The organism is Desulfomicrobium norvegicum (genome assembly GCF_900114595.1).
GTDB classification, from domain to species: Bacteria; Desulfobacterota; Desulfovibrionia; order Desulfovibrionales; family Desulfomicrobiaceae; genus Desulfomicrobium; species Desulfomicrobium macestii.
Map to the genome: position 1 here is coordinate 111547 of NZ_FOTO01000006.1, position 115343 is coordinate 226889.

The 115343-nt window shown below is 61.2% G+C and carries 90 protein-coding genes, 1 tRNA gene and 1 pseudogene (1 of these 92 running past the window's edge); 44 read left to right on the forward strand and 48 right to left on the reverse strand.

Annotation, left to right across the window (positions count from 1 at the left end; genetic code table 11):
• Positions 1-1934, forward strand: partial view of a DEAD/DEAH box helicase gene (locus BMZ24_RS10745; protein WP_092192122.1) — the 3' portion only. The gene continues 1273 nt to the left of window position 1, outside the view; the window shows 1934 of its 3207 coding nt (coding positions 1274-3207); its start codon lies off the left edge, out of view; the stop codon is at positions 1932-1934.
• 55 nt (positions 1935-1989) lie between these two features.
• Complete coding sequence (locus BMZ24_RS10750) at positions 1990-2370, forward strand: DUF2784 domain-containing protein (RefSeq protein WP_092192124.1); 381 nt, start codon at positions 1990-1992, stop codon at positions 2368-2370.
• 4 nt (positions 2371-2374) lie between these two features.
• On the opposite strand, the gene BMZ24_RS10755 is transcribed toward BMZ24_RS10750, so the two are convergent.
• The 12 genes from BMZ24_RS10755 to BMZ24_RS10810 form a co-directional block, all read right to left on the reverse strand.
• A complete protein-coding gene (locus tag BMZ24_RS10755) occupies positions 2375-2896 on the reverse strand; it encodes an NlpC/P60 family protein (protein WP_161949119.1) in 522 nt (173 codons plus the stop codon).
• A gap of 69 nt (positions 2897-2965) precedes the next feature.
• Positions 2966-3580 carry an NlpC/P60 family protein gene (locus BMZ24_RS10760; RefSeq protein ID WP_161949120.1) on the reverse strand — a complete coding sequence of 205 codons (615 nt, stop codon included), beginning with the start codon at positions 3578-3580 and terminating at the stop codon, positions 2966-2968.
• 291 nt (positions 3581-3871) lie between these two features.
• The gene (alr, locus tag BMZ24_RS10765) at positions 3872-4996 is read right to left on the reverse strand and encodes an alanine racemase (RefSeq protein WP_092192130.1); all 1125 of its coding nucleotides are present in this window, start codon (positions 4994-4996) and stop codon (positions 3872-3874) included.
• Between the two features lie 24 nt (positions 4997-5020).
• Positions 5021-6355: a trypsin-like peptidase domain-containing protein gene (locus tag BMZ24_RS10770; RefSeq protein ID WP_092192132.1), complete on the reverse strand. Its 1335-nt coding sequence runs from the start codon at positions 6353-6355 to the stop codon at positions 5021-5023.
• A gap of 87 nt (positions 6356-6442) precedes the next feature.
• Positions 6443-6901, reverse strand: a complete 459-nt coding sequence (locus BMZ24_RS10775) for an Hsp20/alpha crystallin family protein (protein WP_092192134.1) — start codon at positions 6899-6901, stop codon at positions 6443-6445.
• A 70-nt stretch (positions 6902-6971) separates the two neighbouring features.
• On the reverse strand, positions 6972-7469 hold the full coding sequence (locus BMZ24_RS10780; RefSeq protein ID WP_143077883.1) for a zinc ribbon domain-containing protein: 498 nt from the start codon (positions 7467-7469) through the stop codon (positions 6972-6974).
• A gap of 5 nt (positions 7470-7474) precedes the next feature.
• Complete coding sequence (locus BMZ24_RS10785) at positions 7475-9790, reverse strand: GspE/PulE family protein (RefSeq protein ID WP_092192138.1); 2316 nt, start codon at positions 9788-9790, stop codon at positions 7475-7477.
• A gap of 99 nt (positions 9791-9889) precedes the next feature.
• Complete coding sequence (locus BMZ24_RS10790; protein ID WP_092192140.1) at positions 9890-10408, reverse strand: response regulator; 519 nt, start codon at positions 10406-10408, stop codon at positions 9890-9892.
• On the reverse strand, positions 10405-14184 hold the full coding sequence (locus BMZ24_RS10795; protein ID WP_092192142.1) for a response regulator: 3780 nt from the start codon (positions 14182-14184) through the stop codon (positions 10405-10407). Before BMZ24_RS10795 ends, BMZ24_RS10790 begins: the two co-directional genes overlap by 4 nt.
• Before the next feature lie 69 nt (positions 14185-14253).
• Positions 14254-14673: a response regulator gene (locus BMZ24_RS10800; RefSeq protein ID WP_161949121.1), complete on the reverse strand. Its 420-nt coding sequence runs from the start codon at positions 14671-14673 to the stop codon at positions 14254-14256.
• Positions 14670-16427 (reverse strand): phosphate ABC transporter substrate-binding/OmpA family protein, encoded by a 1758-nt coding sequence (locus BMZ24_RS10805; protein WP_092192146.1) that lies wholly within the window; start codon positions 16425-16427, stop codon positions 14670-14672. Before BMZ24_RS10805 ends, BMZ24_RS10800 begins: the two co-directional genes overlap by 4 nt.
• A 37-nt stretch (positions 16428-16464) precedes the next feature.
• The gene (locus BMZ24_RS10810) at positions 16465-16956 is read right to left on the reverse strand and encodes a PilZ domain-containing protein (protein ID WP_092192148.1); all 492 of its coding nucleotides are present in this window, start codon (positions 16954-16956) and stop codon (positions 16465-16467) included.
• A gap of 690 nt (positions 16957-17646) precedes the next feature.
• Between BMZ24_RS10810 and phrB the strand changes: the two genes are divergently transcribed.
• From phrB to BMZ24_RS10825, 3 genes are read left to right on the forward strand one after another with little or no spacing between them, the layout of a single operon-like run.
• Positions 17647-19005, forward strand: coding sequence for a deoxyribodipyrimidine photo-lyase (phrB, locus tag BMZ24_RS10815; protein ID WP_092192150.1), 1359 nt, complete (start codon positions 17647-17649; stop codon positions 19003-19005).
• 16 nt (positions 19006-19021) lie between these two features.
• Positions 19022-20797, forward strand: a complete 1776-nt coding sequence (locus tag BMZ24_RS10820) for an autotransporter assembly complex protein TamA (protein WP_161949122.1) — start codon at positions 19022-19024, stop codon at positions 20795-20797.
• Positions 20797-25011 carry a translocation/assembly module TamB domain-containing protein gene (locus tag BMZ24_RS10825; protein ID WP_092192154.1) on the forward strand — a complete coding sequence of 1405 codons (4215 nt, stop codon included), beginning with the start codon at positions 20797-20799 and terminating at the stop codon, positions 25009-25011. Before BMZ24_RS10820 ends, BMZ24_RS10825 begins: the two co-directional genes overlap by 1 nt.
• 41 nt (positions 25012-25052) lie before the next feature.
• Here the strand turns inward: BMZ24_RS10825 and BMZ24_RS10830 are convergent, their stop codons facing one another.
• The 13 genes from BMZ24_RS10830 to BMZ24_RS10890 form a co-directional block, all read right to left on the reverse strand.
• Complete coding sequence (locus BMZ24_RS10830) at positions 25053-25304, reverse strand: hypothetical protein (RefSeq protein ID WP_092192156.1); 252 nt, start codon at positions 25302-25304, stop codon at positions 25053-25055.
• Positions 25305-25306: 2 nt separating this feature from the next.
• A complete protein-coding gene (locus BMZ24_RS10835) occupies positions 25307-27415 on the reverse strand; it encodes an ATPase, T2SS/T4P/T4SS family (RefSeq protein WP_092192158.1) in 2109 nt (702 codons plus the stop codon).
• A gap of 59 nt (positions 27416-27474) precedes the next feature.
• Positions 27475-28464 (reverse strand): ketol-acid reductoisomerase, encoded by a 990-nt coding sequence (gene ilvC / locus BMZ24_RS10840; protein ID WP_092192160.1) that lies wholly within the window; start codon positions 28462-28464, stop codon positions 27475-27477.
• A gap of 61 nt (positions 28465-28525) precedes the next feature.
• A complete protein-coding gene (gene ilvN, locus BMZ24_RS10845) occupies positions 28526-29014 on the reverse strand; it encodes an acetolactate synthase small subunit (RefSeq protein WP_092192162.1) in 489 nt (162 codons plus the stop codon).
• A 9-nt stretch (positions 29015-29023) separates the two neighbouring features.
• Positions 29024-30712 (reverse strand): biosynthetic-type acetolactate synthase large subunit, encoded by a 1689-nt coding sequence (gene ilvB, locus BMZ24_RS10850; protein ID WP_092192164.1) that lies wholly within the window; start codon positions 30710-30712, stop codon positions 29024-29026.
• 6 nt (positions 30713-30718) lie between these two features.
• Complete coding sequence (locus BMZ24_RS10855) at positions 30719-30949, reverse strand: DUF465 domain-containing protein (RefSeq protein ID WP_092192166.1); 231 nt, start codon at positions 30947-30949, stop codon at positions 30719-30721.
• Positions 30950-30966: 17 nt separating this feature from the next.
• A complete protein-coding gene (locus BMZ24_RS10860; RefSeq protein ID WP_092192168.1) occupies positions 30967-31287 on the reverse strand; it encodes a DUF167 domain-containing protein in 321 nt (106 codons plus the stop codon).
• 5 nt (positions 31288-31292) lie between these two features.
• Positions 31293-31586, reverse strand: coding sequence for a YggT family protein (locus tag BMZ24_RS10865; protein WP_012805615.1), 294 nt, complete (start codon positions 31584-31586; stop codon positions 31293-31295).
• Positions 31587-31640: 54 nt separating this feature from the next.
• Positions 31641-32315 (reverse strand): HAD family hydrolase, encoded by a 675-nt coding sequence (locus tag BMZ24_RS10870; protein ID WP_092192170.1) that lies wholly within the window; start codon positions 32313-32315, stop codon positions 31641-31643.
• Between the two features lie 2 nt (positions 32316-32317).
• Positions 32318-33970: an AMP-binding protein gene (locus BMZ24_RS10875; RefSeq protein ID WP_092192172.1), complete on the reverse strand. Its 1653-nt coding sequence runs from the start codon at positions 33968-33970 to the stop codon at positions 32318-32320.
• A gap of 25 nt (positions 33971-33995) precedes the next feature.
• A complete protein-coding gene (locus BMZ24_RS10880) occupies positions 33996-34565 on the reverse strand; it encodes a helix-turn-helix domain-containing protein (protein WP_092192174.1) in 570 nt (189 codons plus the stop codon).
• 16 nt (positions 34566-34581) lie between these two features.
• On the reverse strand, positions 34582-35346 hold the full coding sequence (locus tag BMZ24_RS10885) for a hypothetical protein (protein ID WP_092192176.1): 765 nt from the start codon (positions 35344-35346) through the stop codon (positions 34582-34584).
• 20 nt (positions 35347-35366) lie between these two features.
• Entirely contained in the window at positions 35367-35741 is a 375-nt protein-coding gene (locus BMZ24_RS10890; RefSeq protein WP_143077884.1) for a hypothetical protein, read from the reverse strand.
• 166 nt (positions 35742-35907) lie between these two features.
• Here BMZ24_RS10890 and BMZ24_RS10895 point away from each other — a divergent pair, with 166 nt between their 5' ends.
• Entirely contained in the window at positions 35908-36105 is a 198-nt protein-coding gene (locus BMZ24_RS10895; RefSeq protein WP_012805609.1) for a twin-arginine translocase TatA/TatE family subunit, read from the forward strand.
• A gap of 54 nt (positions 36106-36159) precedes the next feature.
• Here the strand turns inward: BMZ24_RS10895 and BMZ24_RS10900 are convergent, their stop codons facing one another.
• The 5 genes from BMZ24_RS10900 to BMZ24_RS10920 all read right to left on the reverse strand — a co-directional run bounded on the left by BMZ24_RS10900 (position 36160) and on the right by BMZ24_RS10920 (position 40763).
• On the reverse strand, positions 36160-37035 hold the full coding sequence (locus tag BMZ24_RS10900) for a hypothetical protein (RefSeq protein WP_092192179.1): 876 nt from the start codon (positions 37033-37035) through the stop codon (positions 36160-36162).
• Between the two features lie 67 nt (positions 37036-37102).
• The gene (miaA, locus tag BMZ24_RS10905) at positions 37103-38032 is read right to left on the reverse strand and encodes a tRNA (adenosine(37)-N6)-dimethylallyltransferase MiaA (RefSeq protein WP_092192181.1); all 930 of its coding nucleotides are present in this window, start codon (positions 38030-38032) and stop codon (positions 37103-37105) included.
• Positions 38029-38571, reverse strand: a complete 543-nt coding sequence (coaD, locus tag BMZ24_RS10910) for a pantetheine-phosphate adenylyltransferase (RefSeq protein ID WP_092192183.1) — start codon at positions 38569-38571, stop codon at positions 38029-38031. The genes miaA and coaD overlap by 4 nt, the downstream gene beginning before the upstream one ends.
• The gene (gene rsmD / locus BMZ24_RS10915; protein ID WP_092192185.1) at positions 38556-39116 is read right to left on the reverse strand and encodes a 16S rRNA (guanine(966)-N(2))-methyltransferase RsmD; all 561 of its coding nucleotides are present in this window, start codon (positions 39114-39116) and stop codon (positions 38556-38558) included. The genes coaD and rsmD overlap by 16 nt, the downstream gene beginning before the upstream one ends.
• 3 nt (positions 39117-39119) lie before the next feature.
• Positions 39120-40763, reverse strand: coding sequence for an MBL fold metallo-hydrolase RNA specificity domain-containing protein (locus tag BMZ24_RS10920; RefSeq protein WP_092192187.1), 1644 nt, complete (start codon positions 40761-40763; stop codon positions 39120-39122).
• A gap of 149 nt (positions 40764-40912) precedes the next feature.
• On the opposite strand from BMZ24_RS10920, the gene BMZ24_RS10925 reads away from it, so the two are divergent.
• Positions 40913-41764 carry an HDOD domain-containing protein gene (locus BMZ24_RS10925; protein WP_092192189.1) on the forward strand — a complete coding sequence of 284 codons (852 nt, stop codon included), beginning with the start codon at positions 40913-40915 and terminating at the stop codon, positions 41762-41764.
• A 3-nt stretch (positions 41765-41767) separates the two neighbouring features.
• On the opposite strand, the gene BMZ24_RS10930 is transcribed toward BMZ24_RS10925, so the two are convergent.
• A complete protein-coding gene (locus tag BMZ24_RS10930) occupies positions 41768-42748 on the reverse strand; it encodes a response regulator (protein WP_092192191.1) in 981 nt (326 codons plus the stop codon).
• Between the two features lie 176 nt (positions 42749-42924).
• On the opposite strand from BMZ24_RS10930, the gene BMZ24_RS10935 reads away from it, so the two are divergent.
• Entirely contained in the window at positions 42925-43623 is a 699-nt protein-coding gene (locus BMZ24_RS10935; protein WP_092192193.1) for a Smr/MutS family protein, read from the forward strand.
• Between the two features lie 33 nt (positions 43624-43656).
• Entirely contained in the window at positions 43657-45288 is a 1632-nt protein-coding gene (gene ftsY, locus BMZ24_RS10940) for a signal recognition particle-docking protein FtsY (RefSeq protein ID WP_092192195.1), read from the forward strand.
• Between the two features lie 34 nt (positions 45289-45322).
• Here the strand turns inward: ftsY and BMZ24_RS10945 are convergent, their stop codons facing one another.
• From BMZ24_RS10945 to BMZ24_RS10955, 3 genes are all read right to left on the reverse strand, one after another.
• Positions 45323-45748, reverse strand: coding sequence for a DUF1499 domain-containing protein (locus tag BMZ24_RS10945; RefSeq protein WP_092192197.1), 426 nt, complete (start codon positions 45746-45748; stop codon positions 45323-45325).
• An 18-nt stretch (positions 45749-45766) separates the two neighbouring features.
• The gene (locus BMZ24_RS10950) at positions 45767-46660 is read right to left on the reverse strand and encodes a pseudouridine synthase (RefSeq protein WP_092192199.1); all 894 of its coding nucleotides are present in this window, start codon (positions 46658-46660) and stop codon (positions 45767-45769) included.
• An 83-nt stretch (positions 46661-46743) separates the two neighbouring features.
• The gene (locus BMZ24_RS10955) at positions 46744-48207 is read right to left on the reverse strand and encodes an HD domain-containing phosphohydrolase (RefSeq protein WP_092192201.1); all 1464 of its coding nucleotides are present in this window, start codon (positions 48205-48207) and stop codon (positions 46744-46746) included.
• Positions 48208-48376: 169 nt separating this feature from the next.
• Here BMZ24_RS10955 and BMZ24_RS10960 point away from each other — a divergent pair.
• From BMZ24_RS10960 to BMZ24_RS10970, 3 genes are all read left to right on the forward strand, one after another.
• Positions 48377-48453: transfer RNA gene (locus tag BMZ24_RS10960), tRNA-Pro, on the forward strand.
• 433 nt (positions 48454-48886) lie between these two features.
• Positions 48887-49744, forward strand: coding sequence for a rhodanese-like domain-containing protein (locus BMZ24_RS10965; RefSeq protein ID WP_161949123.1), 858 nt, complete (start codon positions 48887-48889; stop codon positions 49742-49744).
• Positions 49741-50169: a MauE/DoxX family redox-associated membrane protein gene (locus BMZ24_RS10970; RefSeq protein WP_092192205.1), complete on the forward strand. Its 429-nt coding sequence runs from the start codon at positions 49741-49743 to the stop codon at positions 50167-50169. Before BMZ24_RS10965 ends, BMZ24_RS10970 begins: the two co-directional genes overlap by 4 nt.
• Here BMZ24_RS10970 and pabB read toward each other — a convergent pair.
• The 3 genes from pabB to BMZ24_RS10980 form a co-directional block, all read right to left on the reverse strand.
• Positions 50166-51902, reverse strand: a complete 1737-nt coding sequence (pabB, locus tag BMZ24_RS10975) for an aminodeoxychorismate synthase component I (protein ID WP_092192207.1) — start codon at positions 51900-51902, stop codon at positions 50166-50168. The two genes, BMZ24_RS10970 and pabB, sit on opposite strands and share 4 nt — an antisense overlap.
• A gap of 203 nt (positions 51903-52105) precedes the next feature.
• On the reverse strand, positions 52106-52243 hold the full coding sequence (locus BMZ24_RS19700; protein ID WP_153304612.1) for a hypothetical protein: 138 nt from the start codon (positions 52241-52243) through the stop codon (positions 52106-52108).
• Positions 52244-52565: 322 nt separating this feature from the next.
• Entirely contained in the window at positions 52566-53420 is an 855-nt protein-coding gene (locus BMZ24_RS10980; RefSeq protein WP_092192209.1) for a rhodanese-like domain-containing protein, read from the reverse strand.
• A 134-nt stretch (positions 53421-53554) separates the two neighbouring features.
• Here BMZ24_RS10980 and BMZ24_RS10985 point away from each other — a divergent pair, with 134 nt between their 5' ends.
• From BMZ24_RS10985 to recD, 7 genes are read left to right on the forward strand one after another with little or no spacing between them, the layout of a single operon-like run.
• Positions 53555-53824 carry an ArsR/SmtB family transcription factor gene (locus tag BMZ24_RS10985; RefSeq protein WP_092192211.1) on the forward strand — a complete coding sequence of 90 codons (270 nt, stop codon included), beginning with the start codon at positions 53555-53557 and terminating at the stop codon, positions 53822-53824.
• Between the two features lie 7 nt (positions 53825-53831).
• Positions 53832-55007 (forward strand): mercury methylation corrinoid protein HgcA, encoded by a 1176-nt coding sequence (gene hgcA, locus BMZ24_RS10990; RefSeq protein WP_279625525.1) that lies wholly within the window; start codon positions 53832-53834, stop codon positions 55005-55007.
• Positions 55008-55014: 7 nt separating this feature from the next.
• Entirely contained in the window at positions 55015-55290 is a 276-nt protein-coding gene (gene hgcB / locus BMZ24_RS10995; RefSeq protein ID WP_092192213.1) for a mercury methylation ferredoxin HgcB, read from the forward strand.
• A 59-nt stretch (positions 55291-55349) separates the two neighbouring features.
• A complete protein-coding gene (locus BMZ24_RS11000; RefSeq protein WP_092192215.1) occupies positions 55350-55904 on the forward strand; it encodes an HDIG domain-containing metalloprotein in 555 nt (184 codons plus the stop codon).
• 14 nt (positions 55905-55918) lie between these two features.
• Positions 55919-59101, forward strand: a complete 3183-nt coding sequence (gene recC, locus BMZ24_RS11005; protein WP_161949124.1) for an exodeoxyribonuclease V subunit gamma — start codon at positions 55919-55921, stop codon at positions 59099-59101.
• Positions 59098-62613: an exodeoxyribonuclease V subunit beta gene (gene recB / locus BMZ24_RS11010; RefSeq protein WP_092192219.1), complete on the forward strand. Its 3516-nt coding sequence runs from the start codon at positions 59098-59100 to the stop codon at positions 62611-62613. The genes recC and recB overlap by 4 nt, the downstream gene beginning before the upstream one ends.
• Positions 62613-64397, forward strand: a complete 1785-nt coding sequence (recD, locus tag BMZ24_RS11015) for an exodeoxyribonuclease V subunit alpha (RefSeq protein ID WP_092192221.1) — start codon at positions 62613-62615, stop codon at positions 64395-64397. Before recB ends, recD begins: the two co-directional genes overlap by 1 nt.
• Here recD and BMZ24_RS11020 read toward each other — a convergent pair.
• A complete protein-coding gene (locus BMZ24_RS11020) occupies positions 64388-65491 on the reverse strand; it encodes a glycosyltransferase (protein WP_225940516.1) in 1104 nt (367 codons plus the stop codon). The two genes, recD and BMZ24_RS11020, sit on opposite strands and share 10 nt — an antisense overlap.
• 289 nt (positions 65492-65780) lie before the next feature.
• Between BMZ24_RS11020 and BMZ24_RS11025 the strand changes: the two genes are divergently transcribed.
• Positions 65781-69749, forward strand: coding sequence for a DUF748 domain-containing protein (locus BMZ24_RS11025; RefSeq protein WP_161949125.1), 3969 nt, complete (start codon positions 65781-65783; stop codon positions 69747-69749).
• Between the two features lie 50 nt (positions 69750-69799).
• Here the strand turns inward: BMZ24_RS11025 and BMZ24_RS11030 are convergent, their stop codons facing one another.
• A complete protein-coding gene (locus tag BMZ24_RS11030; protein WP_092192225.1) occupies positions 69800-70171 on the reverse strand; it encodes a holo-[acyl-carrier-protein] synthase in 372 nt (123 codons plus the stop codon).
• A gap of 335 nt (positions 70172-70506) precedes the next feature.
• On the opposite strand from BMZ24_RS11030, the gene BMZ24_RS11035 reads away from it, so the two are divergent.
• The 10 genes from BMZ24_RS11035 to BMZ24_RS11080 all read left to right on the forward strand — a co-directional run bounded on the left by BMZ24_RS11035 (position 70507) and on the right by BMZ24_RS11080 (position 86044).
• Positions 70507-71682 (forward strand): glycosyltransferase family protein, encoded by a 1176-nt coding sequence (locus BMZ24_RS11035; RefSeq protein WP_208599838.1) that lies wholly within the window; start codon positions 70507-70509, stop codon positions 71680-71682.
• Complete coding sequence (locus tag BMZ24_RS11040) at positions 71679-72911, forward strand: glycosyltransferase (protein WP_092192227.1); 1233 nt, start codon at positions 71679-71681, stop codon at positions 72909-72911. Before BMZ24_RS11035 ends, BMZ24_RS11040 begins: the two co-directional genes overlap by 4 nt.
• A gap of 4 nt (positions 72912-72915) precedes the next feature.
• Entirely contained in the window at positions 72916-74037 is a 1122-nt protein-coding gene (locus BMZ24_RS11045; protein WP_092192229.1) for a glycosyltransferase family 4 protein, read from the forward strand.
• On the forward strand, positions 74034-74624 hold the full coding sequence (locus BMZ24_RS11050) for a histidine phosphatase family protein (protein ID WP_092192231.1): 591 nt from the start codon (positions 74034-74036) through the stop codon (positions 74622-74624). Before BMZ24_RS11045 ends, BMZ24_RS11050 begins: the two co-directional genes overlap by 4 nt.
• On the forward strand, positions 74621-75781 hold the full coding sequence (locus tag BMZ24_RS11055) for a glycosyltransferase family protein (protein ID WP_092192233.1): 1161 nt from the start codon (positions 74621-74623) through the stop codon (positions 75779-75781). Before BMZ24_RS11050 ends, BMZ24_RS11055 begins: the two co-directional genes overlap by 4 nt.
• 155 nt (positions 75782-75936) lie before the next feature.
• A complete protein-coding gene (locus tag BMZ24_RS11060) occupies positions 75937-76623 on the forward strand; it encodes an ABC transporter permease (protein WP_092192235.1) in 687 nt (228 codons plus the stop codon).
• Complete coding sequence (locus tag BMZ24_RS11065; protein ID WP_092192237.1) at positions 76624-77367, forward strand: ABC transporter ATP-binding protein; 744 nt, start codon at positions 76624-76626, stop codon at positions 77365-77367.
• Positions 77354-82099: an FtsX-like permease family protein gene (locus tag BMZ24_RS11070; protein ID WP_143077886.1), complete on the forward strand. Its 4746-nt coding sequence runs from the start codon at positions 77354-77356 to the stop codon at positions 82097-82099. Before BMZ24_RS11065 ends, BMZ24_RS11070 begins: the two co-directional genes overlap by 14 nt.
• Positions 82096-84078, forward strand: coding sequence for a DUF6785 family protein (locus tag BMZ24_RS11075; RefSeq protein ID WP_092192241.1), 1983 nt, complete (start codon positions 82096-82098; stop codon positions 84076-84078). The genes BMZ24_RS11070 and BMZ24_RS11075 overlap by 4 nt, the downstream gene beginning before the upstream one ends.
• A gap of 7 nt (positions 84079-84085) precedes the next feature.
• Positions 84086-86044: an OPT family oligopeptide transporter gene (locus tag BMZ24_RS11080; protein ID WP_092192243.1), complete on the forward strand. Its 1959-nt coding sequence runs from the start codon at positions 84086-84088 to the stop codon at positions 86042-86044.
• A 9-nt stretch (positions 86045-86053) separates the two neighbouring features.
• Here BMZ24_RS11080 and BMZ24_RS11085 read toward each other — a convergent pair whose 3' ends face one another.
• On the reverse strand, positions 86054-86548 hold the full coding sequence (locus BMZ24_RS11085; RefSeq protein ID WP_092192245.1) for a cyclic nucleotide-binding domain-containing protein: 495 nt from the start codon (positions 86546-86548) through the stop codon (positions 86054-86056).
• Complete coding sequence (locus BMZ24_RS11090; protein WP_092192247.1) at positions 86526-89012, reverse strand: ABC transporter ATP-binding protein/permease; 2487 nt, start codon at positions 89010-89012, stop codon at positions 86526-86528. Before BMZ24_RS11090 ends, BMZ24_RS11085 begins: the two co-directional genes overlap by 23 nt.
• Positions 89013-89085: 73 nt before the next feature.
• Here BMZ24_RS11090 and BMZ24_RS11095 point away from each other — a divergent pair, with 73 nt between their 5' ends.
• Complete coding sequence (locus tag BMZ24_RS11095; RefSeq protein WP_161949126.1) at positions 89086-89523, forward strand: ATP-binding protein; 438 nt, start codon at positions 89086-89088, stop codon at positions 89521-89523.
• Positions 89505-89858 carry an STAS domain-containing protein gene (locus BMZ24_RS11100; RefSeq protein ID WP_092192251.1) on the forward strand — a complete coding sequence of 118 codons (354 nt, stop codon included), beginning with the start codon at positions 89505-89507 and terminating at the stop codon, positions 89856-89858. The genes BMZ24_RS11095 and BMZ24_RS11100 overlap by 19 nt, the downstream gene beginning before the upstream one ends.
• On the opposite strand, the gene BMZ24_RS11105 is transcribed toward BMZ24_RS11100, so the two are convergent.
• Positions 89839-91305: a PP2C family protein-serine/threonine phosphatase gene (locus BMZ24_RS11105; RefSeq protein ID WP_092192253.1), complete on the reverse strand. Its 1467-nt coding sequence runs from the start codon at positions 91303-91305 to the stop codon at positions 89839-89841. The two genes, BMZ24_RS11100 and BMZ24_RS11105, sit on opposite strands and share 20 nt — an antisense overlap.
• 149 nt (positions 91306-91454) lie before the next feature.
• On the opposite strand from BMZ24_RS11105, the gene BMZ24_RS11110 reads away from it, so the two are divergent.
• From BMZ24_RS11110 to BMZ24_RS11120, 3 genes are read left to right on the forward strand one after another with little or no spacing between them, the layout of a single operon-like run.
• The gene (locus BMZ24_RS11110; protein ID WP_143077887.1) at positions 91455-92045 is read left to right on the forward strand and encodes a hypothetical protein; all 591 of its coding nucleotides are present in this window, start codon (positions 91455-91457) and stop codon (positions 92043-92045) included.
• Positions 92042-92887, forward strand: coding sequence for a hypothetical protein (locus BMZ24_RS11115; protein ID WP_092192258.1), 846 nt, complete (start codon positions 92042-92044; stop codon positions 92885-92887). Before BMZ24_RS11110 ends, BMZ24_RS11115 begins: the two co-directional genes overlap by 4 nt.
• A complete protein-coding gene (locus tag BMZ24_RS11120; protein WP_092192260.1) occupies positions 92862-93209 on the forward strand; it encodes a PqqD family protein in 348 nt (115 codons plus the stop codon). Before BMZ24_RS11115 ends, BMZ24_RS11120 begins: the two co-directional genes overlap by 26 nt.
• An 82-nt stretch (positions 93210-93291) precedes the next feature.
• Here BMZ24_RS11120 and BMZ24_RS11125 read toward each other — a convergent pair whose 3' ends face one another.
• From BMZ24_RS11125 to BMZ24_RS11155, 6 genes and pseudogenes are all read right to left on the reverse strand, one after another.
• Positions 93292-94035: a substrate-binding periplasmic protein gene (locus tag BMZ24_RS11125; protein ID WP_161949127.1), complete on the reverse strand. Its 744-nt coding sequence runs from the start codon at positions 94033-94035 to the stop codon at positions 93292-93294.
• 363 nt (positions 94036-94398) lie between these two features.
• A complete protein-coding gene (locus tag BMZ24_RS11130; protein WP_092192264.1) occupies positions 94399-95940 on the reverse strand; it encodes a mercuric reductase in 1542 nt (513 codons plus the stop codon).
• Positions 95941-95952: 12 nt separating this feature from the next.
• On the reverse strand, positions 95953-96666 hold the full coding sequence (locus BMZ24_RS11135) for a TVP38/TMEM64 family protein (RefSeq protein ID WP_092192266.1): 714 nt from the start codon (positions 96664-96666) through the stop codon (positions 95953-95955).
• A pseudogene (locus BMZ24_RS20500) lies at positions 96663-97501 on the reverse strand (DUF547 domain-containing protein). Before BMZ24_RS20500 ends, BMZ24_RS11135 begins: the two are co-directional and overlap by 4 nt.
• Positions 97502-97513: 12 nt before the next feature.
• A complete protein-coding gene (gene gnd, locus BMZ24_RS11150; protein WP_092192270.1) occupies positions 97514-98965 on the reverse strand; it encodes a decarboxylating NADP(+)-dependent phosphogluconate dehydrogenase in 1452 nt (483 codons plus the stop codon).
• A gap of 216 nt (positions 98966-99181) precedes the next feature.
• Complete coding sequence (locus tag BMZ24_RS11155) at positions 99182-100315, reverse strand: DUF362 domain-containing protein (protein ID WP_092192272.1); 1134 nt, start codon at positions 100313-100315, stop codon at positions 99182-99184.
• Positions 100316-100752: 437 nt separating this feature from the next.
• Here BMZ24_RS11155 and BMZ24_RS11160 point away from each other — a divergent pair, with 437 nt between their 5' ends.
• The 9 genes from BMZ24_RS11160 to BMZ24_RS11205 all read left to right on the forward strand — a co-directional run bounded on the left by BMZ24_RS11160 (position 100753) and on the right by BMZ24_RS11205 (position 114836).
• On the forward strand, positions 100753-101985 hold the full coding sequence (locus BMZ24_RS11160) for a glycosyltransferase family protein (protein ID WP_244150339.1): 1233 nt from the start codon (positions 100753-100755) through the stop codon (positions 101983-101985).
• 137 nt (positions 101986-102122) lie between these two features.
• Positions 102123-104396: a mechanosensitive ion channel family protein gene (locus tag BMZ24_RS11165; protein ID WP_244150340.1), complete on the forward strand. Its 2274-nt coding sequence runs from the start codon at positions 102123-102125 to the stop codon at positions 104394-104396.
• Positions 104397-104620: 224 nt separating this feature from the next.
• Entirely contained in the window at positions 104621-104944 is a 324-nt protein-coding gene (locus BMZ24_RS11170; protein WP_092192278.1) for a putative quinol monooxygenase, read from the forward strand.
• A 550-nt stretch (positions 104945-105494) separates the two neighbouring features.
• On the forward strand, positions 105495-107423 hold the full coding sequence (locus tag BMZ24_RS11175; RefSeq protein WP_092192280.1) for a sigma 54-interacting transcriptional regulator: 1929 nt from the start codon (positions 105495-105497) through the stop codon (positions 107421-107423).
• 453 nt (positions 107424-107876) lie between these two features.
• Entirely contained in the window at positions 107877-108473 is a 597-nt protein-coding gene (locus BMZ24_RS11185) for a paraquat-inducible protein A (protein ID WP_092192284.1), read from the forward strand.
• Positions 108470-109102: a paraquat-inducible protein A gene (locus tag BMZ24_RS11190; protein WP_092192286.1), complete on the forward strand. Its 633-nt coding sequence runs from the start codon at positions 108470-108472 to the stop codon at positions 109100-109102. Before BMZ24_RS11185 ends, BMZ24_RS11190 begins: the two co-directional genes overlap by 4 nt.
• Positions 109099-110727 (forward strand): PqiB family protein, encoded by a 1629-nt coding sequence (locus tag BMZ24_RS11195; protein ID WP_092192288.1) that lies wholly within the window; start codon positions 109099-109101, stop codon positions 110725-110727. The genes BMZ24_RS11190 and BMZ24_RS11195 overlap by 4 nt, the downstream gene beginning before the upstream one ends.
• On the forward strand, positions 110720-111322 hold the full coding sequence (locus tag BMZ24_RS11200) for a PqiC family protein (protein ID WP_092192290.1): 603 nt from the start codon (positions 110720-110722) through the stop codon (positions 111320-111322). The genes BMZ24_RS11195 and BMZ24_RS11200 overlap by 8 nt, the downstream gene beginning before the upstream one ends.
• A gap of 94 nt (positions 111323-111416) precedes the next feature.
• A complete protein-coding gene (locus tag BMZ24_RS11205; protein WP_161949128.1) occupies positions 111417-114836 on the forward strand; it encodes a mechanosensitive ion channel domain-containing protein in 3420 nt (1139 codons plus the stop codon).
• Positions 114837-115343: the final 507 nt, after the last annotated feature.

The following is a 115343-nucleotide window of genomic DNA, read 5'->3' on the forward strand; positions in this document are numbered from 1 at the left end:
TGAATTTCCAGCCCCGAAGCAGCGCCATCTGGTTCCTGGAGCCCGAAGAGGCCATCACCTTCCTGCTCGATGCCTACCCGAAGCTGGTGGAGGCGTACCGCGTCTACGGCGAAAAGGATCTGGCCCGCTACAAGGTCCGCCTGACCCCGCCCAACGTGGTGGCCACGGTGGAGACGCAAGAAGAGGACAAGTGGTTCAATCTGGAGATAAACGTCGAGTACGACGACATCTCCGTCCCCATCGACAAGATCTGGAAGGCCTGGACCCAGGGCAAGCGCTATGTGCAACTCAAGGACGGCTCCTACACCAGTCTTCCCGAGTCATGGCTTGAAAAGCTCGGCCACAAGCTCATCGCCCTTGGCCTTGATCCGGAAAAACCGCCCAAGAAGCGCTTCGAGAACTTCGAGGCCCCGGTCCTGGACAAAATCCTCGAAGACATCCCCGAGACCACGTCCGACGGATTCTGGGACACCCTGCGCGACAAGATCAACGACTTCCAGGAGATCAAGCAGGTCGAAAAACCCAAGGGCCTGGACGCGACCCTGCGCCCCTACCAGTTGCAGGGCGTGAGTTACCTGAACTTTCTGCGCGAATACCACTTCGGCGGCATCCTGGCCGACGAGATGGGCCTGGGCAAGACCATCCAGACCCTGACCTTCCTGCAGTACATGAAGGAGCAGGGGCACAAGGGCCCCAACCTGATCATCGTACCCACCTCGGTTCTGCCCAACTGGGAACGCGAGGCGCAAAAATTCGTGCCGGACATGAAACGTCTGGTCATCTATGGCGCGCGCCGGGAAAACCTGTTCAAGAAGATCGAGTCCTCGGAACTGATCATCACCACCTACGCCCTGCTGCGCCGGGATTTGGACGAACTTCTCAAATTCGAGTTCAACGCCGTCATCCTGGACGAAGCCCAGAACATCAAGAACCCGAACACCATCACCGCCAGAAGCGTGCGCAAGATGCAGGCCCGCTTCCGCCTGTGCCTGTCGGGCACGCCCATCGAGAACACGCTGCTTGAGCTGTGGTCCCTGTTCGAATTCCTCATGCCCGGCTTCCTGGGCTCCCAGGCATCCTTCCAGAAGGGTTTCGTCAAGCCCATAAAAGACGGCGACGACGACAGCCTCGGCTACCTCAAGGCGCGGGTCAAACCCTTCATCCTGCGCCGGACCAAGAATGAGGTCGCCAAGGATCTGCCGCCCAAGATCGAGAACATCTACTACTCCGCCCTGCTGGACGATCAGCGCGATCTGTATTCGGCCCTGGCCAAGAAACTCAAGGAACAGGTCCTGCAGGACGTGGACGAGAAGGGCATCGGCCAGAGCCAGATATCCATTCTCGACGCGCTCCTGAAGCTGCGCCAGATCTGCTGCCATCCGAGACTTTTGAAGCTGGACATGCCCGGCTTCAACGCCAACCTGTCTTCCGGCAAGTTCGAGGCCTTCAAGGACCTTGTCACCTCCATCATCGACGACGGTCACAAGGTGCTCGTCTTCTCGCAGTTCGTGCAGATGCTGCACATCATCCGCAACTGGCTGCACATGGTCGAGATCCCCTTCTGCTACCTCGACGGCACCTCCAAGGACCGCTTCGAGCAGGTGGACAAGTTCAACAACACGCCCGAGATCCCCATCTTCCTGATCTCGCTCAAGGCAGGCGGCACGGGCCTCAACCTGACCTCGGCCGACTACGTCATCCACTACGACCCGTGGTGGAACCCGGCCGTGGAAGACCAGGCCACCGACCGCACGCACCGCATCGGCCAGACGCGCCAAGTCTTCGCCTACAAGATGATCTGCGAGAACACGGTCGAGGAAAAGATCCTGAAGCTTCAGGAATCCAAGAAAGGCATCGCCGACTCCATCATCCCCGGTCAGTCGGCCTGGAAGAGCCTGACCAGGTCCGACCTGGAAATGCTCTTCGAAATCTAGGCAACCTGAGGGGAAAGGCACGCGTCCTTTCCCCTCTTTTCACGGGCAAGGCTCCATGGCCCACCTTCTCGCCGCCAACGCGGTTCTCATCCTGCACCTTCTCTTCATCTGCCTGGTCATGCTCGGCGGCCTGGCCGTGCCCAGATACCCGCGCTTCGCCTTCGTTCATGTCCCGGCGGCGATCTGGGGCGTTCTGGTCGAAGCCTTTGGCTGGTATTGTCCGCTGACGGATCTGGAAAATGCACTGCTGCGCCGGGCGGGAGAGGAAGGTTATGGCGGAGGATTCGTTGAACGCTACCTGCTCGCCGTGATCTACCCTGACGGACTGACCCGCGAAACGCAGATGCTGCTGGCCGGAATGGTCGTGCTGGTCAACGTGGTTGTGTATGGTTGGGTGCTGAAGAAAAGATCGAAGCGCAGGCAGGCGCGAAAATGAATGGTCAGGACAGGACGCGCTGTACCCGCCTGAGTCTCGGCCACCAGTAGGCGTCGAGGGTTGAAAGAATAACACCCCGACTCGCCGAGGCGTGCAGAAACGTTCTGTCCGCGACAAGCACGCCGATGTGATCACCGCCCTTGTCCGTGAAATACACCAGATCCCCTGGGCGCATCTGCCCGGTTTCGACACGTTGTCCCATCCGGCTCTGCTCACGCGAGGTGCGGGGCAGTTCCACCTGAAACGACTCCCTGAAAATGGCCTGCATCAGTCCCGAACAATCCACCCCCTGACGGTTGGTGCCGCCGATGCGATGGCGCACGCCTTTCCAGGCATTGAACTGGGAAAACAGGATTTCGGAAACCGACGCGTCAGGTCCAGCGGATGAAGAAGGCGGGATCACGGGAGGCTGAATAACGGCCCTGGAAGCGCAGCCGGATCCAAGCAAAAGCAGGCAGGCAAAGACCAGCAAGGACAAAAATGGCATCCCGGAACGAAATGATGCATGGCTGTTGCGATCGTTCATATGCACGCAATTCCCGTACGCTTCCATCATGGGCGCGGCGGGCGATTGTTTCCGCCTTGCGCTCAAGGATCAGCCGCCGCTGCGGGGAAAAGCCGCCACCTGCTGCTCTTCGCCGTCCAAAATGCGACGGACGCGCTTCAAACGCGGATTCCAGTAGTTGTCGAATTTGGACAGTGTCACGCCTTTCTTGCGTGAAGCGTGCAGAAACTCATGCTCATTCACGGCCACGCCTACGTGCCTGCGCCCACGATCGATGAAATACAGCAGGTCGCCAGGCTGAATTTGGTCGCGCGGCACGGGTTGCCCCAATTTGGCCTGCTCGCTGGACGTACGCGGCAAATCCATTTCAAAGGCGTCCTTGAAGACCGCCTGAACCAAGGCCGAGCAATCAACCCCGCGATAGTCCGTGCCGCCGAAACGATAACGCACTCCGCGCCAATCTTCGTACTGGGCCAGAACAATGTCACCGATGGAAGGGACCGGCTCGATTTCGTCCGTATCTGTCACGGAAGAGGAGTCGGCGGAGTATTCCGAATCCGACGTGGAGAAATAATCATTGTCGCGGGAAAAAAGGATCGAATAATCGAACTCGCGGTGCCTTACAAAATCGGCTTCATTACGGCACACGTCCGAATATGCCGAGGAATCCCGTATGGCTGCGGAAACATCCGAAGTGGAATCCATGTGCTTGAGCGAACATCCGCCCAAGAAGCAAAGAACAAAGAAGAAAAGCGCAAATTTGGGCAAAGCCGAAAACTCTCTACGGGGGCCTTGCCCACCTTGCGGAAAATCCATAGCTTATCCCCCTGTACTCATTCTGTACTCACTCTGTACTCATTTTCAGGGTTTTCGGTATACTAAAAATCACCCTACGTCAAAACACTTGCCCCTAGTTCACTACCCGGTTCTCCCCTTCAGCGCCCGGGCGCGAAAGGACGCCGTCCCCAGCGGGGCCGGCGTCCTGAATGAGCGAGGCTACTCTATATACTCGCGCGGATTCTGTCCCAGCAGGCAGAACACCTCATAGGTGATCGTCCCCCACCATCCGGCGAGCTCGTCGGCCGAGATGGCAAAAGGTCCTTCCCCACCGAGCATGAAGATCTCATCGCCAGCCGCCGCTTCCGGCACTCCGCTCAAGTCCACGGCCGTGAGCTGCATGCAGACCCGGCCCAGAACCGGAACACGTTTGCCGTGGAGCAGCATCCGCGCCTTGCCTGACAGTCCGCGCGAATAGTTGTCGGCATAGCCGACGGCCACGATGCCCACGCGCATTTCGGCGGGAGCGGTGAAGGTGCGTCCGTAGCTCACGCTTTGACCGGCAGGGATGGTCCTGATCTGCATCAGCCGACTGGAGACCTGCATGGTCGGCTTCAGGCCAACCCCCTTTTCCTCCCAGGGCGTGCCATGAAAGGGATTGCCTCCGTAGAGGGCAATTCCCGGACGCTGCAGATCGTGATGCAGATCGGGATGCCCGAAAATGGCCCCGGAGTTGGCCAGGCTGGCCCGCACATCAAGCCCCCGGGCATGCAGGGTCTTGAGGATGCGTGCAAATCTGTCGCCCTGTTCGCGCACGTATTCGACCTGTCCCGGATCGTCGGCCGTGGCCAGGTGGGAGCAGGTCATGGTCGCCCGGACATGCTCCAGCCCGTCCAGCGTGTCGGCCACTCCCGCCGCCTCGTCCGGCGCGAAGCCAAGCCGGGCCATGCCCGTGTCGAACTTCAGGGCGACCCGGACCGTTGTCCCGGCGTGGCGCGCGGCCTCTTCCAGAAGCAGCAGCTGCTCGGTTGCGCCCACAAAGGCGACGATGTCACGCTCGCACACGCAGGCGTAATCCCCGGCGTCCAGCGGACCTAGCAGGGAGATGACCTCGGCCTCGGGCACGGTGTCCTTGAGGACGGCAGCCTCGCCGACCGTCCCTGCGGCCATGGTCCTGCCCCCGGCCGCAAAGAGAGCCCCGGCCGCCTCGGGAAGCCCGTGCCCGTAGGCATCGGACTTGATGACCGGCGCAGGGTTCATGGCGCGGCCGAGGATCAGCCTGTAATTGTCCACCAGCGCCTGCAAACGGATGCGTGTGCGCACATGATTATAGCAGATGGTCATGAAATGCTCCTTGAGTGATGATCGTCAGACCCGCAGCCGCACGTGATAGCCCCGCCCGTCCCGGGCCACAAGCAGGAGCACCGTGTTGGCCATGCGGTAGCGCTTGAACGCCCGGGCATAGTCGTCCGCGGTCGACAGCGCGTCTCCCGCGACCTTGAGCAACAGATCGCCGCTCCTGAGCCCCAGCTGCTGGGCAGGGCTCCCCGGTCGGACCTGTGACACGACCAGGTTGCGCCCCTGAACCCGCACCGTCATGCCCCAGCGTCGGTCGGCCATGTCCAGTGCCTTTTCGTTCGTGAAGGCCTGCAGCTTCACGGATGCCCTGCGCTTTCCCGCCTGCCCGGCAATATCCAGACGCAGCTCCTGTCCGAGGGTGAAATTCCTGAGTATGCGCTGATAATGGTTGCGGTCCTCGACGGCCACCCCGTTGACCGAGGTGATCACGTCTCCGGGCTCGATCCCGGCCTTTTGCGAGGAAGCCTCATGCACCTGGGTCACGAGCATGCCCCGAGCCTCCTCAAGGCCCAGATACCGGGCAATGCGCTCGTCCACATCCTGGCCCTCAAGTCCCAGCCATGCTGCCTGCACGCGGCCGAAGCTGACCAGTTCTTCCACAACCCGCTTGGCCTTGTTGATGGGGATGGCGAACCCAATTCCCTCGGCCCCGGCATGGATGGCGGTGTTGATACCGACCAGCTCTCCGGCCAGATTCATGAGCGGGCCGCCGCTGTTGCCGGGGTTGATGGCCGCATCGGTCTGGATGAAATCCGTGAAGGTGCCCTGCTTGGTCTCGATGGTGCGCTCCACGGCGGAAACCACTCCCGTGGTCACGGTGTTGCCAAACCCGAACGGATTGCCGATGGCGATGACCGTCTCGCCGATCATCATGTCCGAGGAGTCGCCCATGGTGGCCTGCGGCAGATCCCGGGCGTCCTTCAGATGCAGGATGGCCAGGTCGAAGTCCGGATCGGAGCCGACCAGCTCGCCGTCGAACTGCCGCCCGTCCAGCAGGCGCACCCGGATGGTCGAGGCCCCCTCGATGACATGGGCGTTGGTCAGCACCAGCTGCTTGTTCGCGTCAATGATCACTCCGGAGCCAAGGCTGCGCTGTTCGAACCGGCGAGTCAGATCCTGCGAGCCGAAAAAATGGCGGAACAAGGTGTCGTCGAACATGGAGCCAAAAGGATTGATCTCCTGCTCGACGATGCGCGCGGTGTGGATGTTGACCACCGCAGGGGCCACGCTTTGCACGGTGCGCACCACCGGCGTGATGCGGATGTCCCGGCCCGAGGCAAAAGAAAAATGGGCGCTCACGAGCGCCCAGCAAAGGATCACGGCCAGCGACTTGATCAGTTTCATGGCAAAATCTCCTTGAAAATCATGGCCTCAACCGGGGCCCTGCAAAAAGGGCCTTTTTCCAGATCAGGGGCCAGTTGTCATGTCAAATCATTCATCCAGGGAAATGGGGATGGTCCTGTTCACCGGGCGCCGGGCGCGCTTGGGCACCCGCACCTGCAAAAGGCCCGCCTTCATGCTGGCGGCCACGGCCTGGTCGTCGATATCCTCCGGCAGTTCGAAGCGGCGTGAAAAACAGCCATATGACCGTTCCATGACCTGAAAGGCCGCGCCCTCGACATTCAAAGGCGGCTGGCGTTCGCCGAAGACGGCCAGTTCGTTGCCGTGCACCTCGAGCCGCACATTTTCACGCTCAAGCCCCGGTAATTCGACCAGAACGAAAAAAGCGTCCTCGACCTCGATCACATCGGCCACGGGCCGGAATCTGGCCAGCCTGCGCCCATTCTCAACAAGGGAGGAAGAGCAGGCAGAGTCCTCAATCAGACGCTGCATCTCCTCTTTCAAATCTTCCATCTCAAGCCAGGAATTCCACGGAAAAAGCTTTGCCATAAATCACCGGGGGTTACGTCGTTTGAAGCGTGAAACCGCCACGCCGCCCAAAAAGCCGCGCGAGCGGCTCTCAAATAAAAAACAATGCGCCAAGCGCCAAAATCGCGACAATTATGAGCGCGATCCAGATTTTGCTCTTTTCCTCATCCACGAACATGGCGCTGCCGATTTGCGTACTACGGATGTTTTCGCTCTGGGCCTGGGCCAGGCGGCGCATCTCCTCGGCTTCGGCCTCAGCCTGCAGCTCGTGGCCACGGCCCTGGCGGCGCACTTCCTCCATGGCCAGGGCGTACACCACGCCGCATTTGGGGCATTCAAAAGGGGTCGCAAAGGCGTTGTCGCCCTCCTGCCTTTCGTAATGGCACTTCGGGCATTTCTCCAACCGCAATTTGAGGTTCGCGGGGATGACCACGGCCTCGTCGGCCATTGCGGACCTGAGGGTCTCGGCGCCGTCGGAATTCTCGTGAACGCCTGAAGTCTCGGCACCATCAGCAGACCCGGGAGCAGCTTGAGTCTCGACGCTTGCGGCAAGCTCGGGGGTGTCTTTTTTTTCAGTACTTTTTTCCATTTCAATCACTCGGAAGTCGTCACTTTCTGCAATTGCAGTATATCTATGTCCCCTTTGAAAATCTTCGCGATCCCGTCCTGATAGAGAGTCCGCATGCCCTGCTCGATGGCCATCTGCGCGACCTCTTCCGACGAGTGCTTGCGGGCAATGGCCTTGCGGATTTCAGGAGTCGCGACCAGCAACTCGTGAATTCCGGTTCGCCCCCTGTAGCCGGTCTGGCCGCACCGTCCGCAGCCTTTTGCCCTGTACACGCGGGCGCTGGAGCGCTCGATGCCGAGCTCGGAAAAAAAGTCCTCTCCGTACTGGGTCAGCAGATACGCCCACTCCTCGTCGGAAGGAGCGTAGGCCTCACGGCATTGCACGCACAGGGTCTTGACCAGGCGCTGGGCCAGAATTCCATGCAACGCTTCAGAGAAGTTAAGAGATTCTATGCCCATGTCCAGAAGGCGCGTCACAGTTTCCGACGCGGAATTGGTGTGCAGGGTCGAAAAAACCATGTGCCCCGTCAGCGAAGCCTCCACGCCGATCTGCGCCGTCTGGAAATCGCGCATCTCGCCCACGAGGATCACGTCCGGATCAGCACGCAGAAAGGCGCGCATGATGCGGGGAAAATCAAGGCCGATGGCGCTCTCGACCTGGACCTGCTGGAGTCCGGGTTGCGTGATCTCAACCGGGTCTTCGACGGTCCAGATCTTCTTGTCCGGGGTGTTAATGCGCGCAAGAATGGAGTGCAGCGTGGTCGTTTTTCCGGAACCCGTCGGTCCGACGACCAGAAAAATTCCGTGCGGCTTGAACATGAGGCGCTCGATCTGGGCCTTGTTGGCATCGCTCAAGTTCAGCTTGTCGAACGGGAGGGCCTTGCCGGAGGTGAGCATGCGCAGGACCGCGCTCTCGCCGTGCACGGTGGGGAGCGTGGCAACGCGGAGCTCAAGCTCGCGTCCCTTGAAACGAACCTTGGCCTTGCCGTCCTGCGGCAGCCGCCGTTCGGAAATGTTCAGATTGGAGAGAATCTTGATGCGTGACACCACGGGCTTGATGATGCTCTCGGGAACGGTCAGCACCCGCACGCAGGTGCCGTCGATGCGCATGCGGACCACCCCGGGACGCCCCGTCTTCGAGGGCTCGATATGAATGTCCGAAGCCCCGGTCTTGTGCGCGTGCATGATGATCTTGTTCACGAAGCGCACGGCGAGCTGGCGGCTCTCCTGGGAAATGTCCTCCTCCTCGACCTGCGCGAGCTCAAGGCTCTCCTCGGAGACTCCTTCCAGGTCGGCCAGGGCCTCGGAGAGGTCGTCCCCGTCGTCGTACTCGTCAAACTCTTCCTCATGCCCATCCTCGTCCATGTCGTCGTCATAGGCATCCGCCATGCCTTTCGAGACGACGCCGGACTTGGGCAGCTGGCTGCGATCACCGAGAAAGGCCAGAATCTCCTCGGGCAAGCCCACCCGGAATTCATACTCCTTCGCGGTCAGGATCCGTTTTATTTCCTCGATCTGTTCGGAGTCGTGGGGATTGTGGATAAGGATGACGACCCGCTCGCCCTTGGCCTGGATGGGCACCCACAGGTTGTTGAGCAGATACTGACGGTTGATGCCTTTGAGCATGTGCTCGGAGACGGGATTGTCCTGATAGCGCACAAAGGGCGTCTGGTAATAGATCTCCAGCGATGCGCCTATGTCGTCCGGACTCACGCCGTAATCCAGCTGAAGCAGGCGGGAGGTTGAAACCCCCTTCCTGGCGGAGCGCGATATGGCATCATCGAGCTGCTCGCGGGTCAGTACTCCCTGGAAGACGAGATTTTCGTACGGTCCCTTGGGCAGGCTGCGCTCCTCGAACATCTTCTGCCCCATGATGCTCACGATGAGGCGGCAAAACGCCTCGTCCTCACGGGAAAAATCGCCCTCCTGCTTGTTCAAAAGCTGCAACACGCCCAAAAGCTCATTTTCGTGCTGGATCGGCATGGAAATCACATTGCGCGTTTCAAACCCGACCAGCTGGTCATACTGGCGATCAAAACGCAGGCTCGGATGGATGGCCTCGAGTTCGTCAAACTCGATGCTCCTGAGAATGAACGGCATCAGCGACTGGGCCGTGTAACCGGCAAGGCTCGATGTCGAAATCGGCAGCCGCACCTCGCGGGGCCTGCCGTCCTTCAAAACCAGAGCGAACAATTCCGCGTGTTGCGCATCGCACTTGTACAGACGTATCTGCTCGACCTGAAACAGGGCCTTCAGATCGGGCAGGCACTTGTTCCAGGCCATCTCGAAGGCCTGGGCCGCCTGAAATATCTTCTTGATGTCGATCAGCTTGGACTTGAGCATACAACCTCGCCTTCCCGGCCTTTGCGTGCGGTGTGAACAAGAAACGGGACCGGGAAATGAGCATCCGGTCCCGTGAAACGACAACTCATGGACAAGGGATCAATCCAGATATGGGGAGGAAAGGCCGTCGTTGTTCTGGCCCGACATGGCCCTTATCTTCATGATCAGCTCGTCGCGCTGCTGCTTGTATATGTACCGCTCCGAATGGCAGCGGATCCGGGCAACCAGATCGGTTTTGTCCGGCAGCTTGATCATGTAGTCGTTGGCTCCAAGAGCGATGGCCTTCTTCTTGAGCTCGGGCTCCTCGCGGGCCGACAGCACGATGAGGGGCACGTCGCGAAAATCCTCGCTGCTCTTGAAGAACTTGACCATGGTCAGCCCGTTCACACCCGGCATGACCAGATCGAGCATTATCACGGTGGGCTGGACGCCGATGGCGGTTTCCAGGGCCTTGTCCGGCTCCTTGCAGTAGTTGAAGATGATGTCCGTCTCCGAGGAGAGCTTGATACGCATGGCTTCGCCTATCAAGAATTCATCATCAATGAGCAGGACCGATATCGGCAAACTGGTCACATACTGATCCGCAATGGAATCTACGTCCTGACTGTACATGTTCATCCTTTGCGCTCCACGATATGTACATTTTCGAGATACTTGATCATCTCTTTGAGCAATTTCTGAACTTCATCCGCATTCTTCTGCATCCCGGCCGTTTCGATCTTGTACCCGATATGGCTCAGATAATCAAAACCATAGGTACTCCCGAGCCCCTTCTGGCTATGGCCGTGACGGCAAATGACATCAAAGTTCTTCTCGGGCAATGCTTCCTGCATTTCGGCGACATTAGAATGCATGGTGTCCATGAAGAGAGGCACGAGCTCGTAAAGCTCGGCATCAACCTCGACCGTGTAATCCTGCACGTCCTCGGCGATCGCCTCGGGCACCGAGGCCGCCGGCACCGGCTCCTCGATTTCATCTTCGATGAGGTCGGCCTTTATCTCGTAAACGATGTCCACCCGCTCCAGGTAATTGCCCAGCGCCAGCAGCAGATCGGCAAGCTGTTCGGCATCCCGGGCCTCGGCGGCGGTCTGGATTTTCCGTCCGATGATGCTGATGTACTCGAAACCGTAGGTGCTGCCGAAGCCCTTGTGGCTATGCCCGAAGCGACGCATGGTCGGGAAATCCTTCTGGGCCAGAGCCTTTCCCATGAGCTCCAGATCCTTCTGCATGGCGTCCATGAGAAACGGAATGAGCTCGGACATTTCCGGCGCGACGTGAACCACATAGCGTCCATCCACCGGCGCGGGCAGATCATCCCCGGTCACCTCACCGGAAGCCTCCCCGGCCTGGATCTTCTGCGTCGTGCCCGTGTTCATGAACACGGACAGGTGGTTGACCGCCTCGACGACCACGGCCGCCTGCCTGCTCTTGGCCGCGCTCTCGATGATCTTGCCAGCCTGGCTGATCGCATCCACGGCGTAAGTGCTGCCCAGCCCCTTCAGGCTGTGGCCGCAACGCTGCATCGTGCCGAAGTCCTGGGTGGTAATGGCGTCGGCCAGCTGTGCCTGGAAATCACGCACGGTGCGCAGAAAGAGCGGTCGCAGATCCTGCAATTCTGGATCGATCTGGACCGGAGAGTCCTGTTCGTCATGAATGGGCGTGATCTCCGTGACCATGAGGGGCTCTGGTTGGGCGATCAGGGATTCGCGCTGTCCTGCGAAGAGATCGATGATGTTGATGAGCGCCTGTTTCTTGATGGGCTTGGCCAGGAATTCAGTGCATCCCGCGTCCATGGTCTTCTGCCGGTGTTCCTGGAAGGCGTGGGCCGTCAGGGCGATGATGGGCGTCTTGTATTCGCGTTTCTCCTGTTCCCAGGCGCGGATGCGGCGCGTGGCCTCAAGGCCGTCCATGACCGGCATCTCCATGTCCATGAGCACAAGGTCGAAGTGTTCCTCGGTGAACTTCTCCACCGCGATCTTGCCGTTCTCAGCATGCACTATGGAGACGTTGCTGCTCTTGAGAAAAAGCTCGACCACCCGCCTGTTGGCCTCGACATCGTCGACCAGAAGCACCTTCCAGCCCTTGTCGTGCAGGTCCGTCATGCGCCTGCGCTGGGATTCGGACACCACCTCGTAGATCTTGTCGTGCAGAACGACGTCCCGCTCGCTCTTGAGGATATACGACAGCGGGCCGAAGTCGGTCGCCTTGGGCAGCCGCGCAAGGTCCTCGGCGGCCTGCACCGCCAGGACAAGGTTGGCCACGGGAATTCCCTGTCCGATGAGCAGATGCGCGATCTCGATTCCCGGCACGTTGTCGACCATGGAATCGATCAGGATGGCCTGGAAGGCAAAATCCTTCTTGTGCGCGTTCAGGGCGTCGATGGCCTTGGCCGCCGACGGACAGGAGACGGGGACAAGCCCCCAGCCGCGCACCAGCGAGCTTATGCTCCCCCGGCCTTCGGGCTGGTCCTCGATGATGAGCAGATGCGTGTCCGCCGGAATCTTCAAACGGAATTCCGGCTGCCTGACCTCCTGGTCGGGGGCGAGAGGCACCTTGAAGAAGAAGGTCGTTCCCTGTCCGGATTCACTCTCGACCCAGATCCGTCCGCCCATGAGTTCCACGAGCTTCTTGGAGATGGCCAGCCCAAGACCCGTGCCGCCGAATTCACGGGTCGTCGAGGAGTCGGCTTGCGCGAAGCTCTCGAAGACGGTGTTCAGCTTCGATTTTGGAATCCCTATGCCCGTATCCTTGACCGCGAAGAGGCAGCACGGCGCCCCGTCGTCCATGACGGACTCCGACACGGACATGGTCACCCCGCCAACGCTGGTGAACTTGAGCGCGTTGCCGACAAGATTGATGACGATCTGCCGGATGCGGGTCGGATCGCCGATGTAGCGTTGCGCCAGGCCTTCTGAAACCTTCTTTTCGAGTTTCAGGGACTTCTCCTCCGCCCGATAGACAAAGAGTTTGTTCACGTCGTCCACAAGCTCGCGCAGATTGAACGGAATGGATTCGAGCTTGATCTGGCCGACCTCTATCTTGGAGAAATCGAGGATGTCGTTGATGATGCCCAGCAGAAGTTCGCCAGCGGAGCTGAAAGTCTTGACGTATTCCAGCTGATCCTCGTTCAGGCTCGTCTCCTGAAGCATCTCGGCCATGCCCAGAATCGCGTTCATGGGAGTACGGATCTCGTGGCTCATGCGGGCCAGAAATTCGCTCTTGGAGCGGGTGGCCTTGTCGGCCTGGTCCTTGGCCACGCGCAGGTCCTCGGCGTGCTGGCGCAGCAGTTCGCTGGCCTTCTTGCGATCGGAGATGTCCTCGATGACGAAAATGACGCCCCGGCTCAAATCCTGCGGGTCGATGGCCTTGGCGGAAACCTGGCTCCAGAAGACGCTGCCGTCCTTCCTGCGGAACTGATACTCCAGCTGGGTGATCTCCCGCTCGGCCAGCCGGTTGAAGAATTTTTCATTGAATTCATCAAAGTTCCGGCCGGAGACATGGAGTTTCTCGGGGCTCACAAGGGGCATCTCCACCACCGAATAGCCGAAAATGTTCGCGAACCTGCGATTCGCCCGGATCACCTTGTGATCGGAGCTCAAAACCGAAATGCCGACCAGCGAGTTGTCGAAAATGGCCTGCAACTCATGGTAGGCGTTGTTCAGATCTTCCGTGCGCGCGTCGACCTTCTCTTCAAGGCTCTTGTAGAGTTCCTTGAGGCTGTGGCTCATGATGTTGAAACCGTGGGCCAGAACCCCGAGTTCATCCCGGCGCTGATCCAGGTTCGTGGTCACGAACTCGCCGCGCGACAGGCTCTGGGTGAGGACGGAGAGATTGACGACCGGGAGAATGAGCAGGCGATTCAGGAAGACGTACAGAAAAAGCGCGATCAGGCCGAGCACCACGGCGAAAGCGGCCACGAGGCGGATGGTGGTCGCCTGGACCTCCTGCCGCGCCTTGTCGATGAACATGCCCAGCTTGACCTGGCCGATGCTTTTCCCTCCCGCGAGGATGTCGTGGGTGACCACGCTCACGTCCCGGGCGCTGTAGGCGCTCATGAGGTCGTCCCTGGTCAGCCCGACCCGGACCTCGCCCTTGAGAAAGGATTTTCCGACCGGATCGACGATCTGGCAGTACGCGACAAGGGGGGAATACTCCGCCTTGATGGCCAGCTCCTCCAGCAGATAGATGCTTTCCCGCTGGATGGCGGGCACACTTGCCTGGGCGACCATCTCCGCCTGCTCCATGCCCTGCCTGCGGATGTCGTTTATGAGAAAGTCGAGCTGCGTGACATAGATGAAATACCCCAGTGCAAAAAAGCATATGGCCAGAATGAACTGAATCCCAAGATGTATCTTGAACTGGAGCAGATTAAAAAATGATTTTTTTCTTTCCATATCCTACTCGTGCTGTAGCCGCCGACGGCAAGGCAAAGGTTTCATGAGATTTCGTCCGCCAGGAGAACATCAGGGCAAGGCCAGCACAGCCTGCACGGCATCGAGCAGGTCTTCACGCTTGATGGGTTTGCTCAAGCACTGTTTCGCGCCCATAAGCCGCGCCCACTTCAAATAATCCGTGGCGCCGCCCCTGCCTCCGGCGGACATGGCGATAATGCGAATCCGGCTGTTTTCCTTACGCAATTCGCGGATGATCTGAATTCCTTCCTTGTCCGGCATGATGAGATCGGTGATGACCAGATCAAAATCCTGGGACCGGTACAATTTGAGCCCTTCCTCGCCATCTCCCGCCTGAACGACATTGTAGCCGGCGGAAATAAGGATCTTGGCCAGGGCCAGACACATGAGCTTGTCGTCATCGATGACAAGAATATTCTGCATGACCGGCTCTTGTCCGGAATCGAAGCCATGGGCATTTGGTTGCGTCATTTGATCCATATCTCCACACGTCGATTTTTTTCTCTTCCGGCGCGGATGTCATTGCGGTCTACCGCGCCCTCTTCGCCGGCGGCCAGGACAACGATATCCTGCAACCTCCTTTTGCCCAGTGCCTCGGCGACGGCTTCCGCCCGCTTGCGCGAAACCGCCAGATTGGAGGCATAGGCCCCCACCGAGTCCGAATAGCCAACCAGGACAATCGTCTTGCCCGAATTCTTCGGCTCCTTCATCATGGCCACGATTCGGGCCAAATCCCTGCCACCCTGTTCATCCAACTCCAGATTTCCGGATTCAAAGCGGAAAACAAACGGCAGTTTCTGCGCCCCGTACACACCGTCGAGGTAGTCCTGCAGAACAGTCCTGCGGGCGCTCTCGGGCACCGCCTCACCGTCAAACTGCACCAATGGCGGAAGCGATTTCAAAGGGGGGGCTTTCAAAACGGGCGGAGGCTCCGTTGCCGGCAACTGCGCAAAAGAGGATTGCGAACCGTCAAGCGGGGTGTCCCGATCCGCTGAGGATGCGTCCCCTACGACCTCGCTGTTCCTCACGAATCCGAATTTCTTGACCACTTCCTGGCCGACGGGGCCCAGGGCAACGCGAATGAAGTCGCGGGCGTAGACGTTGTCCGTCGTGGCCCGAAGATAGAGATACAAGTTCCGGCCGGCCGGATAGACAAGCTTGCGGATGGAATCGGGCGTGGGTGCGACCGCGTCGGAATCCGCACCCGGCTTGAGGGGCATCTCGCGGCACTGGTTGGCCATCGTGATGCTGCTGAACCCGATCGCCCAGGGATCCTGGGAGACAAGCTCGGGCAACATTTCATGGATGTCGACGACGCGGGCCGAGGTAACAAAATCTTTCCCATTCAGAAAAAAGTCTTTGACGAAACGGCGTGTCGCAAAATTCTCCCGCAGGACAAAGACCTTGATCGGTGCCGAAGGGCCGCCCACCTGCTCCCAATTTGAGATCTCGCCGGAAAAAATGCCGCCTACCTGCTCAATGGTCAGGGACGGGACGGGATTGTCCTTGTGCACGAGCACCGCCACGGCATCCATGCCCAGCCTGTGTTCGCTCTGCGCCGTGATGACCCCTTCGCCGAAAATCTTGGCGTCCACGGCGGAGAGTTTGTGCACTGCCATGGCGATGTCGCAGTCTCCAGCCTTGAGGGCGGAGAACCCTGCGGCCGTTCCCTGGCCGCTAATTTCGATGGCGCGAATTTCCCGGGCCGCGTAAAAAACTCCTTCCACGGTCATTTCATCGGCGCTTTTGCCGGGAATCCTGCGCACTTCATTGGCACCGATATTCGTCAAATAAAATTCGGCCAGCTCCGGCACAAGACGGCTTGCAAGCGTGCTTGCTCCCGACAACTCGAGGATGGTCTGCGTGGAATACTGGACAGGCTTGTAAACACCCTCGACCCTGGCTCCGGTTTCGTCTTTTTTGAGCACAACGGGCGGGGGAGTCTCCCAGCCGGGAATCGGCTTGAACTCGACTCGATAAAGGTTGCCGGCCTCGTGAAGATCACCGGCCCCATGCCACTGGCTCAACAGTCTCCACTGCCCTCCTCCGACGGCAGCCTCCTGCGGAAAAATGGACACGTGCGCGACCGGATTGACGGACCCAAATGAAAACAGGTCCGGCCTGAGAAAAAAAGTAACCGCCGCACCCATGACGGCGAGAGCCAGCACTGCCAGAAAGAAACCAAAAATTTTTCCAGACGATCCAGATCCGTCCATGTCAGCCATATATACCGCTCCTCTTCGCCATCATCGTGATTTGAAACTATTTGGGAAGAATGTATTTTCCGAGAGCCTTGTCAAAACCACTTTCATCCTGAAAAAGAGCTCCGACTTTTGACCCTCTTATGGATTCTATCGATATCTTTTTCTCCATTCTTGAGCGCTCATCATCATCCAGAATAAATCTCAATACAAAAATAGATCCGACATCAAAATTAAATTTATTGTATTCGAAACCAATTCCAGTCAGAGATATGTCAGTTATTATAACATCACCTACAGGATCAATAGATCTTATAGAGTCAAATAGAAGCCCATGTATATATGTTTCTTTTCTGTAATATTTCCTAAAATTGAAAGAAACCTTGAATTTATACGAACATCTTCGACACGTTGCGTTCACATTCCAATGATAAACATCTTTAATTCTCTCAACTGCAACGTCTTTCTCCAACTTGCATTGTGGGCAGGCAAAAGACACCACCATTTTGTTATGCACGAAAACTTCAACATCTGATATTTTGTCGTCGCTCATATATTTTTCTTCATGTTAAAATTAAGATGCTGAAAATACGTCGTAAAATGCAGCTCTTTAAAAAAAGAATCTTCATGACCCAAGGCCCGAAAAATCACATAAAAAAACAGCACACCGGAACCCGGACTGTTTGTGCGAAATGACACGCGCAGCCGCTCGTTTCAAGCTAAAAATCACATTGTGAACAACTGGCGAAGCAAATATCTGTTCACGAAAAAAACGACCCGAAACCGCATGCCTCTCTTCAAGGACGAAGACCGCGAAAAGGGCTTCGGAATTCGGCCTCCTGCAAAGAAAAGAAGAGGAACTACCACGAAAATTCTGGCCGCAATAAATGCGACGCCGGAAACATAAGATTCAGAAGTCAAAAAATCATTGAAATCTGTTGAATATCATTACAAATTCGAGTCGATAATGCAATCCATATAATCAGATTAGCTCTCCCCCTGCACGGACTGCAAGGGCCACTTTTGCGCCATGGATCAAAATGCAATGCACGCGCAAATCGTACCAAAACCCCAATTGACAGCAAAGTGCAACTGAACAAGGATCATGATGCATGTCATGCAGCGCGTATCAGGGCAGCCGAAAGACGAAACGAACCCGTCTTGCCCGCCAAGGGCGGCCACTCGTCTTGAATGCGTGCAAGACAAACAATTTCAAAGGGCTGCCCCAAAGGAAAGACTCCGCATGAATCCACGCCGCGTACACATCCTCAAAGACGTGCCTGCAACCCGGGGGCCGGTGCTTTATTGGATGCACCGGGATTTTCGGGCCCGGGACAACTGGGGGCTGACCTACGCCCGTCTTCAGGCGCTAAGGACCGGACAACCCGTGGCCGTGATCTTTTGTCTGGCTCCGGAATTTGCGGACGCGACAGCGGTGCATTTCAATTTTCTGCTCGATGGACTGACGCAAACGGTGCACGCCCTCCGGCAACAGAACATCAGCTTTTTTGCCCTGACCGGAAGTCCCGGACTTGAAATCGCAAGTTTTGCCCGCAAGCACGGGGCCGGACTTGTGGTCACGGATTTCGATCCGCTGCGCGTCAAGAGGCGATGGCATGAGGATCTGCTTTCGGCCTGCGAGCTACCCGTGCACGAGGTCGATTCGCGCAACATCGTGCCCGCACGCGTGGTTTCAGACCGGCGCGAGTTCATGGCGCGAACCATTCGTCCCAAGATCAAGCGCCTGCTGCTGGAATTCCTGGATGAATTTCCCGAGCTGCCCGCGCATCCGCATGATTGGCCGACAGCACCGCCGGAGCCTGACTTTCCCGTGTTGCGGTCAAAAATCAGGAATGACGCCCCACGGCAGAATCTGCTTGTCGAGCCAGGGGAACAGGCCGGCCAGGCCGTACTCCACAATTTCCTGAAAAGCAGGCTGCCCTTGTATGCCAAGCGCAACGACCCCAACCAGGATGTCTGCTCCAACCTCTCCGCGTACCTGCATTTCGGCATGCTTTCCGCCCAACGCGCGGCGCTGGAAACCCAGTCCTGCGGGCTTGCCGGAGAGCACGTCGATTCATTCCTTGACGAACTCATTGTCCGCCGCGAGCTTTCGGACAACTTCTGCCTGCATACCCAAAGCTACGACACCGAGGACGGCTTCCCCGCCTGGGCCAGGGAGAGCCTGCACAAGCATCGCAACGATCCGCGCCCCGTCATTTACTCACCGGAGGAACTTGAAAAGGCAGGGACCCACGACCCGCTCTGGAACGCCGCCCAGACCCAGATGCTGCGCAGCGGCAAGATGCACGGCTACCTGCGCATGTACTGGGCCAAGAAAATCCTGGAGTGGTCCCCCTCGCCGGCCGAGGCCCTGCGCACGGCCATTCTGCTCAATGACCGCTACAGCCTCGATGGCCGGGACAGCAACGGCTATACGGGCATTGCCTGGTCCATCGGAGGAGTGCATGACCGTGGCTGGACCGAACGTCCGATTTTCGGCAAGATCAGATTCATGAACTACGCAGGCGCGCGCCGCAAATTCGACGTGGACCAATACGTAAGGACCTGGATCGCGCCCCAGGATGACGCATCAATCTGACCCCCAGGAATCACGAATGTCCTTTTTGCAGGCCCGAATTCTTCTCTTGCTGAGCCTGACCCTGCTGGCCTCCCCATTTCTTGCGACTTCGGGCGAATGCGCGCCCATCGAATACACGGTCGAAATTCCGGCCCTGCCAGGCGGCCTCACCCCCCTGCTCTCCTCCGTCTCGGACTGCGTGGACCTGCAGAACAATCCTCCCGACACCCGGGGCCTGCTGCGCAAGCGCGTGGCCAACGACATCGACTCCTTCATGGACGCCCTGAAGGCCAAGGGATATTTCAAGGCTGAGGTCACGGGCGAATTGGACACCAACGTCACCCCGCATGTCGTGCGCTTCCAGATCGATCCCGGCCCGCGCTTTGTTTTCGAGAAGCCCCGGCTAGTCCTTGTCCCGGACGATTCCGCCCGCGAGCATCTGCGGGATGCCCTGCACAGGATCAAGGCGGGCGAGAAAAATTCCTCCGGCACGATTCTGGATGTTGAAACGGCGCTTCTGGAACGCCTCAAGGAACACGGGTACCCCTCGCCCGTGGCCCGGGAAAAAAAAATCGTCGCTGACCATGCCACGGACAAAGTCGCTGTGAGCTTCACCATCGACACCGGACCGGCCGCGTCATTCGGCTCCACAAGGATTCTGGGGCTTGAAGATGTCTCGGACAGGGTCGTCATCGCCGAACTGGCCTGGGAGGAAGGGAGCCCGTATGACCGGCGCAAGGTGGACAAGACCCGCGAGCAACTCATCCGCACCGGTCTTTTCCGGTCGGTACGCATCGACGCGGACCACCCAGAAGGATCGACGGCCGTGAACATGAATCTGATACTGCTCGAAGCCCCGCATCGGAGCGTGCGCGCGGGTCTTTGGTATTATTCCGATCTGGGGCTTGGCACCAATGTAGGCTGGACGCACCGCAACATTTTCGGAGCCGGACAGGAATTGCGCCTCGATGCGGAAATCGCCGAAACCCTGCAAAGGGCCAAAACCGACCTGATCCTGCCCCGCATGTGGCATCCCCGTCAGAATCTCGGATTTTCGGCCCAGTACGAGCACGAACTCACCGACAGTTACGAAGCCACCAACCTTTCCCTCTCGGCTCTCGCGCGCCGGCCTTTTTCGGAACTGCAAGTCGGCTACGGCCTGGCCTATCGCCTGACCGAGGTGGACGACGAGGAACTGCGACGCTTCAATCTGATCTCCGTCCCACTGATCGCCGAATTCACCAATGCCGACAATCTGCTGGATCCCACCAGCGGGCTGACCCTGGCCGCGCGCATGGAACCGTTCACCGACATCGGGCAGAGGGAAACATCCTTTGTACTTTGGAATCTTTCGGGGCGGCATTACCTGCCGCTGACCAAAAACAAATCCATCGTCCTGGCCACACGTGGACGTTACAGCCTGCTGGCCGGAACCAACCGGGACAGCATCCCCGAAGACATGCTCCTGTACGCCGGTGGCGGGGGCTCGATACGCGGTTATGCTCATCAGTATGCAGGCGAACTCGACGAGGATGACGATCCCTTGGGCGGCGTGAGCGCCGTGGATTTTTCAGCGGAACTACGTTTTCGCATCAACCGGGAATACGGAGTCGCCCTTTTTGGAGACGGTGGCGGAGCCTTTTCCGGCCGCAACCCCTCGGACAGGGAGGATTATTTCTGGGGAGCCGGGGCCGGACTGCGCTATTACACACCCATCGGGCCGATCAGGGCGGATGTGGCCGTGCCCCTTGACCGCAGGGACGGCGTGGACTCTCCATTCCAGATTTACATCAGCCTCGGGCAGGCCTTCTGATGAATCACGCAACGATCAAACGCCTGCGAAAAACCTTCACGATCCTCGCGGTCTGCGTGCTGCTCGGCATCGCATGCGCAGGCCTGATCCTGGGCACTGACAAAGGGCGCCAAGGTCTGCTGGACTCGATCTCCAGTCTCGCCGCCGCACCGGACTTCGGCCTGAAAATGGAAGGCCTGCGCCTTGGCGACACCTGGACCCTGGATCGGGTGACCGTCAGCGATGCCCGTGGCCCCTGGCTTGACGCCGAGAAGCTCGGAGTCCGGCCGCTCCTTGGCGAGTTGCTCCGGGGCAGGATTTCCCTGGAGCATGTCGGCATCATGCGCCTTGAAATCACCCGCCTGCCTGAGAGCGAAGAAACTGCTGACACCTCGGCCCCCCCGGGCCTGCCCCCTTTGCGCATCGGCGCCGTGGACATCGAGCATATTCGCCTCGGGCCGGACGTCGCCGGGCGCGAAGCCCTGCTCTCCCTGCACGGCGCGCTGTCCCTGGACCAGGACGAGCCTCACGCCCGGGTGCGCGTGGCCCGACTGGACAGAGCGCAGGATGCAGCGGAACTCGATGCGCGATTGCATCTTCGCGAGCAGACCCTGAACCTACGCCTTAAACTGCATGAAGAGCCGCAGGGCCTTCTGCACTCCGCCCTCGGCATGAACGGCACACAGGGCATCATCCTGCAGGCGGCGGGCAGCGGCCCCTTGAAGGAATGGAGCCTGAATTTCGAGTCCATGATTTCCGATGTCGCGCAACTGAGCGGCAACGCGTCCGTTAATCTGGATGCCGATGCCGACGTCGATCTGCGCGCGCTGATCACACCCGGCCCCGCCTGGAACCCGTTCACGGGTCTGCCGCAGGAGAGCTTGACCCTAATGGCCAGGGGGACGTGGCGCAGTCCGGTCCTGAACATTGTCCGGATCGATCTGCAGAGCGCCCTCGGCAACCTTGACGGCAACGCCACCTGGAATGTCGAAAGCGGCATCCTCGAATCCGGGGCCAATGCCCAGGGCGTGGCCCTGTCCTGGCTCATGCCCGATGACATCCAGGCAGGCCCCGTCAACGCTTCCGCCACCCTGCGGCTGGACCCGCAAGGCATGCGCGCGCAGGGAAAAATCCTGCTGCGCGACATGGATCTTGCCGGGCACGCCGTACCCGCCGTCACGGCGCACCTATCCCTGGATCTGCCTGCCGGGACGAAAGACTGGCAGGTCCAGACCCAGCTCGACGCGCTGACCCCGACCCTGCCCGAAGGACTACGCGCATGGACGGCCTCCGCCACCCTAGGCGGCGAGGGCACGGGCTTTTACGCCAAAGAGCTGCGCCTGGAATCAGACCGGCTGGGACTGACTGGCAACGGCACCCTCGATTCTCTCGTGAGCATGAATACACGGCTCGATCTGCGCCAGGTGCCAACCGGCCTTGGCCCCCTGTCGGCAATTCTCGACACGAAATTGGAGGGTCGGCTAGACCTTGCGGCTTCAAGCATGAACGCCAGTTTTGAAGCCACGGCCATGCAGTTGGACGGCTTGCCTGAAGAGCTTGAAATGCTGCTTGGGCCAAACAGCCGTCTGCTGGCCAAGCTCAGCCTTTCCCCGCAACTGCTCGACGTGCACGAGGCGCGGCTCCAGGCGCGGACAACGGCGGAAGCAAGCGGCCAGTACGACCTGGAAAAAAACACGTTTCAGACCAGGCTTGGAGCCGCCTTCCCGGAAATCAGCTTCCCCGCCCTGCGCATCGCGCAAGGGACGACCCTGCGCGCCTCGGCCTCGGGCAGCCCCGAATCCTTCGGGCTGGACCTTGTCGCGGGCAGCGCCAGGATCAGCTCGGGGGAGCGTACCCTGTCCGATGTCACCGCTGCGGCAACGGTGCGTGGCCTGCCTGCCAAGCCCATGGCCACCCTGGACGCGAATGCCATGGCCGGACAGGACCCCGTCAGCCTGGAATTGCGCATCGCGCCCGACAAAAACCTGATCCGTGTCGCGCAGTGCACACTGCAGCTTCCGGAAACAGCCCTGCATTTCAACGGCTCCCTTGATCCGGACACGCTTCTTTTCACCGGGGACGCCGATTTTCAAAGTGCTGACCTGAGCGCCCTGGGACGCATTTTGGGCAGCGAACTTGAAGGCGAACTTTCCCTGCAGGCCCGTCTCGACACGCTCAAGGGGAAACAAACAGCCACACTCGAAGGGCGGGGAAAATCCCTGTCCGCCTTCGGGACACGTATCGGCGATGCTTCCTTGAGCGGCACGCTAGCCGACCCCGGACTGCCAGGCTTGATGGATATCGAGCTTGAAATGCGCTCGGCGGGTCTGCCCGACATGCAGGCCGACACCATAAACGCGAGGATGCGTGGCGTGGCGACAGGCTACGGATTCGACATCGAACTGAGGCACGCTTCTCCCGAGGCTGATCTCTCGGTCCGGGGGGAGCTGTCTTCGGATCTGACCGGCCTTGCCGTTGAACAGCTTCGCGGAACCCTGCTGCAACAGGAACTGCTGCTGAAGTCTCCCTTCGACATGAGCATCACGTCCTTTGGAGCGAGCTGGCGGGAAGCTGACCTCAATTTCGGTCCGGCGCGCCTGCGGAGCGCAGGCGGCATCTCGAAAGAAATGACGAACATCAACGCCGAGCTGACCGATTTCGACCCCGCGCTGTTGTGGCCTCTCTTCCCAGACCTGCCCAGCGCCGTCATCAACGCCCGCCTTGACGCCACGGGCGACCCTTCGAACCCAGACGCCCGACTGCGGATACAGGCCGAAAAGATCCGTCTGGAATCCTCGGGCCTTGGAAATCTGCCCCGCCTGAGCGCCACGGCCGACGTGCGCCTGCGCCAAAACATGCTGGACGCACGCGCGTCCCTGACCTCGGAAAGCGCCATCGAACTTGACGCGAACCTCTCAAGTCCCATGCGGATCGACCTCTTTGCGCCTGCCTTCCCGCCTGACGCCCCTCTGTCCGGGCAGCTCAAAGGCCAAACCAGGCTCATGCTCTTGCCGCATGTTCTGCGCCTGGACGATCAGACTCTGGATGGAAATTGCACTCTTGATTTCCGGATGAACGGCACTTGGTCAAATCCGGGGCTCGATGGCACGGCAAGCGTCCGAGACGCTCGCTATGAAAACTTCCGCAGCGGGACCGTCGTGCAAAACCTGAACATGAACGCCAAGGCCGCCGGATCGACCCTGTCGCTGGACCTGTCCGCCACGGACGGCGCCGAAGGCACGGCCGAGGCAACAGGACAGGTGGACCTGCTGACCCTGGAACACATGCTTAACGTGCTCTTCAACAACTTCCGTCTGCTGCGCCAGGATCTGGTGCAAAGCACGGCCAAGGGCGACCTGCGCCTGCTGGGAAATCTGGACGGGACGGAACTGAGCGGCAAGATGACCCTCGACCCGACCACGGTTCGGCTCCCGGCGAAAACCCCGGCCGACCTGGCACAGGTCGAAGTCGTCGAAATCAACGTCAAGAACCCTCGCCCAAAAACCGAGGGCAGGACTTCGGACTTCCTGCTCGGTCTTGATCTGCGGGTGGCCATTCCGGCCCGCCTGTTCGTTCAGGGGCGAGGTCTCGAATCGGAATGGTCCGGGAACCTGCACATCCGGGGCAACCATTCAAAGCCCGTCATCAACGGCGAAATGAACCTGCTGCGCGGCAAGTTTGATTTTCTCGACCGCAGCTTCACCCTGACCAAGGGCTCCCTGTCCCTCAACGGCGAGACCCCGCCCAACCCCTTCCTTGAAGTGCTCGGGGAAACGCAGATCCTCGAAAACCTCATTCAGGTCCGCATCAGCGGTCCCGCCAGGGACTTTCGGCTGAACCTGTCTTCGATTCCGGCCCTCCCGCAGGACGAACTGCTGGCCCTGATCCTTTTCGGCAGGTCGCTCAGACAGATATCCCCGTTGCAGGCGGTGCGCCTTGCCCAGGCCGCCGCCGAAATGACCGGCCTTGGCGGCGCAAGTCCGGATTTCCTGGACTCCATCAAATCCAGCCTGGGGCTGCAGGAAGTGGACGTGACCAAGGACGACGAAGACAACACCGCCCTCGGTGTCGGCGGCTACTTCGGAGGCAAATATTACATTCGCACCCAAAGCAGCGTGTCGGGGCAGGACAGGACCAAGGTCGAAGTGCAGCTCAGTCCGAAAATCAGCGTGGAAACCGAAGTGGGATCAGATTCCCGGCAGGGCGGGGGCGTGATGTGGAAGCTCGATTATTGAATCAGTGGTGACAAAGCAGAGCGCGGTTTTCCGGCAGCCTGCTAAAGCTCGTCGTCGGGATCGGACGTGGCGGGTGCGGCCTTGATGGTCAGGGTCAGCACATCATGGAGCACCTTGCCCCGTTCCTGGGCCAGCTGCTTCCATTTCTTCTTTTCCTTCTTCATGGCCTCGATGGTCAAAAGCAGGTCCTGAATGGTGTGGGCGGGATATCCGTACTTGCCGTGCTTGCCCTTGCGCAGTTCTTCGTCATTGCGCTCCTTGAGGGCCCTAAGTTGGCTTGAGGAAAGTATCATGGCTAACCGCTCGCTGCCCTGACCTGATCCATGTCCGTCAGCCCCTGCAGGACCTTCATCATGCCGTCCTGCTTCAGCGTCAGCATGCCTTCGGCCACGGCCTGGGCGCGGATCTCCTCGGTGGGCTTGCGATGTTTGATCTGATTCTTGATGCCGGATGAATTGACCATGAGTTCATGCACTCCCACCCGGCCCTTGTAACCGCCCACGCACTGCCCGCATCCGACCTTGCGATACAGGGTCCGCTTGCCTTCCAAGAACTCCCTGGCCTGAACTTCCCAGCCCAGGCCGAACTCAAGGCCCATCTCCTCGATTTCCTCGTTTCCCGGAGTGTAGGCCTGCTTGCAGTTCGGGCACAGGGTCTTGACCAGTCGCTGGGCCAGAACACAGAGCAGCGAATCCGCGAAGTTGAACGGATCCAGATCCATGTCCAGCAGGCGGGTCACCGTTTCGGGAGCGGAGTTGGTATGCAGGGTGGACAGGACCAGGTGACCGGTCAGGGATGATTCCACGCCGATGTGCGCCGTTTCCTTGTCGCGCATTTCACCGATCATGATCACGTCCGGGTCGGCGCGCAGGAAGGAGCGCAGGGCCGAGGCGAAGGTCAGGCCGATCTTGGGATGGACCTGCACCTGCCGCAGGCCCTCCTGCGTGATTTCTACCGGGTCCTCGGCGGTCCAGATCTTGCGCTCGGGGGTGTTTATGTAACTCACCGCCGAATGCAGGGTCGTGGTCTTGCCCGAACCCGTGGGACCGACCACGAGGATGAGCCCGTAGGGCTTGTAGATGAGCTTCTCGAAGGCCGCCTTGTTCTGCGGCAGCAGCCCGAGCTTGTCCAGCGGCAGCGGCTTGCCCGAGGCCAGCACGCGCAGCACCACGTCCTCCATGCCTTCCAGCGTCGGGATGGTGGCCATGCGGTATTCCACGACCTTGTTGCGATCGGGCAGCTTGATCTTGATCTTTCCGTCCTGGGGCAGGCGGCGCTCGGCGATGTCCAGGCTGGCCATGATCTTCAGGCGCGAGACGATGGGCCTGGCCAGGGGCAGGCGGACCTTGCGAAATTCGTAGCAGGTCCCGTCCAATCGGAAACGGAACATGCAGTAGCGGGACTGGGGATTGGGCTCGATATGGATATCGGACACGTTCTTGCGCCAGGCCTCCACCAGGAGGGCGTTGACCATGCGCACGACCTCGCTGTCCTGGTCGCTCAGCTCGGCCTCGTTCTCCTCTCCAGCCGCGACGATGTCGGCGGATTCGACATCCTCGTCAAAGGCGGCGGCCAGATCCTCGCCCGAGCTGAACTGCTTGTAGAAGTGCTCGATGTACTGCTCGATGTCTCCGGCCAGCGTGACCTTGGCCTCGACGTTGGACGTCCCGTAGATGAAGCGGATCTCATCCAGGCGGCCGAGGTCGAAGGGGTTGGTCATGAGCACGGTGATGGTGTTTCCTTCCTGGGCAAAGGGAAGCCAGCCATACCGTTTGAGAAAGTCCGGGTCGAGCCGGCGCTTTTCGAAAAGCTCGAAGGGCGGCTCCTTGCCTGCGGAAAAGGGGACAAACTCCGTGCCGTAAAAACGGGCCAGGCTATCGCCCAGATCCTTCTTGGCGATCTTGTATTCCTTGAGCAGCAAGGCGTCCGAATCCTTGCCTTCCATGGACAGAACAGCCGAGAGTTGTTCCGCGGTGATGAGATTCTTTTCAAGAAGGTGGGAATAACGGCTGCTGCTCGACGCGACGGGTCGGGGAGTCAGGGCCTTGATGCGCTGCTCGATGCCCGGGAAATCCGGATCGAGAATACGCACTTTCTCAAAAATGGACCGTGCTTCCTGGTGGTTGTCCTGATGCAGGTAGATGAGACCGGCGCGAAAATAGAGCTTGGCCGCGACCTTGGGAGGATAATCGTTTTCACCCAGGATCTTGAGGGTGACCTCGGCCTGTTCCTGGACCTTGCCGAGCTTGTTCAGGCTGTCGAGCATGAGCCTGACCATGTCGTAGCTGCGCACGCCATGGGAATAGCCGCTCCGGCAGATGTTCAGGACTCCGGCATAGTCATCCTTGGCGAACAGGTTCCAGGCCTGGGAGAGAAGTTGCTCTTCACTCTGCGGATTATCCATGCATCTCGCTCATACGTCGGTACGGGTTCGGGCGGCCGAAAAACGGCCGCCCGAGGGGATTATTTCTGTAGCCAAGCCATCATTTCGCGCAGGCTGTCTCCAACCTTTTCCACCTGATGCTCGTGGCTCTGACGCCTTCTGGCCAGGAAGAAAGGCAGATTCGCCTTGTTTTCCAGAATCCAGTTGCGGGCGAAGGTGCCGTCCTGAATCTCTTCGAGCACCTTCTGCATGGCCTTGCGGGACTCGTCGTTGATGACCCGGGGGCCGGTCACGTAGTCGCCGTATTCGGCCGTGTCGCTGATGGAGTGGTGCATCTTCTTGAATCCGCCCTCGTAGAGCAGGTCCACGATGAGCTTGAGTTCATGCATGCACTCGAAGAAGGCGATCTCGGGCTGGTATCCGGCCTTGGTCAAGGTCTCGAAACCGGCGCGGATCAGTTCGCTCACACCACCGCAGAGCACGGCCTGCTCGCCGAACAGGTCGGTTTCGGTCTCTTCGCGAAAAGTGGTTTCAAGCACGCCGGAACGGGTTCCGCCGACGCCGGCCGCATAGGCCAGGGCCTTGCCCAGGGCCTGCCCCGTGGCGTCCTGATAGACGGCCACCAGACAAGGCACTCCGCCGCCCTTCTCGAATTCACGGCGCACCAGATGGCCCGGGCCCTTGGGAGCGATCATGACCACGTCCACATCCTTGGGGGGGATGATCTGGTTGTAGTGGATGTTGAAACCGTGACCAAAGACAAGGGTCTTGCCCGGGGCCAGATTCGGAAGGATTTCCTCTTCGTAGACCTTGGGCTGATACTGGTCCTGGACCAGGATCTGGATCAGGTCGGCCTTCTTGGCCGCTTCGGCCGCGCTGACAGGCTCGAAGCCGTGCTCGCGCGCCAGCTGCCAGTTGGGTCCGCCGGGACGCTGGCCGATGACGACCTGCACACCGGAGTCGCGCAGGTTCTGCGCATGGGCGTGCCCCTGGCTGCCATACCCGATGATGGCCACGACCTTGTCCTTGAGTATATTCAGATCGGCGTCCTTGTCGTAATAAACTTTCATGTTGTCTCCTTCTCTCGTGAATATTGATACCCGAAAAAACGGGTCCTCAGCCAATTGATCTTCAGTCGGCAAGCTGCATGCTGCGGCGCATGGCCACGGTCCCGGCGCGGATGAACTCCTTGACGCCGAAACGCTGCAAAAGGGCCACCACGGCCTTTATCTTGCCCTGATCACCGGTGATTTCAAGGGTCAGCTCGTCAGGGCTGACATCAACCACCTTGCACCTGAAAATATCCGCTATGCGCAGCACTTCCGCGCGCTTGGCGTCTTCCGCACCGACCTTCATGAGCACGATTTCCCTCTCGACCGCCTGCAAGTGCGTCAGATCGACGACCTTGATGACGGTGATGAGCTTGTGCAGCTGCTTCATGATCTGTTCGATGATCTGTTCGTCACCGCTGGTGCAGATGGTGATGTGGGAAACTCCCGTCTCCAGGGTCGGGCCCACGTTCAGGGATTCGATATTGAATCCCCGGCCGCTGAAAAGGCCGACCACGCGGGACAGAACTCCAGGTTCGTTCTCAACAAGTATGGATAAGACATGTCTCATGGCGGCCTCCTAAACCAGCAACATTTCCGACAGGGCCGCGCCTGCCGGGACCATGGGCGCGACGTTTTCCTCCGGCTCGACGCGTACATCGACGATGACCGGACCCGGATAGGCGAAGGCAGCTTTAAGCGTCGCCTCCAGATCCTCGGCCTTGTCGACCAGGAAGCCTTCCGCTCCGTACGCCTTGGCCAGGGCCACGAAATCGGGATTGGTATGCAGGCAGGTGGCGCAATAGTTCTTCTTGTAGAAAAGTTCCTGCCACTGCCGGACCATGCCGAGGTAGCCGTTGTTCAGGATGACGATCTTGACCGGCACATTGTAACTGACCGCCGTGGCCAGTTCCTGGATGTTCATCTGGATGGAGCCATCGCCCGCGATATCTATCACCAGCTTGTCCGGAAAGGCGAACTGAGCCCCGATGGCCGCCGGAAAACCGTAGCCCATGGTTCCAAGGCCGCCGGAGGTCAGAAGAGTGCGCGGCTTGCGGTAGGTATAGAACTGCGCGGCCCACATCTGGTTCTGACCGACCTCCGTCGCGATGATGGCCTCTCCCTTGGAGAGCTCGTGGATCTTCTCCACCACCCACTGCGGCTTGATGGTCCCGCCGTTCTTGGCATAGCCTAGCGGATGGGAGGCACGCATCTCGGTCAGGGACGCGTTCCAGACCTCGTGCTTGGCCTGCCAGTCCACACCCTCGATCTTCGCCGCTTCCTCGATGAGCCCGGCCAGGCCCTGCTTGCAGTCCGCGACGATGGGCACATCCACGACCACGTTCTTGCTGATGGAGGTGGGGTCCACGTCGATGTGAATGATCTTGGCCCGGGCGGCGAAGGAATTGATCCGACCCGTGACGCGGTCGTCGAAACGCGCGCCCACGGAGATGAGCAGGTCGCAGTTGTTGACGGCCATGTTGGCCGTGAACGTCCCGTGCATGCCGAGCATGCCGAGCCAACCGGGATGATCGCCCGGGAATGCGCCAAGCCCCATGAGAGTGGTCGTGACCGGCAGGTGAAATGTCTCGGCCAGCTGCTTCAGTTCGGCGGCGCTGTCGGAGGAGATGACTCCGCCACCGGCATAGATCACGGGCTGCTTGCAATGGGCGATGAGTTCCGCGGCCTTGCGCAGCTGCTTGCGGTTCGGGTTCACGTTGGGATTGTAGCTGCGCAGACTTATGGTCTCGGGATAGGAAAACTTGGTCTTGGAATTGACCACGTCCTTGGGCAGATCGATGAGAACAGGACCCGGCCGACCTGTCCGTGCGATATAAAATGCCTGCTTGATGGTCGTGGCCAAGTCGGCGACGTTCTTGACCAGATAGTTGTGCTTGGTGCAGGGCCGGGTGATGCCCACGATGTCGGCTTCCTGAAAGGCGTCGTTGCCGATCAGGTGCGTGGGCACCTGCCCCGTGATCACAACCATGGGAATGGAATCCATGTAGGCCGTGGCGATCCCGGTCACGGTGTTGGTCGCACCGGGTCCGGAAGTGACTAGGCACACGCCCACCTTGCCCGATGCCCTTGCAAAACCGTCGGCTGCGTGGACCGCGGCCTGTTCGTGACGGACCAGAATATGTTTGATCGGGTGCTTGGGGAGCTCGTCATAAATGTCGATGACCGCACCCCCGGGAAACCCGAAAATGAGATCAACCCCTTCCCGCTTCAAACACTCCATTAGAATCTGGGCACCGGTGAGGACCATGGCTTCCTATCCCTCCTGACGTTTGTATTTCTCAAGCAAAGTCTGGATCCGGGTCTTTCCGGCCAGCTTTTTCTTCTTGTATTCCTTCACTTCCAGATCTTCGGCAGGGGAAAGCACTGCTTTGCCCGAGTAGCGTTCCAGAATTTTTTCAAAACCAACATGTTCCTCCCACAGACTCTTGAGTTCCTCGTCGTGACCCAAATTCGCCGCAATCAGTTCGAGGTCTTGCTGTTCCATAGGATGTCTCCTTAGCGTTATGGTTTGCCCAATGCCTTCTCCGAAAACACGTTCCAGTCAGGCTCTTCCTCCACGTCCAGCAGCAGGTTCTTTTGCCGGGACGCATGCCCGGACTCGATGACCACCTGCGAAGCCTTGATTCCCAAAATTCTGGACACGAATACGGTCAACGCGCTGTTGGCCTTGTTGTCAACCGCCGGGGCCTGCAACCGGATCTTCAGATAGTCCCCATGCATGCCCGCGACTTCGGTTTTCCTGGCCCCGGGCTGAACCCAGAGCCCAAGCCGCCAGCCTCCATTCTTGGCCGGCGCGGCGAAAACCGGGTGATCCGTACACATGAGTACTAAAACATCATCTGCGACATCAGTCGAGCCAAAAAAACCTGTACGAACTTGATGCCAAGGACCACGACAAACGGCGAGAAATCAATCCCGCTTATATACGTAAACGGCAACCACTTGCGGATACGGTAAAAAACAGGCTCGGTCAGGCTCCTGATCCCGCGCACGATGGGATTGTAAGGGTCGGGGTTGACCCAACTCATGACCACGGAGGCGATGACCACCCAGAAATACAGGGACAACACGCTGTCGGCCACATAATAGACGGCCGCAAAAAGACTCGAAAAAACAGGCATTTAATATTCCTCTCAGAAGGCGCGGACGCTTTGCGTGAGCGCCGTGTTTTCAGACTAATCGATTATCTCGCAAAAACCCGTCTCAAACCATTGCCGCAGTTCATGGAAACTGTCCACATGCAGTTGGGCCGTCAAATCCCGGTTCCTGTAGGCCCAGAAAGGGACCCCGGCCCGGTTCGTGGTTTCCTGATCCACGGACGAGTCCCCAAGGTAGGACATCTCCCGCTCAGGCAGGCCCCAGGTTTCGACAATGCGCCGCAGGCCCTCGGGATCGGGTTTGGGCAAGGTCACCTTGGCCGCCGTCATGACAGGATGGAAGAACCGGGTCAGCTCGAACCGTTCCAGCACCATCTCCATGGAATTCTTGCGGTTGGTGTTGACGGCCATGCGCACGCCCATCTTCTCAAGGACATGAAGCAACTCAAGAAGCCCCGGCTCCGGCACCATGCGGTCGATGAAGTCGTCGTAGGTCATGCGCCCCTGCACATGCGCCGCCTCGGGCAGGAGTTCGGCCGGGATGATCCGGGCCATGGCCTTGTCCACGGTGTGCATGAACGCGTAGTCCTCTTCCTCCCGGCTCATGGGCGCAAGGCCCAGGGCGCCGCGAATGTGGTTGTAATAGTGACGGTTCACATCCCTGGAATCGAACAGCACTCCGTCACAGTCAAACACGACGCCGCGAATCCGGCGCAAGTCGAAACGGCGGGGCTGGCCCGCGTCAGCTGTCATGTCTATTGCATGGCCTCCGGAAAATACTGCCCGGCCAGGTCGCGCAGCTTGAATTTCTGAATCTTGCCGCTCGCCGTCATGGGATATTCATCCAGAAAAACGACATATTTCGGGATCTTGTAACGCGAGATCTGACCACGACAGAAGTCGCGGATATCCTCGGTGGCGTAGTCGAAGCCTTCTTTCAGGATGACGAACGCGCCCACTTCCTCGCCGTATTTGCGACTGGGCACGCCGACGACCTGCACGTCTTTTATGCCTTCCATGCGGTATAGGAATTCCTCGATCTCGCGCGGATAGACGTTCTCGCCGCCACGAATGATCATGTCTTTCAGGCGGCCGGTGATGCTCAGGTAGCCGTCCTCGTCCATGGTGCCGAGGTCTCCGGAATGCATCCAGCCGTCGGGGTCGATGGCCTGGGCCGTGGCGTCGGGGTTGTTGTAGTAGCCCTTCATGACATTGTAGCCCCGACAGCAGACCTCGCCCTGCACGCCCGGCGCGACGGGGTCGCCCGTCTCCGGATCGACGACGCGGACCTCGATCTCGGGCATGGCCCGACCCACGGTGCGCGTGCGCTGCTCGATGGAATCGTTGACACGGGTCTGGGTCATGACCGGGGAGGTCTCGGTCAGGCCGTAGCAGATCGTGATTTCCTTCATGTTCATGAGATCCATGACCTTTTCCATGACCGGAGCAGGACAGGGCGAACCGGCCATGATGCCCGTGCGCAGGGAGGAAAGGTCGTAGCGCGGAAAGGAGCGATGTTCGAGCACGCTGATGAACATGGTGGGCACGCCGTAAAGCGCTGTGCACTTCTCCTCTTCCACGGCTGAAAGGACCATCAGCGGGTTGAAGCCTTCGAGGATGACCAGGGTGGCGGCGTGGCTGACCGCGGCCAGGACGCCAAGCACGCAGCCGAAGCAGTGAAAGAGGGGCACGGGCAGGCAGACCCGGTCCTGGTGGGTGAATTTCTGGTTTTCGCCGATCCAGAACCCGTTGTTGCCGATGTTGTAATGCGTCAGCATGACACCCTTGGGAAACCCGGTGGTGCCCGACGTGTACTGCATGTTGACCACATCGTGGGGATCGAGGGAGGCCTGCCTGGCCTTGTAATCCTCTTCCGAGGTCACGCGGCTCAGCGCCAGCAGCTCGGGCATGGAGTACATGCCGCGATGCTTCTCCTGACCCAGAAAGAACACCCGTTTGAGATCAGGGAATTTTTCGCTGCGCAGATAGCCCCGCTCCTGGGTTTTGAGTTCAGGAACCAGATCATACACGGTCTGCACGTAGTCCGTGTCCCTGAAGGAATCGATCAGGAGCAGGTTCTCGCACTCGGACTGCTTGAGCAGGTATTCCAGTTCGGCCGTTTTGTAGAAGGTGTTGACCGTCAGCAAGACAGCCCCGATCTTGGCCGTGGCGAACTGGAAAGCGACCCAGTAAGGCACGTTGGTGGCCCAGATGGCCATCTTCTCCCCTTTCTGCACGCCCATGGCCATGAGGCCCTTGGCCAGATTGTCGACCAACTCCCCGAATTCCCGGTAGGTCATCCGAAAATTCCGGTCCACGTAAACCACGGCTTCGTTGTCAGGGTGCTGCATGATGGCTTCATCAAGCATCTGGCCCAGGGTAATTTCTCGCAACGCAGGCTTGTCCATGACTCCCCCTTTGGATGACACCGGACTATTCCGGAAAATAGAGCACCGCATAGATGGAGGCCGGGGCGTTCCCGCCAGCCGCCACGTGATGCGGAACGATGGAATTGAGATAGATGGAATCTCCCTTGCCGAGAGTCAGCACGTCCTTCCCGTAGGTGATCTCGATGCACCCCTCGTGCACGACGATGAACTCCTCGCCTTCGTGGCTGGACAGTTTTGTCTCGCCGCAGGCGGCAGGCATGAGCTCGACGAAAAAAGGCTCCATGTGCCGATCGGTCTTGCCCTTGCCAAGGGAATAGAACTTCATGTCCACGGAACAGCCCTTGCCGCCAAGCATGCTGAGCCCCTCCTCCCTTTCCCCCAGACGCACGATAAGCGGATCCTGCCCCAACTCGTCGTCCAGAAAGGTGCCCATGCGCACCCCAAGGCCACGCGCCACTTTAAGCAGAGGTCCAAGGGACGGGTAGACGGAGTCGTCTTCCAAGGATTTGAGGAACGCAATTTCCAAACCCGTGCGCTGGGCCAGGTCTTCAAGACTGATTTCGTTCATTTCCCGGAATCGTTTGATACGCTTGCCGAGTTGCTCTTTGCTCATAAACCGTTCTCGCTGGTTAAAGATTCAGAGGGCGGGCCATAAGAATGACGGGCTCGGGCAAATCGATTCCGCGGCCGCAGACGCGCTCCAACGCTTCGGCGTCCATCGCGCAGCAGACGAGCCCGTCCGGCCTGTCCGCGCAGGGCGAAAATTCCAGGTCCATAGACACGAGCTCGCGCACCACGTCCTCGTCGGAAATGAAGAGCCGCGTGCCCAGAGGCAGAAACAGGAGCAGCGAAGGCAGGAGATTCTTCCACGGCAGCTCGACGCACGCCCTAGGGAAAAGGGCCTCGTCCGAGACGCCGGGCTGCGTGAAACTTTCCTCGTCGTCCAGCCCGAGCACCGCTGCGAAGCCGTCCCGCGCGGCTTCAAAACGCCCTTCCTGCTCGCCGATGGCCACGAACTGCTCCTCGCGGTACAGGGCCATGGCCAGCAGAAGCTGGGCCTGACGCCGCATGTCCGAGGGACTCGGCTCCTTGGGAGCATCCATCCCGGTCAGCTGCGACTTGATGTCCATTGTCGTGTCGGTGTAAAAATTATCGAGTCCCGCCGCCTGATAGGCCTGCATGTCCGAGGACCTTGGAAAACGCTCGCCGAATTCCATGTAGCTCCTGAGCATGCTCCGCACTTCGGCGGGTGGACAAGGCAGTTCGGCCGAACGCCAACGGGGCTGATCCGTGACCATGTCCACGCCCGGATCGAAAAAAACAACGCCGTCCGGAAGGGAGCCGCGGCCCAATTTCGGATGCAACCAGGGAAAATGCACCACCATCTCACTCATATGTCTCTCCTTACACGCAATCATTTGTCATCAGGAAGCTCGTGGTGACGGCAACGTCCAAGGCAACGGGGCAGACGCAATACGCAAACGCCTTCGATGAAATGTCGGCAAAGAACTTCCCCGCCATCATCCTGCAGAAAATCGAAATTTGCACAGTCCCAGTCAATGTTCAAGGCTTGCGCCATGCGCTGGTCCCAAATTCGTCCAGCCTCTTCGGAGGTCAGCCCCAAAATCTCACCCCGCACCACGAATTCGTCGAACCGGCCTTCAAGGGCCCTTAGTACCGTACAGAAAAATTCCGTACGCAATCCCGGATTCATGGCCTCTTCGTAGAGGCAGCGACCGGCGACCCAGAAACGGCAGGCATCCCCGGGCATACGCAGCAAACGGCTCATGCAGTCCCCGCGAAGCGGCCGGGCCAGGCACGACAAATCAGGGGACGGCTATTTGACAAATACATTCCATCCCTTCGGAAACCAAGGTTTTTCTTCCGCAAGGAAGAGTTGACCTGCCCGGAGCGCTATGTGTATATGAGGCCCAATCATTCCCGAGGAGGCATACATGTTTGGCATTGGTATCCCTGAGCTTCTAATAATACTGGTCATCGTCCTGGTCATTTTCGGGGCCAACAAGTTGCCTGAAATCGGATCAGGTATGGGCCGGGCCATCAAAAACTTCAAAAAAGCCACCGGCGAACCCGAAGAAATCGACGTTACGCCCAAGTCCGAGTCCAAGGACGCATCCGACAAGAAAGAATGAATTTCCCCGTTTTCCCACAAAAAATCCCGGCCCGACCGGGATTTTTTGTGCGCGCTATCTGACCTCCACGGTCAAGCCCTGAGCCTTGGCTGCATCCCCGAGGCGCCTGGCCAAGGCATCCCTGGACCGGGTCTGAACCCGCCAGACACCCACCATGCCGGCCCCGTCCATCTCCACGCCGACCAATGTCTTGTGCTGGATTTCCCCGCCCCATGAATCCATGAGCCGATCGAATTCCATGGGCCCCATGCTCGACAGCCAGCCCGAAACACGGACCAGCAGGCCCGACTCACCCTGCACCGCAAGCCCGGGGCGGGAAAAATAGTCTTTCCACACCGCAAACCAGACCTCGTCCAGGGTCTTGGCCGTGCGGAAGGATTTCCATTCGCCCAGCGTCAACACCCCGGTCCAGGCACCCGCCTGGGAAAGCTCGAGGACAGGCACTTCCGGGGCCTGGGTCACGGTCGGTTTCAGGCCGGACAACTCCTGCAGCGCGCCAAGGCCCTTGGTGCGCGAAGGCTCCACGCCCGACAGTCGCAGCACGTAGGGCCACTGCTCCCGGGCCGTGAACAGGACGCCAAGATCGCGCAGCCGGGCCTTGAGGCCAGCGCCATGAACGCGCACAGCCAGCGTGCGCGAGGCATCCGTGGCGTTGACTTCGGCGTACCCCGTGGTCGCGATCTCGCTGTAGCCCAGAATGAGGGTATCGCGCTCCTTGGACAAGACGCCCATGAGCGCGGCCATTCGCGGCTGCGCAAGTCGCATCCCGAGAATGGCCTCGACCTCCTGCGTCAGGGCCGCATCGAACGCCCTGTCCACAAGCGAAGCCTGGCCGTCGCCGCCGTCCACGGGCACGACCACCCGCTGGTCCGCTGCGGCGGACACGACGCCGGACAACATCAGTATCAAACAAAACACGCATCTGAGCATGGGTCTCTCCTTCAGGGAAAAATTCTACCGCGCGCCCTGGCAGGCCGCAACCTCCACACGGACAGGATCAGGAGCCGGCAGCCGACTCCAGGAAACGCCCGGCCCGATCCACGATGCCGCGCACATCTTCGGGCTGGTGCCAGAAAATTTCGTTGTCCTTGTTGAACCAGGTCAACTGGCGCTTGGCGTAGGCCCGGGTGCTGCGCAGCCAGTCACGGCGGGCCTGGTCGAGGCTCACGCCGTCAAGCAGAACCGCCAGCAGTTCCGGGCATCCAATGCCGGAAAATCCCGGAGCCATGCGGTCCGGGCAGCTCTCATAGGCCAGCCGCACTTCCTCCTGGGCCCCCGCCTCAAGCATCAGGTCGATACGCCGGGCCAGGCGCGGCGTCAGGGAGTTCAGATCGGCGGAAATCCCGATCTTGAGCACCCGCAAGCCCGCCGGCCGGGAGGTTTGGCCGTGCCACCAGGTCAGAGTCCGCCCAGTGGCGGCGATGACTTCCAGGGCGCGGCAGATGCGCTGGGGATCGTTGGGATGGATTTTGGCGGCATAGTCCGGATCAAGGAGCTGCAGACGGCCGTGCAGAACCTGCGATCCATGGGCCCGGCATTCGCCGACCACTTCCTCGCGGATGCGCGGATCGATGTCGGGAATGGGAGCCAGGCCGTCCACGAGACTTTTCAGATAAAGGCCGGTCCCCCCTACAAGGATGGGCGCCAGGCCCTTGTCCCGGTAAGCCCGGACCTGATCCATGATCTCGCCGGCAAAGGCCCCGGCGCGAACGGGAGTGTTTATGGGCAGGTACCCGTAGAGGGCATGCGGGCAGACGGCCCGCTCCTGCTCCGTGGGCTGGGCCGTGACTACCCCGAGCCCCGCATAAACCTGCCGGGAATCGAAGTTGACCACCGCGCCATCAAGCGCCCGGGCCAGCGCCAGGGCCGCCGCGGTCTTGCCCGTGCCCGTGGCCCCGACCAGACAGAGAAGCGAAATATCCGTCATGTCAGCTTCGGCTCTCCGGAAGCAGGCAGGGCCAGGGCGCTGCGCTTTTCTTCCATGCGCGCGACCACACGGGCGAGGATGCTTTCGGGCACCAGCCCCTCGACGACTCCGCCCAGCCTGGCCACGTCCTTGATGATGGTCGAACTGATGTAAAGCCAGCGGTAGTCGGTCATCATGAAGACGGTATGGATGCTGGGCTTGAGTTTTCGGTTCATGAGGGCCATCTGGAATTCGTATTCGAAATCCGAGACCGCACGGAGCCCGCGCAGGATCGTGTTGGCGCCCTTGCTTGGCACGTACTCGACCAGCAGCCCGGAAAAGCCTTCCACCTCGACGCGCAGCTGACCGCGAAAAACCTCGCGGATCATCTCCACCCGCTCATCGAGCGTGAAAAGAGGGTTCTTGCCCGAGTCCTTGGCCACGGCCACGATGACCTTGTCGAAGACTTCAAGGCCCCTGCGCACCAGGCTTAAATGCCCGTTGGTGAAAGGATCGAAGGTGCCCGGATAGACCGCCACCCGCTCTAGTTTCTGCGCCATATGCAAATCCTTGTTTGCCCGTAAAGTTTGTCCCGAAGAAGAATCAGATCCTGACGGGGAGGGTTTTCGAACCTGAGTCCCGCCTCCACCTCGACGCAGACGATGCCGTCCTGCGCGAGCGCTCCATGTTCCAGCAGCAACCCGAGAGTGGGCAGCAGCAGGTCCTTGCCGTAGGGAGGGTCGATGAAGACAAGCCCGAACGGTCCGCGCCCGCCGCTTGCAAGCCAGCGCAGTGCGTCGGCCTTGACCACGCCGCAACGCCGCCGCTCCACGCCAAGCGCCTCCAGATTGGACCGGATGAGGGCTGCCGCCTGGGCGGCCTTCTCCACAAACACGGCGTCACGTGTGCCCCGGCTCAAGGCCTCGATGCCAAGAGACCCGCTGCCCGCGAAGATGTCCGCCACCCGGGTCTGGGGCCAGTCCACGCCCAGGGACTCAAGCATGGAGAACAGGGACTCCCGCACCTTGCCCGTGGCGGGCCTGTAGCCGGGCCCCTCGGTGGTGCGGATACGCCTGCCCCTGTACTCCCCGGCGATGATGCGCACTTCCTAGTCCTGTGTGGGCTTTTGCTTCTGTTCGAACATCAGTTCCGACAGGATGGTAGTGAAACGCGAGTTGATGGCCAGCAGGCTGCCGCGAATCTCGACCTGGTTGGTCATGCCCATGCGCTGCAGGTATTCGACCCGGTCCTGAACCTGGGCCAGCTTTCCGGCGGTCTCCTCCAGCAGGTACTCCCAGTCGATACGCGGAGCGGCCAGGGTCGGCCGTGCGGTCAATTCGAAGCGCCCGCCCTTTTCGAGCAGACATTCATCCAGATAGTCCGGAATGTGCACGGTCAGATTGAATTTCTCCCGGATCAGTTCGGCCAGGACCTTTTGCCCCGAATGCTCGCCATGAACCAGATAGACCTGAACCTCGGGGCTACGGAAATGGGACAGCCAGTCCAGGATCTGGGTCTGACCGGCATGGCCCGAAAAACCGCCGATGGTGAAGACCTTGGCCTTGACCGACAGCTCCTCCCCCAGAATCCGGATGCTCTTGGCTCCGTCGACGATGCGGCGGCCCGGCGTGCCTTCGGCCTGGAAGCCCACGAAAACTATGGACGCGCCCGGTTTCCAGATGTTGTGACGCAGATGGTGCTTGATGCGGCCAGCGTTGGCCATGCCGCTGCCGGCGATGACGATGGCCGGTCCCTGGGACACGTTGATGGCCCGTGATTCGTCCGGAGTCAGGGTGAAACGCAGGTTGGGCAGCTCCAGCGGGTTTTTGCCGTTTCTGACCAGCTCCTTGGTCTCCTGGTCGTAGTAGTCCCAGTGACGCCGAAAAATCTCCGTGGCCTTGATGGCCAGCGGGCTGTCCACATAGACGGGCATGTCGTCCGGCAGCAGGCCTTCCTGGTGTAGAAGATGAAAACTGTAGAGCAGCTCCTGGGTGCGTTCCACGGCGAATGCCGGAATGATGACCTTTTCTCCTCGTTCATAGCTGTAGGCGATAGCTTCGGCCAGTTCCTGCCGACTCTGGGTCTCGTTCTTGTGATTGCGCGCGCCGTAGGTCGATTCCAGAAAAAGAAAGTCCGCCGTCTCGACCGTCTGAGGGTTGGGCACCAGCAGTTGGTTGGGACGCCCGAGATCACCGGAAAAAACCATCTTGGTCTCCTCGTCCCCTTCCTTGACCCACAACTCGATGAACGCCGAACCCAGAATATGCCCGGCGTCATTGAAGATCACGCGGATGCCTGGGGCCGGCTCGAAAACCTGATTGTATTCCTGGGTCTTCAGCTGCTGGAGGGCTTTCTGGGCATCCTCTACCTTGTAAAGCGGCTCCACCGGCGGAGCGCCGACCCGCTGCTTCTTGGTGCTGCGCCATTGGGCTTCCGTCTCCTGGATGCGGGCGCTGTCCTCGAGCATGATCCCAAGCAGGTCCTTGGTCGGGGCCGTGGTGTAGACCGAGCCCTTGAAACCCTGGGAGACCAGGCGCGGGAGCAGGCCGGAGTGGTCGATATGCGCATGCGTGAGCAGGATGAAATCCAGGGATTCGGGACGATACATGCCGTTCTCGTCCCAGTTGCGTCCCTCGATGCTCCTGTTGCCCTGATGCATGCCGCAATCTATGGCGAATCGGGCCTGCTCGCATTCGAGCACATAACAAGAGCCGGTCACGGTGCGAGCCGCGCCAAGAAAAGTTATCTTCATAAATTTCTCCCTGTATTTCAGATAGATATATCAAGGCCAAAATATCAACCCATTGCCCTGCTCCATCCGCGTGTGCTAGCGCTCCCCGGAGAAGAACACATCAAGGCCCACGGCTATGAAACAACCCTTTTCCACACAAAGACCACATCATGATCAACCTGGACAAACTCAGCGACCGCGATCTGCCCCCCTTGAAACCCATGGTCCTCAGACTGTGGCAGCTCCTGAACGCCCAGAATACCCGCCTGCAGGAAATCGTCGAGGCCATGAGCGCGGAACCGGTGCTCTGCGCCCGGATCATGGCCATCTCCAACTCGCCCCTGTACCGGGGGCTGGAAGAAATCAACAGCCCGCAAAAGGCGCTGGTCCGGCTGGGCTTAAACGAGGTCAAGGGAATCGTCTACTATTTGACCCTCTCGGATTCGGTGCGCAAAAACGCCTTTCCGCCCTCGTTCTCTGTGCGCAAATTCTGGACTCACAGCCTGAGCACCGCGCTATTGTGCAAAAAGCTGGCCCAGTTCTACCCGCATCTCTTCCCCATGACCCCGGAAGAACAGGACAGCACCTACCTGGCCGGACTGCTGCATGACATCGGCTACGTAGTCATGGCCTCTCTCTTGCCGGGGGAATTCACGACCATGACCAAACTCTGGGAAGCGGGAGGGAATCCGCCCCTTGAGATCGAGGACGAACTCTTCGGCGTCAGCCACCCCATCCTGAGCGCCAAGGCGCTCAAATTGTGGAAATTTCCGAAAAATGTCCAGCTCGCTGTATATGCCCACCACCGCACCATTTCCGACGACTCCCCACCGCCGGCCATCATGCTCCTGAAGCTCGCCGATTATCTGGCCACGGAAACGGGCTACCACTTCAATCCCATGTTTACGGCTGAACTCAAGCGTCTGACCATTCCCGTCTTCCTTCTGGAGAACGACTTCCAGCCGGTGATCGAGGAAGTGGCGCTGAAAGTGGAGATGCTGGTCAGCCAGGCCTTCGATTGACGATCAGTCCTTGGGGGCGAGAGTCTGCGCGACCTGAAGGTTGAGATCCACGGTACCGGTGTAGCCCATGATCCCCTCGGACATGGGTTCGGCCATCTTCTCGCGCAGCCAGCCCCACAGCACATCGCCGGTGCGTCCGAACTGCCTGTAGTCCCCACGCACACGCACGCACAGATAGCGCGCCGCCAGGGAAACGTGAGTTGATGGCTCCGTATTTTCCTGAAATTGATACTCGCTGATGACCGAGGCCAGACGCGCCAGCAGAAAGCGCGTCCCCTCCTCGTTGAGGTCGGGAGAAATGAGGCACAGAAAACCGTTGTTCATGGATGCCAGACGGTCATAATTGCGCAGCTGCCTTCTGAGCGACGACCAGATCCCGTCCCTGAACCATTCCAGCCAGGCCTCCCCATAGCTGACTCGCAGGCCGCCAAGACCCGGCACGGCAAGGATGCTCATGGAAAGCCAGCCCTCTCTGCGGCCGATGCGGTTGACCTCCTCAAGGAGGAACGTACGCAATCCTTCCGGGGTCAAAAGGCCGGTCTCGGTGTCAAGAAGCCGGGACGCTCCGAAGTCGCGACACGCGGACATGGCGCGCAGGCCGCGCTTGATCTTCCACTCGAGTTCAAGATCCATCCACGTTCCGAGCATGTAGTCGTCGATGTCGTCGGCGCTGGTGAAGATACTGACCAGATCCTCTTCGGGGCCGACCAGGATGATGTAGGCGGGAGCCAGTGATCGCCGGGCTTCACGGGCCCGCACCAGGGCGCAGAATTCCAGGCCCGAGATGTCGATGCCGCGCGAGGCGACCAGCAGGCAATCGTATTCGGTGTCCTCGCTCACGGCCAGGGCCTTGAGGTGGCCGCGCACATGGTCGACCTGCACGTCGAGCCTCTCAAGCACGATCATCATTTCCCGTGCGAGATCCTCATCCGGTTCGACGACCAGAAATCGAAACCGGTCTTTTTTCTGGGGGGATGTACTCATGCGTGCGTTCTCTGATTCCGGCAGATGTGAATGGAAAATCGCCTGGATTTGACAAGAGTTCCGGGTAGCAGACGAGCGGGCTCCTTGTCCACAAACCGGGCGTCGGGCCTCACCTTAAGATTTTGCCCTTGCCCGCAATATTGTGTATTGAGCCCTGACCACAGCGGAAGCCATGCATGCATAATCCATTCAAATCACTAGATAAAGACCCATCCCTGCGGTCACGGCTGAAGAAAAAGCCCCCCCGTGGAAAAGCCGCGCCCTCCAATGCCCCGAGCCGTGACGACAAGGCCAGGGATCACAAATCCGAGGAAGAGCTGTTTCTGCATGCCTTCTCCGACGTCGAGCCCCTGACCAAGGGCGGCCGCGATATCGCCGGAATGCCCAGACCCAGGGAGGCCGTCCCGCCGGAACCGCCGTCCTTTGCCCGTCTGCTGGAAGAAAACATCGAATTCGACATGGAGTACACCCACGAATTCATCACGGGCCAGATCCGGGGTCTGGACGCCAAGATCTTCCGCAAGCTCAAAAGCGGGGAATTCAGCATGCAGGGGCACCTCGACCTGCACGGCATGAACACGGACCAGGCCAGGGTCGCGGTGATTGACTTTTTGCGGCGAAGCTACATGGAAGGCAAACGCTGCGTGCTGCTCATCCCCGGCCGGGGACGCAATTCCCCCATGGGCCAGGGCGTGCTGCGGCAGGAACTGACCAACTGGTTGACCCAGGCCCCGCTCAAGCGGATCACCCTGGCCTTCACCACCGCGCTGCCCAAGCATGGCGGAAGCGGGGCGGTCTACCTGCTCCTGCGCCAGGTGCGCAAGGACCAGGGCAAGATCGCCTGGGAAAACATCTTTACAGATCTTGACGGCTGATTTTTTCGAACATCTCCACCAAAGGACCAGAACATGGGCTTTTTCTCACGCATAAAAAAACTCTGGGGAGCCGATGGCGAACCCCGGGACGAGGCCATAGCGCCCCAGGCTCCTGAACAGGCTCCCGAACAGACTCCGCAGACTCCCGAACAGGCTCCCACACAGGTTCCCGTGGCCGCTCCCACGATCCCGAAAATTGAAGAACCCGAGGCGCAAACCCCGCACGCGGACACGCCTCCCCCTGCCCCGCCCGAACCGGAGCATGAGGCCGAGCCCGCCGCAAGAGCGGACGCGCCAGGCGTGGACACCGAGACCCGCAAGGAAGGCGGATGGCGCAGATTGTTCGGGCTGGGCGGCAAGGCCGAAGAAAAGGCGCCCGCCGCTGAAAGCGCGCCGAGGGAAGAACCTCGGCCCGCTCCTGCCGCCGAAATGCTCTTCCAGGAAAAACCGGTCGCCAGGGACGAACTTGCACCCTGGCAGAAATCCCTGCAGCAGGCCCTGGGCGAAGCTGAGCCGAAACTCTCGACCTGGATGGTTCATATCCTGGACGGAGTGACCAGGCGCGGCGATGTCTTGTGGGAGCGGCTCAGGTTTCTTTTTACCCAGCTCGAAGTGCCGGCCGAGGAAGCGCAGGACTTCATCCGCCGCTTCGATAAATGGCTTCTGGACATGGAATACGACCATGTCGACGAGTTCCGCTCCGAGCTGCAGTACCGCATGGCCCTGGCCCTGGAACTTGAAGACGAGGAAGACGAGCGCAACAGACTTTTCCTGAAGCTCTCCGCCGGTCTGGGCAAGACCCGCGAGCAGCTCACCATGCGCATCGACCAGCTCTTGTCCATGACCGGCAAATACGACGACGCGTTCTGGGAGGAACTGGAAGAAATCCTGCTCATGGCCGACGTGGGCGTAAACGCCACCCAGGAACTTTCAAAGCGGCTGCGGCCCAAGCTGCGCCAGGCCGCTGAAAGGGACGCGGCAACCTTCAAGACCCTCATGAAGGAAGAGCTGGCCTCCGTCTTCATCGAGCCCAAGACGCCAAAGGTCCCCCAGCTCCCGGAAGTGGTGCTCATGATCGGCGTCAACGGCGCGGGCAAGACCACCACCATCGCCAAGCTGGCCCATCGCGCCCAGATGCAGGGCCGCAAGGTTTTGGTCGCGGCCGGGGACACGTTCCGCGCGGCGGCCATCGAACAGCTGCAGGTCTGGTCCAAGCGTGTCGGAGCCGGGTTCTACGCCAAGGCGCACGGCAGCGATCCGGCAGCCGTCGCCTTTGAAGCCGTGGAATATGCCATGCGGGAAGGATACGATCTGGTCTTTGTGGATACGGCCGGACGCCTGCAGACCAAACACAATCTCATGGAAGAGCTCAAAAAAATAAACAGGGTCCTGGGCAAGAAGCTTGAAGGCGCGCCGCACCGCACCATCCTGGTGCTGGACTCGACCACCGGCCAGAACGCCCTGTCCCAGGTCAAGCTCTTTTCCCAGGCATCGCCCGTGGACGAGATCGTGCTGACCAAGCTGGACGGTACGGCCAAGGGCGGAATCATCGTGGCCATCGCGCTCGAATTCAAGATCCCCATCAGCTTTGTCGGCCTTGGTGAAAAAATGGAAGACCTGCGCCCCTTCTCGGGCCAGGAATTCGCCAGCGCTCTCTTCGATTGAACCCGCGCGGGCAGGGGTCACCCTGCCCGCTTCACTATCCTTCGGTCGGGGGCGTCGCGGACAACGCCTTACGCAGCTTCTCCACCCTGCGCCGATTCGCCCCCATGTCCCACCAACCGACCCGAGACGCCGACCGAACCTGAACGACGTCGCCGTCTTGCCTGCACTCCAGATCATCCACAAAGCCGAAGATGCGGGAACGAAATGTCGCGTGCAGATACCCCGTTTCCTCGCCCTCGATACTCCCGCCCAGGGAAACTATGGCCAGGCGCAGACGCTCCCATCCATCTTCACCCTGCACCACGAACGGCGGCACATCGCCTCCGGGCGCCTCCGACGAGATGCAGTTGGGAGAGGCCGGGCATGGCCGCAGGCGGCCGTTCTCAAGCCCTTTACCGGCAGCCGCGGAACAGGATGCAAGGCCAAGACAGACAAGGATCGCCAGACAGGATTTTTTCATACGCTCTCCCCCGTTGTTTCACGGTTTGGCTTCCCCGGATGGCAGGATGCGGAATTTTGGCGGATCCCGATCGGAATCGAAATCCGAAGCGAGGCTCTCAACCAGTTCGTGATCGACGCAGGGCCAATCGGGCAAGAAAGCTGCCTCGAAACCCGGCATCTCAAGACGCCAGTGATGCAGATAAAGCCCGCCGGGTTCACCCGCGCCGTAGACCGGATCACCGATCAGCGCGTGCCCGGCATGGGCCAGATGGGCGCGAATCTGATGTCTGCGGCCCTTCAGGATTCTCACCAGCAGCAACGTGTCGTCCCCGACCTGGCACACCGCGCGGGCCCGGGTCCAGCGCAGGGGTTCGTCCTCTTCCGTGGTCACACGCACGACACGGCGCTTGTCATCCAGAATCCGCTCCCTTGAATCCAGACCCTGAACGACGCCACGGGCCAAAGCCAGGTACCACTTGCGGACCTGCCCGGCGTCCTGCCAGGTCTTGTATGCCGCCGCGGATTGCTGATCGCCGGCGGCCAGGACCAGCCCGCTGGTCAGATGGTCCAGACGGTTGAGCAGCTCCCAGGCCTCAAGCCCGAGCCCGGGCAGGCAAGACTCAAGACACGAAGCCCCCCGACCCGCCACCGTATGCAGGCCGCCCGGCTTGAACAGTGCCGCGAAACTCTCATTGCGGGTCACAAGACGGACATCGTGACAGGTCGGAGCGGCATCCTCGGGCATCGAGACAAGGACGTGCTGACCAGGCCGTACGAGCGCGCCCTTGGCGCACGGCCGGTCATCGACCAGGACGTGGCCGGCCTCGATGAGGGCCCGGCAGCGCCGGACGCCAAAACCCAGTTGCCGGGCCAGGGCCTTGTCCAGTCGGACCGGCGGAAGGTCTTCGGAATAAAAAAAGGAGTTTGTCATGAAGATGCCGGTGAATCAGGCCGCAAGCCGAAAACATCGGCCTGGCCCCGAGACCCTTGGTAATGAAGTGACGCGACCAGGCCTCACTGCCGAGGAAAGCCGGGCTGCTCCTGTTCGACGATGGACATCCAGGTCGCGGTGAGATCCTTGTCCCACTGCGTGCCCGCGCCCCGGTCCAGGGCGTACATGACCTTGCTCAGGGGCAGGGACTGGCGATAGGCGCGGTTGGAGGTCATGGCCTCGTAACTGTCGACCAGGCAAATGATCCGGGCCATGAAGGGCACGGCGTCACCCATCAGGCCGTCGGGATAGCCCTGGCCATCCATGCGCTCATGATGATGGTAAATGATCTCCGTTACGTCGTTCATCGCGCCGACCTGCCCCAGAATCTCCCGGCCCATGGAGCTGTGACGCTTCATGTTCTCGTACTCGTCGTCAGTCAAGGCGCCGGGCTTGTTCAGGATATGGTCAGGGATGCCGATCTTGCCGATGTCATGGAGCATCCCGGCTATATGCAGCCGGTCCAGTTCCTTGCTGCCGAGCCCCAGCGTGCGCCCCAGGCGGCAGGCATACTCGGCCACGCGCTCGGAGTGTCCGCGGGTGTAATAATCCTTGAGCTCCACGGCCTGGGCGAAGGAGCGGATCACATCCTGGTTCATGGTCCGCAGACGCGAATAGAGGTGGGAGTTCTGCAGGGCCGAAGCGGTATGCGAGGCGAAAACGCCCAGCAGTTGCAGATCCTGTTCGCAATAGAGCTGGTTTTCCCTGTCACGGACCAACGTGATGACCCCAATGCGCTTCTGCGGCAGATCCAGCGGCACGGCCATGATCGAATAGGGAAATCCGCCCGGGAACAGGGACGAATTGAAGGAAGATTGCTGCAGGGTGAGCTGGTCAAGGAGATAGGACTTGCCCTGGCGCAGAATCCGCTCGCACAGCCTGGTCACGAAAAAGCGCAAGACCTCGTTGTTTTCGAGCAGGCTGCCTTGCATGAGGTTCGGACCGCGCTCCAGCATTTCCGGCAGAAGCAGGCAGATCGCGTCGGGGGAGAAATTTTCGCGCAGATGGATCAGGAACTCCTCGACCACGGCCACATGATTGAGCTGGGCGCCGAGCCGCTTGCTCAGACCCAGCATGCGCACCACGGCGGAAAGCTTCTCCTGCTCCTGACGGCTCCGGCGCTGTTCGAGAATGGAGCGCACCCGCAAAAGCAGATGCTTGATGTCGAAAGGCTTGGCGATGTAGTCCGCCGCGCCGTTCTTCATGATGTCCACGGCGGTTTCCGTGGTCCCGTAGCCGGTCATGACCAGAAAATCCACGTCAAGCTGGTGCTTGCGTATCTGGCTCAAGAGATCCTGACCGTTCATGTCGGGCATGCGCAAATCGCTGATGACCAGATCAAAGGCGCCCGTCCCGAGCTTTCCCAGAGCGTCCTGCCCGTTGGTGGCCAAGGTCACGTCATAGCCGACGCCGGAAAGTGCTTCTTCGCAGATTTCCCTGAGCGCAGGTTCGTCATCCACCACCAGCACATGAAAAGCTGTAGTCATTTTCTCACCCCTCCGGAAAGATCGCAGGAACGCGCAGGATCATTCGGAGTTCGTAAATATTTGTGTACTCGCCCTTTTTAGTGAAAAAACAAAACTCTGACAACACGATGAAAAACAAAAATAATCCTTGCCAACCAAAATCATCTTGGCTAGATAGCATTTCCTCAATCGGGATGTGGCTCAGGCTGGTAGAGCGCTGCGTTCGGGACGCAGAGACCGGAGGTTCAAATCCTCTCATCCCGACCATAAGAAAAAATACGGGGTTAGATCTAAAAATCTAACCCCTTTTTCTTTCTGCAACACCACGCCCAAGATCAGGACCTTCCCACCTCGGGTCAATGGAAGGTCTATTCACTCTCCCGCGCGTAGCGCCTTGCGTGCCGCGTCCGGCTCCCGATCAACGACGATTGGCTAAGCCCTGCCCAGCCCCTTCCGCAATCCACCTGTGCTGCTCCCAATGCCGCAACGTTGCGAGACGGAATCAAAAAATACCGGCAAACGGGGTCTGCGTCATACCAAGCTTTTTCCGTATCCGCCTGACGTCGGCGGCAACAATAATCCACCCGGTATGCTCCGCTCTTGCCTCTTCCTCCGCCAGAGAAACGCACCTTGCCCACCCCGCCCTTGCCTTGCAGGACGTGAGGTCGTAGGAACACGGCCAAGCACCCAGGAGCAATACATGAAACCACCCATTTCTTTCGGCATAAAGACCGTGATCATCATCGGCCTGTCTGTAGGCCTGGCATTGGCCTTCAACGCCACGCGGCTGGACAGGCTGCCTCTGGTCCATGATCCGGAAGTCGCGGCGCAGGCCGCTGCCCAGCGCGGGGAGATATCCCTCGCCGACGCGGTCCTTCTTTTTGAATCCGGAGAAGCCGTTTTTGTCGATGCGCGGGAAGCAGGCGAATATGAGCATGGACACATTGAAGGCGCGCTGTCCCTTGACCCTCTTTCATTCGGACAGAGCTTTCCCGCACTGCGGGAGCTGCTCGAAGGGGCGACGACGATCGTGACGTATTGCGACGGGGAGTACTGCGAACTGAGCCGGGAACTGGCCGAGCAGCTGGAAAGTATGGGATTGCAGGACGTCCGCGTGCTCAAGAACGGCTGGACCCTGTGGCGCGACCAGGGACTGCCCACCGCCACGGGCAGCCAGGCAGCGCCGAAGCAGACCTCCCCGACGCCGATGAACGAAGGAGAGACGCCCCCGGCCGAGCAGTCAAACGGGACCGCGCCGCCGCAAGCGCCACTGGAAGTGCCTACGGAAACGCCTATGGAAGCGGGCCCTCTGGAACCCGCGCCCCTGGAGCCCCCCCTTGAGCCGACAATCCCGGATCAAGCGCCCCTGGAGGCCGCTCCGGCCAAGCCCGCGCCATTGGACCGGCATCAAGAACCCGCGCCCCAGGAACAGCCGTCTTTGGACTCTGCGCCGCTGGAGCCGGCTCCAATGGAAACCGCCCCGATGGAAACCGCGCCTGAGGAACCGGCGACTCAGTCCCCTCCCCTTGATTCAAAACCCCTGGGAGAAAAATCATGAACGCAGCATCCTTGTCCCGGGGCTCGCGCCTGGTCCTGGCCCTCATCTTCGTGGCTGCCGCCCCTCAGAAAATCATGGCTCCGGCGGATTTCGCCGCCAGCGTGGGCAGCTATCTCATCCTGCCGGACGTACTCATCAATTTCACAGCCCTGACCCTGCCCTGGCTGGAAATGATCGTGGCCTTCCTGCTCGTGTGCCGCGTCTGGACCGGGCCCGCCCTGTTCCTGGCCAACGCCATGCTCATCGTCTTCCTGGGCGCGATCCTTGGCGCATACTTCCGGGGCATCGACCTGAACTGCGGGTGTTTCTCCAGCACGCCCGGGACTTCCGGCGACATGGTCTTCTACATCGTCCGCGACGTCATTTTCGTGGCCATCGGCCTGACGGCGGCCTGGTTCCATCGGCGCGGGCTCGACGCGGACTAGGCCGATCCCGGCACTGGACCGGCCAGAACGCATTCCCGCCATCCCCGCACGGAATTGATCAGCCACAGGCGCGTGCAGCGGGGCAGATCATCCACCAGCACCACGTCTTCCCGGATCCGGCCTTCCTGCAGCAACCGGGCACGCATGGTGCCCGGCAGCAGTCCGCAGGCAAGAGACGGTGTCAACAGTTCGCCATCGAGTTCGACGACCAGATTGGCGATGGTCGATTCCGTCACCTCGCCGCGTCCGTTCCAGAGCAGCACATCATCCACCCCCGCCACTTGCGCCCTGGCCTGATCGTAAACGGCGCGCCTTGTGGTCTTGTGGAAAAGAAACGGATCGGCCGCATCCACCGCCGACAGAGCCAAAGACACCCGGCAGGGCGACGGTCCGGGCAAGGGACGATGTTCAATGCTCCAGACACCGGCAACGTCCATGGTCAGACGCAGCACCCCTTCCATGCCGCAAGCCGCCGAGATTTCCCGTAACAAGGCTTCCCGCAAGGCTTTCTGGTCAAACCTGAAGCCGAAATACGCGGCGCTCTCTTCCAATCGCAGCAAATGTTCATCGAGCAGGAAAATGCCCTCGCCCCGGGCCCAGCGCATGGTTTCAAGCAGCGAGAATTCCGGCTCCGGGTCGGCCAGCACGCGGGCCTTGATGCGCGTCTCCCGGAATTCCGCCCCCGGATCGGAATCCCAGACAATGCCCCCGCCCACTCCATACTCGGCCATGCCCAGGGATTTTTCGACCAGAACCGTGCGGATGGCCACGTTGAAACGCGCCTTGCGGCCGGGACTGATCACTCCGATGCACCCAGTATAGATGCGACGCGGCGAAATTTCGAGTTCTTCGATAATGCTCATGGTCCGGACTTTGGGCGCTCCGGTGATCGAGGCGGCCGGAAACAGGGCCGCCATGACCTGGGCTGTGGACTCCCGCGTGCGTCCGCGCACCAGCGAGGTCAGTTGCCAGAGCGTCGGATAGCGCTCCGCGCGAAAAAGCTCGGGCACGTGTACGCTGCCGGGCAGACAGATCCGTCCGAGGTCGTTTCGGACCATATCGACGATCATCACGTTTTCGGCCCGCTCCTTTTCCGACACGGCAAGCCCCCGGGCCAAGGCCTCGTCCTCTTCGCGCCAGCGCCCCCTCGGAGCGGTGCCCTTCATGGGACGGGACCAGATCTCCTCCCCATCGCGCTCGAAGAACATTTCCGGCGAAGCGCTGCACAGCGCAAAATCGGCGGTGTCGAGAAAGGCCGCGTGCGGCGACGGCTGGCGACTGACGAACCGGCCGAAGAAATCCCAGGGGTCCATGTCGAACCGGGCGCGCAGACGATGGGTGAAATTGACCTGATAGGTTTCGCCCCGGGCCAGATATCCGCGGATGCGTTCCAGGGCGCGTCCATGGGCCCCGGCGTCCAGCTCCGAGACCCAATCAAGGGCGTGTCCAGGCTTTGACGGGCCCAGGGATATGGTGGCGGGGGATTCAAAAAGGCCGAACCAGGCCAGGGGAAAATCGCCGCAGCAGGCACGGGGCATGGCCGGGTCGAAGGCCCTGCCCGCCTCATAGGCCAGAAACCCCACGGCATGAAGCCCGCCCTTTTCCACTTCGGCTTCAAGGTGGGCCAGCAGCGCGGGCACTTCCTCGTGCCTGCGGGCCACAAAAATGGCCCGCGGGCGCTCGTAGCGCACCCAGGCCGAATGTTCGGAGGAATAGAGGACAGCGACGGACATGGTCCTGCCCTATCGCGCGCCCCGGCGCAGCGCAACAGGGCAAAGGGCCCGCCCCATGGCCGGGCGCCGGTGCTTCAAGGCAGCCTCGCCGAGACCCTGTTCGCAGGTGAAGGAAAAAACGGCGCAAAGGACAAAAAAACCACGGCCGGAAGGTGCCAGTTCCTTCCGACCGCGGATACGCGAAAGCCGAGCCGCCCTGATTTCTATGCGATCACGAAGGCAACGAGCTGCCCCATGAAATGCACGACATCCGACATCTGGTTCAAAAGTGTATCGCTCCAGCCATAAGCAACAAGAGTCGCCATCCCGGCAAGCCAGAAAAGGTAACATAACTGCTTCATGACATTCCCCCCAAGATCTTAATGGATATGATCGGCGCTTCTTTTTGAGCGCCTGGACTTTCCATTGAGCAAAGGGTGTGCCTAAGCGACCATTCCACGGCAACGTGCCGTCATGCCTTGAGTTTTCGATATCCGGTCAAAATATGAGTAGTTTGATCCAAATAACCTAGCGCAAAGACCGTACACCGTGCGCAAAACTTCTCTCACTACCCATCCTTCTCGGTACGCTCTGATAAAAACCCTTCCTGAAACTACCTATCTCCGAGACAGAACGCGTATAAATACTCGTAGAATTATCGGATCAATCCCTAGTCATCACAAATCAGTTCGTTGTCCTGGACCCGCCACCGACCAGCTCGTCCATAAGCTGGCCCAATCTTTCCAGATGCGTCTTTTCCTCACTGGCGATCTGCTCCAGGATGGCGCGGTTGTCATCGCTCTGGGTCCAGGCGGCGGAACGGATGTAAAGATCCAGGGCCTGGGCCTCGATGGACATGGCCAGGGAGATGACATCGACCGGGCTTTCGAAGTCAGGCTTGAAGCGCTCCATGTATTCCTCGGTGGTCATGCCGCCTTCCATGAGCGGAGTGACGAACCGGCACTCGAAATCCCCGCGATCGTCCTTGCCGGTGATGCGGGTGTATTCGGCGAAAAGGCGGTCCTTGTGTTTGATTTCGATGTCGGCCAGGAGGCGGAACACGCTCTTGACCTTTTCATCGCTGACCCGGTCCAGCATGCGCAGATAAAAGTCGCGCAGCCCCTCTTCCAGGGAATAGGCCGTGGCCAGAATCATCTCGGCGCTGTCGAGTTCCGCGAAAATGTCCACGCCGGCCTCTTCCGCGCCAAAGGCAGCCTGACCGTTCCAGGCCTTGAAACCTCCGCTCATGTTGATGACCTGCTCATAGCCCTTGCCGGCCAGGGTCTGGGCTGCGATCCGGCTGCGCCCGCCAATGGCGCAATAAACCAGAACCGGCTTGAACGGGTCGATCTGGTCCAGGGAGTCGGTCAGCACCGCCAGCGGCACAAGCGTGGCTCCGGGGATATGCCCCTCCTCGTATTCCCCCGGCTGACGTACATCAAGAATGGTCACTTCCTGCAGGGTCTTGTCGGACAGATAGGCCCGGGCCTCGTCGGGATTCATGGACTGAACCGGGGTCAAGAATTGTTTCCAGCGCATTGTAAGTCTCCTCCATCTTTATATCTTGGCACCATGCCCCTTGCGCCAAGAAAACTCAATACGATCGGCGCATTGACACGAGGCTTTAATCATCGTATTTTTACGAAATACGATATGTTTGACCGGAGCACATCATGACCCAGGAACAGACCTTGGCCTCTCTCTGCAAAGCCCTCGGGCATCCCGCGCGCGTGGCGATCCTGAAGCATCTCCTGCAGGTGGACAGCTGCATCTGCGGAGAGATCGTGAACATCCTGCCCCTGGCCCAATCCACGGTCAGCCAGCATCTGAAGCAGCTCAAAGAAGCGGGCCTGATCCGCGGCGAGATCGAAGGACCGCGCATCTGCTATTGCGCGGACAAAGGCCGTCTGGCCGAACTCAAAAACCTCATCACCTCTCTGTAGGCTCGAAATGAAACCTCTGCAGCCCTTTCCCATGGCCCCTGGCGGACCCTGCGACGAACTCCGCGAGACAGACGCGCTTTCCTGCGCGACCTCCCCGGCACCCGGCCCGTGCTGAGGCCCGCCACCCGCCCCTGGTGCAGGGGTGGACGACCTGGCCGGCTATCGGATCGAGTCCTATGTGGACGGCTTTCTGCCCACCGCGCATGCCCGGGTACCCCGTGTCAGAACCAGGCCCACCCGCCTGGACCGGCTCGGGACCTGCCGCGCCCGACTGGGACTTGACCGCAACAACTACACCGTCAACCCCGGCCTGTACGCCATCGGCACCCCCGGACCCGAGGCGCCCGTCATCGTCACGGCCAACTACAAGCTGACTTTCGACACGGTCCGATTCGCCTTGGCCGGACGGAACCTCTGGCTGCTGGTCACCGACACGCGCGGCATCAACATATGGTGCGCGGGCGGCAAGGGCACCTTCAGCGCCGGGGGCATCGCCGAACAGGTGCGCAAGACCGGCCTTGAGCGCATCGTCTCCCATCGCCGTCTCATACTGCCCCAGCTCGGAGCCAACGGAGTGCGCGCCCGCGACCTGCGCAAGGCCTGCGGCTTCGAGGCCGTCTTCGGGCCCGTGCGCGCCGGCGACCTGCCCCGCTATCTGGACAATGGCATCGACGAAGCCATGCGCGCGGTGACCTTCAGTCTCAGGGAGAGGGCCGAGGTCATTCCCGTGGAGCTGGTCCTGGGCTGGAAGCTGATCCTGACCGCGATCCTGGTGACGGCGGTGCTCAGCCTCATCGGCCCAGAATTCTCCCTGAACGCCATCCTGCAGCGATGGGCCCTGGCCGCCACCGCCACGGGCCTTGGCCTGGCCGCCGGGGCGATCCTGTTCCCCCTGCTCCTGCCCGCGTTGCGCACGCGCCTCTTCTCCCTGGGCGGAGCCGGGCTGGGGCTGGCTCTGGCCGTGCTGACGCCGGCCATCTTTCCCCAGCTCTCCTGGGTCGCCACTGCGGGCGCGGGGCTCTGGACCGTATCGCTCGCTTCCTGGCTGGCTCTCAACTTCACCGGCTCCACGCCCTACACCTCACCTTCGGGGGTGGAAAAAGAGATGCGAAAAGCCATCCCCATTCTGGCCGCCGGCACGCTCCTGGCCGCGATCCTTTTCGTGACCGCCAATTTCCTGTGAGGACAACATGAAAAACTTCCGCCATCTCGAAAACGTGGCCACCCTGGCCTACGACCGCGACAAATGCGTGGGCTGCGGCCTCTGCGCCACGGTCTGTCCGCACCGCATTTTCGCCGTGCAGGACGGCAAGGCCGAAGTTCTGGACCGCGAGGCATGCATGGAATGCGGCGCCTGCGCCCTGAACTGTCCGACCTCGGCCATCACCGTCACTCCCGGGGTGGGCTGCGCGGATTACATCATCCAGACCTGGCTGCCGGGCAAACGCGGAGCATCCTGCTGCTGAAACCTTGACCACGACCAAGAAATGCACGAGTTTCGTCAGCGCAAACCCAAGGAGAAATCATGCTCAACCGCACCGAAGCTCTCGCAATGATCAAAGACAGCGCTCCGGATCATCTACTCATTCACGCACTGGAAACAGAGGCCGTCATGCGCGCCCTGGCCACCCGCCTGGGCCATGACCCCGAAACCTGGGGCCTGGCCGGACTGTTGCACGATCTCGATTATCCCCAGACCAAGGAGACGCCTGAAAGGCACGGCCTGCTCACGGCCGAAATGCTGACCGGCAAGCTTCCGGATGACGCGGTGCAGGCCATCGCCCGCCACAACGAGATCAACGGCAACCAGCCCGAATCCCAATTCGATTACGCCCTGCGCTGCGGCGAAACCGTGACCGGCCTCATACACACGGCGGCGCTGGTCCGCCCCACGCGCATGCAGGGCATGGAGGCCAAGAGCCTCAAGAAAAAGATGAAGGACAAGGCCTTCGCGGCCTCGGTCTGCCGCGAGACCATCAAAGAATGCGAAAAGATAGGTATAGAGCTGGGCGATTTCCTGAGCCTGGCCATCGGCGCGATAGCCGTCATCGAGACCGAAGTGGGACTGGCGGCATCCTGATTCCCGCAGGTCCCATGCAAGGCGTCCTCCTTCACGCGTCCAACCGCCTGGAAATCCTGGCCGAACTGCTCGCCAGGGTCCTTGGCGGGCCGTTGGACCCCATGCAGCCGGAGACCATCCTGGTCCAGTCCGGCGGCATGCAGCGCTGGGTCTCCATGCAGCTGGCCCGCAAGCACGGCGTCTGCGCGGGCGTCCACTTCCCCTTTCCGGTGGCCTTCGCCTACGACCTCTGCCGCGAACTGCTGGACGACGTGCCCCGTGAATATCCCTTGAGCAAGGAACGCATGCTCTGGAGCATCGTGCGCCTGCTGCCCGGGCTGCTGGACGAGCCGGAGTTCACCCCCCTGAAGCGATACGTCCGGGACGACTCGCAGCTCAAGGCCGTGCAACTGGCCGAGCGCATCGCCTATCATTTTGATCAATACCTCATCTTCCGCCCGCACTGGTCCGCCCGCTGGGAGAGCGGGGCGCCGGGCGGCGACTTCCGGCTGCCCGGACACATGGCCAGTGAAGCCTGGCAGGCCCGTCTCTGGCGCGAACTGATCCGGGACATGCCCGGAGAGCACCGCGCCGCCCTGCTGGACCGGGCCATCGCCAGCCTGAACAGCGGCGCGCCCCTGCCGGAACTTCCCTCCCGCATATGCGTCTTCGGCATCCCGACCCTGCCGCCCATCTATCTGGACCTGCTGACGGCCCTGGCCCGGCGCAGCCAGGTGCACGTCTTCCTGCTCAGCCCCTGCCGCACGTACTGGGGGGATCTCATGACCCGCCGGGAGCAGCGGCGCGCCTACCGCACCCAGGACTCAACCTCCGAGGAACGCCCCGAAGACGCAACGCCCCTGGCCGGGCTCGGCGCGGTCGGGCGGGATTTCCTGGAACTGCTGCTCGACAGGGACGCACTGGAAACAAAGCTTTACGAGAAGCCCGACGCATCACGAATGCTCGGCAGGCTCCAAGCCGATCTGCTGGACCTGAATTCATGCGAGGAGAAGATCGATTTTTCGGACAGTTCCATCCAGATCCATTGCTGCCACAGCCCCCTGCGTGAAATGGAAGTACTGCGGGACCTCATCCTTGATCTTCTGACAGAGGACCCGTCCCTCTCGCCCCAGGACATCCTGGTCATGAACCCGGACATCGAAGGCTACGCGCCCATGATCCAGGCCGTGTTCGGCACCTCCGAGGAAAACATCCCCTTCTCCATCTCCGACCGCAAGCCCACCAGGGCCGCCGAGACCATTCGCATCTTCCTGGAGTTCCTTGAATTCGGCCAGCAGCGTTTCGAAGCCTCCCGGGTCTGCGCCCTGCTCGAAGCCCCGCCCGTGCGAGAACATCTGGGGCTGGACGCGGCCGAAACGGGCCGTGTGCTTGAATGGGTCCGGCAGAGTGGCATCCGCTGGGGCCTGGACCAAAATTTCCGCAGGAACGCCGGACTGGGAGAACACGGCCAAAATACCTGGGAGAGCGGACTTGGCCGCCTTTTTCTGGGCTACATGACCGGACAGGCCGAGCCCATGCGCGGCATCGCCCCTTTGGCCCTGCGCGGCGCGGCCGAACAGGAGTTGCTGGGCAAGGTCACGGCCTGGATCGACAATCTCGCAGCCCTGTGGGGCAGGCTGCGCGGCACCCACGCGCCGCAGGAGTGGCGCGAGTGTCTGCTGTGGATTCTTGAAACCTTCTTCGCCCAGGACCGCACCCAGGCCGAGGCCCTGCTCGCCATACGCACGGCGGTGTCCGACCTGACCAAAGACATGGGCAATTTCGAGGCCGACGGCCGGACCATGCTCCATCTCATCCGCAAGCGCCTGGACGAAAGCGGAGGCGAATCCGGCTTCCTGGCCTCGGGCCTGACCTTCTGCGGCCTGAAGCCCATGCGTTCCATCCCCTTCCGGGTGATCTGCCTGACGGGCCTGACCAGCACGGCCTTTCCGCGCCAGGACCTGCCACCTGGCTTCGATCTCATGACCGCCCGCCCCAGGCCCGGCGACCGGTCCTTGCGCGAGGACGACCGCTATCTCTTCCTTGAGAGCATCATCTCGGCACGCGACAATCTCATCCTGACCTATCCCGGCCTCTCCCAATCGGACAATGCCGAGGCCCCGCCCTCGGTCCTGGTTTCCGAGCTGCTGGACTTTCTCGACAAATGCTACACCGCGGACGGCAAGAAGCCCTCCGAGGCGCTCCGCTTCCGGCACAAGTTGCAGGCCTTTCACCCGGACTATTTCAGCGCGGATGCGCCGATATTCTCCTATTCCAGACAGAACCTCGCCGCCGCGCGCGCCCTTTTCAAAAGCCACGCCCCCAGGACATTTTTCCCTGAAGCGATCCCCGCCGATCCGGAGCTGCCTGAAAGCGAGATCGACATCGAAGAGCTAATCCGCTTTTTCATGCACCCATGCCGTCAGCTGCTCAGAAAATTGCGCATCAACCCGGCGGGCGGCGAGGAAGATTTTCCTGATGAAGAGCCACTCAAGGCGCCGTCGGGCCTGGAGGCCTACGGCCCGTTGCAAACACTCCTGGACCGGACTCTGCAAGCGCCTGACGCCGATCTTGGCGAGCTGCTCCTGGCCTGGCAGATCCTGCCGCCCGGCCACGCCGGGACCGACGCCGGACGAAAGCTCCTGGCCTCCATCCATTCCCTTGCGCAACAGGCCCGAACGTTCATCGACGGAGCCAAGGAGGAGCAGCTCGACCTGCGCCTGCATCTCGATCGCTTCAGGCTCACGGGCCGCATAGGTCTCCACGGCGACCGCATTCTTGGCTGCCGCCCGGCCAAGACCAACGCCAGGGACATGCTCAGCCTCTGGATCAGGCACCTGGCAGCGGCAGCGGTCGGCAGTCCGGCGCAATCGCTGCACATAGGCACCCAGGCCAGCTTCATGGCCCCGGCGGTCAAAGACGCCGGGCACACGCTTAAACAACTCCTGCTCGCATACGAACGCGGCATGGTTTCGCCGCTGCCCCTCTTTTCCCGTACCTCCCTGGCCTTTGCCGAAGCACGCTTCGCGGCCAAGCCCAAGACGCGGCCGCAGGCCCTGGCCAGCGCGCTCAAGCAGTGGGAGGGCGGCTACATGGTCAGCCCCGAGCGCGACGATCCGTACCTGTCCTTTCTGTACCGGGACCAGGAGCCCGACTGGGAGGACTTCATGGACGTGGCCGAAGAGATTTTCGCACCGATCCTCGGAGGCGCGTCATGAAGCGGCCCATGAACCTCTGCACCGCGCCCCTGAACGGCACCACGCTCATCGAAGCCAGCGCGGGGACCGGCAAGACCTACACCCTGGCCGGACTTTTCGTGCGTTTGCTACTGGAAAGGAATCTGACAGTGGACCAGATCCTGGTGGTGACCTTCACGGAGGCCGCCACGGAGGAGCTGCGCGGCCGCATCCGCAAGCGTCTGTCCGACATGGCCGGAGTGCTGGCCGACGAACTTGAGGCGGACGATGAGCTTGAACGCGACCTCCTGGCCCGCTTTGGCGGCACCGACTCCGCCCGTCGCCTGGCCCTGGCCGTGCGCAACTTCGATCTGGCCCAGATCTTCACCATCCACGGCTTCTGCAAGCGCATGCTCGGCAAGAACGGCTTCGAGTGCTCGGCCCTCTTCGACACGGAACTCGTACCCGACCTCAAGGATCTGCGCCGCCAGGTCTGCGTGGACTTCTGGCGCGAACACATCCTGCCCCTGCCCGGCCTGACCGGATCCGAGGTGCGCGCAAGGCTGACCCCGGAACATCTGGAAGAGCTGGCCGGCCTGCCTTTCCTGACCCAGAAAATCAGAATCGTTCCCGACACCATCCCGCCGGACCCGGCGCCCCTGGATCAGGCCGTGCGGGAAGCCTGTGAGAGGCTTGGCGACTCATGGGCCGTAGTTGAGCGGGAGGTCCGGGAGCTGCTCCTTGGTCAGGCCGGCAACTTCAACGCGCGCATGTTCACGCCAGGCAAGCTGGACCAGCGTCTGGATGCGATGCAAAACTTTCTGGCAGATCCCGGCATCGGCCCCAAGGACCGCCTCAAGCTCCTTGGCGAGCTGACCCCGGAGTACATGCGGGCCATGACCAAGAAGTCCTTCACGGCGCCTGAGCATCCATTCTTCGAACGCGTGCAGGAAATCCTGACCCTGATCCAGGCATTGAGCCAGGCCCTTGGTCCTTTCGTGGTCCGTCTGCGCCATCAATTCCTGACCGGCGTCACGGCGCGCATGGACGAACTCAAGAAGCGCCGCAACGTGCAGGGCTTCGACGACCTGCTGCGCAACATGCACGCGGCCCTGGCCAGTCCCGAGCTGGTCGCGGCGGCCCGGAGCCAGTACCACGCGGCGCTCATCGACGAGTTTCAGGACACCGACAGCCTGCAATACGACATCTTCCGCACCCTGTTTGCCGCCCGCGACGAGGATGACGGCAATGAACGCGCCCTCTTTCTCATCGGCGACCCCAAGCAGGCCATCTACTCCTTTCGCGGCGCGGACCTGCACACCTATCTGGACGCGGCCAAGGACTGCGCCCGGAGCACGACCCTTGGCGTGAATTACCGCTCCACTGTCGAGCTGATCGAAGCCGTGAACCAGCTTTTTTCCAGGAACCAAAACCCCTTCCTGCATGAAGACATCACCTACCAGCCGGTCAGCGCTCCGGGTCCGGATCAGGAAAAATTCATGCAGGATGGGCAGCTCTGCGCGCCCATGGTCATCTGGCAGGTTCAAAGCGAGGACAAACCCTTGAGCAAGGGCGCGCTGCTCCCGCGCATCTGCCGCGCCGTCTCCGCCGAGATCAGCAGACTGCTGCGCGATAGCGCCGAGGGGCGAGTCCGCATCGGCGAGAAATCCCTTTTGCCCGGCGACATCGCCATTCTGGTCGAAACTCACGCCCAGGGCGAAGCCGCGCATCAGGCCCTTGGTCGCCTTGGCATCCCCGGGGTTCTGACTCACACCAGCTCGGTTTTCGCCAGCGCCGAGGCCACGGAACTGCTGTCCGTGCTGCGGGGCATGGCCGATTGCCGTCGCCCGGCAGCGCTGCAAACTGCCCTGGCCACGTCCGTGATCGGCCTTACGGCGCCAGAACTGGCCAGACTGGACGAGGATGGCGGAGAACTCGAAAGATGGTTCGAGCGCCTGCTCGCCTGCCGGGACCTCTGGGAACGCCGGGGCGTCATGGCCGCCGTGCGCCGGCTCTTTGCCGACCTGTCCGTGCGTGAACGCCTCGTCTCCCTGCAGGGCGGGGAGCGGCGCATGACCAACGTCCTGCATTGCCTGGAGCTGCTCCACGCCCATGAACGCGAATCGGGCGCATCCATGCACGCCCTGCTGACCTGGTTCGCGCGGCAGTTGCACACCGCCACCAGCGAGGAATCGCAACTGCGCCTGGACACGGACCGCGAGGCGATCCAGATCGTGACCATCCACAAGAGCAAGGGCCTGCAGTATCCGGTGGTCTTCTGTCCCTTTGTTTACGGAAAGGCCAGATGCCCCGAGGACAGGGCGCTGATTCACGATGACGGCCTGCTGCTGGATCTGGGATCGCCGGACCTGCCAGCCCGAAAAAGCATGGCCGAGAACGAGGCCCGCACCGAGCGCGTCCGCCTGCTGTATGTGGCCCTGACCCGGGCGGTGAACCGCTGCTACGTGGTCTGGGGACGCATCCGCGAGGCCGAGACCTCCGGCGCGGCCTGGCTTTTTCATGGCCGTCATGCAGACGGCGACGGCTCCCTGAGCTGGGATGTCATCCCTGAAGAGACGGTCGCCGCCGATCTTGCCGAACTCGCCTGCGAGCACATCGAGGTGACGGCCATGCCCGACACGGAGCCCGAGCAGGGTCCGGCGCAATTCACCCACGCGCCGGATCTCGACTGCCGGACATGGGAGCGCACCCTTGGTCCAGGCCAGGGCCTGGCCAGCTTCACGGGCCTGACACGCGGCTCGGAACACGCAGCCCGCCCGGGGCTGGACGAAGCGGACGCATCCGGCCAGACCGACGGCAACGCCCTGTCCATGGCCAACTTCCCGCGCGGAGCCGCCGCCGGATCGTGTCTGCATCAGATTTTCGAACACATCGATTTCACGGACAGTGGCACCATCCCGGCTGCGGTGACCCGCGCCCTGGATGCATACGGCTTTGATCCGGCCTGGGAGGGGACTGTCCGCGACATGGTCGAGCAGACACTACGCGCCGATCTGGGGAAATTTCGCCTGGAGACGATCGGAGCACGGGACAAGCTGGTCGAACTGGAATTCCTCTTCCCCCTGCGCCCCGTGACCCGCGAGGCCCTGGCCGCAGTGTACCGCGATGCCGCCCGGGTGCTGCCCGAGGACCTGCCCGAGCGCATGGAGGGCCTGCGCTTCGAGCCGCGCCGGGGGTTCATGACCGGCTTCATGGACCTTGTGGTTCGCCGCGAAGGAAAATACTACCTGCTCGACTGGAAATCCAACTGGCTCGGCCCCACGCCAGGCCACTACACGCCCGAGGCCCTGCACGCGGCCATGGCCGGCAACCACTACTTCCTGCAATACCACCTCTATTGCGTGGCCCTGGACCGTCATCTGGCCCTGCGCCTGCCGGATTACGACCGCGCGGCGCATTTCGGCGGCGTGCGTTACGTCTTCCTGCGCGGCATCGACCCGGATCGGCCCGGACAAGGAGTGTACGCAGATTGCCCGGACCCGGGCTTCCTGAGCGCCCTGGAAGACGCCCTCATCGACATGGAGAAGCGCTGATGTTCGAAAACCCCGCCATTCTGCCCCGTCTTGCGGCCAGCGGTCTCTTCCTGGAGGCGGACCTCTATCAGGCCCGCTTCGCCGCCTCCCTGGCCCGCGCCGGGCATGAGGACATGGTCGCCGCACTGACCGCCCTGACCTCTCTGGCCGTGCGCGAAGGACACGTCTGCCTGGATCTCGCCGACCCGCAAGTCATTGCGCACCTGACGGAACTGGTCCCGAACGCATCCGCCATGCATGATCTTCCCGATTCGGATGTGATCGCCGATCCAAAAGGCCAGGCACCGCTGATCCTGTCCGGAACGCGACTGTATTTTTCCCGCTTTTTCAGAGACGAGCAGACCCTGGCCCACACATTCCTGCGCCTGGCCCAGACTCCTGCCGAACCTCTGCCGCCATCCCTGCAGGCCGATATCTTCAAAACCGGAAGGGACGAAATCGACTGGCAGGCAGTGGCCTGTTTTGCCGCGCTCAGAAACAGGTTCTGCGTCATCTCCGGCGGACCGGGCACGGGCAAGACGACCACCGTGGCCAGGATTTTGAAGATGGCAGCACGGATGCATTCGGGGCGGGATTTCGTCATCCGTCTTGCCGCGCCCACGGGCAAGGCCGCTTCGCGCCTGACCGAAGCCCTGGCCACGGCCTTCCCCGGCGGCACCCTTCCACCGGAACTGGCGGCCTGCATGACCCAGGGAGCGCAGACGGTGCACCGGCTGCTCGGCTGGAGCGCCGGGGGCTTTCGCCACAACCGAGGCAATCGTCTGGCCCTGGACATGCTGGTGGTGGATGAAGCGTCCATGCTGGATCTGGAGTTGACCGCGCGTCTCATGGAGGCCTTGCCGGAACATGCCCGCCTTGTGCTTCTGGGCGATCGCAACCAGCTCGCCTCGGTGGAAGCCGGGGCAGTCCTTGCCAATCTGTGCCGGGATGAGGTGGTCAACGCCTTCTCTGACAGGTTCGCCGCCGCTGTCGCCGAAACCTGCGCCGTCAAGCTGCCCGTGACCCAGCATCCCGCCCCGCTGGCGGATCATGTGGTGGAACTCAAAAAAAGTTACCGATTCGGACCAGACAGCGGCATCGCGGCCCTGAGCGAACTCATCCGGGACGGAAAGGCCCAGGAGGCCGCGGCGTTGCTGGAAGAAAGGCATGCGGATCTGGAGATGATGCACGGCACAGGGCCAAGGGCCCTTGAGGCTTCGGTGGCGCCGCTGCTGCGCGAGGCGTTCGGGGAACTTGGCGGGACAACCGGACCCGCACGGGCCTTTGAGATTTTCGCGGCCCTGCGCCTTCTCTCACCGGTCCGCAAAGGGCCGCGCGGGACCGAGGCCCTCAATCGTCTGGCAGGCCAGATCCTGGTAGGACAGGCCTTCGAAGCCTGGTACCCGGGCCGACCGGTCATGATTCTCGAGAACGATTACAATCTGGGCCTGTTCAACGGGGATGTCGGCATCGCCCTGTCCGTGGACGGACAGCTGCGGATCTTCTTTCCCGGCGAGGAAGGCTTTGCCTCCTTCTCCCCAGCCCGCCTGCCACGGCACGAGACCTGTTACGCCATGACCGTGCACAAGAGCCAGGGTTCGGAATTCGGGCATACCGTGCTGGTCCTGCCCGAAGAGCCCTGCCAGGTTCTGGGCCGCGAACTCCTCTACACCGCCCTGACCCGGGCCAAAAAACGCTTCACCCTGATCGGAACCCCACGACAGGTCAAAGACGCTGTACAAAATCCGGCGCGTCGCGATTCGGGATTGGGGGAGATGCTGGCCCAGTGCAGGACTCAGGCCTGATATTCACGAAGCGTTTTGGCATAGATGGAAAAAAGCCGATCCATGCAACGCTCAATCGTATATCCATCCACGATCCTGCGCCCCGCATCCGCCAACTTCTGATGCAAATCAGGATCGTCAAGCAAGACAGAAAGCTGAGACGCGATGCTTTCCCCGGAAAAATCACAGACAAGCGATGCTTCCAAGCACACTTCAAGCGAAGGTACTACTCGGGAAACAACGGCAGGAATTCCGCAATACATTGCTTCAAGATGCACATTCCCGAAACCTTCAAAAAGAGACGGCATGGCAAGAATATCCGACCCTCGTAAAAATGCCCCCACATCCGTTCTGTATCCCGTCAGGATGACCCGGCCCTCCAAACCCATGTCTGAAATCATCGATTCGTAGAGATCGCGCTTGCTCCCTTCACCAACCAGAACCAGGGAAACGTCTTTTCCGGAATCAACAAGAATCTTCAGAGCCCCAATGAGACCTTCAAAATTCTTTTGCTCAACATATCTTCCAATACCAATTATGATTTTCCCACTTAACCCATACATCGCATGCAAGTCATGCGGCTCAAAATCAAGGCGAGACGTGTCTATTCCATTATGCAAAACAAACTTTTTTCTTTTGAACAAATTATGATCAGAATCTACAATACGGTCTACAGCATGAGAAACAGATATATACGCAGTTGTAAAAAAAGATAAAATTTTATTCGAAAATATTCTACTTATTTTTTTTTCTTTTTTTGTATTATGTATATGCGTCAAAACAGGCTTAGAAAGACCTACAGATGAAATTCTTCCAAAATAATCACCGCTATTATGCATGGTATGAATAATATCCGGTGAATACTTCTTCAGTTCTTTTCTGAGCTTAAAAGCAGTATCAAGCCGATGTGAAGATGCCGCGGAATTTTTTTTGCCGATATTTATCACATCCAGACCGGCAGCGTAAAATTCAGGCAATTTCAAGCCTGTTCCGGAAACGTTGAAGATTTTACATGAATACGTCCCTGAATTTTTCATTCTCAAGGCCACGTCGAAAAGCCAATTTTCAACGCCACCAAAAGGCAGTCCGCCAACAACATACGCAATCTTGATCATCACATCTCCGGCAGCACGTAACCGTGCCTTGTCATGAATATATCAACCATCGGCAACACCGTATGGACTTGTCCGAAACCCAAATTCATCCATCCACATCCCAAAAAAACCTGCTTGAGCGAATAGCCGCAGCATGCATATGGCCGAAATATGTTACGGTACGCACTCATGAAAAACCACGACTTTTTTGCTATCCCAACTATTAACTACAGCAAATTGCATCCATTTCTTGCCAAACAAGGGACAAGGACGCTACGCTTCCCAAAAAAGCAACATCATGGAGTCCGTCATGGCAACCATAATCGAATCCTGGAAAAAACTGACGTGGTGGCAAAAGTCGCTTTTCGTGACAACTGTTTGCGTGGCCCTTTACGCCGCAATCGGATTCCTTCTGCTCCCGCGCATCGCGAGCTACGTACTTGCCGAGAAACTTTCTCCGGCCTTGAGCCGTAAGGTCAGCGTCGGGGAAATTCGCATCAATCCTTTTGCCATGACCGCGGACATCTCCGATTTCGCCATCAGCGAAAAAGACGGCAGCGGTGAGTTTGTCGCCTTCGACGCGCTGCACGCCAACCTGGAACTCAGTTCCATCCCGCGTCTGGCTCTGGTCGTCCGCGAGGCGCGCCTCGATGGTCCGCGCATTCATATTCGCCTCGACCAGGATGGGCAAACCAATTTTGCGGATCTCACCGACGCGCCCGAATCGACACAGCCCAAGGACTCTTCGGAGCCCATGTTGCTGCCGATCATTGTCGAACCCTTCACGCTTGGCAACGGCACGCTGGTTCTCGAAGACCAGGCCAGGGGCGTGACCCATGTCGTGGACCGGATCCAGTTCAATCTGCCCCAGTTCTCATCGCGCAAGAAGGACTGGGAAACCTTCATGACGCCGACCCTGTCCTTTCGGGTCAATGGAGCGCCTTTCAACCTCGAAGGGCAGACAACCCCCTTTTCCGACTCCCTCAAAACCGACTTCGATCTGAACGTCATCGACTTGGCGCTGCCCCAATACTGGGTGTATGCCATGGCCCGCGAGAATCTCAAGCTCGCCGGGGGTTTCCTCAATCTGGAGAGCAAACTCTCCTTCGAACAGCACGAGGACACCCTGCCCACCTTCTCCTTGCAGGGAACCATCACAGGGCGCGACATCGAATTGACCGACGACGGAGAGCCGGTGCTTTCCGCCGCCAGGACCGAGATCGTCATTGATGACATCTCCATCCTGAACCTCAAGCTCGGCCTGCATTCCGTGGTCCTGGAGCGGCCCTTTGCGCGGATCGTGCGCAAGAGGGACGGAAGCCTGAACTGGATGCACTATTTCGTGCCTGACGAGAGCAGGGAGGCTCACGCCGCAAAAAACGGCACGTTCCCGGACGCGGCCTTGGCCGGGAACGCCACGGTCGCCATGGCCGAGGCTGAAAATGCCACGCATACGGCAAGCGCGGGCCAGACCCTTATTGTCGAGGCGAATAACGCGACCGCGCAGGAAATCCCGGAGATCGACAACGCCACGGTCGCCAGACGCGAAACCGCCAAAACCCTGCTTTTACAGGTCCCCAAGATCCGCCTGACGGACGGACGGGTCCTCTTCCTGGACGAGACCACCTCTTTCACCAAGGACATCGAGTCCCTGGATCTGACCATCACGGATCTCGACACCTCGCTCAACGCAACCTCCGTGGCCGGTCTGCGGATGCGCACGGCCGACGGGGAGTCCATCAATTCCAATGCGACTTTTTCCGTCTTACCTTTCCGCGTACAGGCCCGTATCGAGGGCCGCGAATTGGATATTCCCTCATACGAGCCCTATTTCAGGGATGCGCTTCCACTGACTCTGGCCAAGGCCAGGGCCGACGCCGACGTCCGCTTTGCCATCGATGGAGAGGACAAGGCGCCGCGCCTTGAATATTCGTCTCTTGAAATTCGCGATCTGAGCCTGAAGGCGGCGGAAGGAGCCGGGGAAATAAGGCTCGGCCGGGCGGCCCTGGACAAGATATTCCTCAACATGGCCAGCCGGGATGTTCGCACCGGCGTGTTCACCCTTGAAGGGGGCACTGTCTCCACCGCGCTGGACAAAGAGGGCCGCGCCCAGCTCATCGCCGCGCTGCAGGGCGCACCCGCCAAAAAGGCGCAGGGCGCCACGCCAAAATCAGACTCCAAAGCCACGGCCTGGACCATCGCCATGGATGGAGCATCCGTAAAGGGCCTGGACCTGACAACCCCGGACAAGGACGCCCCCACCCCCATCAAGGTTGAATCCCTGCAGGTCGGACCTGTGGACATCGACACCGGCGCGAAGTCCGTCGGCATCGGCCCTGTCGAAATTGGTCTTGAAGTGGCCCTCCTCCGCCAGGAAAACGGCGACATCAACCTCGCGAAGCTCTTCGCGCCCGCGCAGAATGGCGCCCCCAAGGCCGCCGCTCCCGCCAGGACGTCGGCACCCGCCTGGGCCGTGACCGTGGAGCAATTCTCCCTGGCCGGGACCAGGGTCTCGCTGACGGACAAGACCCTGGCCAAACCCGTGCGGCTGGACATGGACCGGATCGCCTTTGTGGCCAAGAAACCGTCCACCGACCTCGGCAGGTCCGTCCCCGTCACCCTGTCCTGTCGGATGGAGGAAACAGGCACCATCAAGGCCTCGGGCGAAATCGTCCCGGCCACCATGACCACCCGGGGAACCCTCGATTTGTCCGGGATTCCCCTGTCCCTGGCTTCGGCTTATGTAGCGGACGTAGCCGCCATCGACATTCCGGCCGGCAGACTGGGCGGCAAACTGGAATGGCTCATGGGCGGCAAGACCGGAGACCGGATATCCGGCTCCCTGCGCGTCAGCGGGCTGCGGGTCACCGAAGGCCGTTCGCGGACCGAACTGTTCGGTTTCAAGACCCTGGACGTAAGCAGGCTCAACCTGCAACTTTCGCCACTGGCCCTGAATATCGCGAGTGTGGATCTGACCGAACCGCGCGGCGGCTTTGTCATCGACGCTCAGGGCAAGACCAGCCTGGATCGTATCGCACCGACCACCCGGAAAAAGGCGCCCGCTAAACCGGCATCCAAATCCGAAGGGCTCACGGCGCTGGAAATTGGCACCGTAAATATCAAGCAAGGCCGCTTCTCATTTGCCGATAAATCCCTTTCACCGCAGTTCGAATCCGTCATCTCACCGCTGGATTTGACCGTGACGGGTTTTTCCCTGGACCCGGCGAAGCGCACGCAGCTGGACCTGACGGCCATCATCGACGGCTCCGCGCCCATCACCGCCAAGGGGTGGGTCTCACCGCTTAAGACTCCCGTGGAAGCAAACAGCACCGTGACCCTGCGTAATCTGGATCTGGTCGGGCTGTCGTCCTATTCCTCGAAATTCATAGCCTATCCCGTAACGCGCGGACAGCTGGATTGGGAAATGAACGTGCGCACCGAAGCCAGCAAGCTAGCCATGGGCAATGCCATCAAGGCCCGCCAGCTCGAACTGGGCGACAAGGTCGAATCCCCGGACGCCGCCGACGTGCCGATCAAGCTGGGGCTCGCCCTGCTCAGGGACATGTCCGGCAACATCACCATCAACCTGCCCGTCAAGGGTGACCTGAGCGACCCGAAGTTCAGCATCGGCAGCATTGTCATGCAAGCCTTCCTGGGCCTCATCGTCAAGGCCATCGCCTCTCCCTTCTCCCTGCTGGCCAGCCTCGTCCCCGACGGCGGCGGCGAGGATTTGAACAGGCTCCCCTTCCCGCCAGGCCTGTCCGCGCCCGCGCCCGAAGCCCTGCAGAACATGCAGGCCCTGGCCGACATCCTGGCGCAGCGCCCGGGTATCAAGATCTCCATTCTCGGGCACTCGGATCCCGCCGCCGACAGACAGGCCTTGGCCAACCTGCAGTTCATGCGCAAGCTGCAGGTCATCAAATTCGATGATCTGCCCCGCAGGGAACGTGAAAAAACCAAGCTGGAGGAGATTGAGATCACGGATGAGGAATACCCGGAAATACTCTGGGAGGCCTACAAGGAAGAGCCCGTGGAAAAGGAAAAGGGCGCCTTCGGCATGCACAAGGAAGTCTCCCGCGAGGAGCAGGAAGCCAAGCTCAGGGAGCTGATCAGCATCACCGACGGCGATCTTGTGCGACTGGCCGCCACCCGGGCGGAGTTTGTGAAGAATCATCTCGTGCAGGAGCTTGGAGTGGATGCCGGACGTATCTTTCTGGGCAAGACCGGCCCCCAGGCCCTGTCCGGCGCGCATGAGGCGACGGTGGAAATTCAGCCATGAACCTGTGTGCGGGGCGAGATTTCAGCGCGGGATATAAAACGGCGTGAATCTCATCCCTCAAGAATGACCATGGCCACGGCGTTTTCGCGGCTGTGGGACAGGGTGATGTGCGCAGTCCGAACGCCCAGGGCCCGGCATCTGAGCTCGGCCTGATTGTGAAAAAAAATCAGCGGCTTGCCGAGCGCATCGGAACGTACCTCGATATCTTGGAACGTTATCCCGCCGCTGAACCCCGTGCCCAGCGCCTTGACCGCCGCCTCCTTGGCCGCGAAGCGGGAGGCCAGAAAAGGGATCGCCACGGAAGGAACCAGGGCCATCTCCACCGGAGTCAGAATTCTTGAGCTGAATTTGTCGCCGAATCGTGAATACGAACGCGCGATCCTCTCCAGCTCCGCAATGTCGACACCCACTCCGATAATCATATCCCGCACCATCCATGTTTGTCCCGTACCCCGGGACCGTTTGGCAAGGCCGTTCGCGCCGATTCTACACGCCGACGGCGTGGATTGCGGTTCCTGAAGACAAAGAAAGCATGCCCCCGTCCGGGAGTTATCCCTCTGGGCACAAGGAGCGCATCAAAACCAACGGGGTCATGTTTGTCAATTCAACAACCAACTATTTGAATTGCACACTTTGGCGGCATCAATTAGGATTTACGATCAACAAGGCAATCAGCCGTACATGATGCCGGACCTTTTCCCTTTCACCTTTTTTGGGACAGGCCTCTTGATACGCGCCATCCCCTTCAGGATCTCCCGTGAACATTCTCATGTACTCTCACGACACCTACGGACTGGGGCATATCCGCCGGAGCATGGCTCTGGCGCAAAACATCCAGGCCGAGGAACATAGCATCCTCATCCTGACAGGCTCGCCCATTGTCGGCCGATTCGAATTTCCTCACGGCATCGATTTCGTGCGCGTTCCGGGCATGATCAAGCAAAACAACGACCTCTATGTGCCCCATTCGATAAAAGTCGCCCCCGAGATGGCCCTGGCCATTCGCCAGAACATCATCCTGGCCACCGCGCAGGCCTTCAAGCCATCCCTCTTTCTGGTCGACAAGGCTCCGCTTGGCCTCAAGAACGAAGTGATCCCGACCTTGCGCTGGCTGCGGGAAGAGAGCCCCGGGACCCACGTCGTGCTGGGCCTTCGCGACATCATGGACAGTCCCGCCAGCACCATCGCCGAATGGCGCAAGAAGAAAATCTACGACGTCCTGGACTCGCTCTATTCCGAAATCTGGGTCTACGGAAGCCGCGATGTCTACGACCCTGTCCTTGAATACGAAATTCCTGCCCATATCGCCTCGAAGGTGCATTTCACCGGATACATCCCCCGGCAGATCCCGCGCATCCAGCACCGTCCGCGCCTCCGCCGCGGCATGAGCATCGCGCCGGGCGAAAAGTTCGTGCTGGTCACTGCCGGTGGCGGAGGCGACGGCCACAAGGTCGTGGACACCTATCTGACCATGCTTGAAACCCTGCCCCATCCGCCGTTCAAATCCATGATCGTGACCGGCCCGATGCTGGCCGAAAACCTCTACGACCAGCTCGCGGCCAGGGCCAGAAAACTCAAGGTGCGCATCTGCAAATTCTATCGCAAGATGGAAAAGGCCATTCTGGCCGCCGACTGCGTGGTCTCCATGGGCGGCTACAACACCATGTGTGAGATCGTCGGCGCGGCCCGGCCCTCCCTTATCATTCCGCGCAGCAACCCGCGCGAGGAGCAGCTCATCCGGGCCAGGCTCTTCGCCGACAGGGGCCTGCTTGAATACATCCCGTGGGAGACCGTGGAAGCGGCCCCCATGCTCGCCCTTATCGAAAAACTCCTGCACGAGCCGGCCCCCTACGAAGCGGCCCTGGCCGGCTTTCCCATGACCGCATTCGACGTCATCAACCAGCGAATCCAGAGCTTCGGAGCACAGGCATGAACAAACCCGTCATGGGCATGGTCCTCAAGGGCTATCCCCGCATTTCCGAGACATTCATCTCCAACGAGATCCGCCTCCTCGAAGAGCAGGGCCTCACGGTGCACATCTTCTCCATGCGCCAGCCCCGCGAGAACTTCACCCACAAGTCGGTGGAGGCCATAAAGGCCCGCGTGACCTACCTGCCGTCCGAGTTCTGGACCAGCCTGCACCGCTTCCTGTGGCCGAACCTGCGCACCCTGCTGTCTTACCCCACAGGATACGCGAAAAGTTTCCGCCTGGCCTGCAAGCGGTTCCTGCACAATCACAACTTTATGACATTCAAGCATTTTTTTCAGGGCGGCTATCTTGTGCACCACGCCCGGGAGCTGAACCTGACCCACCTGCACGCCCACTTCGCCCACAGCCCGACCTCCGTGGCCATGTTCGCCTCGGAGATCCGCGGCGTGCCCTTCAGCTTCACGGGTCACGCCAAGGACATCTACACCTCCGACGCCACGCAGTTGGCCGAAAAGATCGACAAGGCCCGCTTCGTGGTGACCTGCACGAAGTATAACAAGGCCTTCCTGGAGAACCTCGTGCAGGGACGCCGCGAAATCCACTGCGTGTACCACGGCATCGACCTGGAACTCTTCTTCGCCCACGCCGTGACGCGAACACCCGAACCGCCCTACACCTTCCTGACCATCGCCCGCATCGTCGAGAAGAAAGGCATCCCCGACATCCTCGAAGCCCTGGCGCTGCTGGCCAGGGAGAATTTCCCCTTCCGCTACGTGCTCATCGGCAGCGGCGACGACAAGGATGCAGTGAAGGCACGCGTGCGTGAACTGGGGCTGGAGGGGCATGTGGAGATGCCGGGCACCATGGCCCACGATCAGGTTCTGGAACACTTCCAGACCGCCGACTGTTTCGTGCTCGGCTGCCGCATCGCCCGCAGCGGCGACCGCGACGGCATCCCCAACGTCCTGGCCGAGAGCATGGCCATGGGTGTGCCGGTCATCGGCACCCGCGTTTCCGGCATCCCGGAACTGGTGGAGCACGAGGAGACTGGCCTGCTGGTCGATGCCACACGCCCCGAAGAGCTGGCCGCGGCCCTGAAGCGCATTGTCACGGACCAGGCCCTGCGCGCGAAAATCATCCCGGCCGCCAGGCAAAAAGTGACCGAGGTCTTCGACAACAAGAAGCTCATCGTCGAGCTCATCGCCCTGTACCGCAACCTGACGAACCTGTAGGCCCATGCGCATCGCCTATTACCCGACCTTCCGCGCCCTGGACCACCCGCGATCGTCGGGTCTGGTTTCCATCGCCCGGGACGTTCTCGCGGCCATGGAGGCCGGGGGCCACGAAGTCCTGCTGCCCCTGAACCGGACCACGGAGTGGATCTTTCTGCGCCCGCGCGAATGGCCAGGGGCCCTCGTCGATGCCTGGAAGGCCCACAGGGCCGTGAAACGCGCGCGCCCGGACTGCTGGTTCACCTATCATACCTACTATCGTGGCCCGGACCCCTTCGGGCCGTTCATCGCCGCCCGGCACCGCCTGCCCTATTTCATCCTGGCGGGCTCCTACGCCACCAAGTACCGCAAACGCCTGAAAACATGGGCCGGGTTTCACCTGAACCGCATGGCCTTGGAGCGGGCCGACACGGTCTTCGTCAACAAGCTGCGCGACGTGGAGAACCTGGGGCGCCTCCTGCCGCCCGAGCGCATCGTCTACATCCGCCCCGGCATCCGCACCGGAAATTTCCCCCTGAACCCGGAGCTTGCCGCCGCGACACGCGCAAGGCTGGGCCTGGACGGGAAGCTGGTCGTCGTCACGGCGGCCATGTTCCGCCCCGGCGTGAAGGAGGACGGAATCGCCTTCGTCATCGACGCCTGCGCGGCCCTGAAGCCGGAGTTCCCGGAGCTGCACCTGCTGATCCTTGGAGACGGCGCCGGGCGCGGCCGCCTGGAGGAACGGGCGCGGCGGACCTTGCCAGACGCCCACACCTTCGCAGGCCGCGTTGCCCCCCAGGACATGCACGCCTGGTATCAGACCGGGGACCTCTTCGCCTTCCCCGGCATCGGCGAAGCCCTGGGCATGGTCTATCTGGAAGCCCAGTGCTGCGGCCTGCCCGTAGTGGCCACCAGCCACGACGGCGCACCTGAGGTCGTGGCCGACGGCGAGGCCGGAATCATCGTCCCGCCCTTCTCCCCCGAGGCCTTCGCCTCCGCGATGGGCGGACTGCTGCGCGATACGGATCTACGCGGACGCCTGGGCCGCCAGGCCCGCGAGCGTGTCCTGCGCATTCACGACATCGCCGCCAACTACCGGAAAATGATCGCCGTCATGGAGAAGGTCTGCGCCGGGAGGCGGCCATGAACGTCATCGGCCTGCTGCGCCACGGCCCCACGGCCTGGAATCTTGAGAAGCGCATCCAGGGCATGACCGACACGCCCCTGGACCCCGGCTTCGACCCGCGCCCCTGGCGGGAGACCCTGACCGCCCACGGGCCATGGGATTTCGTCGCGACCAGCCCCCTGCGGCGAGCCCGGGACACGGCGCGACTCCTCTTTCCGCAGTGCGAGCCCGCGATCATCCCGGACCTGCGCGAACAGAACTGGGGCGAGTGGACGGGCCTCACTGTGGCGGGCCTGCGCCGGGACCACCCGGGCCTGATTGAACGCCAGGAGGCCTTGGGCTGGGACTTCACGCCGCCAGGCGGCGAGAGCCGCCGCCAGGTCCTGGCCAGGACCCTGGCCGCCATCGACGATGCGGTCCTCGGCCGCGACGGCGAGCGCATCCTCATGATCACCCATCTGGGCGTCATCAAGATCCTGCTGAACCATCTCCTGGGCTCGCCCTTCCTGCCGGGCGCTTCGGCCGACGTGGCCAAGCGGGCCCTGCACCTGCTGACCCTGGACCACGGGGACCTGCGCGTCCTTGGCACCAATGTGAGGCTTTCGTGAAAATCCTGCACTACACGCAATACGTCTTCGGCATCGGCCACCTCTTCCGCAGCATGGCCATTGACCGGGCCCTGGCCCCCCTGACCGTGGACCTGGTCACGGGCGGCGCGGGCGTGCCCATCCCCATGCCGGACAACGTGCGCCACCACGCCATGCCGGCCATCCGCATGGACGAAAACTACGGCAGCGTCCTGGCCGTGGACGGCGAACTGGAAGACACGTGGCGGGAACGCGAGGCCATGCTCCTGGACCTGTTCCGAAGCCTGGAACCCGACGTGCTGCTCATCGAAATGTTCCCCTTCGGCCGCCGCGTGTTCGCCCGTGAACTGCTGCCGCTGCTGAAGTTCAACCGGGAGCTGCCGCGTCCGGCCACGACCCTGTGCAGCGTGCGCGACATCCTCGTCGAGAAGAAGGACCAGGCCAAATTCGAAAAGCGGGTGCTCGGCTGGCTCAACCCCTGGTTCGACGGGGTCCTGGTCCACTCCGACCCGGGCCTCATCCGTCTGGACCTGACCTTCTCGCGCGTGGCCGACATCGCCTGCCCCGTCTGGTACACGGGCTACGTGGCCGAGGGGCCGACCCTGCCGGACAAGGCCGCCGCGCGCGAAGCGTTGGGACTGCCCGCCGACGGCACCGTCATCCTGGCCAGCGCCGGCAGCGGGACCATCATCCGCGACCTCCTGGACCCCATCATGGAGGCCTCCATCCTCCTTGCCCAGCGCCTGCCCCACAAGCTGCTCATGTTCACGGGCCCCAACGCCCCCCTGGAGGAGCGGCGCCATCTGGAAGAGTGCAGCCGGGCCCACCCCGACGCCGTCGTCCGCGAGTTCACGCCGCGCTTTCCCGACCACGTCCTGGCCTGCGACCTGTCGGTCAGCCGAGGCGGCTACAACACGACCATGAACCTGCTGGCCTGCGGAGCCAGGGGGCTCATGCACCCCTACGGCCACGACCGCGAGCAGCGCATGCGCCTGGAGGCTTTGTCCGCCCTCGGCCACGTGGGCCTGCTGCAAGACCACGATCTGGAACCGTCCCGGCTGGCCGGCGTCATGGAACGGGCCCTCCGGGAGCAGCACGGTCCGCTTGGGCGCCTGCGCCTGCAGGGGGATGCAGAGAGCGCGGACATCATCCGCCGACTCGCCGCCGCGCGACCCTGAACGAGTCCGGGTCCCTCCCGGGGGCAGAATCGTGTCGAAGGGATGACGCTCCTTGTTATTCCTTGATTTTTCGGGCCGTATGGAGCTAGGACAGAGTCTTAGACAAGAATCATTCTCAACTGCGTCCTCATCCCGGCGCCATGCGCAGGAGTTCCATGACCGAAACGGCAGGTCGTCCCAAAGGAGCGGCAATCTCGCGGCAGATCGTGCTGCCCTGGAGCAAGTCCCTGGCCATGGCCGTGAACAGCCTGCGCATCCGTTTCTTTCGCTCCCTGGTCACGACCTTCAGTCTGGTCCTGGCCATCGCCTTCCTGGGCTTCACCCTGTCGGGCTCGGCCATCGCCCGTGAACTCCTGCGCCTGCATGGCGAGGCTGCCGTGCCGCTGCTGACGGCCGCCGGGTACGCTGTCGACGGCACCGGGCAAGGCATCGCAACCGGACCCAAGGAATTGTGGCTCATCGCCCTGTCCCTGCTGGTCTGCACCGTGGGCATCGTCAACGCTCAGCTCATGTCCGTGACCGAGCGCTTCCGGGAGATCGGCATCATGAAGTGCCTTGGCGCGCTGGACCGCATCATCCTGCGACTCTTTCTGCTCGAAGCCCTCATCGTCGGTCTGGCAGGCTCGGGAGCAGGGGCGCTGCTGGGCCTGACCGCCGCTTTCGGCTCGTCCCTGGTGCACTACTCCGCCCTGGATTACTCCGGCATGAGTCTCCTGCCCCTTCTGGCCGAGGCCGGAAAAGCCTGGGGCACGGGGGTGGTCCTATCGCTTCTGGGCGTGCTCTACCCCGCCATTCTCGCGGCCAAACTCCAACCGATCATCGTCATGAGGGAAGAACACTAGATGGACACGCATCATATCGTCCGCGTGGTCGGAGTGACCAAAACCTTCTCCCTGGGCAAGATGCCGGTGCAGGTGCTGCGCGGCGTGGACCTGGAGGTCGAGGCCGGAGAATACCTGTCCATCATGGGCCCCTCGGGCTCGGGCAAGAGCACCCTCTTCAACATGATCGGCGGCCTGGACAAGCCTACCAGCGGCCGCGTCTTCATCGACGAGGTCGACATCTCCCAGCTCGACGCCTACGAGCTGGCCTGGCTCCGGAACCGCAAGATCGGCTACATCTTTCAGACCTTCAACCTCATCCCGGTCATGAGCGCCCTTGAGAACGTGACCCTGCCCATGATCTTCGCCGGAATGCAGAACGACCACGCCGTGGAGAAGGGCCGCGCCCTGCTGGATCTGGTGGGTCTGGGCGAGCGTTTTTTGCACAAGCCCTCGGAACTTTCGGGCGGACAGCAGCAGCGCGTGGCCATCGCCCGCGCCCTGGCCAACGACCCGGCCATCATTCTGGCCGACGAGCCCACGGGCAACCTGGACTCATCCACGGGCGAGGAGATCATCGCTCTCTTGCAGAAGATGAGCCAGGAGCGCGGCGTGACCATCATCTCCGCCACCCACGATTTCAAGATGCTCAACGTCTCCGACCGCGTGGTCTGGATTCGCGACGGCCGCATCGACAAGATCGAGCACCGCGATGAACTCAGTATCTCCCTCGGAACCATCCAGGAGCGCCATGCGGCCGACTAATCCCCGCTTCGCCCTGCTGCTCCTCTGCCTTCTGCTGGCCTGGTCGCCGGCCAGGGCCGGAATCGGGGAGCACCTGCGGGCCATCGCCGCCCATCCCGACCGCGCCTTGGGCACGGCCGGGGAGGAGGCTACGGCCGGATACGTGCGCTCGGTCTTCAAGGCCCTGCCTAAGTCCCTCGGGGCCTCCGTCGGACGGCAGGAGTTCATCACGCCGATGCGCGTCTTCACTTCGGCCTCCCTGACCGTGAACGGGGCCGAACTGCCGGTCCGCCCGCTCTTCGCCAACGCGCTGTCGCCCGAAAGCCTGGCTGGCGGGCACGAAGCGGAGCTTGTCTTCGTGGGGGAGGGACGCCTCGAGGATTTCGACGGCAAGTCCGTGTCCGGGAGCATTGTCCTCATGTACCTCGATTCCGGCGGCGGCTGGCTGCACGCTGCCAACCTCGGAGCCCGCGCCCTCGTGTACCTGGACCGGGGCGGCGAAACCCTGCCGCGCCTGCGCTTCCGGGACAAGGAGGAGCTCACGCCCGTGGACTTCCCCCGGTTCTGGATTCCCGAGGCCGAGTTCAAGGCCGCCCTGGGCGCCCCGGACTCCGTCACGGGACGCACGGGACACCTGGAATGCCGCACGCAATGGGCCAAGGGACTTCCAGCCAACCAGTGGTGCTTCATTCCCGGCAACGACCCGGCCATGGACGGGGAACTCGTCGTGGTCGAGGCCTTCCTGGACGGCAGCCGCTACGTGCCTGGCCACGCCCCCGGCGCCGACGAGGCCGTCTCCCTGGCCACCCTGCTCAGCCTGGCCGAGGATTTCGCCGACCATCCCCCGCGCCGCCCGGTCCTGCTCCTGGCCACCTCGGGCCACGGCAACATGCTGTCCGGCCTGCGCGAGGCCGTCTGGGCCCTGACCGGCAAGAAAAAGGAGCTCGCCGCCGAACTCGAGGACATGGAGAAGCGCGGCGCCGACGCCCAGACCACGGCCGAACTGCTCGCCCAGGGCCTGCTTCATGCCGGGGATCCCCGCGAGGACGCCCTGATCCTCTCCGCCATCCAGACTGAGATCCGCAACGAAGTCGAGCGCATCAACATCGCCCTGCGCCTGGCCCGCAAGGACTCAAACGCCAACGCGGCGGCCATCAGGGAGCTGGCCGCGCGCAAGCTCATGCTGCGGCGCGTGGGCTGGGAAGGTTCCTACGCGGGGCTGGACGCCGAGGCCCTGGCGGCCGTCCGGGGCTTCCTGCCCGCGGCCCTGGACAAGGCCCGGCGCGTGGCGACGGATATCGAGGACCGTCTGGCCGGACTGCGCTCGTCCCTGAAACTGAACAAGACGGCGAACGGGCGGCGCGTGGCTGCGGCCGTGTCCCTGCATCTCTCTTCCCATGGCAACGGCGTGGGCAGCGTGGACGACGGCTGGCTCTTCCGGCTCACCCCGTCCGTGAACCGCGCCAAGCTCTACGCCAACATCCGGCCTGTCCTGGACGAGGCCGCGCGCGGCGCCCCCGGGGTCTATCAGGACCTTTTGGGCGGCGTCGGTCGCAAGCTGTGGTTCAACAACTTTCCCGACCAACCGCCCATGGGCGGCGAGGTCACGGCCCTGGCCGGTCTGTCCGGCTTCACCCTGGCCACCCTGAACGACATGCGTCCAGCCTGGGGCACGCCCTACGACACCCTGGAGCATGTGGACCTGGAACGCGCCGACGCCCAGGCCGACCTGGTCGCGGCCATGATCCGCGCCCTGGTCCGGGCCGAACTTCCCGCGACCTCGCACAAGGCGGCCAACGGCTTCTCCACACTGTCCGGACGGGCCAACTTCCTGCGCCAGGGCGAGCTGTTCCCCGAGCAGGAGGCCGAGAACGCCCTGCTGCAAATCTATCAGGATCAGCAGTACGCCCTGGCCTGGGTCGACAGTCTGGGGCTGTTTCGCGTGCCCGGCCTCGCCGACAGGAAGCACTCCTTCGGCAAGGCCATCATCGAAGGCTACCGCTTCGAGCCCGGAGCCAACACCGCGGCCTGGGCCATCGACAAGAAGGCCACGGGCAAGGACCGTTATCGGGTCAAGCTCGGGCGGGGCAAGACGGAGACGGACCTGATCCTGTTCGGATGCAGCCAGACCACCCTGTTTCAGCTCCGGGACGCCCGCAGCCTGAACCCGCTGACCCGCATCAACCTCATCGACGCGCGCACGGATACCGAGCCTCTGCGCTACTGGTACAGCCGCATCGACACCCGGCAGTCGACCCTGTGCAGCATTTTTCTGGAACCCGCCACGGCCTTCAAAGCCACCCTTTCGGACACGGTGCTGCAACGCAAGCTGCTCCTGCTGAACAACAGCCCGGATGACATGCTCGGCGAAGGCTTCAAGGCCGCCGATACGCCGGCGGTCCTGACCACCTCGCTGCAGGCGGCCAAGGACATGGTCAACCTCGTCACGCCCCGGGTCGAGAACCTGGAAAGCCACTCCATCGTCAACCAGCGCATCCGGCAACTGCTGGGCCAGGCCCAGGAGCATCTGGACATGGCCCTGGCCGCTCGCGACAAGCTCGCCCACAGCGCGGCGGACCAGCACGCCAGATCCTGCCTGTCCCTCATTTCCCGGGTCTACAACGAAGTGGATAAGACCCAGAAAGACGTTCTGGCCGGGGTGCTGTTCTACATCGCGCTCTTCGTACCCTTCGCCTATTGCCTGGAGCGGCTTCTTTTCGCCCATGTCTCCATCCACAAGCGCATCGTGTCCTTCCTGGGGCTCCTGGCCGTGGTCATCGGTATCATCTATTCCGTACACCCGGCCTTCCAGCTGACTTACAGCCCCCTCGTCGTGGTCATGGCCTTCTTCATTCTGGGCCTCTCGTTGCTGGTCTCCTTCATTCTCTTCTCGCGCTTCGAACAGGAGATGAAGAACCTCCAGCGCCGGGCCATGGTCTCCCGCGACCAGTCCATCTCACTCTGGAAAGCCTTTGTCGCGGCCTTCTCCATCGGCGTGACCAACCTGCGCAGGCGCAAGGTGCGCACGGCCCTGACCTGCGCCACCCTGATCATCCTGACCTACACCCTGCTCAATTTCACCACCGTGCGGCACTCCCTGGACCAGGGCGCGGTGCGCTTCAAGCCATCCGCACCCTACAATGGCGTGATGCTCAAGGCCCTGGAATGGAGATCCCTGCCCGGCGCACTGGACCGGGAGATCGGCGCCACCCTCGACGGTGGACCTGAGCTTACGCGGAGGGTGTGGTGGGAGACCCAGGACAGGACCAGGCCCCCGGCCGTACCAGTGCGTCTGGGCGACCGCGAAACCACGGCCGCCGGACTGATCGGGCTTGACGCCGGGGAAGCCGAACTGGGCGCGCGAGGCACCGTCATGGTCCACGGCTCCTGGCTGGACGACGGCGGCGGCCGCCAGATCCTGCTGTCCGAGAGCATGGCGCTGGAACTGGGCATCACGAGCCTGGACCGCGAGGTCACGGTCTTCGTCTGGGGCATCCCCTTCACCGTGCGGGGCATCTTCGACGGCACGTCCCACGACCTGTCCCCGGACCTGGACGGCGAACCGTTGACGCCCGTGGTCTACCCCAACGAGACGTCCTCCGAACTGAGCGAGGCCGAGGCCGAGGCCGCCGAGTCGGGCCAGGATATCGCGACCATGTCCAGCCGCTACCAGCACATCCCGGCCGACCGGACCGTCATCATCCCCGCCTCGACCCTGCTGCAGGCCGGCGGGGCACTGAAGAGCCTGGCCATGGCGCCCGCGCACGGCCTGGATCACGCAAACCTCTCGGCCCGCCTGGCCGATCGCTACCAGTTGCTCCTCTTCCATGGGGACGAGGGCGGCTCGACCTGGCTGCACTATTCAGCCAGCAGCCTGTCCTACGCAGGCATGGGCAACGTGCTCATCCCCTCGATCATCGCCATCCTCATCGTACTGAACACCATGGTCGGCAGCGTGGTGGAGCGCAAACGCGAGATCGCGGTCTACACGTCCGTGGGCCTGGCTCCGCCCCACGTGGCCTCACTGTTCGTGGCCGAGGCCCTGGCCTTCGGCGTCATCAGCGCCGTGACCGGCTACCTGGCGGCCCAGGTGGCGGCCCATTTCCTGGCCGGCACGCCCATCTGGGCCGGGATGACGGCCAACTATTCGTCCCTGGCCGGGGTGGGCGCCATGATCACGGTCATGGCCGTTGTGCTGCTGTCGGTCATCTACCCTTCGCGGGTGGCTTCGCACATCGCCATCCCCGACGTGACCCGGACCTGGAAGCTGCCCGTGCCCGAAGGCTCGACCCTGGTCGTGACCCTGCCCTTCCTCATCAAGCAGCACGAACAGGAGTGCGCCGGAGGCTTCCTGGCCGAGTACTATCTCGCCCACGCCGACATTTCCCACGGACTCTTCTCCACTGACGAGCTCGACGTGGAGTACGCCTGCCCACTGGGCACAGCGCCCGGTGAACACCCCGAGTGCTTCGACATCTCTTTCAGGGCGTGGCTTGCGCCCTTCGACTTCGGCATCCGCCAACGCGTGTCCGTCATCTCCTGCCCGTCGCCGGACTACCCCGGCTTTCTGGAGATGCGCATCACCATGACCCGCGAGGGCGGCGAGAAGAATGTCTGGCTGCGCCTGTGCCGGACATTCCTGAACGACCTGCGCAAACAGCTGCTCATCTGGCGGTCCCTTGACGCGCCTGAGAAGGAACGCTTCGAACGCTTCATGCTGGAACGAATGAATCAGACGGGAGTCGCCCCATGACGCACAACACGACGCACACCATCCGGCCAAGGGCGCTCCTTTGCGGCACGATTCTGGGCGTGGCCCTCTGCGCCGTGACACCCTTCGCCAACAGCTACCTGCGCACCACGCCCCTGGCCGGCGGGCACTTCCCCCTGGCGGCGTTCTTCGTTTTCTTTGCCTCGGCCGTGGTCCTGTCGCTGCTGGCCAAGGCAACCCGGCGCGCGCCTCTGCTGAGCGGCATGGAACTGCTCACGGCCTGGGCGCTCATGGTCGTGGTCTCGGGCATCGGTTTCACCGGGCTGGTGCGGACCTTCTTCATCAACATCACGGCTCCGGCCCACTTCGCCGACGCCACCAACAACTGGGCCGCCCTCCTGCCCTTTCTGCCCGAATCCCTCTATCCGAGAGACCCGTCCATCCTTAGCGCCGTCTACGGCGGCCTGCCGGACAAGACGGGGCTCACGGTCATGCAGACCCTGGAACGCATCCCCTGGTCCTTCTGGCTGCCCGTCCTCGGAGCATGGAGCGTTTTCATTCTGCTGGCCTACGCCACGATGTTCTGCCTGGCGAGTCTCTTCTCGACCCAGTGGGTCGTCAACGAACGCATCAATTTTCCGCTTCTGCAGATGCCTAAACTCCTGGCCGAGGCCTATGACCAGCAGCGCTTCTTCTCCTTTCTTGGGGACCCATTCCTGGTATGCGGCCTGTTCGTCCCCCTCTTCATCCACACCCTGGGCGGCCTGTCGGCCCATTTCCCGACGGTCCCGGCCCTGCCCACGGAGATCCTGGCCGGTTCCTACTTCCCCGCGACGGGATTCCTGTCGGGCTTCCAGAAGCTCAAGATCTTCCTGTACCCGGCCTTCATCGGCTTCGCCTTCATCACCACCCGGCAGGTCTCCTTCAGCTTCTGGCTTTTTTTCCTCCTGGCCGGATTGCTGGCAGGCATCCTGCAGACCTCCGGAGTGCAGATCCCGGACTCGGCCCTGGGCACGCTCTTCGGCCCGGTCATCTCCAGGCCGGAGGAAACGCAGATCATCGGCGCCTCCATCGTCTTTTTCCTGTTCATGGTCTGGCTGGCCCGCGAGTACCTTCTGGACACGGTCCGCCAGTGCCTGCAGCCCGACCCCGAATCGCGCGATGTCGGATGGATCTCACCCCGGGCTTCCCTGCTCGGGACCGTGGCGGGAATGACCGGCCTGTGCATCTGGTCGGCCTTCTGGGGCATGGGCCTCGGCGCTTCCGTCATGCTCTACGCCGGTTTCTTCGCCGTCATGCTGGTCGTGGCCAAACTCGTCTGCCAGGGCGGCCTACCGTACTGCTCCCTGAACACGGCCCCGTCCGACGCGGCCTTGAGTCTCTTTGGCTCCAAACCGCTGGGAAGCGTGGGGCTGGTGCTGGGCATGAGCCTGCAGAAAATGCTTTTCGTTGATGTCCGCGAATCCCTGCTGCCCTCGCTCATGCATGCCGGAAAGGTCTCGGAGCATATGCGGCAGCGCCGACTCATGGGCCTGGCCATCGCTCTCAGCCTGGTCCTGGCCGTGGCCGCGTCCTTCCTGGGCATGCTCTACCTGTGCTACCGGTACGGCATCCAGGAACTCGACATGGACTGGGCCACGCGCACGACCCAGACGGTCTACGCGAATTCCCAGCGCCTGCTGGAGACCGCCGGCACGCCGGACAACTGGGTGCTGCTCTTCATCCTCATCGGGGCGGCAGTCATGCTCGTGCTGGTCCTGTGCTATTACCTTTTTCCGTGGTGGCCCATCCACCCCATCGGCTACATGCTGGCCTTCAGCTCCTCCATGCGCATCCTGTGGTTCAGCTTCCTCATCGGCTGGGCCTGCAACACCCTGTGTCTGCGCTACGGGGGGACCTTCCTCTACAGGCGGGTCCGCCTCTTCTTCATCGGGTTGATCATCGGCGACTTCTGCATGGGTGCCTTCTGGGCCCTGGTCAGCCTCAAAACCGGAATCAGCTACCTGGTTCTGCCATCCTGAGAGAGCCATGTACGACGATCGCGAACTCAAAGAATACCGGGACCTGCTGAAACCCCCGGCGCATTTCGAGGAAGGCTTCGACTGGAAAACCGTCGTCGGAGCCATCTTCATCGGCTTTCTGATGATGCCCGGGTCCATGTACCTGCAGCTCGTGCTGGGCACGGGCATAGGTCCGGCGGCGCGCTGGGTGACCATCATCCTCTTCGCCGAAATCGCCAAACGCTCCTACACCGAACTCAAGCAGCAGGAGATCTTCCTGCTCTACTACATGGCCGGTGCGGCCCTGGCCTCGCCCTTCCAGGGCTTGCTCTGGAACCAATACCTCATCCAGTCCGACGCCGCCCAGATGCTGGGCCTCACCGAGTACATCCCGACCTGGATAGCCCCGGCCCTGGATTCGGCGTCCTACGCCGAGCGGACCTTCCTGCACAGGGACTGGTTCGTGCCCGTGCTGCTCCTGTGCGGGGCCATGATCATCCAGCGCGTGGACCAGTTCGGGCTGGGCTACGCCCTGTACCGCCTGACCTCGGACGTGGAGAAGCTGCCCTTCCCCATGGCCCCCGTGGCCGCGCTCGGCACCATGGCCCTGGCCGAGTCCACCGAGGACAAGAAAGACAACTGGAAGTGGCGGGTCTTCTCCATTGGGGCTATGATCGGCCTGGCCTTCGGCTTCTTCTACGTGCTCCTGCCGGCCCTCTCGGGGCTCTTCTTCACGGAACCCATCCGGCTCATCCCCATCCCCTGGCTGGATCTGACCCGCAACACCGAAGGGTTCCTGCCCGCCGTGGCCACGGGCATCCAGATGGACCTGGGACTCGTCTTCATCGGCATGGTCCTGCCTTTCTGGGCAGTCATCGGCGGCTTCGTGGGCCTTCTCATCACCGTCGTGGCCAACCCCATCCTGCACTCCCAGGGCATCCTGCACCGCTGGCACCCGGGCATGGGCACGGTGGACACGGTCTTCTCCAACAGCTTCGACTTCTACATGAGCTTCGGCATAGGTCTGGGCCTGGCCATCGGCCTCATCGGCTTCTGGCAGGTGGCCAGATCATTCCGCCAGCAGACAGGGGAGCGCCTGAGCTTCGCGGCCCTCTTCTCCCCGCCTCCGGGACGCGGCGACATCTCCATCTGGCTGTCCCTGGCCATCTACGTCTTCTCGACCCTGTCCTACGTGGCCTTCTGCATCTGGCTGGTGCCGAGCTTCCCCTGGATCTTCTTCCTGCTCTACGGCTTCATCTACACGCCGTTCATCTCCTACATCACGGCACGCATGGAGGGCATCGCCGGACAGTACGTAAGCCTGCCTCTGGTGCGGGAGGCCAGCTTCATCGCCGGGGCCAAGTACTTCGGATATCACGGCATCGAGATCTGGTACGCGCCCATCCCCATGCACAACTACGGCGAGGCCACGGTGGGCTTCCGCCAGATCGAGCTGACGGGCACGAGCCTCAGGGGCATCATCAAGGCCGAGTTCCTGACCCTGCCCATCGTCCTCGTGGCGTCGCTCCTCTTCTCGCAGTTTCTGTGGCAGCTCGCGCCCATCCCCTCGGCCAGCTACCCCTACGCCCAGGAGCTGTGGCACCTGCAGGCCCTGAACATGCTGCTGCTGCAGACAGCCACCCTGGAAGGGAACTCCCTCTTTTTCCAGGCGCTCAATTCGGTCTATGTGTCGTGCGGGGTGTTCTTCGGCGTGCTGGCCTATGCGCTCCTGAGCGTCATCGGCCTGCCGGTGCTGCTGATCTACGGCGTGGTGCGCGGGCTGGGGCAGTCAACGCCCCACGGGCTCATCCTCGAACTGGCGGGCGCCCTGCTGGGGCGGTACTATTTTCTGAAGAAGTTCGGAACCAGGTGGCGTCAGTACGCACCGGTCCTGCTGGCGGGATTTTCGTGCGGCATGGGCCTCTCGGGCATGTTCGCCATGGGGTGCACGCTGATACTCAAGTCCTTGAACAGGCTGCCTTACTAGCCCGGCCCCTCACAACACCCCGGGCCCGTGCACGTCCACGTCAGCGCCGCGCTCCAGGCGCTGCAGATCCCAGAAGACCACGCTCTGAACGAGCTCCCTGGCCACAGCGGCCAGGGATGCGGGCTGGGCCAGAAGCTGGGGCAGAAGGCTGCGCCGATGCAGGAGCAGGCAATCGACCGTGGTTTCGGCCCGCAGGGTGTACAGCCAGCGGTACTGGCCCAGGAGCGCGAGCCCGCCCGCGCACATCCCCTCGCGAAGGGCGCCCACCTTGCGCCCTTCGCGCTCGATGGCCATGGACCCGCCGATGACGGCCACCGCCCCTTCGGCCGCCTGGCCCTCCTCGACCACGGCCTGTCCCGACGCAAACGTCTCCCGCTCGCACAGGTAGGCCATGACCCGCAACAGTTCCTGCGGCAGGTCGGCAAAAATCGGCAACTCCCGCAGCACGCGCAAATTGCAGTCCAGTTCGCACTCGTGGGTTTCAGGCTGTTCCGACAAGATCATGGAGCACTCCCTTGGCGGCCATGAGTTCGTCGTACGGACCGCTCTCCACGATCTTTCCGGCTTTCATGACCACGATGCGGTCATAGTGTGACACCGTGTCCAGGCGATGGACCACGGAAATGACCGTGTGTCTGCCACGCACGGTTCTGAGAAAATTCTGGACGCGGGCCTGGGAAGCATTGTCCAGCGCGGATGTCGCTTCGTCGAGGACATAGATCGCAGGATGCTTGAGAAAAACGCGGGCGAGAGCGATCTTCTGCCGCTGACCGCCCGAAAGGTACTCGCCCATGCTCCCGACCTGGAACTCCAGGCCAAGCTCCACGATGCTCTCCAGCACCCCTTCCTCGATGAGCAGCTGGACCAGCTGCTGGTTGATGCGCTCCAGAGCGCCGCCGCGCCCAGGCCTTGGCTGGCCGAAAAGAATGTTGTCGCGGATGCTGCGCGACTCGATATAGCGGTCCGCCTCGTAAAACTGCAGCATCGAAGGGCCGGAGCCGGCAAGATACTCACGAAATTCCGCCCTGGCCGAAAGAATTCTCTCCTTGAGCTGTTTTGGCATGCTCACGGTCCTGTGACGGCCCGGAATGAACTTCAAGGCCAGGCGCAGAAGAAGGGCCTGGGACGCGGGCTTGAGCTCCGATTGGCCGCGGGTCGCCATTTCGGCCACGACCTGCGCGTAGCGGTCCATGTCCTCGCGGGCGATGGGGCTGTCGGCATAGAGTTCGGGCGTCTGCGCCGCATAGCGCAGGATGGGAATCGTCGCGGCGGCGACCACGGCCCCGAAATCAAGGAGAATCAGGTCCAGACCCGTTTGGCCAAGAAAGGCCAGAAAGCGCTTGTTGCGAAAGGCTTCCTCGAATCTGGCCAGACGATCCGTGAAGTCCCCAAAGACGATATTCTGGGCGATGGAGCCGAAATCCAGGTAACTCCTGGGATCGAAAAATTCGATGTCGCCCTCGAAACCTGTCTCGAAACGCTCGCGGAAAAGACGGCGCATGGCCAGAACACGCTCGGCCAGCTCAGGCCTTTCCAAGGGCGAGATCACGGCCTGGCTTCCGAATTTGAGGATGTCCGCGAACAGCCCCACCTGCTGTACGACCTCGATGACGCGATCCAGATCCGGCGGGATGAAATCAGGAACGTGATTCATGGTGCTGGAATGGCTCCCGTACAACAGGTTGTCGCGAACCGTGCCGCTGAAGATGAAGGGGTGCTGGGGGACCATGCCCAGATTTTCGGCCACATCGAGCTTGGTCAGGTCGCGGATATCGTGCCCGTCGAGCTGTGCCTGTCCCTCGGTGTAGGGCATGAGCTGGGCCACGATCTTGGCCAGGGTCGACTTGCCGCTGCCCGAATAGCCCACCAGGGCGACCATTTCCCCGGGCCGCACGTGCAGGTTGATGTCCTCGATGAGCCTCGCGCCTTCGGGGGTGCGGAAGGCCACGCTGCGCAGCTCGACCTCCCCACGAAAACGGTAGAGATCCCGGTCAACGGGCATGAGGCTGTGCTCGGGGGCCAGATCAAAGGCAGCCATGACGTTCCTGTAACGAACCTGACTGTCCTCCTTGAGCTGATAGAATTCCATCATCTCGCGCCATGGGTCGCTCAGGCTCGAATAGGCCGACAGGAAGGCCACCAGGGCGCCAAGATCGAAAAGACCACGGATGGTCATGCTGCCGCCGACCAGAAAGAGGATGAAAGGGCCCAGGTGCTCGAAGAAGTTGTTGGCGAACTTGATGCCGTAGCGATAGGCGTTCATGCGCACGTTGGCCTGCAACAGCTGGCGGGCCTGACTGGTAAATTTTTCGTTCTCCAGTCCGAAACCGGCATGCCCGTGCACCTCGTGCACGCCGGTGATGACCTCGCCGATGCTTCCGGAAATAGCGCGACTGACGTTGACCCGATGCCGGTTGGCCTCGTTGGCCCGCCTCTGGAGACGCGGCACGACGACAATCTGCAGGGGGTAGATGACGAAACTCAGTCCCGCCAGGAGGGGATTGAGGTAGAAGAGGTAACCGCCCATGGCCAGCAGTGTGCAGACGTTGATGAGCGGCACGGATACGGCGCTGCCGATAAACCCCGAGACCGAGGACAGTTCGTTGATGAGGGAGTTGATGACCTGACCGGGCTGAATGGTGCGGAAGAAGGACAGGGGCAGGCTCAGGATGTGCTCGTAAAGGCTGGTGCGCATGCGCTTTAAAGTGCGTTGCCCGATGTAGGCCTGGAGAAGATTGATGCAGAATTTGAGAGTGCTGGCCGTGAGCACGGAACCGAGAAAGAGCAGGCAGTAGAAAACCAGCAGATCCATGTCGCCAAGGCCGATGGCCTGGTTGACGATGCGCTTCTGAAGCTCCAGCGGAGCGATGCGAATGCCCACGGTGGCCACGACCAGCAGCACGAGAAGGAGCTGCCAGCGTACATTCTTTTCCAAAACCCATGAATACAGGGTCCGCTTGGTCACCATGAACTGATCCTTTTCTCCATGCCGCAGTTTGACCTCCCGCCTACCCTACTCTATGCAAAGAGAAAAGGATGCCATGACCGCCACATTCGATTTTATCCTGACCCGCCCGGAGGAAGAGTACGCCGCCCTTCTGGCCGCCGTTGAGGGTTTCGCCATCCAGCGAGGCCTGACCGACGCCGTTCGCTACAGGCTGGGACTCGTCATCGACGAGATGGTGGCCAACTGCATCGAGCATGGCGCATGCGTGGAAAATCAGGGCATCCGCGTCGGCGTCACGGACCTTGAACAGGAGGTCGAGATCGAGATCATCGATTCCGGCCCACCCTTCGACCCGACGGCGCACGCTGCCGACACATGCAGGAACGGGAACGTGAAGGTCGGGGGGGTCGGGCTATGCCTGATCTGCAACCTCTCCGCCAAGATCACGTATGCCCGGCGAGGAGAAGCAAACCACACCCGGATCACCATCGACAAAAGAACACAGGAACAGTCATGCACCTCCAAGAAATAGAACACCCCGCGGCGGCCATTTTCCAGGTCAAGGGGCGTCTTGACGCCACGAGCACCCCCGAGCTCGAAAAAAAGGTTCTGCTCAGCCTGGACAAAGGAGTCAGACATCTGGTCATGGACTTTTCCGAACTCGAATACATCAACAGCGCGGGCCTGCGCATCCTGGTCATGGTCTACCAGCGACTGAACCCCCGCGGCGGGCGGGTCATCATCTGCGGAGTGCGGGACTACATTGCCGAAATCTTCGACATCTCCGGATACAACCGCATCTTCAGCATGCAGTCCGACATGAGAGGAGCCCTGCTGGAACTCGACCCTACGCCAGACGGGCAATAACCACCGTCCGGTCGTCTTCGATGCGCCCGCCCTTCGTGAATGCCTCCACCTCCTCGAAGATGCGCGCGGACAGATCCTGCGGTGACTCCTGCGCGTTTCGCCTGACGATCTGCAGCAGGCGCTCCTTCCCGAACATCCCCTTTTCCTCGTCCCCCGCCTCCCAGACGCCGTCGGTGCCCATGAAGAGCAGGCCGCTTCCGAGCTGTTCCGAAAACTCCGTGTAGCTCCAGTCCGGATCAACGCCCAGAGGAATGTCACGGCCGGCCAGGATGCGTGTCATTCCCCCATCCCGGGGCAGAAACCAGGCAGGATCGTGCCCCGCCCCGACCCACGCCGCCCGCCTGGTGGCCGGACAAAAGGACAGCATGAAAACCGTGACGAAATTGCCGCTGCTGTTGACATCGGAGTGAATGAGCGCGCTGGTGCGGCTCATGACCTCGGCCAGGGTCAGGGACTGCAGGAGCAGGGCCTTCATGTACGCTCGGACCGAGGCCATGAGCAGGGCCGCACCCACGCCATGGCCGGTCACGTCGCCGACCGTGATGACCAGCTCCGCCCCTTCACACCCGTCCCGGACGATGAAATCATAGAAATCGCCGCCCGTCTCCTCGCAAAAGATGCTTGCCCCGTAAATCTGCACGCCCGGCAGGAAGGGCGACGCCGACGGCAGCAGATTGGCCTGGATCTGGCGGGCCAGCTCCAGGCCGTGCACCATGCGTTCGCGCTCCACAAGACGGTCGATCATGGCATTGGTGTGCCCGGCGATGACCGCGAACTCGTCATTGGTGACCACGGGAACCTTTCTGTCCAGGCGCCCCTGGCTGACTCGCTCCAGGACATTGGTCTGGTTCTCGAAGAGGATGTTGAGGTTTCGGGCGTAGGAAAAAACGAGCAGCATTGTCAGCACCAGAAGTACGCCCATGACGAACAGCACTTCCAGAACCACTGAGCGCAGCAGGATGGAAAGGCCCAGGGCGGCCTGGTCCTGCGCCTTGAGCCATGAGATGTCGCGCACCAGGAGCAGAAGCAGGACAATGGTCACGAAAATGATGATCCCGGAAGCCAGCAGCGCAAACCTGCGGGTCTGCGGAAAGAACGCCTTCGCATCCGGAAGGCCCTGTTCGAAAAAATGGGCCTGCTTGATGATCCGGTATTCCCATTCGAGGCTCAAATCCAGGGCGGCAAAAAGGCCGATGGTGGCAAAACCGATGGTGATCTCAAGGCCGCTTGAAACCGGAAAGCCCCAAACCACATTGTGATACACCCCGACACCCAGGCCCGCGGCCACAAAAACGGCAAAATCAAGGAACAGCAGGCGCGTGGACTGGCGCTGAACCGGCAAGGGGCGGACCAGGGAGTTTACGAGCAGGCGCCGCAGCAAAAGAGCTCCGATCAGATGAGCGCCAAGCACCGAAAAGAACTTCCAGACCGGAAGCGCGTCGACCAAGGGTCAGACCTGACCTCCGTAAAAAGTCAGCACCACCAACATGAACGAATAGTAAAGCAGGATCCGAGTCATTTCAGACTCCTTGCGCGGGGCGGTATGGCTGGACAATCTGCTTGCGGGTGGAATAGTATCCAGCGATGAAATACTGCATGCTTCTTCTTTGGCTTTTCATGGCCTCTTCTGTCCAGGCCCAAATCTTTCCGACTTCCCTTGGGGGCATCACGCTGGGCGAAGACATTTCGAGCATCGAAAAAATCTGCCGCATGCACACGCAGATTCCCCTTTCCCGGGAGCGTCACCTCATGGAGGTACAGCTCATCCCCGATCACGCCCCTGGCATCAAAAGCGGCACCGTGGCCTACGCCAACTGCGACCAGGTTGGGCGGATCGTGCGCATCAAGCTCAAATTCGACAACGAAACCCGTGAATTCTTCGACGATCTGCTGAGGCGCTACCGGGCCCGGTTCGGAAAGCCTCTCGAATGGCGCGGCGATCCTTTTCAGACAGTCATGTCCTGGAAATGGAGCTTCACAGACCTCCAGGGCGAACAGGTCAATCTGGAACTGACGCACAGCAGGGATGACGACTACAAAACGGGGAATTTCGTGAAGATGACCCTGCGCTCCCTGTGGGTGCGGGAAGATGCCTGCCAGGACGCCAAGGCTCAGTCCGGAGGGCCCGACGACTCCGGTCCCACCCCCGCGAACAAGCTCGACTATCGACTGCTCATCCCGCAATGACCGAGGCGCTCGGCTGGGACGGATTGCGGGTGGAGATTCCGGACGGCATGGAACCGGTGATCCTGGATCGCGGTTTTGTACGACTTGCCGGGCCGGGCCTCCCGATCCTGGACCTGCGCTTCGGCCCGGAAAAAAAAGTCTTCGACCCAGACAAGGACGGGACGCGACTGCTCAAGGCTTCGGGGATGCCTGATGCAAAACTGGCTCCCTTCCACCCTTCCCGGGCCAGCAGGCAGGCAGGAGACATCTGGGCCGCCCCATCCGACGAGGCCAGGCTTTTCGTGCTCCATCCGACGGACAAAAAGGCGGTTGTCGCCGCCCTCTTTTCCGTCCCGCCCCAGAAAGCCCTGCTCCGCACGATATTGGCGTCGCTGGACTGGACCCCTCCGGACACATGGCGAAGCTGGCACTGCTACGACCTGCGCTTTGAAACCCCGCCGCATGCGGTCCTTGGCAAGGCTTCGTTTCGGCCGGGGGCATTTCGGCTGGAATTCACCCTCGCCCGCTCAACTCTTGTCCTTGAGCGTCTGGCACCGGCCGGCGTGCTTCTGGCCGGAACGGACCTTGAATCGTGGCTCGAAAAAAATATCCGGCGTGTACACGGCCGCGAATTGGACATCACCTCAAACGGACCCACGGAAGCGCGCTTTGCCGATCCAACCTCGCCATGGCGGCGCGTGCTGGCCAAACTCCCCTTCAACCCGGGCCAAACCCGGGGCCGTATCCGGCATGACGAGGCCGGTAACAAGATCCTGATTCTCACGGAACGCGGCCGCCTCATCCCGGCACCGGACTTCGAAAGGACATTCTCGGCGTATGCAACAACCACAATCCAAGGCTGACGCCCTCTCTGCCGTGCCCGTGCCCATGCCGGGAATCCGGGCCACCGTCTCGGATCAGGGTCTGGTCCGCATCAGCCACCCGGCCACCCTGAAACCCTGGCTGGCCCGGCTTCTGCCCACATCCGTCACCCTTCCCACGCGCACCCTGGAGCTTGACGCCATGGGCACCTTCGTCTGGAACCGCATCGACGGCACGGCCTCGGTGCACGATCTGGCGCGACAGGTCGCGGAGCACTACTCCTGCCTCCCGGCCGAGGCGCAGCAGGCCGTGGCCATGTTCATCCGCCAGCTCGGGCAACGCGGCATCCTCGGACTTCGCTGACAGGACCATTATTTTTTCGTGAGAGATAACTGGAATCCACGACGGGCATGGCTCGGAAGGGACAAGGATATCCGGTGAAGAGTCAGGGACTGCACTCGGACGAGGAGGCGCAAATCAGCTCAAGCCCGCCGGACACGATTGCGCGGTCAAAGCGCTCCACCAGAGACTTTCCGGCGGGAGTCCGGGGAAAACAGACATGCAACGAATGCACGACCAGGATTTTTTCAGCAAAGACCAGCGGAGACGGCCCGTGCGTCGGTTCCGCCTTGCCTGAAAGATGCCGGAACACGGCCCGGTCCATAACGGCCGCGTCGATGCGCCCGGCTTCGAGCATGCGCAGGGCCAGCTCATCGGAATTGCATTTTACGGGATGCAGGATGCCCATATCCACAAGACGGTCGAATTCCTCTGTGTTCACATACCCGTCCACGACACCGAGCCTGTAGGCGGCCAGATCCTCCAGCCGGGTCCAGTCCAGCGTCATGCCGCTTTTGTGCACCAACCCCACCACACTGCACCCCACTGGCTTCGAGAAGTAAAATTCCTCTTCCCTGGCCACCGACCGATATTCGGGAAAATAGCCATGGGTGTTCCCTGCGCGAGCCTCCATGAGCACCCGCTTCCAGGGTAGGAAGGACAAGCGGGGCTCCAGCCCCGCTTCGGCGCAGATGCTGCGCACGCGGGCGCTGGTCGTTCCCTGGTTTAAAAGATCACTCCCGACGAATGGAGGCCATTCAAGCGTGCCCAGATTGAGCGGCTCCCCGTGCGCGGAACACGCGAGAAAAAGAACCATGAGCGGCAACACGCCCGCCAAGCTCCACTTCATCGCGGCACCAAAACGTTTCCGGACGATTCCGCGCCATGCACCACCTTCGATCGCTTCATGAATCCCGCTCCCTTTTCGTGCTCTCCGGGGACAGCGCCTACATGAACAAATCCGCAAGTCCTTCCGGGCCGATTCAAGCCTGATAAAGCCATAATTTTTCCGAAATGGCCACGAAATTTCCAAGCATATGCGCAAAAAGTTCCTGTTATCGAAATCAGAAAAACCGATCATGATGCGCCTTCATGACCTTAAGGACGCAAGCCTTCATCCCGTCCGGAACTCGATGTCAAAGTGCAATGAAACGAAGCAGTCCTGCCTTGCCATGACGTTATCGCATGACTGGAAAGGCATGTGCGCCGGGTTTCACTTCCGTCTGCGCTGCCAGGAAAGCCAATACCCGAAGAGAGACTTCACAAGCGGGGTCAACCGGCCCCTGTTGTAGGCGTCGGCGACCTGGCGGATGGCCTCGCCCTGGGTCGGGTAGGGATGGATGGTGTTTGCGATTTTTCCAAGGCCCAGACCGTTCGTCATGGCCAGCGAAATCTCCGAGATCATGTCCCCCGCATTGTTCGCGACAATGGTCGCCCCCACGATCCTGTCCGTGCCCTTGCGAACATGCACCCGGACAAAGCCGTCGGTGTGCCCTTCGAGGATCGCCCTGTCTACCTCGTCCAGGGACCGGGTGAAGGTGTCCACCGCGATGCCTTTTTCCATGGCGTCCCTTTCGCCGAGGCCCACATGGGCGATCTCGGGCTCCGTATACGTGCACCAGGGGATGGTCAGGGCGCTGACCTTGGCCCGCCCCTTGAACAGCGCGTTGCGCAGCACCGTACGGGCCATGAAGTCTGCGGCATGGGTGAACTGGAATGGGGAGCAGACGTCTCCGGCGGCGAAGATATCGGGGTTGGTCGTGCGCAGATGATCGTCGACCTGCACGCCCTTGGCCGAAAACGCCACCCCGGCCTCCTCCAGCCCCAGCCCCTCGACGTTGGGCTTGCGGCCGACGGCGATGAGCAGCTCGTCGACAACCTCGTCATAGCTGCCCGCCTTGGAGTCGGCCACGAGCCGGATTTTGTTTCCGTCCGCCCCCGAGACCCTGACCTCCTTGCCACAGCACAGCAATTTCACCCCATCCTTAAGCAGCGCCTGCCGGACGACCTCCGCCGCGTCCCGGTCCTCCTTGGGCAACAGGCCGCGCGAGGACTCGATGAGCAGCACTTCGGATCCGAAGCGGGCGAAAGCCTGGGCCAGCTCGCAGCCGACGGGCCCCGTGCCGATGACGGCCAGGCGCCCGGGCAGCTCGGTCAAGGAGAAGATCGTCTCGTTGGTGAGGTAGCGCACGGTCTCCAGCCCTTCGATGGGCGGCGCCGCGGCCCGCGCCCCGGTGGCGACCACCGCCTTGACAAAAGACAGTCGCTCCCCGCCGACCTCCACGGTGTGCGCATCCGTGAAACGCCCCTGGCCCAGGAACACGTCCACCCCCAAATCCCGAAAGCGCCGCGCGGAGTCGTTGGGCGCGATGGACGCCCGCAGCCTGCGCATGCGCTCCATGACCTGCCCGAAGTCGACGCGGGTTCCGTCCGGCACATGCACGCCGAACTCTCCGGCGTCCCGCACGGCCGCTGCCGCGCGTCCTGCCCGGAGCAGCGCCTTGGACGGAACGCACCCGAAGTTCAGGCAGTCGCCACCGAGAAAATCCCGTTCGATGAGGGCCACCTTGGCCCCCAGCCCGGCCGCCCCGGCCGCGCACACGAGCCCGGCCGTCCCGCCGCCGATGACCACGAGGTTGTAGACGGGCCTTGGCCTGGGATTGGTCCATCCCGATGGATGAACCAGGGACTCAAGCGTCCTGTTGTGCTCGTCCCGGGGCTCATGTTTTACAGAATGCACCTTCGAATCCGCCATGACGTATCTCCTTCACGCTGCGATTTTGCCCGCCAGCGCCTTGCGGGCCAGACGTGTGACGACAACCGTCACGGCCACCGTGGCCAGAAAGCCCACCCCGTACAAAGCCCACTCCCCGGCTGTCCGCTCGCGCCCTCCAGCACCAAGCCCGGCCAGATCCCCGGCCAGGGAGCCGATGTACACATACATGATGGTCCCTGGGATCATGCCTATCCAGGAGGCCAGAAAAAAATCCTTGAGGCCGACCTTGGTCAGTCCGAAGGCGTAATTGAGGATATTGAAGGGGAAAACGGGCGACAGGCGGGTCAGAAACACGATCTTCCAACCCTCGCGGGCCACGGCATCATCGACGGCCCTGAATTTTTCGTTGCCCGCGATTTTCGCGGCCACCCAGTCCCGGGCCAGATAGCGTCCGACCAGGAAAGCGCAGGTCGCACCCAGGGTCGCGCCCACCGAAACGGCGATGAAGCCCTGGACCAGGCCGAAGACCACCCCCGCCCCCAGGGTCAATACGGAACCGGGCAAAAGCAGCACGCAGGCTGCGATGTACAAGGCGACAAAAAGGATCGGACCTGTCGGGCCGAGATCCGCGATCCACTGCAAAGCCTGCCTAAGCAGAGTCTGCACGTCGAAGTGCCAGGCGGCCGCCAGCAACAGCCCAACGACAAGGAGCATCGCCAGGATCTTGAGGGCCCTGCCTTGCCAAAAAGATGCGCCGCGGCTCATGGCGCGACCTCCTGCTTGTTCAGGGACCAGTCGTAATCGATGTATTCCAGATCATATCCGCCACCTGAAAAGAAGCCGCGCAGTTCATCGGAGACGTATTTTGCAATAAAATTCATGACCGCCCGTTCCTTGTCCTTCAGTCCGTCGAAACCCGATGCCGGGGAAAATCCGGGCACGAAATCCTCACCGAACCATTTGAAGATGGACGAAACAAAGACCCGCCCGGCAGCACGGTCCACACGCAGCCCATTCGGGCTTGAGAGATAGAGCCTGGCGCGCTCGTCCAGTTGCCCGTCAAGCGCGTCGGCCGTGAAGGCACTGCTCGGCAGGGCGGGGCAACTGCTGGCCGCGCAGACCAGGGCGACATGAATGCGCGGCTCTGAGTAGTCCTTGCGGATGATGCCATGTTCGAGATGGTTGAGCGAGGTCTTTCCCCAAAGAGGCTGACCACCTTCTGGTCCCACGGCCCCTTGAAGATGTTGCCAATGTCCTTGATGCTATCCAGCGGGTAGTGATCGATGATCAGGCGCAGGGTGGCCGCGTTGTAGAGGTTGATCAGGAACGCAAGCTGCTGCCGCTCGTTCCAGCCCTTGAACTGGGCCTCTGTAACGCTGGATGTCGATTGCAGATAGCGATCGAGGAGCGCCGGGGATTTTTGGAGCCCTGGATAATCGACTCGGCCATCGACAACGCGCTCCGAGAGAACCTGAGTGAGGATGCCGTGGGCGTGGTCAAACCCTGCCGCGTCCGCATGCCTGCCTGCCGTCCAGAAAAGCAGAACGGCCGTCAAGATGGCCGCTCCCGCGCAGCGCGCGCATTTATTCGCAAATATCATTCCCCTTGCTCCCTAGACTTCATAGGACGTCGAGGAGGTCGCGCCGCCCCTCCCGGTCCAGTTGGTGTGAAAGCGCTCGCCGCGAGGCCGGTCCGTTCTCTCGTAGGTGTGGGCTCCGAAATAATCGCGCTGGGCCTGCAACAGGTTGGCGGGCAGCACGGCCGTGCGGTAGCCGTCGAAAAAGGCCAGGGCTGCCGACAGGGTCGGCATGGGGATGCCGCTCACGGCCCCGGCCGCCACGACGCGCCGCCAGCCGGTCTGGGCCTGCACGACCGCTTCGCTGAAAAAAGGATCGAGCAGAAGGTTCACAAGATCCGGGTTCCCGGAAAAGGCGCTTTCGATATTCTTCAGGAAAACGGAGCGAATGATGCACCCGCCGCGCCATATCCTGGCGATTTTCCCATGGTCGAGGGCCCATCCCTGCTCTAGCGCTTCGGCCCGCAGAAGCTGAAAACCCTGGGCGTAGGAGACGATCTTGGAGGCATAGAGGGCTTGTTCGAGGTCTTCGAACAGCACGTCCACGCCCGATGGAGCGGGACCAGCGAGGACCTTGGAGGCGGCAAGACGCTCGTCCTTCAGGGCCGACAGGGACCGGGCGAAGACGGCTTCCCCGATGAGCGTAAGGGGCTGCCCGACATCGAGGGCCGCGTTGACCGTCCACTTGCCCGTGCCCTTCTGCTGGGCGGCGTCGAGGATGGCATCCAGGGGGTAGGCGCCTTCCTCGTCGCGAAAACCGAGAATGTCCGCCGTGATCTCGATCAGGTAGGAATCGAGCCGCCCCTTGTCCCAGCGGGAAAAGACGGCGCGCATGTCCTCGTTGGACATCCCGAGCCCGGTCTTCATCAGGTGGTAGACTTCGCAGATGAGCTGCATGTCGCCGTACTCAATGCCGTTGTGAACCATCTTGACGAAATGCCCGGCCCCGCCCTCGCCCATCCACTCGCAGCAGGGCTCGCCGTCGGGCGTCACGGCGCAGATGCGCTGAAAAATGGGCCGGATGCTCTCCCAGGCCGGGGTGGCGCCTCCGGGCATGATCGAGGGGCCGGTCAACGCGCCTTCCTCTCCTCCGGAAATACCGGTCCCGACGAACAGGATCTGGTGCTCGCGCGCTTCCAGCACGCGGCGGCTGGTGTCCAGATAATGCGAATTTCCCCCGTCGATGATGATGTCGCCGGGTTCGAGCATGGGGATGAGGGCTGCCATCAACATGTCCACCGCTTCGCCGGCCTTGACCATGCACATGATCTTACGCGGTCTGGACAGCGCCTTGACCAGTCCCTCAAGGTCATGGCAGCCGATGATATTCTTGTTCGCGCCGCGCCCGCTCACGAACGCATCGACCCGGGCCACGGTGCGATTGAAGCAGGCCACGGTGAAGCCCTTGCCCTCCATGTTGAGCACAAGATTCTCCCCCATGACCGCCAGTCCGACAACTCCGATGTCCGCCAATCTATCGCTGCTCATCCGCCCTCCGGATTTCTGTTTCCTATCTGGCCTGCCTGGCGTCCATGCTGGGACAAGGTCCCTGCTCACTCCCGGGTGGGTCCTGCTTGATGCCGTGATCCGCACAAGCCTGAAACGTGACGGGCGGCAGCATATTGACCGTATCCCGGCCAATCAGGCCGACAAAGTCAAAACCGTTCCGACTCGTCGATAAGCGCACCGCTTCATGCACAAGGCTTATTTGACAAAGATCAGCTCATAGTCCCGGGTACCCAGTCCGATCTTTTCCGCATGATCGAGGCAGGAACGCCATTCCGACTGGGGCGTGGAGTTCTTGAAATGATCGTGCTGGTCCAGAAAATCAGGCTTTGACAGGTTTTCGTAGAGCTGGCTCCCCGGAAGCGGCTTGGCCTTCATGCAGGCGTCCACGCAGGCCTGGTCCAGGGCCAGTGGGTCGAAGGAGGCGAACATCCCGAGGTTGGGCAGGATGGGCGCATCGTTTTCGCCGTGACAGTCGCAGTTGGGGGAGACATCCACGATAAGCGAAATGTGGAAGTTTGGCCGACCGTCCACGACCGCCTTGGTATATTCCGCCATGCGCTTGTTCAGAAGCTCGTTGGCCGCAAAATTCCTGAACGCGATGGCGTCGAAATTACACGACCCGAGACAGCGTCCGCAGCCGACGCAATTGTCCTCGTTGACGCGCATTTTCCCTGCGTCCTCGTCGAAGAAAAGTCCCTCGTTGGCGCATTCCTTCAGGCAGGCCATGCAGCCCCGGCATTTGGCCTCGTCGATGGAAGCCTTGCCACCGCTGTGCTGCTCGGTCTTGCCGGCCCGGGAGCCGCAGCCCATGCCGATATTCTTGATGGCCCCGCCGAAACCGGTCATCTCGTGTCCCTTGAAATGGGTCAGGCTGATGAACACGTCCGCGTCCATGACGGCCCGCCCGATCTTGGCCTCCTTCACGTATTCCCCGCCGGCCACGGGCACCGCGATATCGTCGGTTCCCTTCAGCCCGTCCCCGATGAGAATGGGGCAGCCGACCGACAGCGGCGAAAACCCGTTTTCCCAGGCGCACTCCAGATGCTCCAGAGCGTTCTTGCGCTTGCCCGGGTACATGGTGTTGCAGTCGGTCAAAAACGGCTTGCCGCCCAACTCCTTGACCAAGTCGGCCACGGCCTTGGCATAGTTGGGACGCAGATAGCTGATGTTGCCCAGTTCGCCAAAATGCAGCTTGATGGCCACGAACTTTCCGTCCATGTCGATCTCCCCGATCCCGGCCGTCCTGATCATCTTCTTGAGCTTGGTGGGCAGTCCGTCTCCAAATGCCACCGTGCGAAAATCGGTAAAATAAACCTTCGCTTTTTCCATTCTTCTCACCTTTATATCCCAACTTATTGATTACACAAGACATGGCGACTTATCTCATAAAAAGACCGAGCCCATGTCCTGCCGTCATCCAACCCTGCTCCAGTTGTCTTCACTCACGGCGCTAAAAAAATCAAAGACCAAATAATTGCCGACATTTCCCGGATCTGAAACGAGCCGAACGGGTCAGTTTTAAAATGAACGGCAAGTAATCGGTCGATATTACGACCCGGAGTCTGTATTTCACCCGCATTTTGTTCCGGCTTGGAAATTCCATGGTTGGGCTTGAGGAAAAAACAACTATTTCGGTATCTTTTGCCGGCATCGTCTGGCGCGCATTTTTGGTATGATATTTGAGTTGTCTGGATCATGCAGTTCGGGTTGTTGTCCCTGACACCAGCTCTTAATAAACCAGATCCAGGATTCGCATGAAAATACTCATGTACTCACATGATACCTACGGCCTGGGCCATATCCGGCGAACCATTGCCCTGGCCCAGAGCCTGCTGGCCAAGGGGCATCAGGTCCTCATCCTGACCGGTTCGCCCATCGTGGGGCGGTTCGACATCCCCAAGGGCATTGATTTCGTGCGCATTCCCGGCATGATCAAGCAGAGCAACGAAGTCTATGTCCCGCATTCCATAACCATAGATGCCCAACTGACCCTGGCCATCCGCCAGAACATCATCCTGGCCACGGCCCAGACCTTCAGGCCGGACCTCTTCCTGGTCGACAAGGCCCCTCTCGGGCTCAAGCTCGAGGTCACGGCCACCCTGATCTGGCTGCGGGAGAACTCCCCGAAGACCAAGGTCGTGCTGGGGCTTCGGGACATCATGGACGGCCCGGAGAACACCATTCAGGACTGGCGGGACCGCAAGATGTACGAGGTCTTCGAGCAGCTCTACTCCGAAATCTGGGTGTACGGCAGCCGGCAGATCTTCGATGCCGTCCATGAGTACGCCATTCCCGGGCACATCGAATCCAAGATCCATTTCACGGGCTATATCCCGCGGCAGATCCCACGGCTCAAAAACCGTCCGGGCATTCGCCGCGAACTGGGGCTCTGCAATGGCGAAAAGTTTGTCCTCGTCACTGCAGGCGGAGGCGGCGACGGCTTCAAAGTCATCGACACCTACCTGTCCATGCTGGAGACGAGACCCGACTGCGGCTTCAGGTCCATGATCGTCACCGGCCCCATGCTCGACGTGCAGCTATACGACCAGCTTGCCTCCCGGGCGCGCAGGCTGAAGATACGCATCGTCAAGTTCCACCGAAAAATCGAGAAGGTCATGCTCGCGTCGGACTGCGTGGTCTCCATGGGCGGCTACAACACCATGTGCGAGCTGATCTGCGCGGCGCGGCCCATGCTCATCATCCCGCGCAGCGTCCCCCGCGAGGAGCAGCTCATGCGAGCGCAGATTTTCGCGGCGCGGGGCCTCCTCGAATATATCCCCAGGGAGACGGTCACGGTCGAGGAGATGCATGACAAGCTGAGCCATCTCCTGGAAAACGGTTCGCAGTATGAGCAACGGCTGGCGGATTTCCCCATGACCGCCTTCGAGATCATCAATTCCCGCGTGGGAGAGATTTCCCTGCGATCGCCGTCGGCGGTCTGCCCCGGGCATGAGCCGCTCTGGATGCCCGACTTCTACAGATACGTTCCTGCGCAGTGAGCCCAGAGGCCGCCTGATCGCAGGCGGCCATTCCTCGTTCGCACCGGGTACGGCAGCAGGAGCCGCCCGGCCCCCGGAACCCGCGTCCATTTCGGCCGGGTGAGTCGTGCACCGTCTCAAACATGAATGGAGTCGATATGCCGCCCCTATGGTCACGATGGCTTTTTCACCTGCTTCTCGCCATGCATCTTCTGGCGTCGGCTCCCCTGGTTCTCGCCGGCAACGCTTCGGACGACGCAGCGCAGGACGTGCCCGCGGGGCGGGCAGAATCTCCGAGCCTCAAAAGCCTGCCCGCGCATTCCAATGTCCTCCTGGCCTTTCTCGTCTCCCTGGAGCAGGGAAGCCAGGACTTCATCTCCACTGCGAAGACCTTTGCAGGGGAAGTGCGGCTTGAGATCTCGAATTCCTCCGGCCTGGTGGACAGCCTGTCGAATCATCGGGGGCGGGACCACTTCCTGCGTTTCCTGGCCACCCTCGGCGGGATCATCCTCTGTTCCCTCCTGGCCTTCAAGATCGCCGGGCGCGCCCTCCACAGGCTCGTCCGGGGGAGCATGCCCACAGGGCAAGGACCGGGAGTCGGAAGCTTCGCGGCGCTCCTTGGCAGATTTCTCTGCAGTGCCCTCTCCCTGGCAGTCTTCTTCGCAGTCTTCTTCGTGCTGCTCATGTCCGCGATACCCGGCCCAAGCCCGGAGCGGACCATGGGGGGCATCGTGTTCGTGGCGCTCACATACGCCCTCGTCCTGCAGGTTTTCGCCCGGGCCCTTCTCACCCCCTCTTCAGCGGGCTTCCGTCTCCTGCCTGTGGGCGATGACGCCGCGAAAAGCCTGTACCGCTGGCTCATGGCCATCACTTGGCTGGCCGCCGCCCTGGGGGCATGCAGCATAATCTTGGAACACGTCGGCGGGGCCACGTCCCTGGGCAAGGTCCTGTACGCATCGGCCGGAGTTTCGACGGGCCTGCTTCTGTGTGCCATGATCCTGGCCAACAAGCGTCGGGTTGCGGAAGCCCTGTCCGCTGATGGAGGGGAACACAATGTCCTGACGCTGCTGGCCCGGCACTGGCACTACCCGGCCATGGCCTATGCCCTGAGCATTGGCGTGTTCTGGAGCGTCCGGGCCTTGTCGGTGGAGGAACCCCTGGTCCGCCTGGTCCTTGGCATGTTCCTGATCCCCGTTTGCATCGGCCTGGACTTCTGGGTTCGCAGGCTTCTGGAAATGGCCTCCCGGGACGAACCGGTGGCATTTTCCCTGAACGCCGATGCAGACGAGGACGGCCCGGCGCCCGCCGGCGACCGTTTTCGGCAGCTCCCGCAGAGAAAGGGACTCAAGAAGTATTATCCTCTGATCCTCAAGGCGCTGCGGGTGGCGCTGATCGTTTTTGCGATATTTCTGATGTTCAGGGTCTGGGGCGTCGAGATCCCCGTTGGCTGGCTGTTCGCGCGCGACATCCTCGGCATTCTCTTCGTGGGAGTGGCCTGCCTCGTCATCTGGGAAGTCATCAGCATCAGAATCGACCGTCAGTTGCAGGAGGAGATGGCCCTGTCGGGCGTCAATGCCGAAGAGATGGATGAGGGAGGCGGAGCGGGCGGGTCCCGCAAGGCGACCCTGCTCGTGCTTTTGCGCAAGTTCATGATGGCCGTCCTGGTGGTCATGGGCACCCTTATGGGGCTTTCCGCCCTGGGCGTGGACATCGCGCCCCTCATCGCCGGGGCCGGCGTGGTCGGGCTGGCCATCGGCTTCGGCGCCCAGACCCTGGTCAAGGACATCCTTTCCGGCATCTTCTTTCTCATCGACGACGCCTTCCGCGTCGGGGACTACGTCGAGACCGGCTCGGCCAAGGGAACCGTGGAACACATCTCCCTGCGTTCCATGCGCCTGCGGCACCCCCGGGGCATGATCTACACGGTGCCTTTCGGCGGACTCAAGATCCTGCAGAACTACAGCCGGGACTACATCGTCACCAAACTCGATTTCAGAATCCGCTACGACGCCGATATCGAAAAGATCCGCAAGGTCATCAAACGCGTCAACAAGGACATCCAGGCCGACGAGAGCCTGAAGAACGGACTGCTGAGCGACATCAAGTCCAACGGCGTGCGCGGCATGGAAGACTCGGCCATGATCCTGCGCGTCAAGTTCAAGACCGTCCCCGGGCATCAGTTCGTGACGCGCAAGGAAGTCTATCGCCGCATCCAGGAAGCTTTCCATAAAAACGGAATCGAGTTCGCGCACCGCAACGTGACCGTGTACCTGCCGCCGGAGGTCCAGTCCCTCCTGGCCGCGAACGGCGCGGGCGACAAGAGTGTCGCCGGTTCCGCCATTGGCGCGGCGGCCGCAGCCACGATCATGCAGGAGGAGGAGCGGGCGCGCGCCGCGGCCGAGGCGGCCGCCAGGGCGAAGTCAGCGGAATGAACGGCCGGGCCGCCGGACCCCGCACGGGACCCCGTGGACGTTCACCGGGTCGGCTGTCAGATACTGGTCGATATGTCGTCTTCGGGTCGGAGTATCGTTTTTATTGTGGGAGGAATCCCTTTCAAAAAAAGACCTTTGCATGGTATTTATCTGATATTCAACAATTTGTCGGAAAAAAAACGAACGATGTCTAATTTGGTGCGCAATTTGATGGAGCAGAAATCATGAACGTGGCTATCTTCAAGATCTATCCGGCTCCGGGGCAGGCTCCCGCAGTGCTGGATGTGCTGGAATCCATGAAGACGGTGCTGGCCTCGGCCGGCGACTGCCTGGAATGCACTGTGGCCCTTGAGACGGGTGAGGAAGGAGGCATCATCTACACCGAGCGATGGCAGTCTCGAGAGTCGCTCATGGCGCATCTGCGCTCACACATTTTTCTGCGCATTCTGGAGGCCATGGAGTATTCGCGCAGCGCGCCGAAGGTCATGTTTTTCGAAGTGACGGACATCGGTGGCATGGACCTGATCGAGATGGCGCGAGCCGTCTAGCGCCCGACGACCCGAGATCGCCTTCGCGGCCAGACCTAAGGCCAGTGGCTGCGAGAGGGGCCATCGGGTCCGCTTTTTCTGATACGTCAACTTGCAATTTCAGGAAGAGAAGTACAGCGCCTCCGGGTTCACCAAGACCGGCCCGAGAATTCTTCTCACATCGCGTTTTTTGCCGGATTCAAGGACGGTTCAAACCGGACATCCCGATACTTTTCAGACGCCATGCAAAAAGTCATGGCAGAACCTGAGTGTCATTCCCACGAATACTAAAATCAATTCTTTTCAAACAGTTAAAGATATCCCCTTCTTCAAGCGGATGACGACTTTTTGCAGTGGCGTTTTTGCAGAGGCCGGACGCTGTTTGTGTTTGCCCTTGATTACGCCAAGTCTTCGTGCCAATACATTTTATAATCCGCTCATAGGGCTTTTATGACGGCACAGATGCATCATGCACCGAAACGAACGTCCGTGGGATTGCAGATGACCGGTTCCCGGCCTTGCGTGGGCCCAATCATGAATTTTTCTTCAACCACTACCTCCCCGGCTCAACATGATCGAAATTAAAATTCTACAGGATCTCTCATACCGCATATCCGCACGACTGGTGCGCGCATGTTCCAAGAACATGGAGCAAAGCATCATGGAGTCCCTGGAAGAAATAGGAGAGAAGCTTGGGGCCGATCGCGTCGGGATAATCGGTCTGGAAGAAGACTCTGTCATGGCGCGAATCCTTTACGCGTGGTATTCTTCAGGGGCTTCGGTGGTTTCCGCCGAGATGAACCTTGCAGTGCATTTTCCATGGGCCTATGAAGTCATGTTCAGGCGAGGCCAGGTGCATTCGGTCCCCAGACTTTCGGACTTGCCGCCCCAGGGGCACGTGGACCGGGTGTCGCACGAGTCCATAGGTACGAAAACGCTCCTGGGTGTCCCGCTGGCCACAGGGGGGCAGTTTTTCTACATTCTGGTGCTGAACGCGACGCGTGCCGAAATGAAATGGCCCGAGGAAATCGTTCCCGTGGTCCGCATGATTGGCGACATGCTCGTCTGTGCGCTGCAGAGGCGCAAATCGGAAATCACCCTGCGGACCCTGCTCGAAAGGCAGTATCTGGCCGCGAACTCGGCGGATGTCGGATTGTGGGAGTATTACCCGAAAACCGAACACTTCTGGGTCACGGACAAGGTTCAGGAGCATTTCGGCTTGCCGCCAGCCCCTTATGTCAGCCGGGACGCACTCCTCCAGAGGATTCATCCCGAAGACAGGGTCAAGGTGCTTGGCGCCCTGCAGGAACTGATGGAAACTGAAAAGGATGTGTCCGTCGAGTATCGTCTCCAGGATCAGGACGGGTCGATCCGTTGGATGTTCAGCCAAGGACGGGTCGTGCACATCGAGTCACAGGATGGGCCGAGGCCCATGGGCGTGACCCTGGACATCACGACCAGAAAGTCTATCGCGTTGAAGCTTGAGGCCAAGGTCTGCGAGGTCGAGGAGCTTAGACTACAGCTGGAAAAGGAGAACGAGTTTCTGCGCTACGAGGCGGCAGTCAATCCGGACCAGGCCGAGGTCCTGGGATCGTGCGAGAAAATGCGAGCCATCATGAACCAGGCCCATCAAGTGGCCCGGACCGGGAGCACCGTGCTGCTCACGGGAGAGACCGGCACGGGCAAGGGACTTATCGCGCAGACCATCCATCGCCTGAGCGATCGAGCCAGGAGGGCCATGGTCAAGGTCAACTGCGCCGCCCTGCCCGGAGCCCTGGTGGAGAGCGAACTGTTCGGCCGAGAAAAGGGCGCCTTCACAGGGGCACTCAGCAAGCAGAAAGGACGTTTCGAGATTGCCGACGGTTCCACACTCTTTCTCGACGAGATCGCCGAGATGCCCCTGGAGACCCAGGCAAAGCTCCTGCGGGTCCTGCAGGACGGGGAATTCGAGCGCCTGGGCAGCCCCCACACCATCAAGGTGGATGTCCGCCTGATTGCGGCCACCAACAGGGACCTGGAGGAAGAGGTGCGCTGCGGACGCTTCCGGCGCGACCTGTATTACCGTCTCAACGTCTTTCCGATCCACGTCCCGCCCCTGAGGGAGCGGATCGAGGACATTCCTCAGCTGGTCTGGGAGTTTGTCGGCGAATTCGGCGAGCGCATGGGCAAGAAGATGCGCAGGATCTCGGCCCGCGACATGAGCGCCCTGCAATCCTACCCCTGGCCGGGGAACATCCGCGAGCTGCGCAACGTCATCGAGCACTCCCTCATCGTCAGCCAGGGGGACACCCTCGAAGTGCAAAGGCTTTCGCCGGGCCCGCAGACAAGCGAGGTTCCGAAATCCCTGGAGGAAATGGAAATCGAGCACATCCAGTTCATCCTCAGTATGACCAGAGGCCGCATCAAAGGCCCTCAAGGCGCAGCGGCGATCCTGAAAATAAATCCTTCGACCCTGTACTCCCGCATGCGCAAGCTGGGCATCCCCACGCAGTTAACCTGATCTCTCGGGGATGATATTTCGCCCCAGGCTTGAAATGTCACCCCCTACTCAGGACCGCGGTCCTGTTCCCGTTCAGCGCCGGTCTTTTTTCCTCTGCATCTTCCAATGGTTGCGCGATGAAGCTCTGTCGTTGCGATTGGTGCACTTCTTGATATGTTCTGCGGGGCAAGATCTTGCGAAGGCATTTTCCGAAGCGGCTTCGCGGTTGTCGCGGAGCCTTCAGAAATTTTCCCGGACGCATCCGTCCCGGCGACCAGTTGTCAGCCCAAGCTGGTCCTCGGCCAGAAGATCTCGATGGTTTTCACGAATCTGGAAGAGGACGCGTTCGCGCCCCAGTCCCTCCTAATATGATCCGGGACCTCATGCCGCGCCACGGACATGATGTCAGCGGGCCACGGACATTGTTTCCCAACCGACCGTTCCTTCTTGGACGGGCCAAAAACAAGAGTTGAAATGCGGATTCTCGCCTGCCACGATTGTGATCTCCTGACGCGCCTCCCGGACCGGGCAGGGGCCGTGTCCCTGTGCCCGCGCTGCGGCGCCGTGCTGCACAGACACCGGCCAGACAGCATCGACCGCCCCCTGGCGCTGGCCTTTAGTGCCCTGGTCCTTTTCCTCGTCGCCCTGTCCAATCCCTTCCTGGCCATGAAGAGCGGCGGCTTCGTGCAGGAGACGACGCTGCTGACCGGCATCATCGAGCTCTGGAAGCAGCACCTTTACGGCCTCGGCGGGCTGGTGATGCTGACCTGCGTGGTCATTCCCCTGGCCCAGTTCATGGGGCTGCTGTACATTCTTGGCCCCCTCAAGGCCGGTTTTCGGGCCCCGGGTTCCATCGCCATCTTCCGCGCCATCGGGCACCTCAACTCCTGGTCCATGATGGAGGTCTTTCTCATCGGCATCCTGGTGGCCCTGGTCAAGCTGGCCAAGATGGCCACCATCATCCCGGGCATCGCCGTCTTCGCTCTGGGACTGCTGACGGTCATCACCATTGCGGCCATGGCCTCCCTCGATCCGCCCCTGATCTGGGAGCACCTGGAGCATGAGCGATGAACGCCCAGAGAACGACCGCCCTGAAGGTCGGGCTGATCAGTTGCCACGACTGCCATCTGCTCGTCAGCGCCGCGTCCCTGCCGCCGGGCCATCCCCGCTGCCCCCGCTGCGGGGCCGCCCTGCACGCCCGCAAGCCCGGCAGCATCACTCGGGCCTGGGCCTTCCTGCTGGCCGCGGCCATCATGTACATCCCGGCCAATCTCCTGCCCATGACCGTGACCTATGCCCTGGGCACAGTCCAGTCGGACACCATCATAAGCGGCGTGATCTACTTCATCCACAGCGGTTCGTGGGAGATCGCGATCGTCATTTTCGTCGCCAGCATTTTCGTCCCCATGGCCAAGCTCGCCATCATGACCTTCCTGCTGCTGAGCGTGCAACTGCGCCTGCGCTGGCGCCCCCGGGACCGCACCGTCCTCTACCGTGTCACGGAGGTGGTGGGCCGCTGGTCCATGGTCGACGTCTATGTGGTCACCATCCTGGTGGGTCTGGTCAAACTCGGCGGTGTGGCCAGCATCGAGGCCGGGCCGGCCGCCGTATTTTTCGCCTGCGTGGTCGTGCTGACCATGTTGGCAGCGGAGAGTTTCGATCCCCGCATCATTTGGGATGTCATCGAGGAGGATTCATGACGGACAGTTCAGAAGCCCAGACCCTGGCGGCCCCGGCCGAGGTCAGGAAAAAGGGCGGCATATCGCTGGTGTGGATCGTCCCCATCGTGGCGCTGCTGGTCGGAGGGTGGCTCGTGTTCAAGGCCATGAGCGAGAAGGGTCCCGTGGTGACCATGACCTTCTCCACGGCCGAGGGGCTCGAAGCCGGCAAGACCAAGATCAAGTTCAAGGATGTCGTGGTCGGACAGGTCGAGGACATACGGGTTGGGGATGATCTCACGCATGTCGTGGTCACGGCCGAACTGGTCAAGGACTACGCGCGGTTCCTGAACGACAAGACCCGCTTCTGGGTGGCTCGCGCCCAGATCCGCGGCGGCACGGCTTCGGGCCTGAGCACGCTCCTGTCCGGGGCTTACATCGGCATCGATCCTGCCCTTGGCGGCCAGCCCACCACCAGTTTTGCCGGCCTCGAAGTGCCGCCGGTCATAACTTCCGGGCTGCCCGGACGGCATTTCTGGTTGAAGGCCAAGCACCTTGGTTCCCTGAACGTCGGCGTGCCGGTCTACTACCGCCAGATCCAGGTCGGCCAGGTGGTCAGCTACGGCTTCGCGCCCGACGGGCAGACCGTCGACGTGCAGGTCTTCGTCGGGGCCCCCCATGACGCCAAGGTCACGAAGAACACGCGCTTCTGGAACGCCAGCGGGCTCGACGTCTCCCTGTCGGCCGAAGGCCTCAAGATCGACACGGAGTCCCTCATATCCATCATCTCCGGCGGTCTCGCCTTTGACGTCCCGGATGGGCTGGAGCCTGGAGAGGTGGCCGGGGAGAACTCCGTCTTCAACCTCTACCCCAACCGGGAGAGCATCCAGGAAAAAAGCTATTCCGTGCGCAGAAAATGGATGGTCTATTTCGATCAGTCGGTTCGGGGCCTGAGCCCGGGCGCTCCGGTGGAAATCTACGGGATCAAGATCGGCGAGGTGACCGACATAGACCTGGTGTACGACGAAAAGATGAAGGATTTGCGGGTGCCCGTGGTGCTGTCCATCGAGCCCGAGCGCATCGCCAACGTGCTGAAGGCCGTGTCCGATCGGCAGGGCGGGCAGAGCGAGCCGCTGCTCAGGTGGTTCGTGGAGGAGCGCAATCTCAGGGCGCAGCTCAAGACCGGCAACCTGCTGACGGGACAAATGCTTGTCGACCTCGGATTCTATCCTGAAGAGCCGAAGGCTCAACTGGCCCACGAAAACGGAATGCCGGTCATTCCCAGCATGGGCGGGTCCATCGAACAGATCCAGGAGAGCATCGCGCGCATAACCCGCAGCCTGGAAAAGGTCCCCTTCGAGAAGATCGGCAAAAGCCTCGATCAGCTGCTGAGGGAGAGTTCCGTGACCGTCAGGGAAGCCGGCACCTTCGTCCGCAGGCTCGACGGCGAGACGGCCCCGATGCTGCAGTCGAGCCTCGGCGCGCTGCAGGGGACCCTGGAGGAGCTGCAGCGGACCCTGGGCAAGGATTCTCCCCTGAACTACAATCTGAAGAAGACTCTCGAAGAGCTGACCCTGACCCTGCGCTCCCTGCGGGAACTGTCCACGGCCATCGAGAACCAGCCGCAGTCGCTTCTGTTCGGCAAAGGAGAAAAGAAGGATGAATAACCTCATGAGACGCGCGTCCCTGCTCGGTCTGACACTGTTGCTGCTGTCGGGCTGCGCCGGGCATGTGACGACGACCTCCTATTACAGCCTCTATGCGCCTCAGGCCGGAGCAGCGTTGAATGTTCAGGCTGACGGCGGCCTGGCCGTCAGCGTCGGTCCCGTGACCGTGCCCGACATCCTGAAGCAGACGCGCATCGCCACCGGCGGGGAGGGAGGACGCTTCGATCTGGCCGAATACCACCGCTGGAGCGGCGAGGTCGACCGGGAAATGTCCCGGGCCCTGGCCGAACAGCTGTCCCGGCGGCTCGGCACGGAGAACGTGTCCATCTTTCCCTGGGACCAGCACTTTGCCCCCAGGTTCCGCGTTTTGGCGGACGTTTTGAACATGGGCGGCGTCCTCGGAAGCGAGGCGAACCTGAGCGTGCGCTGGGCCGTCCTGGACGCCGAGAGAAATGGCGAGCCGGTCATTCGCCGTTCGGACCTGAGCGAGCGTCTGACGGCCCCTGACCACTCCGCCTGGGTCGCGGCCCAGCAGCGCAACATCGAGAAGCTTGGCGGGGTCATCGCGGAAACGATCCTGTCGCTCAGTCGCTGATGCGAGAGGCTGTCGCGGGCCGTGCGTCGCCAGTGATGCAAACATGCAGGCGGGAGGGGGAAGCCGATTCTTCCTGCCCGGTCAGGAGCGCCGAATGAGCAAGCTTATGGAGATCATTCCGATTCGGCTGGTCCTGCCTTTCATCCTCGCATTCCTTCTGGCGGGCGCCAGACCAGCTGTATGCGCAGTCGGGATGTCCGTGGACACCTCCATCTCCCTGACGACCGACATGCTCAAGGCGGAGATCGACGATGTCCTGAAGGCGGACGACCTTGACGACGCCACGAAAGCCACGCTGCTCAATGACTACCGCAACGCCCTGTCAAACCTCGAAAAAGCGGTCGACTTCGATGCTCGGACCGAACAACTCGCGGAGTCGGTCAAGGCGGCCCCGGCGGAAATTTCAAGGGTCAAGGAAGACATCTCCAAGCAGGCAAAGAAGGGCCCGCAGGACCCTGAAGTCATGGCCGGCTCCCTGCCGCTCAAAGAGGCGGAACAACTGCTGCTCAAGGCCAAGGCTGAAAATGCGGCTGTCGATGACCTCGCCAGGTCTTTGAACGAAAAATTCCGTGAACAGAGTGAACGTCCAGCGATCATCAACCAGCGTCTCGCCGTGATCAAGGAGTCCGAGGCGGAATTGCTTGCCGGTCGGGGGGCTCCGGTTTCGCCGTCCGATCCTTTCAGCGTCGAGAAGGCGGAGGACTGGCTGTGGCAATCGCGGGTGCTGGTTTTGCGCAGCGAAGCAAGGATGCTGGGCCAGGAGTTGCAAAGCCTGCCGATGCTGCAGGAATTGACGAACGTCCGGCGGCAGGAGGCTGAAGCCCGTCTGCAGGACACCCGCATGCGAGTGCAGGGGCTGGAGACAATCACCGGCAGAAAGCGCCAGGAGGAGGCCGCCGCGAGCGTTGTCCAGGCCACGGAGGCGGTGAGGCAGGTCGAGGACAGCTCACCCTTGCTGCGGCAGGTTGCGGCCGACAGTGCAAAGTTGAGCCATGATCTGCAGGAAGTGACCAGCGCGCTGGAAAACCTCGAAACGAAAAAGAAGACCATCGATCAGGAATTGGAAAAGCTCGAGGAAGATTTTCGGCTCATCAAACAAAAGATCGAACTGGCGGGTGCGAGCCAGGCTCTGGGATTTATGCTGCATGAGCAGCGACGGACGCTGGTCACGGCGAAGTCCCTGGGGAACCTTATGGCCGAAACCGAGGACTCCATCGCCAGGGCGGGATTGCTGCGGATGCAGCATGAAGAGGAGTCGGCGCGTCTCAAGGACATCGACGAATATATGGCCGATCTTGTGTCCGCCTCGCCGCGGGAGGAGGAACCGGTCTCCGAACCCGAATTGCGCAGGCTGCTCGAGTCCCGGAAGAAGCTCTTGGAGAAAATCGCCCACTTCGATCAACTCCATTTCACCAGGCTGTCGGAGCTTGAGATTGCATACCATGCGTATTTGAACACCCTGGAGTCCTATAACCAGTTCCTGAATGAGAGGCTTCTCTGGGTCCGCAGCACCCCGTTCATGGGATTCAAGGACATCGCGCAACTTCCTTCCGAGATTGAGGCCCTGTTCGCGTCGGGACAATGGATCAACAGTTTCAATTTGCTTTTCACCAACGCGCAGTCCTGGCCTCTGATCATCCTGACATGCCTGATGGTGGCGATGCTCCGCTACCGCAAAAAGAGCGTGGTTTCTCTTCTCGAGAATACCGTGGCCCAGGCCGACAACCCTGACACCTACCATTTTGTTCTTCCTCTCAAGGCGTTCGGGATGACCATGCTGCTTGTCCTGCAATGGCCGCTGCTGCTCTTCGTCCTTGGCTTGGAGATGGATGACCTGCAGAGGACCACGCCGTTCACCCAGACCATGGGCACGGGACTGATGATCCTGTCTTGGTACTACGCCTGCATGGGCATACTTCGCGGTCTGCTGATGCCCAAAGGGCTGGCGGACTGTTTTTTCCACTGGCCGCAGGAGATCATCACGCTGCTGCGACGGGAAACCGGAAGGCTGATTGTCGTCATGCCGCCACTTGTCTTCGTCAGCCGGCTGGCAATCTTCGGATCGCTGCAGACGACCGGAAACGCGGGGCTCGGGCGGCTGACGCTGATAGCCGCCCTGGGTTCCCTGACGGTTTTCCTGTATCGGGTCCTGCACCCCGAAAAAGGGGTGTGGCAACATGCCCTGCACAAATATCCGAAGCGTCTGTGGGCACGTTTCTATCCGGTTCTTTTTGCGATCATAGTGTCCTTCCCGGTGATCATGAGCGGTCTGATCATTGTCGGTTACGTCTTCACGGTAGGCACCTTGATACGTTGTTTTTTTTACAGCATGTGGGTTGTGCTGGGCCTGGCCTTCTGCCACCAGATTGCTGAGCGCTGGCTGATTCAATCCATGCGCAGGGCTTCTTCCGGAAAGGGGCAGGACGGGGCCACTCCACATCAAGACCAGGCCAGCGACGGTGCCCCGGGACCGCCCGACACGGATCAGGATCCCGATGCCGACACGGCCGAACTTCCGGGAAGCCGCATATTCCTGAACGTGATGACGGCCGTGGCGCTGCTTTTCGGACTGTGGCTGGTTTGGGAAGATGTCTTTCCGGCCTTGCGGGTTTTCAACCAGTTCACCCTGTGGAGCTACTCCTCCGTTGTCGAAGGACAGCCTACGAGCGTGCAGGTGACTCTGGGCAGCCTCGGGCTGGCCGCTTTCATCGGTTTCGTGACCTGGATGGCGACACGTTATCTGCCCGACCTTATCAGGATGTTCCTGCGCAGTCAGTTCGATCTGTCACAGGGCGGATTGTACACGATAACCACCCTCTCGGGATACGTCATCAGCGTGATCGGGAGCCTCATCGTTGTCGGCATCCTCGGGTTCAAATGGTCGCAGATCCAGTGGCTGGTGGCCGCCCTGGGCGTTGGCATCGGCTTCGGTCTGCAGGAGATCGTGGCCAACTTCATCAGCGGCCTGATCATCCTTTTCGAACGTCCCATCCGGGTCGGCGACATCGTCACCGTCGGCAACACCGACGGCGTGGTGACCCGCATCCGCATCCGGGCCACCACCATCCGCGACTTCGACCGCAAGGAACTCCTCGTGCCCAACAAGGAGTTCATCTCCGGCCAGCTCCTGAACTGGTCCCTGTCCGATCCGGTCACCCGCATCGTCGTGCCCGTGGGCGTGGCCTACGGCAGCGACGTGCAGCGGGCCATGGACCTGATGATCAAGGCTGCGCGGGAAAGCAAGTTCGTCCTCAAGAGACCCAAACCCATGGTCACCTTCGAAAGCTTCGGGGACAACAGCCTGCTGCTGCAGCTCCGCTGCTTCATCGGCTCCGTGGAAGACCGGCTGCTGGCCATCAGCGACCTGCATCTTTCCATCGACAGGAAATTCCGCGAGGCGCAGATCTCCATCGCCTTCCCCCAGCGCGACGTACATATCGACACGACCAGGCCACTGGAGATCAGGGTATCGCGGAAAAAAAAGCAGGTGGAAGGCGACGGTTCCGGTGAGTGACAGATTCTGGACACAAGAGAGAACCATCGATGATCGTTGTCGAAAAGCCAGGCGCATCGCCATCGAAATTCGCTAACGCATCAATCCAGGCGCAAGGTATCTCAAAGATGTGCTTGTTATACGGCGAATCATTCAACAGGAGCGGAGACGGGAAGCAGGTCTGAGGCTTTTTCGTGGACGTGGAACCTTGGAAGTTCCACCTGCTTGAAGTGCTGGCGGATTCGAATTGTCCGGAAGAAAGGGGCCTCTTTCTTGAGTTCACTGATCCGGGCGGTTCCGCAAGGAACCGCCCGGATTTCATTTTTGGGTTTTTCCTGCGGCCCCAAGCTTGTGATCGAAAGCGATATTCATGCCAGTTGCCGCAGACGGGGTCGAGGCATGCATGGCACCATGTCCGTAGGGGCATATGGTGCGATGCATGCAAGCCAGGTTGCCGACGCGGCATGGATCAGAAAATACCGTATCCAAAAAAGACGATATTTCGAATCACAAGCGGAATGGCGTCCC

Bases quoted from the DNA above. Each gene is read 5' to 3' on its own strand.
- BMZ24_RS10750 (WP_092192124.1), top strand. From the start codon at position 1,990: ATGGCCCACCTTCTCGCCGCCAACGCGGTTCTCATCCTGCACCTTCTC.
- BMZ24_RS10755 (WP_161949119.1), bottom strand. From the start codon at position 2,896: ATGAACGATCGCAACAGCCATGCATCATTTCGTTCCGGGATGCCATTT.
- BMZ24_RS10760 (WP_161949120.1), bottom strand. From the start codon at position 3,580: ATGGATTCCACTTCGGATGTTTCCGCAGCCATACGGGATTCCTCGGCA.
- alr (WP_092192130.1), bottom strand. From the start codon at position 4,996: ATGACCATCTGCTATAATCATGTGCGCACACGCATCCGTTTGCAGGCG.
- BMZ24_RS10770 (WP_092192132.1), bottom strand. From the start codon at position 6,355: ATGAAACTGATCAAGTCGCTGGCCGTGATCCTTTGCTGGGCGCTCGTG.
- BMZ24_RS10775 (WP_092192134.1), bottom strand. From the start codon at position 6,901: ATGGCAAAGCTTTTTCCGTGGAATTCCTGGCTTGAGATGGAAGATTTG.
- BMZ24_RS10780 (WP_143077883.1), bottom strand. From the start codon at position 7,469: ATGGAAAAAAGTACTGAAAAAAAAGACACCCCCGAGCTTGCCGCAAGC.
- BMZ24_RS10785 (WP_092192138.1), bottom strand. From the start codon at position 9,790: ATGCTCAAGTCCAAGCTGATCGACATCAAGAAGATATTTCAGGCGGCC.
- BMZ24_RS10790 (WP_092192140.1), bottom strand. From the start codon at position 10,408: ATGAACATGTACAGTCAGGACGTAGATTCCATTGCGGATCAGTATGTG.
- BMZ24_RS10795 (WP_092192142.1), bottom strand. From the start codon at position 14,184: ATGGAAAGAAAAAAATCATTTTTTAATCTGCTCCAGTTCAAGATACAT.
- BMZ24_RS10800 (WP_161949121.1), bottom strand. From the start codon at position 14,673: ATGACGCAACCAAATGCCCATGGCTTCGATTCCGGACAAGAGCCGGTC.
- BMZ24_RS10805 (WP_092192146.1), bottom strand. From the start codon at position 16,427: ATGGCTGACATGGACGGATCTGGATCGTCTGGAAAAATTTTTGGTTTC.
- BMZ24_RS10810 (WP_092192148.1), bottom strand. From the start codon at position 16,956: ATGAGCGACGACAAAATATCAGATGTTGAAGTTTTCGTGCATAACAAA.
- phrB (WP_092192150.1), top strand. From the start codon at position 17,647: ATGAATCCACGCCGCGTACACATCCTCAAAGACGTGCCTGCAACCCGG.
- BMZ24_RS10820 (WP_161949122.1), top strand. From the start codon at position 19,022: ATGTCCTTTTTGCAGGCCCGAATTCTTCTCTTGCTGAGCCTGACCCTG.
- BMZ24_RS10825 (WP_092192154.1), top strand. From the start codon at position 20,797: ATGAATCACGCAACGATCAAACGCCTGCGAAAAACCTTCACGATCCTC.
- BMZ24_RS10830 (WP_092192156.1), bottom strand. From the start codon at position 25,304: ATGATACTTTCCTCAAGCCAACTTAGGGCCCTCAAGGAGCGCAATGAC.
- BMZ24_RS10835 (WP_092192158.1), bottom strand. From the start codon at position 27,415: ATGGATAATCCGCAGAGTGAAGAGCAACTTCTCTCCCAGGCCTGGAAC.
- ilvC (WP_092192160.1), bottom strand. From the start codon at position 28,464: ATGAAAGTTTATTACGACAAGGACGCCGATCTGAATATACTCAAGGAC.
- ilvN (WP_092192162.1), bottom strand. From the start codon at position 29,014: ATGAGACATGTCTTATCCATACTTGTTGAGAACGAACCTGGAGTTCTG.
- ilvB (WP_092192164.1), bottom strand. From the start codon at position 30,712: ATGGTCCTCACCGGTGCCCAGATTCTAATGGAGTGTTTGAAGCGGGAA.
- BMZ24_RS10855 (WP_092192166.1), bottom strand. From the start codon at position 30,949: ATGGAACAGCAAGACCTCGAACTGATTGCGGCGAATTTGGGTCACGAC.
- BMZ24_RS10860 (WP_092192168.1), bottom strand. From the start codon at position 31,287: ATGTGTACGGATCACCCGGTTTTCGCCGCGCCGGCCAAGAATGGAGGC.
- BMZ24_RS10865 (WP_012805615.1), bottom strand. From the start codon at position 31,586: ATGCCTGTTTTTTCGAGTCTTTTTGCGGCCGTCTATTATGTGGCCGAC.
- BMZ24_RS10870 (WP_092192170.1), bottom strand. From the start codon at position 32,315: ATGACAGCTGACGCGGGCCAGCCCCGCCGTTTCGACTTGCGCCGGATT.
- BMZ24_RS10875 (WP_092192172.1), bottom strand. From the start codon at position 33,970: ATGGACAAGCCTGCGTTGCGAGAAATTACCCTGGGCCAGATGCTTGAT.
- BMZ24_RS10880 (WP_092192174.1), bottom strand. From the start codon at position 34,565: ATGAGCAAAGAGCAACTCGGCAAGCGTATCAAACGATTCCGGGAAATG.
- BMZ24_RS10885 (WP_092192176.1), bottom strand. From the start codon at position 35,346: ATGAGTGAGATGGTGGTGCATTTTCCCTGGTTGCATCCGAAATTGGGC.
- BMZ24_RS10890 (WP_143077884.1), bottom strand. From the start codon at position 35,741: ATGAGCCGTTTGCTGCGTATGCCCGGGGATGCCTGCCGTTTCTGGGTC.
- BMZ24_RS10895 (WP_012805609.1), top strand. From the start codon at position 35,908: ATGTTTGGCATTGGTATCCCTGAGCTTCTAATAATACTGGTCATCGTC.
- BMZ24_RS10900 (WP_092192179.1), bottom strand. From the start codon at position 37,035: ATGCTCAGATGCGTGTTTTGTTTGATACTGATGTTGTCCGGCGTCGTG.
- miaA (WP_092192181.1), bottom strand. From the start codon at position 38,032: ATGACGGATATTTCGCTTCTCTGTCTGGTCGGGGCCACGGGCACGGGC.
- coaD (WP_092192183.1), bottom strand. From the start codon at position 38,571: ATGGCGCAGAAACTAGAGCGGGTGGCGGTCTATCCGGGCACCTTCGAT.
- BMZ24_RS10920 (WP_092192187.1), bottom strand. From the start codon at position 40,763: ATGAAGATAACTTTTCTTGGCGCGGCTCGCACCGTGACCGGCTCTTGT.
- BMZ24_RS10925 (WP_092192189.1), top strand. From the start codon at position 40,913: ATGATCAACCTGGACAAACTCAGCGACCGCGATCTGCCCCCCTTGAAA.
- BMZ24_RS10930 (WP_092192191.1), bottom strand. From the start codon at position 42,748: ATGAGTACATCCCCCCAGAAAAAAGACCGGTTTCGATTTCTGGTCGTC.
- BMZ24_RS10935 (WP_092192193.1), top strand. From the start codon at position 42,925: ATGCATAATCCATTCAAATCACTAGATAAAGACCCATCCCTGCGGTCA.
- ftsY (WP_092192195.1), top strand. From the start codon at position 43,657: ATGGGCTTTTTCTCACGCATAAAAAAACTCTGGGGAGCCGATGGCGAA.
- BMZ24_RS10945 (WP_092192197.1), bottom strand. From the start codon at position 45,748: ATGAAAAAATCCTGTCTGGCGATCCTTGTCTGTCTTGGCCTTGCATCC.
- BMZ24_RS10950 (WP_092192199.1), bottom strand. From the start codon at position 46,660: ATGACAAACTCCTTTTTTTATTCCGAAGACCTTCCGCCGGTCCGACTG.
- BMZ24_RS10955 (WP_092192201.1), bottom strand. From the start codon at position 48,207: ATGACTACAGCTTTTCATGTGCTGGTGGTGGATGACGAACCTGCGCTC.
- BMZ24_RS10965 (WP_161949123.1), top strand. From the start codon at position 48,887: ATGAAACCACCCATTTCTTTCGGCATAAAGACCGTGATCATCATCGGC.
- BMZ24_RS10970 (WP_092192205.1), top strand. From the start codon at position 49,741: ATGAACGCAGCATCCTTGTCCCGGGGCTCGCGCCTGGTCCTGGCCCTC.
- pabB (WP_092192207.1), bottom strand. From the start codon at position 51,902: ATGTCCGTCGCTGTCCTCTATTCCTCCGAACATTCGGCCTGGGTGCGC.
- BMZ24_RS19700 (WP_153304612.1), bottom strand. From the start codon at position 52,243: ATGAAGCAGTTATGTTACCTTTTCTGGCTTGCCGGGATGGCGACTCTT.
- BMZ24_RS10980 (WP_092192209.1), bottom strand. From the start codon at position 53,420: ATGCGCTGGAAACAATTCTTGACCCCGGTTCAGTCCATGAATCCCGAC.
- BMZ24_RS10985 (WP_092192211.1), top strand. From the start codon at position 53,555: ATGACCCAGGAACAGACCTTGGCCTCTCTCTGCAAAGCCCTCGGGCAT.
- hgcB (WP_092192213.1), top strand. From the start codon at position 55,015: ATGAAAAACTTCCGCCATCTCGAAAACGTGGCCACCCTGGCCTACGAC.
- BMZ24_RS11000 (WP_092192215.1), top strand. From the start codon at position 55,350: ATGCTCAACCGCACCGAAGCTCTCGCAATGATCAAAGACAGCGCTCCG.
- recC (WP_161949124.1), top strand. From the start codon at position 55,919: ATGCAAGGCGTCCTCCTTCACGCGTCCAACCGCCTGGAAATCCTGGCC.
- recB (WP_092192219.1), top strand. From the start codon at position 59,098: ATGAAGCGGCCCATGAACCTCTGCACCGCGCCCCTGAACGGCACCACG.
- recD (WP_092192221.1), top strand. From the start codon at position 62,613: ATGTTCGAAAACCCCGCCATTCTGCCCCGTCTTGCGGCCAGCGGTCTC.
- BMZ24_RS11020 (WP_225940516.1), bottom strand. From the start codon at position 65,491: ATGATCAAGATTGCGTATGTTGTTGGCGGACTGCCTTTTGGTGGCGTT.
- BMZ24_RS11025 (WP_161949125.1), top strand. From the start codon at position 65,781: ATGGCAACCATAATCGAATCCTGGAAAAAACTGACGTGGTGGCAAAAG.
- BMZ24_RS11030 (WP_092192225.1), bottom strand. From the start codon at position 70,171: ATGATTATCGGAGTGGGTGTCGACATTGCGGAGCTGGAGAGGATCGCG.
- BMZ24_RS11040 (WP_092192227.1), top strand. From the start codon at position 71,679: ATGAACAAACCCGTCATGGGCATGGTCCTCAAGGGCTATCCCCGCATT.
- BMZ24_RS11045 (WP_092192229.1), top strand. From the start codon at position 72,916: ATGCGCATCGCCTATTACCCGACCTTCCGCGCCCTGGACCACCCGCGA.
- BMZ24_RS11050 (WP_092192231.1), top strand. From the start codon at position 74,034: ATGAACGTCATCGGCCTGCTGCGCCACGGCCCCACGGCCTGGAATCTT.
- BMZ24_RS11060 (WP_092192235.1), top strand. From the start codon at position 75,937: ATGACCGAAACGGCAGGTCGTCCCAAAGGAGCGGCAATCTCGCGGCAG.
- BMZ24_RS11065 (WP_092192237.1), top strand. From the start codon at position 76,624: ATGGACACGCATCATATCGTCCGCGTGGTCGGAGTGACCAAAACCTTC.
- BMZ24_RS11070 (WP_143077886.1), top strand. From the start codon at position 77,354: ATGCGGCCGACTAATCCCCGCTTCGCCCTGCTGCTCCTCTGCCTTCTG.
- BMZ24_RS11075 (WP_092192241.1), top strand. From the start codon at position 82,096: ATGACGCACAACACGACGCACACCATCCGGCCAAGGGCGCTCCTTTGC.
- BMZ24_RS11080 (WP_092192243.1), top strand. From the start codon at position 84,086: ATGTACGACGATCGCGAACTCAAAGAATACCGGGACCTGCTGAAACCC.
- BMZ24_RS11085 (WP_092192245.1), bottom strand. From the start codon at position 86,548: ATGATCTTGTCGGAACAGCCTGAAACCCACGAGTGCGAACTGGACTGC.
- BMZ24_RS11090 (WP_092192247.1), bottom strand. From the start codon at position 89,012: ATGGTGACCAAGCGGACCCTGTATTCATGGGTTTTGGAAAAGAATGTA.
- BMZ24_RS11095 (WP_161949126.1), top strand. From the start codon at position 89,086: ATGACCGCCACATTCGATTTTATCCTGACCCGCCCGGAGGAAGAGTAC.
- BMZ24_RS11100 (WP_092192251.1), top strand. From the start codon at position 89,505: ATGCACCTCCAAGAAATAGAACACCCCGCGGCGGCCATTTTCCAGGTC.
- BMZ24_RS11110 (WP_143077887.1), top strand. From the start codon at position 91,455: ATGCTTCTTCTTTGGCTTTTCATGGCCTCTTCTGTCCAGGCCCAAATC.
- BMZ24_RS11115 (WP_092192258.1), top strand. From the start codon at position 92,042: ATGACCGAGGCGCTCGGCTGGGACGGATTGCGGGTGGAGATTCCGGAC.
- BMZ24_RS11120 (WP_092192260.1), top strand. From the start codon at position 92,862: ATGCAACAACCACAATCCAAGGCTGACGCCCTCTCTGCCGTGCCCGTG.
- BMZ24_RS11125 (WP_161949127.1), bottom strand. From the start codon at position 94,035: ATGAAGTGGAGCTTGGCGGGCGTGTTGCCGCTCATGGTTCTTTTTCTC.
- BMZ24_RS11130 (WP_092192264.1), bottom strand. From the start codon at position 95,940: ATGGCGGATTCGAAGGTGCATTCTGTAAAACATGAGCCCCGGGACGAG.
- BMZ24_RS11135 (WP_092192266.1), bottom strand. From the start codon at position 96,666: ATGAGCCGCGGCGCATCTTTTTGGCAAGGCAGGGCCCTCAAGATCCTG.
- gnd (WP_092192270.1), bottom strand. From the start codon at position 98,965: ATGAGCAGCGATAGATTGGCGGACATCGGAGTTGTCGGACTGGCGGTC.
- BMZ24_RS11155 (WP_092192272.1), bottom strand. From the start codon at position 100,315: ATGGAAAAAGCGAAGGTTTATTTTACCGATTTTCGCACGGTGGCATTT.
- BMZ24_RS11160 (WP_244150339.1), top strand. From the start codon at position 100,753: ATGTACTCACATGATACCTACGGCCTGGGCCATATCCGGCGAACCATT.
- BMZ24_RS11165 (WP_244150340.1), top strand. From the start codon at position 102,123: ATGCCGCCCCTATGGTCACGATGGCTTTTTCACCTGCTTCTCGCCATG.
- BMZ24_RS11170 (WP_092192278.1), top strand. From the start codon at position 104,621: ATGAACGTGGCTATCTTCAAGATCTATCCGGCTCCGGGGCAGGCTCCC.
- BMZ24_RS11175 (WP_092192280.1), top strand. From the start codon at position 105,495: ATGATCGAAATTAAAATTCTACAGGATCTCTCATACCGCATATCCGCA.
- BMZ24_RS11185 (WP_092192284.1), top strand. From the start codon at position 107,877: ATGCGGATTCTCGCCTGCCACGATTGTGATCTCCTGACGCGCCTCCCG.
- BMZ24_RS11190 (WP_092192286.1), top strand. From the start codon at position 108,470: ATGAACGCCCAGAGAACGACCGCCCTGAAGGTCGGGCTGATCAGTTGC.
- BMZ24_RS11195 (WP_092192288.1), top strand. From the start codon at position 109,099: ATGACGGACAGTTCAGAAGCCCAGACCCTGGCGGCCCCGGCCGAGGTC.
- BMZ24_RS11200 (WP_092192290.1), top strand. From the start codon at position 110,720: ATGAATAACCTCATGAGACGCGCGTCCCTGCTCGGTCTGACACTGTTG.
- BMZ24_RS11205 (WP_161949128.1), top strand. From the start codon at position 111,417: ATGAGCAAGCTTATGGAGATCATTCCGATTCGGCTGGTCCTGCCTTTC.